General features: G+C 47.6%; 99 protein-coding genes and 1 pseudogene (1 of these 100 running past the window's edge). 60 read left to right on the forward strand and 40 right to left on the reverse strand.

The window, feature by feature from the left end:
* A partial coding sequence (locus ACTHPG_RS00820; RefSeq protein ID WP_440387175.1) for an S-layer homology domain-containing protein occupies positions 1 to 1,813 on the forward strand: 1,813 nt, incomplete at its 5' end.
* 231 nt (positions 1,814 to 2,044) lie between these two features.
* Entirely contained in the window at positions 2,045 to 2,425 is a 381-nt protein-coding gene (locus ACTHPG_RS00825) for a DUF4190 domain-containing protein (protein WP_440387176.1), read from the forward strand.
* 509 nt (positions 2,426 to 2,934) lie between these two features.
* Here the strand turns inward: ACTHPG_RS00825 and ACTHPG_RS00830 are convergent.
* Together ACTHPG_RS00830 and ACTHPG_RS00835 are read right to left on the reverse strand one after the other, a co-directional pair.
* Complete coding sequence (locus ACTHPG_RS00830; RefSeq protein WP_440390062.1) at positions 2,935 to 5,121, reverse strand: YhgE/Pip family protein; 2,187 nt, start codon at positions 5,119 to 5,121, stop codon at positions 2,935 to 2,937.
* Between the two features lie 86 nt (positions 5,122 to 5,207).
* Positions 5,208 to 5,786, reverse strand: a complete 579-nt coding sequence (locus tag ACTHPG_RS00835; protein ID WP_440387177.1) for a TetR/AcrR family transcriptional regulator — start codon at positions 5,784 to 5,786, stop codon at positions 5,208 to 5,210.
* A gap of 309 nt (positions 5,787 to 6,095) precedes the next feature.
* On the opposite strand from ACTHPG_RS00835, the gene ACTHPG_RS00840 reads away from it, so the two are divergent.
* Positions 6,096 to 6,458: a hypothetical protein gene (locus ACTHPG_RS00840; RefSeq protein ID WP_440387178.1), complete on the forward strand. Its 363-nt coding sequence runs from the start codon at positions 6,096 to 6,098 to the stop codon at positions 6,456 to 6,458.
* Between the two features lie 130 nt (positions 6,459 to 6,588).
* On the opposite strand, the gene ACTHPG_RS00845 is transcribed toward ACTHPG_RS00840, so the two are convergent.
* Positions 6,589 to 8,325, reverse strand: coding sequence for a methyl-accepting chemotaxis protein (locus tag ACTHPG_RS00845; protein WP_440390063.1), 1,737 nt, complete (start codon positions 8,323 to 8,325; stop codon positions 6,589 to 6,591).
* A 439-nt stretch (positions 8,326 to 8,764) separates the two neighbouring features.
* Between ACTHPG_RS00845 and ACTHPG_RS00850 the strand changes: the two genes are divergently transcribed.
* From ACTHPG_RS00850 to ACTHPG_RS00860, 3 genes are all read left to right on the forward strand, one after another.
* Positions 8,765 to 10,741: a CotH kinase family protein gene (locus ACTHPG_RS00850; protein ID WP_440387179.1), complete on the forward strand. Its 1,977-nt coding sequence runs from the start codon at positions 8,765 to 8,767 to the stop codon at positions 10,739 to 10,741.
* A gap of 391 nt (positions 10,742 to 11,132) precedes the next feature.
* The gene (locus ACTHPG_RS00855; protein WP_440387181.1) at positions 11,133 to 12,821 is read left to right on the forward strand and encodes a methyl-accepting chemotaxis protein; all 1,689 of its coding nucleotides are present in this window, start codon (positions 11,133 to 11,135) and stop codon (positions 12,819 to 12,821) included.
* Positions 12,822 to 12,855: 34 nt separating this feature from the next.
* Positions 12,856 to 13,500 carry a Vat family streptogramin A O-acetyltransferase gene (locus ACTHPG_RS00860; RefSeq protein ID WP_440387183.1) on the forward strand — a complete coding sequence of 215 codons (645 nt, stop codon included), beginning with the start codon at positions 12,856 to 12,858 and terminating at the stop codon, positions 13,498 to 13,500.
* 336 nt (positions 13,501 to 13,836) lie between these two features.
* On the opposite strand, the gene ACTHPG_RS00865 is transcribed toward ACTHPG_RS00860, so the two are convergent.
* The gene (locus ACTHPG_RS00865) at positions 13,837 to 14,109 is read right to left on the reverse strand and encodes an HU family DNA-binding protein (protein WP_036606368.1); all 273 of its coding nucleotides are present in this window, start codon (positions 14,107 to 14,109) and stop codon (positions 13,837 to 13,839) included.
* 98 nt (positions 14,110 to 14,207) lie between these two features.
* A complete protein-coding gene (locus tag ACTHPG_RS00870) occupies positions 14,208 to 14,408 on the reverse strand; it encodes a cold-shock protein (protein ID WP_017690333.1) in 201 nt (66 codons plus the stop codon).
* Between the two features lie 169 nt (positions 14,409 to 14,577).
* Between ACTHPG_RS00870 and ACTHPG_RS00875 the strand changes: the two genes are divergently transcribed.
* The 7 genes from ACTHPG_RS00875 (at position 14,578) to mglC (ending at position 24,332) form a co-directional block, all read left to right on the forward strand.
* A complete protein-coding gene (locus tag ACTHPG_RS00875) occupies positions 14,578 to 15,468 on the forward strand; it encodes a tyrosine-type recombinase/integrase (protein ID WP_440387186.1) in 891 nt (296 codons plus the stop codon).
* Between the two features lie 348 nt (positions 15,469 to 15,816).
* Complete coding sequence (locus ACTHPG_RS00880) at positions 15,817 to 17,550, forward strand: response regulator transcription factor (protein ID WP_440387187.1); 1,734 nt, start codon at positions 15,817 to 15,819, stop codon at positions 17,548 to 17,550.
* 26 nt (positions 17,551 to 17,576) lie between these two features.
* Positions 17,577 to 19,373 carry a histidine kinase gene (locus tag ACTHPG_RS00885; protein ID WP_440387189.1) on the forward strand — a complete coding sequence of 599 codons (1,797 nt, stop codon included), beginning with the start codon at positions 17,577 to 17,579 and terminating at the stop codon, positions 19,371 to 19,373.
* On the forward strand, positions 19,351 to 20,490 hold the full coding sequence (locus ACTHPG_RS00890) for a substrate-binding domain-containing protein (protein ID WP_440387191.1): 1,140 nt from the start codon (positions 19,351 to 19,353) through the stop codon (positions 20,488 to 20,490). The genes ACTHPG_RS00885 and ACTHPG_RS00890 overlap by 23 nt, the downstream gene beginning before the upstream one ends.
* A 163-nt stretch (positions 20,491 to 20,653) precedes the next feature.
* Positions 20,654 to 21,718: a galactose ABC transporter substrate-binding protein gene (locus ACTHPG_RS00895; protein ID WP_440387192.1), complete on the forward strand. Its 1,065-nt coding sequence runs from the start codon at positions 20,654 to 20,656 to the stop codon at positions 21,716 to 21,718.
* A gap of 73 nt (positions 21,719 to 21,791) precedes the next feature.
* The gene (locus ACTHPG_RS00900) at positions 21,792 to 23,297 is read left to right on the forward strand and encodes a sugar ABC transporter ATP-binding protein (RefSeq protein ID WP_440387194.1); all 1,506 of its coding nucleotides are present in this window, start codon (positions 21,792 to 21,794) and stop codon (positions 23,295 to 23,297) included.
* A gap of 15 nt (positions 23,298 to 23,312) precedes the next feature.
* The gene (mglC, locus tag ACTHPG_RS00905) at positions 23,313 to 24,332 is read left to right on the forward strand and encodes a galactose/methyl galactoside ABC transporter permease MglC (protein WP_440387195.1); all 1,020 of its coding nucleotides are present in this window, start codon (positions 23,313 to 23,315) and stop codon (positions 24,330 to 24,332) included.
* 253 nt (positions 24,333 to 24,585) lie between these two features.
* Here mglC and ACTHPG_RS00910 read toward each other — a convergent pair whose 3' ends face one another.
* On the reverse strand, positions 24,586 to 24,921 hold the full coding sequence (locus tag ACTHPG_RS00910) for a hypothetical protein (RefSeq protein ID WP_440387196.1): 336 nt from the start codon (positions 24,919 to 24,921) through the stop codon (positions 24,586 to 24,588).
* Between the two features lie 268 nt (positions 24,922 to 25,189).
* Here ACTHPG_RS00910 and ACTHPG_RS00915 point away from each other — a divergent pair, with 268 nt between their 5' ends.
* Entirely contained in the window at positions 25,190 to 26,761 is a 1,572-nt protein-coding gene (locus ACTHPG_RS00915) for an ATP-binding protein (RefSeq protein WP_440387197.1), read from the forward strand.
* Positions 26,762 to 26,868: 107 nt separating this feature from the next.
* On the opposite strand, the gene ACTHPG_RS00920 is transcribed toward ACTHPG_RS00915, so the two are convergent.
* The 3 genes from ACTHPG_RS00920 to ACTHPG_RS00930 form a co-directional block, all read right to left on the reverse strand.
* Positions 26,869 to 28,701 carry an ABC transporter ATP-binding protein gene (locus ACTHPG_RS00920; RefSeq protein WP_440387198.1) on the reverse strand — a complete coding sequence of 611 codons (1,833 nt, stop codon included), beginning with the start codon at positions 28,699 to 28,701 and terminating at the stop codon, positions 26,869 to 26,871.
* Positions 28,694 to 30,478 carry an ABC transporter ATP-binding protein gene (locus tag ACTHPG_RS00925; protein WP_440387200.1) on the reverse strand — a complete coding sequence of 595 codons (1,785 nt, stop codon included), beginning with the start codon at positions 30,476 to 30,478 and terminating at the stop codon, positions 28,694 to 28,696. The genes ACTHPG_RS00920 and ACTHPG_RS00925 overlap by 8 nt, the downstream gene beginning before the upstream one ends.
* 82 nt (positions 30,479 to 30,560) lie before the next feature.
* Positions 30,561 to 30,995 carry a MarR family winged helix-turn-helix transcriptional regulator gene (locus ACTHPG_RS00930; protein WP_440387201.1) on the reverse strand — a complete coding sequence of 145 codons (435 nt, stop codon included), beginning with the start codon at positions 30,993 to 30,995 and terminating at the stop codon, positions 30,561 to 30,563.
* Positions 30,996 to 31,209: 214 nt separating this feature from the next.
* Here ACTHPG_RS00930 and ACTHPG_RS00935 point away from each other — a divergent pair, with 214 nt between their 5' ends.
* The 4 genes from ACTHPG_RS00935 to ACTHPG_RS00950 all read left to right on the forward strand — a co-directional run bounded on the left by ACTHPG_RS00935 (position 31,210) and on the right by ACTHPG_RS00950 (position 34,206).
* Positions 31,210 to 32,148: an NUDIX hydrolase gene (locus tag ACTHPG_RS00935; RefSeq protein WP_440387202.1), complete on the forward strand. Its 939-nt coding sequence runs from the start codon at positions 31,210 to 31,212 to the stop codon at positions 32,146 to 32,148.
* A gap of 106 nt (positions 32,149 to 32,254) precedes the next feature.
* A complete protein-coding gene (locus tag ACTHPG_RS00940; protein ID WP_440387204.1) occupies positions 32,255 to 32,740 on the forward strand; it encodes an NADAR family protein in 486 nt (161 codons plus the stop codon).
* Positions 32,733 to 33,725, forward strand: coding sequence for a TIGR02452 family protein (locus ACTHPG_RS00945; protein WP_440387205.1), 993 nt, complete (start codon positions 32,733 to 32,735; stop codon positions 33,723 to 33,725). The genes ACTHPG_RS00940 and ACTHPG_RS00945 overlap by 8 nt, the downstream gene beginning before the upstream one ends.
* A 58-nt stretch (positions 33,726 to 33,783) precedes the next feature.
* Positions 33,784 to 34,206: a macro domain-containing protein gene (locus tag ACTHPG_RS00950; protein ID WP_440387206.1), complete on the forward strand. Its 423-nt coding sequence runs from the start codon at positions 33,784 to 33,786 to the stop codon at positions 34,204 to 34,206.
* Between the two features lie 134 nt (positions 34,207 to 34,340).
* Here ACTHPG_RS00950 and ACTHPG_RS00955 read toward each other — a convergent pair whose 3' ends face one another.
* The 4 genes from ACTHPG_RS00955 to ACTHPG_RS00970 all read right to left on the reverse strand — a co-directional run bounded on the left by ACTHPG_RS00955 (position 34,341) and on the right by ACTHPG_RS00970 (position 39,283).
* Complete coding sequence (locus tag ACTHPG_RS00955) at positions 34,341 to 35,288, reverse strand: iron-hydroxamate ABC transporter substrate-binding protein (protein WP_440387207.1); 948 nt, start codon at positions 35,286 to 35,288, stop codon at positions 34,341 to 34,343.
* 66 nt (positions 35,289 to 35,354) lie between these two features.
* A complete protein-coding gene (locus ACTHPG_RS00960; protein ID WP_440387208.1) occupies positions 35,355 to 36,377 on the reverse strand; it encodes a FecCD family ABC transporter permease in 1,023 nt (340 codons plus the stop codon).
* 2 nt (positions 36,378 to 36,379) lie between these two features.
* Positions 36,380 to 37,453 (reverse strand): FecCD family ABC transporter permease, encoded by a 1,074-nt coding sequence (locus tag ACTHPG_RS00965; RefSeq protein WP_440387209.1) that lies wholly within the window; start codon positions 37,451 to 37,453, stop codon positions 36,380 to 36,382.
* Positions 37,454 to 37,552: 99 nt separating this feature from the next.
* Positions 37,553 to 39,283: a helix-turn-helix domain-containing protein gene (locus ACTHPG_RS00970; RefSeq protein WP_440387211.1), complete on the reverse strand. Its 1,731-nt coding sequence runs from the start codon at positions 39,281 to 39,283 to the stop codon at positions 37,553 to 37,555.
* A 357-nt stretch (positions 39,284 to 39,640) separates the two neighbouring features.
* Here ACTHPG_RS00970 and ACTHPG_RS00975 point away from each other — a divergent pair, with 357 nt between their 5' ends.
* A complete protein-coding gene (locus ACTHPG_RS00975; protein WP_440387212.1) occupies positions 39,641 to 40,642 on the forward strand; it encodes a Gfo/Idh/MocA family protein in 1,002 nt (333 codons plus the stop codon).
* 20 nt (positions 40,643 to 40,662) lie between these two features.
* On the forward strand, positions 40,663 to 41,283 hold the full coding sequence (locus ACTHPG_RS00980; RefSeq protein ID WP_440387214.1) for a pyroglutamyl-peptidase I: 621 nt from the start codon (positions 40,663 to 40,665) through the stop codon (positions 41,281 to 41,283).
* A 665-nt stretch (positions 41,284 to 41,948) separates the two neighbouring features.
* Here the strand turns inward: ACTHPG_RS00980 and ACTHPG_RS00985 are convergent.
* Both ACTHPG_RS00985 and ACTHPG_RS00990 read right to left on the reverse strand, forming a co-directional pair.
* Positions 41,949 to 42,791 carry a 1,4-dihydroxy-6-naphthoate synthase gene (locus tag ACTHPG_RS00985; protein ID WP_440387215.1) on the reverse strand — a complete coding sequence of 281 codons (843 nt, stop codon included), beginning with the start codon at positions 42,789 to 42,791 and terminating at the stop codon, positions 41,949 to 41,951.
* The gene (locus ACTHPG_RS00990) at positions 42,788 to 43,702 is read right to left on the reverse strand and encodes a futalosine hydrolase (RefSeq protein ID WP_440387216.1); all 915 of its coding nucleotides are present in this window, start codon (positions 43,700 to 43,702) and stop codon (positions 42,788 to 42,790) included. The genes ACTHPG_RS00985 and ACTHPG_RS00990 overlap by 4 nt, the downstream gene beginning before the upstream one ends.
* A gap of 1,079 nt (positions 43,703 to 44,781) precedes the next feature.
* Here ACTHPG_RS00990 and ACTHPG_RS00995 point away from each other — a divergent pair.
* The 11 genes from ACTHPG_RS00995 to ACTHPG_RS01045 all read left to right on the forward strand — a co-directional run bounded on the left by ACTHPG_RS00995 (position 44,782) and on the right by ACTHPG_RS01045 (position 56,720).
* Positions 44,782 to 45,171: a GntR family transcriptional regulator gene (locus ACTHPG_RS00995; protein WP_440387218.1), complete on the forward strand. Its 390-nt coding sequence runs from the start codon at positions 44,782 to 44,784 to the stop codon at positions 45,169 to 45,171.
* The gene (locus tag ACTHPG_RS01000; protein ID WP_440387219.1) at positions 45,164 to 46,066 is read left to right on the forward strand and encodes an ABC transporter ATP-binding protein; all 903 of its coding nucleotides are present in this window, start codon (positions 45,164 to 45,166) and stop codon (positions 46,064 to 46,066) included. The genes ACTHPG_RS00995 and ACTHPG_RS01000 overlap by 8 nt, the downstream gene beginning before the upstream one ends.
* Positions 46,041 to 48,068, forward strand: coding sequence for a hypothetical protein (locus ACTHPG_RS01005; protein ID WP_440387220.1), 2,028 nt, complete (start codon positions 46,041 to 46,043; stop codon positions 48,066 to 48,068). Before ACTHPG_RS01000 ends, ACTHPG_RS01005 begins: the two co-directional genes overlap by 26 nt.
* 292 nt (positions 48,069 to 48,360) lie before the next feature.
* Positions 48,361 to 49,476, forward strand: coding sequence for a hypothetical protein (locus tag ACTHPG_RS01010; protein WP_440387221.1), 1,116 nt, complete (start codon positions 48,361 to 48,363; stop codon positions 49,474 to 49,476).
* 80 nt (positions 49,477 to 49,556) lie between these two features.
* Complete coding sequence (locus ACTHPG_RS01015) at positions 49,557 to 50,582, forward strand: alpha/beta hydrolase (RefSeq protein ID WP_440387222.1); 1,026 nt, start codon at positions 49,557 to 49,559, stop codon at positions 50,580 to 50,582.
* Between the two features lie 52 nt (positions 50,583 to 50,634).
* On the forward strand, positions 50,635 to 51,177 hold the full coding sequence (nikR, locus tag ACTHPG_RS01020) for a nickel-responsive transcriptional regulator NikR (protein ID WP_440387224.1): 543 nt from the start codon (positions 50,635 to 50,637) through the stop codon (positions 51,175 to 51,177).
* A gap of 290 nt (positions 51,178 to 51,467) precedes the next feature.
* Positions 51,468 to 53,132 (forward strand): ABC transporter substrate-binding protein, encoded by a 1,665-nt coding sequence (locus ACTHPG_RS01025; protein WP_440387225.1) that lies wholly within the window; start codon positions 51,468 to 51,470, stop codon positions 53,130 to 53,132.
* 43 nt (positions 53,133 to 53,175) lie between these two features.
* Positions 53,176 to 54,171 (forward strand): ABC transporter permease, encoded by a 996-nt coding sequence (locus ACTHPG_RS01030; RefSeq protein ID WP_440387227.1) that lies wholly within the window; start codon positions 53,176 to 53,178, stop codon positions 54,169 to 54,171.
* Positions 54,168 to 55,166 carry an ABC transporter permease gene (locus ACTHPG_RS01035; protein WP_440387228.1) on the forward strand — a complete coding sequence of 333 codons (999 nt, stop codon included), beginning with the start codon at positions 54,168 to 54,170 and terminating at the stop codon, positions 55,164 to 55,166. Before ACTHPG_RS01030 ends, ACTHPG_RS01035 begins: the two co-directional genes overlap by 4 nt.
* Positions 55,167 to 55,168: 2 nt before the next feature.
* Entirely contained in the window at positions 55,169 to 56,125 is a 957-nt protein-coding gene (locus ACTHPG_RS01040) for an ABC transporter ATP-binding protein (RefSeq protein ID WP_440387230.1), read from the forward strand.
* Positions 56,115 to 56,720: an ABC transporter ATP-binding protein gene (locus ACTHPG_RS01045; RefSeq protein WP_440387231.1), complete on the forward strand. Its 606-nt coding sequence runs from the start codon at positions 56,115 to 56,117 to the stop codon at positions 56,718 to 56,720. Before ACTHPG_RS01040 ends, ACTHPG_RS01045 begins: the two co-directional genes overlap by 11 nt.
* Positions 56,721 to 56,903: 183 nt before the next feature.
* On the opposite strand, the gene ACTHPG_RS01050 is transcribed toward ACTHPG_RS01045, so the two are convergent.
* A complete protein-coding gene (locus tag ACTHPG_RS01050; protein WP_440387233.1) occupies positions 56,904 to 58,094 on the reverse strand; it encodes a MalY/PatB family protein in 1,191 nt (396 codons plus the stop codon).
* Positions 58,095 to 58,503: 409 nt separating this feature from the next.
* Here ACTHPG_RS01050 and ACTHPG_RS01055 point away from each other — a divergent pair, with 409 nt between their 5' ends.
* Positions 58,504 to 59,193: a stalk domain-containing protein gene (locus ACTHPG_RS01055; protein WP_440387234.1), complete on the forward strand. Its 690-nt coding sequence runs from the start codon at positions 58,504 to 58,506 to the stop codon at positions 59,191 to 59,193.
* Between the two features lie 179 nt (positions 59,194 to 59,372).
* On the opposite strand, the gene ACTHPG_RS01060 is transcribed toward ACTHPG_RS01055, so the two are convergent.
* The gene (locus tag ACTHPG_RS01060) at positions 59,373 to 61,382 is read right to left on the reverse strand and encodes a prolyl oligopeptidase family serine peptidase (protein WP_440387235.1); all 2,010 of its coding nucleotides are present in this window, start codon (positions 61,380 to 61,382) and stop codon (positions 59,373 to 59,375) included.
* A 507-nt stretch (positions 61,383 to 61,889) separates the two neighbouring features.
* Between ACTHPG_RS01060 and ACTHPG_RS01065 the strand changes: the two genes are divergently transcribed.
* The 6 genes from ACTHPG_RS01065 to ACTHPG_RS01090 all read left to right on the forward strand — a co-directional run bounded on the left by ACTHPG_RS01065 (position 61,890) and on the right by ACTHPG_RS01090 (position 66,286).
* The gene (locus ACTHPG_RS01065) at positions 61,890 to 62,447 is read left to right on the forward strand and encodes an STM3941 family protein (protein ID WP_440387236.1); all 558 of its coding nucleotides are present in this window, start codon (positions 61,890 to 61,892) and stop codon (positions 62,445 to 62,447) included.
* Positions 62,448 to 62,503: 56 nt separating this feature from the next.
* Positions 62,504 to 63,370, forward strand: a complete 867-nt coding sequence (locus tag ACTHPG_RS01070) for an aldo/keto reductase (RefSeq protein ID WP_440387237.1) — start codon at positions 62,504 to 62,506, stop codon at positions 63,368 to 63,370.
* A gap of 221 nt (positions 63,371 to 63,591) precedes the next feature.
* Positions 63,592 to 63,978 carry a GntR family transcriptional regulator gene (locus ACTHPG_RS01075; RefSeq protein ID WP_036606428.1) on the forward strand — a complete coding sequence of 129 codons (387 nt, stop codon included), beginning with the start codon at positions 63,592 to 63,594 and terminating at the stop codon, positions 63,976 to 63,978.
* Positions 63,971 to 64,669: an ABC transporter ATP-binding protein gene (locus ACTHPG_RS01080; protein WP_440387238.1), complete on the forward strand. Its 699-nt coding sequence runs from the start codon at positions 63,971 to 63,973 to the stop codon at positions 64,667 to 64,669. The genes ACTHPG_RS01075 and ACTHPG_RS01080 overlap by 8 nt, the downstream gene beginning before the upstream one ends.
* Positions 64,666 to 65,406: a hypothetical protein gene (locus ACTHPG_RS01085; RefSeq protein ID WP_440387239.1), complete on the forward strand. Its 741-nt coding sequence runs from the start codon at positions 64,666 to 64,668 to the stop codon at positions 65,404 to 65,406. Before ACTHPG_RS01080 ends, ACTHPG_RS01085 begins: the two co-directional genes overlap by 4 nt.
* A 379-nt stretch (positions 65,407 to 65,785) precedes the next feature.
* Positions 65,786 to 66,286, forward strand: a complete 501-nt coding sequence (locus tag ACTHPG_RS01090; RefSeq protein WP_440387240.1) for a hypothetical protein — start codon at positions 65,786 to 65,788, stop codon at positions 66,284 to 66,286.
* 107 nt (positions 66,287 to 66,393) lie between these two features.
* Here the strand turns inward: ACTHPG_RS01090 and ACTHPG_RS01095 are convergent, their stop codons facing one another.
* Complete coding sequence (locus tag ACTHPG_RS01095; protein WP_440387241.1) at positions 66,394 to 67,278, reverse strand: WYL domain-containing protein; 885 nt, start codon at positions 67,276 to 67,278, stop codon at positions 66,394 to 66,396.
* On the reverse strand, positions 67,226 to 68,581 hold the full coding sequence (locus ACTHPG_RS01100) for a helix-turn-helix transcriptional regulator (protein ID WP_440387242.1): 1,356 nt from the start codon (positions 68,579 to 68,581) through the stop codon (positions 67,226 to 67,228). The genes ACTHPG_RS01095 and ACTHPG_RS01100 overlap by 53 nt, the downstream gene beginning before the upstream one ends.
* A 459-nt stretch (positions 68,582 to 69,040) precedes the next feature.
* Between ACTHPG_RS01100 and ACTHPG_RS01105 the strand changes: the two genes are divergently transcribed.
* The 3 genes from ACTHPG_RS01105 to ACTHPG_RS01115 all read left to right on the forward strand — a co-directional run bounded on the left by ACTHPG_RS01105 (position 69,041) and on the right by ACTHPG_RS01115 (position 72,164).
* Entirely contained in the window at positions 69,041 to 70,534 is a 1,494-nt protein-coding gene (locus tag ACTHPG_RS01105) for a TROVE domain-containing protein (protein ID WP_440387243.1), read from the forward strand.
* A 49-nt stretch (positions 70,535 to 70,583) separates the two neighbouring features.
* Positions 70,584 to 71,366 carry a nucleotidyltransferase domain-containing protein gene (locus tag ACTHPG_RS01110; protein WP_440390064.1) on the forward strand — a complete coding sequence of 261 codons (783 nt, stop codon included), beginning with the start codon at positions 70,584 to 70,586 and terminating at the stop codon, positions 71,364 to 71,366.
* Positions 71,367 to 71,531: 165 nt separating this feature from the next.
* Positions 71,532 to 72,164 carry a copper amine oxidase N-terminal domain-containing protein gene (locus ACTHPG_RS01115; RefSeq protein ID WP_440387244.1) on the forward strand — a complete coding sequence of 211 codons (633 nt, stop codon included), beginning with the start codon at positions 71,532 to 71,534 and terminating at the stop codon, positions 72,162 to 72,164.
* A gap of 140 nt (positions 72,165 to 72,304) precedes the next feature.
* Here ACTHPG_RS01115 and ACTHPG_RS01120 read toward each other — a convergent pair whose 3' ends face one another.
* A complete protein-coding gene (locus ACTHPG_RS01120) occupies positions 72,305 to 72,697 on the reverse strand; it encodes a RidA family protein (protein WP_440387245.1) in 393 nt (130 codons plus the stop codon).
* A 275-nt stretch (positions 72,698 to 72,972) separates the two neighbouring features.
* Between ACTHPG_RS01120 and ACTHPG_RS01125 the strand changes: the two genes are divergently transcribed.
* Positions 72,973 to 73,224, forward strand: a complete 252-nt coding sequence (locus ACTHPG_RS01125; RefSeq protein WP_105408427.1) for a hypothetical protein — start codon at positions 72,973 to 72,975, stop codon at positions 73,222 to 73,224.
* A gap of 61 nt (positions 73,225 to 73,285) precedes the next feature.
* Here ACTHPG_RS01125 and ACTHPG_RS01130 read toward each other — a convergent pair whose 3' ends face one another.
* Positions 73,286 to 74,206, reverse strand: coding sequence for an AEC family transporter (locus ACTHPG_RS01130; protein ID WP_169480293.1), 921 nt, complete (start codon positions 74,204 to 74,206; stop codon positions 73,286 to 73,288).
* 120 nt (positions 74,207 to 74,326) lie between these two features.
* Between ACTHPG_RS01130 and ACTHPG_RS01135 the strand changes: the two genes are divergently transcribed.
* The 3 genes from ACTHPG_RS01135 (at position 74,327) to ACTHPG_RS01145 (ending at position 77,128) form a co-directional block, all read left to right on the forward strand.
* Entirely contained in the window at positions 74,327 to 74,842 is a 516-nt protein-coding gene (locus tag ACTHPG_RS01135) for a mismatch-specific DNA-glycosylase (RefSeq protein WP_440387246.1), read from the forward strand.
* A gap of 134 nt (positions 74,843 to 74,976) precedes the next feature.
* Positions 74,977 to 75,552, forward strand: coding sequence for an RNA polymerase sigma factor (locus ACTHPG_RS01140; RefSeq protein ID WP_440387247.1), 576 nt, complete (start codon positions 74,977 to 74,979; stop codon positions 75,550 to 75,552).
* Complete coding sequence (locus ACTHPG_RS01145; RefSeq protein ID WP_440387248.1) at positions 75,530 to 77,128, forward strand: hypothetical protein; 1,599 nt, start codon at positions 75,530 to 75,532, stop codon at positions 77,126 to 77,128. The genes ACTHPG_RS01140 and ACTHPG_RS01145 overlap by 23 nt, the downstream gene beginning before the upstream one ends.
* Before the next feature lie 146 nt (positions 77,129 to 77,274).
* Here the strand turns inward: ACTHPG_RS01145 and ACTHPG_RS01150 are convergent, their stop codons facing one another.
* Positions 77,275 to 78,336, reverse strand: coding sequence for a LacI family DNA-binding transcriptional regulator (locus ACTHPG_RS01150; protein ID WP_440387249.1), 1,062 nt, complete (start codon positions 78,334 to 78,336; stop codon positions 77,275 to 77,277).
* A gap of 371 nt (positions 78,337 to 78,707) precedes the next feature.
* Here ACTHPG_RS01150 and ACTHPG_RS01155 point away from each other — a divergent pair, with 371 nt between their 5' ends.
* On the forward strand, positions 78,708 to 80,027 hold the full coding sequence (locus ACTHPG_RS01155) for a glycoside hydrolase family 125 protein (RefSeq protein WP_440387251.1): 1,320 nt from the start codon (positions 78,708 to 78,710) through the stop codon (positions 80,025 to 80,027).
* 300 nt (positions 80,028 to 80,327) lie between these two features.
* Here ACTHPG_RS01155 and ACTHPG_RS01160 read toward each other — a convergent pair whose 3' ends face one another.
* Together ACTHPG_RS01160 and ACTHPG_RS01165 are read right to left on the reverse strand one after the other, a co-directional pair.
* Positions 80,328 to 81,383 carry a Gfo/Idh/MocA family protein gene (locus ACTHPG_RS01160; protein WP_440387252.1) on the reverse strand — a complete coding sequence of 352 codons (1,056 nt, stop codon included), beginning with the start codon at positions 81,381 to 81,383 and terminating at the stop codon, positions 80,328 to 80,330.
* A gap of 39 nt (positions 81,384 to 81,422) precedes the next feature.
* Positions 81,423 to 82,310: a sugar phosphate isomerase/epimerase family protein gene (locus tag ACTHPG_RS01165; RefSeq protein ID WP_440387253.1), complete on the reverse strand. Its 888-nt coding sequence runs from the start codon at positions 82,308 to 82,310 to the stop codon at positions 81,423 to 81,425.
* A 129-nt stretch (positions 82,311 to 82,439) separates the two neighbouring features.
* Here ACTHPG_RS01165 and ACTHPG_RS01170 point away from each other — a divergent pair, with 129 nt between their 5' ends.
* Positions 82,440 to 83,336 carry an AraC family transcriptional regulator gene (locus ACTHPG_RS01170; RefSeq protein WP_440387254.1) on the forward strand — a complete coding sequence of 299 codons (897 nt, stop codon included), beginning with the start codon at positions 82,440 to 82,442 and terminating at the stop codon, positions 83,334 to 83,336.
* A gap of 281 nt (positions 83,337 to 83,617) precedes the next feature.
* Here the strand turns inward: ACTHPG_RS01170 and ACTHPG_RS01175 are convergent, their stop codons facing one another.
* Complete coding sequence (locus ACTHPG_RS01175; protein ID WP_440387255.1) at positions 83,618 to 84,301, reverse strand: serine/threonine protein kinase; 684 nt, start codon at positions 84,299 to 84,301, stop codon at positions 83,618 to 83,620.
* Between the two features lie 708 nt (positions 84,302 to 85,009).
* Between ACTHPG_RS01175 and ACTHPG_RS01180 the strand changes: the two genes are divergently transcribed.
* Positions 85,010 to 85,927 carry a PD-(D/E)XK nuclease family protein gene (locus tag ACTHPG_RS01180; protein WP_440387256.1) on the forward strand — a complete coding sequence of 306 codons (918 nt, stop codon included), beginning with the start codon at positions 85,010 to 85,012 and terminating at the stop codon, positions 85,925 to 85,927.
* Between the two features lie 168 nt (positions 85,928 to 86,095).
* On the opposite strand, the gene ald is transcribed toward ACTHPG_RS01180, so the two are convergent.
* Positions 86,096 to 87,229, reverse strand: coding sequence for an alanine dehydrogenase (ald, locus tag ACTHPG_RS01185; protein WP_440387257.1), 1,134 nt, complete (start codon positions 87,227 to 87,229; stop codon positions 86,096 to 86,098).
* 189 nt (positions 87,230 to 87,418) lie between these two features.
* On the opposite strand from ald, the gene ACTHPG_RS01190 reads away from it, so the two are divergent.
* Positions 87,419 to 89,092 (forward strand): PucR family transcriptional regulator, encoded by a 1,674-nt coding sequence (locus tag ACTHPG_RS01190; protein ID WP_440387258.1) that lies wholly within the window; start codon positions 87,419 to 87,421, stop codon positions 89,090 to 89,092.
* A gap of 56 nt (positions 89,093 to 89,148) precedes the next feature.
* Here the strand turns inward: ACTHPG_RS01190 and ACTHPG_RS01195 are convergent, their stop codons facing one another.
* Entirely contained in the window at positions 89,149 to 89,439 is a 291-nt protein-coding gene (locus tag ACTHPG_RS01195; RefSeq protein ID WP_440387259.1) for a hypothetical protein, read from the reverse strand.
* 317 nt (positions 89,440 to 89,756) lie between these two features.
* Between ACTHPG_RS01195 and ACTHPG_RS01200 the strand changes: the two genes are divergently transcribed.
* Positions 89,757 to 91,826, forward strand: coding sequence for a hypothetical protein (locus ACTHPG_RS01200; RefSeq protein WP_440387260.1), 2,070 nt, complete (start codon positions 89,757 to 89,759; stop codon positions 91,824 to 91,826).
* A 47-nt stretch (positions 91,827 to 91,873) separates the two neighbouring features.
* Here the strand turns inward: ACTHPG_RS01200 and ACTHPG_RS01205 are convergent, their stop codons facing one another.
* Positions 91,874 to 93,718, reverse strand: a complete 1,845-nt coding sequence (locus ACTHPG_RS01205; RefSeq protein ID WP_440387261.1) for a sigma-54 interaction domain-containing protein — start codon at positions 93,716 to 93,718, stop codon at positions 91,874 to 91,876.
* A 471-nt stretch (positions 93,719 to 94,189) separates the two neighbouring features.
* On the reverse strand, positions 94,190 to 95,113 hold the full coding sequence (locus ACTHPG_RS01210) for a proline dehydrogenase family protein (RefSeq protein ID WP_440387263.1): 924 nt from the start codon (positions 95,111 to 95,113) through the stop codon (positions 94,190 to 94,192).
* Positions 95,114 to 95,372: 259 nt separating this feature from the next.
* Here ACTHPG_RS01210 and pruA point away from each other — a divergent pair, with 259 nt between their 5' ends.
* Positions 95,373 to 96,920 (forward strand): L-glutamate gamma-semialdehyde dehydrogenase, encoded by a 1,548-nt coding sequence (gene pruA / locus ACTHPG_RS01215; protein WP_440387264.1) that lies wholly within the window; start codon positions 95,373 to 95,375, stop codon positions 96,918 to 96,920.
* 87 nt (positions 96,921 to 97,007) lie between these two features.
* Positions 97,008 to 98,312 carry an RNA polymerase factor sigma-54 gene (rpoN, locus tag ACTHPG_RS01220; RefSeq protein ID WP_440387265.1) on the forward strand — a complete coding sequence of 435 codons (1,305 nt, stop codon included), beginning with the start codon at positions 97,008 to 97,010 and terminating at the stop codon, positions 98,310 to 98,312.
* A gap of 116 nt (positions 98,313 to 98,428) precedes the next feature.
* On the opposite strand, the gene ACTHPG_RS01225 is transcribed toward rpoN, so the two are convergent.
* Positions 98,429 to 99,862 (reverse strand): aspartate ammonia-lyase, encoded by a 1,434-nt coding sequence (locus ACTHPG_RS01225; RefSeq protein WP_440387266.1) that lies wholly within the window; start codon positions 99,860 to 99,862, stop codon positions 98,429 to 98,431.
* Positions 99,863 to 100,196: 334 nt separating this feature from the next.
* Between ACTHPG_RS01225 and ACTHPG_RS01230 the strand changes: the two genes are divergently transcribed.
* The 3 genes from ACTHPG_RS01230 (at position 100,197) to ACTHPG_RS01240 (ending at position 103,504) form a co-directional block, all read left to right on the forward strand.
* On the forward strand, positions 100,197 to 101,474 hold the full coding sequence (locus ACTHPG_RS01230) for a methyl-accepting chemotaxis protein (protein WP_440387268.1): 1,278 nt from the start codon (positions 100,197 to 100,199) through the stop codon (positions 101,472 to 101,474).
* 199 nt (positions 101,475 to 101,673) lie between these two features.
* A complete protein-coding gene (locus ACTHPG_RS01235; protein ID WP_440387269.1) occupies positions 101,674 to 102,519 on the forward strand; it encodes a hypothetical protein in 846 nt (281 codons plus the stop codon).
* A gap of 277 nt (positions 102,520 to 102,796) precedes the next feature.
* On the forward strand, positions 102,797 to 103,504 hold the full coding sequence (locus tag ACTHPG_RS01240; protein ID WP_440387270.1) for a stalk domain-containing protein: 708 nt from the start codon (positions 102,797 to 102,799) through the stop codon (positions 103,502 to 103,504).
* Positions 103,505 to 103,587: 83 nt separating this feature from the next.
* Here the strand turns inward: ACTHPG_RS01240 and ACTHPG_RS01245 are convergent, their stop codons facing one another.
* Positions 103,588 to 104,562: a ring-cleaving dioxygenase gene (locus ACTHPG_RS01245; protein WP_440387271.1), complete on the reverse strand. Its 975-nt coding sequence runs from the start codon at positions 104,560 to 104,562 to the stop codon at positions 103,588 to 103,590.
* 238 nt (positions 104,563 to 104,800) lie between these two features.
* Here ACTHPG_RS01245 and ACTHPG_RS01250 point away from each other — a divergent pair, with 238 nt between their 5' ends.
* Positions 104,801 to 105,562 (forward strand): YwaF family protein, encoded by a 762-nt coding sequence (locus ACTHPG_RS01250; RefSeq protein ID WP_440387272.1) that lies wholly within the window; start codon positions 104,801 to 104,803, stop codon positions 105,560 to 105,562.
* 140 nt (positions 105,563 to 105,702) lie between these two features.
* Here the strand turns inward: ACTHPG_RS01250 and ACTHPG_RS01255 are convergent, their stop codons facing one another.
* From ACTHPG_RS01255 to ACTHPG_RS01265, 3 genes are all read right to left on the reverse strand, one after another.
* The gene (locus tag ACTHPG_RS01255; protein WP_440387273.1) at positions 105,703 to 106,497 is read right to left on the reverse strand and encodes an SDR family oxidoreductase; all 795 of its coding nucleotides are present in this window, start codon (positions 106,495 to 106,497) and stop codon (positions 105,703 to 105,705) included.
* Between the two features lie 209 nt (positions 106,498 to 106,706).
* Complete coding sequence (locus ACTHPG_RS01260) at positions 106,707 to 106,967, reverse strand: YqkE family protein (RefSeq protein ID WP_440387274.1); 261 nt, start codon at positions 106,965 to 106,967, stop codon at positions 106,707 to 106,709.
* A gap of 432 nt (positions 106,968 to 107,399) precedes the next feature.
* Positions 107,400 to 108,050: a peptidylprolyl isomerase gene (locus ACTHPG_RS01265; protein ID WP_440387275.1), complete on the reverse strand. Its 651-nt coding sequence runs from the start codon at positions 108,048 to 108,050 to the stop codon at positions 107,400 to 107,402.
* Between the two features lie 256 nt (positions 108,051 to 108,306).
* Between ACTHPG_RS01265 and ACTHPG_RS01270 the strand changes: the two genes are divergently transcribed.
* Complete coding sequence (locus ACTHPG_RS01270; protein ID WP_440390067.1) at positions 108,307 to 109,521, forward strand: MFS transporter; 1,215 nt, start codon at positions 108,307 to 108,309, stop codon at positions 109,519 to 109,521.
* Positions 109,522 to 109,679: 158 nt separating this feature from the next.
* On the opposite strand, the pseudogene ACTHPG_RS01275 reads toward ACTHPG_RS01270, so the two are convergent.
* The 4 genes and pseudogenes from ACTHPG_RS01275 to ACTHPG_RS01290 form a co-directional block, all read right to left on the reverse strand.
* Positions 109,680 to 109,948 (reverse strand): annotated as a pseudogene (locus ACTHPG_RS01275) (VOC family protein).
* 169 nt (positions 109,949 to 110,117) lie between these two features.
* A complete protein-coding gene (locus ACTHPG_RS01280) occupies positions 110,118 to 110,312 on the reverse strand; it encodes a hypothetical protein (RefSeq protein ID WP_440387276.1) in 195 nt (64 codons plus the stop codon).
* Between the two features lie 39 nt (positions 110,313 to 110,351).
* Positions 110,352 to 110,723 carry a hypothetical protein gene (locus ACTHPG_RS01285; RefSeq protein ID WP_440387277.1) on the reverse strand — a complete coding sequence of 124 codons (372 nt, stop codon included), beginning with the start codon at positions 110,721 to 110,723 and terminating at the stop codon, positions 110,352 to 110,354.
* A 121-nt stretch (positions 110,724 to 110,844) separates the two neighbouring features.
* Positions 110,845 to 111,006, reverse strand: a complete 162-nt coding sequence (locus ACTHPG_RS01290) for a hypothetical protein (protein ID WP_017690239.1) — start codon at positions 111,004 to 111,006, stop codon at positions 110,845 to 110,847.
* A gap of 145 nt (positions 111,007 to 111,151) precedes the next feature.
* Between ACTHPG_RS01290 and ACTHPG_RS01295 the strand changes: the two genes are divergently transcribed.
* Together ACTHPG_RS01295 and ACTHPG_RS01300 are read left to right on the forward strand one after the other, a co-directional pair.
* Positions 111,152 to 111,433: a hypothetical protein gene (locus ACTHPG_RS01295; protein WP_278296496.1), complete on the forward strand. Its 282-nt coding sequence runs from the start codon at positions 111,152 to 111,154 to the stop codon at positions 111,431 to 111,433.
* Between the two features lie 153 nt (positions 111,434 to 111,586).
* Positions 111,587 to 113,485 carry an ATP-binding protein gene (locus ACTHPG_RS01300; RefSeq protein WP_440387279.1) on the forward strand — a complete coding sequence of 633 codons (1,899 nt, stop codon included), beginning with the start codon at positions 111,587 to 111,589 and terminating at the stop codon, positions 113,483 to 113,485.
* A gap of 77 nt (positions 113,486 to 113,562) precedes the next feature.
* Here ACTHPG_RS01300 and ACTHPG_RS01305 read toward each other — a convergent pair whose 3' ends face one another.
* On the reverse strand, positions 113,563 to 113,805 hold the full coding sequence (locus ACTHPG_RS01305; RefSeq protein ID WP_440387280.1) for an NHLP leader peptide family RiPP precursor: 243 nt from the start codon (positions 113,803 to 113,805) through the stop codon (positions 113,563 to 113,565).
* Positions 113,806 to 113,859: 54 nt separating this feature from the next.
* On the reverse strand, positions 113,860 to 114,807 hold the full coding sequence (locus ACTHPG_RS01310) for a hypothetical protein (protein WP_440387281.1): 948 nt from the start codon (positions 114,805 to 114,807) through the stop codon (positions 113,860 to 113,862).
* 219 nt (positions 114,808 to 115,026) lie between these two features.
* On the opposite strand from ACTHPG_RS01310, the gene ACTHPG_RS01315 reads away from it, so the two are divergent.
* A protein-coding gene (locus ACTHPG_RS01315) for a hypothetical protein (protein ID WP_440387282.1) crosses the window boundary here: on the forward strand, positions 115,027 to 115,343 show its 5' end (the start). It continues 421 nt past the right edge of the window; the window shows 317 of its 738 coding nt (coding positions 1–317); it begins with the start codon at positions 115,027 to 115,029; its stop codon lies beyond the right edge, outside the window.

The following is a 115,343-nucleotide window of genomic DNA, read 5'->3' on the forward strand; positions in this document are numbered from 1 at the left end:
GGCAACCTTCCAGAAGCAAAAATGGAATGGTACGCATTGGCTCGACGTAATCGGTGAGACGGATACGAAGACAACACTGGTAACGGTGACTGCACCAACGAATCCGACAAACCCAACGGACCCAACCAATGCGAATACGGACAGCAACAAGGTTGGTGTAAGCCAAAACAGTGTAACAATGGGTGAAGCAATTACACTGACGGCGGAGGGAGACCGCCAATCAGTAGAGGGTGCTGTTGCTGGTGATGAGCGTTACGTGCCCGTAAGCTGGATCTCGACAGAGATCGGTAAGGTCGGTACATTCATTAAAAACAATAATGGCAGTTACACGGCTATTTATAGACCTGCGGTTGCTGGTAGCTATACAGTCACAGCGATATTCCAAAAACAAACCTGGAATGGTACGGCATGGGTTTCCGGGACATCGGATAGAAAGACAACAATGGTGAGGGTTACTGCTTCAACAGATTCAACGAACCCGACAAACCCGGCAAGTCCAACAAGTCCGACGAATTCAACGAATACGACGGAAGCGACAACGGAGAACGGCACTGCCAATGAAACAGGTGTAGTTGTTCTGGTTAATGGAAAAGTTGAGATGGCAGGCATAGCAAAAGAAACTGAAATAAAAGGTCAATCGGCGACGATGATCATTGTTGATCAGAAAAAGCTTGAGGAGAAGCTTACAGCTGAAGGATTTGGTGCAGTTGTAACGGTACCGGCAAAAACTAATTCTGATCTGGTAGTAGCCCAGCTTAATGGTCAGTCCATACAAGAGATGGAGGATCTACAAGCTACTCTTGTTGTAAAAACCGAACGTGCAATATACACGATTCCATCTGTTCAGATCAACATGAAGGAGTTATCAAAGCAATTTGGAACGAACGTTTCTCCACAAGACATTAAGGTAGAGCTTCAATTTGGCTCAACGACAGCCGATATGGCAAAGATCGTCGAACAAGCCGGAAAAGCAGGAAGCTTTGCGGCTGTCTTGCCAGCGATGGACTTTATGGTCAATGTCACCTATGGGGACAAGATTGTAGAAATATCCAACTTTAGTGTATATATTGAACGTGCTATTGCAATTCCCAATGGCGTGGATCCGAACAAGATTACAACGGGGGTTGTCGTCGATCCTGATGGAACTTCTCGCCATGTTCCGACCAAAATTTCAATTATTGATGGCGTGTATTACGCTGTCATCAATAGCTTGACTAACAGCACATACTCAGTCGTGTGGCATCCTCTCGAATTTAGTGATGTTGAGAAACATTGGGCGAAAGATGCAGTGAACGACATGGGGTCCCGCATGGTGGTCGAAGGTGTTGGCAATGGCAACTATAATCCCAATCGTGACATTACTCGTGCCGAATTTGTTGCTATTATGGTCCGTGGATTAGGGTTAAAACTAAGCCATGAATTGGCTTCTTTCTCGGATGTCAAGCAGACGGACTGGTATAATAGCCAGATCAGTACTGCAACTGCATATGGATTGATTGATGGTATGGGGGACGGTACGTTCCGCCCGAATGAAAAGATTACGCGGGAACAGGCGATGGTAATCGTCACTAATGCAATGAAGATTACAGGTCTAAAAGACAAATTTTCTGTGCAATCGGCTGAATCCGTGTTACGTCCATATGCAGATGCGTACACTTCATCGGAGTGGGCACAGAACAGTATTGCGGAAAACATTCAAGCAGGTATTATCATGGGAAGAAGCGGCACGCAGCTTGCGCCTAAGAAACACATCACTAGAGCGGAGGTTGCTGCAGTTATTCAGCGTTTGCTTCGAAAATCGGATCTGATTTAAAATTTTAAGCTAATTTAAAGACCTGGAATCCATCGTGATTCTAGGTCTTTTTGTACTAAATTAGCAGCATGAAGGTCAACATAATGGGCTGAAAGATTCAGTATGGAGAAATCTTGAACGGAATGACATACATGGGGATATCTTTCAAACAGAAGAATAAGTTATCTAGATATACTGAATCAAGAATTTTTCTGAAAAATAGGGAACAAAAATACGGTGTAAACTATTATAATGAACATACTTATTACACAGGGAGGATTTACCTTGGAACATCGAGATCGCGAAAATGATGTGAATCGTTATTATAACGATTCACTTCCACCACCACCTTATGTAATACCAAAAACCAATAGCAAATCGATTACAGCTCTTGTGTTGGGCATATTGTCCATCGTGATTCCATATGTGGGATTATTGATTGGTATTGTTGCCATCATCTTTGCCTCCATATCACTCAAAGAAATGAAGAACCGCATGGAACAGGGCAGAGGATTAGCCATTGCTGGCCTAGTCTGTGGAATCATTAGTGTAGCTTTATATGTATTACTGATTTCGCTCGCACTGTTATTTTCTTTTGCTGTCTCGGGTTCTGATATGTACTCTACATACTAGGAAAAGGAAGAGGAATAATATCGATGCTATTCATCACTAGAAAATCTATAGACCGTTTAGCTGAACCGTACAGAGAACCTGATATGCTGGCCTGTTACGCCATTTCACAAACGATTTCATCACCGACCACACGAGCAATTTTACTAATTAATAGAGACCGATTAAGAATACTCTTTCTGAATGTATTCTCCTCCAAAGTCGTAGAATCGGTTGATTTTGCTTTGGACGATCTGCAACATCAAAAACTAAAATCTGGAATGCGGCTCTCCGCTATATGGTCGTTCCAATTCAATGGTACGCATTGGCGATTTAGCATGGTCAAGAAAATGCTTACCCTCGGCTCCATGCAAGGTGATTTTCTGAGTTTTCTGAACCAACACATTGTGAAGGATCTTGGCTAAACTGGATATTGAAACTAACAAAAAGACAAAGGCATATCCCTTTAGTCCAGACTTGCGATCATCCAGCGAGTCAGGACAGGGGGATATGCCTTTGCCTATTTTTTCGTACTATGCGTGCAGTGCAACTTCACTGCTTACGTTTTTGTTCTCCGTGGTGCGATGCATCAGGAAATACGTTAAGGTTCCTCCAAGACCAATCACGGCAAAGATGCACAGAATGCTAATCTGATCCCAAGCCACGCCGAACTGTCCACTTGAGATGACTGCCTTATAACCTGTTACCGAATAGGTCATAGGCAACCATGGGTTGAAACCTTTCAGCCAATCAGGAATCAGTTCGAGCGGGAAGGTGCCCGCGCTGGTAGTAAGTTGGAAGATCAGCATGAGAATCGCGAGGAATCGTCCCGGATTCTCCAACCAAGTTACCAGTGCCTGAATGATGTACATGAAACTTAGACTGGTAACAAAGCTGAACAAGAGGAACAATGGAACACTCTGTACATCCAGACCCAAGCCGTACAAGACCAGCCATGAAGCAAGCAAAGACTGCACTGCACTCATGAGCGTGAAAGCCAGCGTTTTACTCACAAAACGATTCCAGCCACTTGCCTCGCTAACCGTGCTGCCGCGTGTTGGCACAACCAATGTGGCAATCAAGGCCCCGACAAACAGCCCGAGGGACAGGAAATATGGTGAGAATCCTGTACCGTAGTTAGGTACCTCATTATATTTGTGCTCATCGACCTGAACAGGCTCCGCATACATCGTTACCAGTTCATCGGTCTTTTTCACACTACCCGTCTGATCAGCCGCTTCATTCAGCTTGGTGGCAAGTTCGCCAGAGCCGTCTGTTAGCTTAAGCGTACCTTCTTTCAACTGACCAGCACCGTCATCCAGCTTGTGTGAACCATCTGCAAGGGTTGTGATGCCGTCTGTAAGCTGGCTTACACCGGCAACCAATTTGCCTGCACCAGCGTCTAATTGACCTGAACCATCCGCAAGTTTCGCTCCTCCAGATGCTGCTTCGGATAATTTGGAATTGAATTGCTGTAGACCGGTCGCAAGCTTTTCTTGTCCGGCGGATAACTGTGTAACTCCTTGTACCAGTTGTTGTTCACCCTGTACCAACTGGCTGCTGCCTTGATGCAGTTGTTGCTGTGCAGCGTACAGGTTTTGGCTGCCTGCGACCAATTGCTGTCCGCCCTGATACACCTGTTCGCTACCAGCGGCTACGGCTTGACTGGCTGCCAGGAGCTGCTGGACAGCAGGACTTGCGGCCAGTTCCGGGCTGGCTTCAGCCAATTGGGCAAGGCCTTGGGCAACCGCTTTGGCCCCTTCGCTAACTTTGCCACTGCCGTCCACAGAACTTTGCAGCCCAGCAGTCAGCTTCGCACTGCCTTCCTCGGAAGCCGCCAGTCCAGCATCTAGCTTAGCTGCGCCTTCTTGAGCAGATTGAATGCCATCCCGTAGCTGCTTGCCGCCAGCGTCAACCTGGTTGGCTCCATCACTCAGCTTCGTGCCTGCTGCTGTCAATTGGGACAGCCCATTGGACAGAGCACTCGCACCTGTATGGAGATCACGGATACCTTGAGCGAGAGTAGAAGTACCTTCTTTTAACGGAACTACGCCCGTTTCGAGCTTGTCGGTGCCAGCGGCCAGTTTGGACAGGTTCTCTTTTAATGTAGCAGCACCCTCATCCAGCTTGAACGCCCCATCATGAATCTGACCTGCGCCATCCCCGGCATCCGCCAAACCGCCAGAGATTTTTTCGACCTGATCCAATAACGTTTCGGTATAAGATTCGGTGACTTTGGCAGCGACTTTGGAGCGGATTTGTTTGACCGCCGTACCACCGATCTGACCCGCGAGGAAGTTGTATCCTTCATTGGGTTCATAGATCAATTCTGCCGGCTCAGGGTGCTCATCCATCAGGGTTGTTGCTTTGGTGGAAAAGTCCTCTGGAATCACAATCGTCATATAGTACGTATTGTCTTCCATACCTTGTTCTGCTTGTTCACGAGTCACGAATTGCCAGTTGAAATCATCGCTTTTTTTTAATTCATCGACCAGATTCTGACCGACCTCCAGTGATTTGTCGTTGTAGACTGCGCCCTGATCCGAGTTAACCACGGCCACGGGTAGTTCATTCATTTTGCCATAGGGGTCCCAGAATGCGTTCAGGAACAGGCCGCTATACAGCACCGGAATGAACAGTACAACGAGAATCGGAATACATACTTTTGGTTTCTTGAAGGCAGACTTCAGATCCTGCCCAAATACGTGGAATGATTTCATCATGTTCTCTCCCTATCCTTACGCTCATCCGTTTGTTCTATCTCTATTATCTCTATTATGTGTTGAATCTGGTGGCATGGCTTTCTCTAGGTGCGGGATAAGCCACTCTTGAGAAAGAGGCCCACAAAATCCTTGATCTGATCCTTATGCAGTGTAGGATGCGCTTTGTTCCAATCCGAGGTTAAGGTCACATACAGCTTCAGCAGGACAAAAGAAACCAGCTTGGGATCATCCCTGCGAATCTGCTCCAATTCCATGGCACGGCTGACCTGACGCTCCAGATATTCGAGTATGGCTGTTTCCACTTTTTGCAGACCTTCCTTGGCCTGCGGTGTACCGAACTCGTTGACCTCCTGAAAAAGCTTGATCAACAGCTCATGTTCCTCCCGGTACTCCAGCAAAGAATCCATGCTCATATGCACGTTATCCAGAAAGGAGTTCTCTTCCTTCACGGTTTGCTCTGTAATCTGTCTCATATCCGCTATGATCGACCGCAGAATCTCGCTGAACAGTTCTTCTTTATTTTCGAAAAAAGTATAGATCGTTCCCTTGCCCACATTGGCAAGTCTCGCCACCTGTTCCATCGTTGTGGCCTTGTAGCCAAACAAGGCAAAGGATTTCTCGGCAGAGTCCATCACTTGCTGCCTTCGATCTATCGTTTTCATGGCATATACACCTCCTTGAGGTCTGATATGTTTAATGAGTGAAGCAAATGCCTTATTTGACCGGTTTACCATTACAGTCAATTGGTCGTTAACAACTGTAGCACTTGGACAAGGCAGGTGGATGTGATTATTGTCATAATGCAGGCTTGGAAATGACAACAGGAGAGAGTAGTGAAATGTACGGAGTATGGATTTTCATAATATGGAAAGTGGTCTGATATATCCGTTATAGAGGTGAATAGCTATAATAGCTAAGGGATGGCGATGAAACAGTGAGATATAAAATACAGCAAAGAATGAGGAGTGTGTATGGAGCACGTTTTATGGACGATCTATCTTGGGTTGCTGGGGACAGCTTCACTCTCGTATCTTATTAAAGGAAAGTACAAGTCAAAACTCAGCAAGATAGATTTTGTCGTATCCGTCATGACATGGATAGGGTTGCTAGGATATGTTACGGAAACAGCTATTTTAAATCCTTCTTGGTGGAAAGTTATTACTGTGGCTGCGCTGTTATGGGATGTATTATTCGCGATGCTTTTAAAGGATAATGAAGGGGAAGAAATCCTGGATGGATTACCGATGATGACGAGGAGAGTCTGGATGTTGATAACATTAGTTGTCGCGATTGGACCTCTATACTATGGACTGTTTAGATATGCTTTCTCTTAGGGGTAGAACCTACCCTTGGTAACAACCAAAAAACCAAGGCTTCGAGTTAGTCACTCATGAGCCTTGGTTTTTACTGTTCCGTATTACTTTTATCTGTTTCGTATTCTTGTTATCTGTGTCCTACTTAATTCTATTCTGCGCGTACTTTAAAGAATGAGATCAGTTCTTGCAGTTGCTCGGAGACAACCGAGAGTTCGTCGGAGGCACTCACAATGGCAGCCATGGAGGCTTCCTGCTCTTCAATGGACTGCTCAATTTGTTTACTGCTGCTAGCTGCCTTGCTGACATTGGCAGAGAGTTCATCCGCCGTGGCAGACATTTCCTGTGTGCTTGCTGAGATCTCTTCGGTAGAACTGGAGATATCCTGAATCTGGTTAGCAACTTTGTTCGTAGCATTCAGAATATTCTCGAAGAATACACCGGTCTCTTGCGTAACTTCCAAGCCTTTCGTTACTTCCTTGGAACCCAACTGCATCGCCTCGGAAGACTGAGTGATATCCCGCTGAATCTCTTCTATTAACTGTCGAATTTGCTTCGCAGATTCCTGAGATTGTTCCGCCAGGTTACGCACCTCGCCTGCAACCACGGCAAAACCTCGTCCTTCTTCACCCGCGCGTGCTGCCTCAATGGAAGCATTAAGCGCCAGCAAGTTGGTTTGTCCGGCAATCTCCGTAATCAGATTGACGATGTTGCTAATCTCATTTGAGTTATTTTCCAACGACTGAATCGAGTTCGACGTATTTTGCACTGCACCGGAGATCAGGCGCATTTGCTCAATAACTTGTTGCATCACCACATTACCTGTACTGGAGCGTTGCTCCATGCTGAGTGCTTCGTCTGCCACATCAGCTGAACTGCTGGCGATGGTCTGTACGACCGTTGACATCTCTGTCATGGCACGTGCATTCTCTACCGTTGCTTTGTCCTGTGACACCAGTCCGGTGGATATTTCCCGAATATTATGACTGATGGATTGAATATTTACATTATTTTTCTCGGAAATGCCCAGTAGCTGTTTGGAAGATTCCGATAGGTGATGGGAAGTATTCTGTACTTTATAGATCGTTGTATTGAAGCGATGGATCATCGCATTGAACTTTTCGTTGATGATACCCAGATCATCTCGCCCGGTATCAATGGTTACATCCAGATTACCCGTGCTGACTTCTTCAATACCTTTCATCAGGTTACGGATCGGAAGCAACGTTCTCTTCAGCAATATGAATTGCAACACCATGAACAGGATCAGGAATCCGACAAGGAACATCAATCCGTACGTAAGCAATTTATTAAGTCCTTTTGGAACCGCACTTGCATCTACATCGAAGTAAAGAGCAGCATACATAGAGCCATCTGCGTTATTAATAGGGTAAATCAGAGTGGTCCAGGTTCCGTACTCGTCCGTGTAGAAATCGCTGAATGCAGGCTTCCCGTCCTTTTTCATCTGTTCCAGCACCACAACGTTATTTTGGGGTAGGGGATACATGGCACCTGCGGGCAGATTGCCTTCCTCGAATGGTTGCAACAGGTTCGTTGGAATGGCGATAATGGACGTTCCGTTTCCTTCCTCAAGTTCTGAACCGAAAATGTACGCCTGTGCGATATTTGGATAGAACTCATGGATGGAATCGAGGTAAGCTTTCATTTCCTGCTGTACAGGACCGGTGTAGCTTTTTTCACTGGCGGCCGCAGCGACTTTGGCGGTATCCAGATCATCGTACCATTTCTGGGTGATGACGGTGGCCTGGTCGTGCAACTGTTCAACCAAGATGTTCTTTTGTAATTGATACGCAGCAGTAATCAGGATTACACCGATTAATGTGATGCTGCCGAACGAGATCACCAAATTTTTGATGAAGAAAGGCATGGTACTCCAGCGAAGCTTATTAAACAAGGTTGTTCACTCCTTCTATGATTGTGACGAAGGACTTATCCTGGACGTTGTACACGCTATGTAAGTTTAGATCTATTAAATTCTTTTTTCGTTTCTGTAAAATAGTTTTCGTACTGTATTTGCTATTCACGTATATGAACTCCAGGTAAGTTCTACTCCTCTGTTATATCGTTATTTCGACATACTAATGTTAGATATTTCAAGTAAAATAGGTCTTATGAACCGGTTCTATAGAATTAAATTGCACTTTTACATGATTTCATGTATGTCGATGAATTCTTCTTATTTACCATGAATCATGGGTGTGTATTGACGATGAATATGCATTTAAGATTCACTAAAGGTTCGTCCTCTACCATGGTTACATAAGCCTCGGCTGCTTAACAGAAACCAAGAAGGAGGATTCATCATTTTGAATATTTTATTACGAAAAGCTGCAGTAACGGCATTATCCGTCACCATGGTAACGTCATCTTTTGGCCTGATTGCAAGTCCGAATGCGGCATATGCTGCAGAAAGTACAGCGACAACGACGAGTGCAGGTGTGACGCAAGCGTATGAATCTTTGTTCCAGACGGATAACGTCATCGATGTCAATGTAACGATTGATGATGCAGACTGGAAGAGTATGCTCGAAAGTCCGCTGGACAAGGATTACAAGAATGTGAGTGTGGAAGTGGACGGCAACAAGCTGGACAACGTTGGTTTCTCCACCAAGGGCAATCTGACCCTGAAAGCTGTATCCTCAATGGAAGATTCGGACCGTTACAGCTTCAGACTGAAGTTTGATAAATATGACAAAACACAAACCCTGCTTGGACTGGATAAAATGGTTCTGAACAACAACTACGCAGATCCATCGTACATGCGTGAGGTACTTCACTATGAAGCACTGCGGAGTATCGGCATGGATGTGCCGATGACGAACTATGTTAATTTGTATGTTAACGGCGAGTTGGTTGGTTTCTATACCGGCGTTGAAGCCGTGGATGACAGCTATCTGGAGCGCAACTACGGTGAGGATTATGAAGAAGGCGTCCTCTATGATACGGATGAGAAGAGTTATCTTCAATATGAAGAGGGCAGTGATTACAGCACAATTACCAAAGACTTGGGTACGGATAAGGACAAAGCCAAACTGAAAACCTTCATCCAAACGCTGAACGAGATGCCAGAAGGTGAGAAAGGTGATATCGAGAGCGTATTGGACGTGGATTCGGCTCTTCAATATATTGCAGGCAACATGGTTTTAGGCAACTATGACAGCTATAACGGCGACAAAGGACACAACTACATGCTCTATAGTGATGCTGACGGCAAGTTCACCGTTGTACCTTGGGACTTTAACATGTCCTTCAACGGATACTCGGGTGGAGGCGGACGTGGCACAACAACCGGATCAACCACGACCAACACCAACGCAACGAACGTATCTGTGGACGAGCCTGTACTGGGCATTAGCATGGAAAATGTACCGATGATCAATAACCTCCTGGCTGTGCCGGAGTATAAAGAAAAATATATGAACTACGTTAATGAACTGACGGACTATATGGAAGGCATTCAGGATCGTATTACTGGCCTTGCTGATGAGATTCGTCCTTATGTAGAAGCAGATCCAACGAAATTCTATACGACAGAACAGTTCGAATCCAACATTGCTTATTCTGCAACTGCAGATGCAACAGGTGGTATGGGCGGTACACCACCAGAAGGATTGGAGGGAATGACACCACCTGAGGGCATGGAAGGCATGACGCCGCCTGAAGGTTTCGAAGGAATGACACCTCCAGAAGGAGCAACACCTCCGGATGGCACAACAGGAACAACAGATAGTGCAGGCAATATGCAGACACGTCCTGGCGATAACTTTGGCGGAGGAGGCGGAGGTATGGGCTCCATGGCAGCTGGATCACTAACGACATTTGCACTGAACCGCCTTGCGAATCTGCAAGAGCAACTTGGGCGTGAAGTAACACCGCTGCCTGAGACTTCGGAAGAGACTGGCTCGAGTACTTCATCCGGAACAACCGACCAAACGATTACCGTAACGCTCGATGGTAAATCAATTACCTTCCCGGATCAGGACCCACTGCAGCAAAGTGGCAGAGTGATGGTACCTGTGTATGCAATCCTCGAAGCACTTGGTGCAGAAGTGACTTGGGACAAAACGGCGAAGACCGTAACAACCGTTCTGAATGACCAGACTCTTGTGCTCAAGATTGGAAGCAGCACAGCAACCATAAATGGGGAGACATTCGAAATTGATGCACCAGCGATTATTCAAAACAGTCGCACACTCGTGCCCGTTCGCTTCATCTCAGAAGGATTGGGATTAACCTTGGATTGGAATCAAACCGCTGCACAAGTAAGCCTTACATCCAAATAAGAAATATCTCCTGAAGAGCAGCTTGCTTGTACGGAGGACGAGAAAAGGGATTCGATGGTCAGATCGAATCCCTTTTTGTTCTGTGTTTTCAGATTAGACGGAGCGAACATCCAGCAAAATACGGCCTCGTCCACTCTTCTATATGAATTTAGACATATGCAATTTGTCGTTCCAGATCTTTTGAATTTCCAACCAACAGATCATTCTCACATAATTACGGAGAAAGCGGAAAAACTTTGATTTTTAATTTTGATAACTGTGATAAATGTCACTGAAACATTATAAATATTGTGAACTCTCCTACCGATAAGACTATAGTGATGTTCGAAACGGAATTGTAATCGGCTTGAATATCCCCACAATTACTTAGGGAAAAGGGTGGCTCACACACATGCGAAGCATGAGCATCGGTACCAAAATCAGTTTGATCGTTATCAGTATATTTATCGTCTTCTCCTCAGCCGTGGCGGTAAGTGTAATCATGGAGATGAGACAGGGGATTACAACATTCGCTACAGAAAAGGCGAAGCGTGATCTGGAGATGGCGAATAGTATCATTACATATAAATATCCAGGAGATTGGACCATTAAAGACGGACAATTATTCAAAGGAGATATCGCGCTGGAAGGTAATTTCGAACTGGTGGATGAGATTGGACAAGCTTCGGGGGACACGGTGACGATCTTCCGAGGTGATGAACGTGTCGCTACAAACGTCATGGTAGACGGGGAGCGTGCTGTGGGCACGAAGGTATCAGACGAGGTCGCCCAGACCGTTTTGCAGCAAGGGGAAAAATACTTCGGTGAAGCCGTGGTTGTGGGTCAGAAATATCAAACGGCCTATGAACCCATCAAAAACGCATCCGGAGAGATTATCGGAATTTTCTATGTTGGTGCTTCTCAATCATTAATCGATGTGATTATCTCCTCGTTCCTCAAGACATTCCTGATCGTATTCCTGCTTGCAATGTTGGTCGCAATTACCTTGATCCTGTGGTACGTTCGCAGGGTGAAAGTGCGAATCGAACGGGTATCCGTGGCGATTAAACGTGCGGGGACGGGCGATTTTACACAGCCGGTTTTGGATGACGTCCAAGACGAGATTGGCATGCTGGGCACGGGATACAATGAGATGAGAAGCAATCTGCAGGTCATCATTCAGGGGGGACTTCAGGCTGCGGAAAAGGCGGGGCATTCAACCGGGCTGCTCCTTAAGATTGCGGATCAAACAGCCAAAGAATCGGCGCAGATTGCCTCCTCCGTTGAACAAGTGGCACAGGGAGCCGAGAGCCAGACGATCAGCACGGAAGAAAATCTGCAGGCCATGGAAGAAGTGGCTATAGGTGTACAACGTATGGCAGACAAGGCCTCCAGCATCTCGGACTCTGCCATGTATTCACGCAACCAGGCGGAAACCGGAGGTGAAGCGGTGCAACTTACCGTTCAGCAGATGTCTACGATTGAATCTTCTGTTACCAGAACGGATGAAGTCATTCGCATGCTGGAAGGGAAGTCGGCACAGATTAGCCAGATGGTTTCCACCATTCATGAGATTGCGAATCAAACGAATCTGCTCGCCCTCAATGCATCCATTGAAGCAGCAAGAGCCGGGGAACATGGCAGAGGATTTGCCGTGGTATCTACCGAGGTTCGTAAACTGGCTGAACAAGCTGGAGACTCTTCAGATCGTATTGAAGAACTGGTCAAAGCTATGGAAAAAGATATGCAGCAATCGCTATCGGCCATGTCGAGAGTGAAGGATGAAGTGCAAGAAGGACTGCGCTTGACCCGGGAAACGGAACAAAACTTCAGCCTGATCCGGGATACGAACTTGCGTATTGCTACAGAGATTGAGGACATGGCTGCGACGAGTGAAGAGATGTCTGCAGGCGTGGAGCAGATTGTGGCTTCCGTACATGAGATCGCTCGCCATGCGCAGACGGCCAGTACCAATTCACAGCAGGCTGCCGGATCTGTTCATGAACAGCTCAAGTCGGTAGAGCAGATCAAGGCATCTGCGGCTATTTTGTCTGATGTGTCAACAGAACTCCAGACTTCCCTTAGTCCGTTTAAGATATAATATCTGTTACAATAGGGAAAAGGAGGGACTGTCTATGGCCCCTGATAAAACCAAACTTTTCCCAAATGAGAATATCCGTACGGTGTGTTACATTCAAAACCTGCCGTCGCGTTCCAATGTGGACATTGGAAATTATACGTACTATAGCGACAACACGAATCCGCCAGAGCAATTCTATGACCGGATACAACATCATTATGACTTTATTGGTGATCGCCTGGTCATCGGTAATTTCTGTGCCATTGCGGAAGGTGTGACATTCATTATGAATGGCGCCAATCACCGAATGGAGGGCATGACGACGTATCCGTTCAACATTTTTGGTGGCGGATGGGAGCGGGTGACACCTACATTGGAGCAACTACCGTATAAGGGTGATACGGTACTGGGCAACGATGTTTGGCTTGGGCAACATGTGACAATCATGCCTGGTGTTACGATTGGAGATGGCGCTATTGTTGCATCTAATTCAACGGTTGTGAAGGATGTTGAACCCTACACCATTGTTGGGGGCAATCCAGCCAAGACTGTCAAAAGACGCTTTGATGAAGAAACGATTGCGCTGCTGCTGGAATTGAAGTGGTGGGATCAGGATGAGGAGTGGCTGGATACGCATCTGGAACGTCTTGTCTCTACATACGATTCGCAGACACTGCGCGTACTTCTGAACAGCAAGTAGGATAGATGTGAAAGAAGATATGAAAATGGCTGTTTTCTGACGGAGCTATTTTTAAGCAAATCAGGCCCTGGACCGTTTTGAGCGGATCAGGGCCTATTATTGTCCAAGATGAAATGTTAGTTTAGCGGGTGGGTGGTCGTAGGGTACAATCGGACTTTGCTGATGATGGGAGGGGAGAATGAGTGTGATCTTCTGTATGATCCGGGTGCGTCTGCTTACCTGAATAAAAGTTAATGATATCATCAACGGTAGTAAAGACGACATTTACATCGGTATTATTATTGTGTGTTTGAATAAAAACCTCTTTTCAATGAGTTGTTACGTTTATTACGTGTATTAATTTAAAGCTTCTTTCATGCTTAAGCCTGCTGTGAACACAGGAACTTTACCTGCAGGCAGTTGAATTTCTTTGCCTGTTTTCCGGCTTCTTCCCGTTCTTGCCTCACGTTTCTGCACTTCAAACTTCCCGAATCCAACCAGTTGAACTTCCTTACCTTCTTTGAGAGCTTCAAGAATCGAATCCAGTACAACGGTTACAGCTTTTTCAGCATTCTTCTTGGAGAATCCACCAGCCTTGGCTACTTCTGTGATCAATTGTTCTTTATCCATGGGGAATACCTCGCTTTCATTCTGGGGATGTGAATCTATTCTGTGCAAAATATGAGTAAATAAAAAGCTGCCTTAGTAATAAGGCAGCTCTCATATAATTAAAGTTTAGTAACGTTCTCAGCTTGTGGTCCACGGTTACCTTGAGTTACTTCAAATTGAACGCGTTGACCTTCGTCCAAAGATTTGTAACCTTCACCTTGAATTGCACTGAAATGAACGAATACGTCTGTTCCTTCTTCAGTTTCGATAAAGCCGAATCCTTTATCCGCGTTGAACCATTTCACTGTACCTGTTTGCATGTGATTCCTCCAAAAAATAAGTTTTTAGCCGATCATTATGACGAGTATAATTTAAAAATTGACACTCACCTGGTGCATTTAAACCACAGACTTGATGTCCGCTAATGTATCGATTAATATGATAATACCATGTCCGCTAATATAAGTCAAGATTTGGAGGTATTTTCTAATGAATCAGTCATCAGGGATTTCGGTGCAGCGGGAACCGACAATAGAAGAATTCCTTCATATGCTTGCCAATGAGGATGAATTGCATCCCAAAACCGTGAAGGAATATGCAAGTGATCTGAAGCATTTTATCGAATGGTACAAGGAAAGAAGACTGCTCGGGGAAAAGTTTGCATTGCGAATCGAAGACATCGATACATCCACTTTAGTTCATTATCGCGAAGATTCACACAAGGTTATGCGATTGAAGCCAGCCACCATCAACCGGAGATTGATTACGCTGAAGCGTTTTTTCAAATGGGCTGTTCTGGAATCCAGAATCAGTCATGACCCTTCCAAAGCATTAAAGTTCATTCCGGAAGACAAAGTCAGTCCGCGCCGAATGACATCCGAAGAAGAGCAGGCATTCCTTGCGGCAGTGGAGTTCGGTAACTCGCTTCGTGATCAGACGATCCTGACCCTTATGTTTCACACCGGCTTGCGAACGATGGAGGTATGCAATCTCATGCCTCATGATATCGAACTTGGTAGACGAAGTGGTCACCTGACAGTGAGAGCCGATAAACGCAATGTACAGCGTAAGATCCCTTTGAATATGCAGTGTATTCTAATGTTGAATCAGTACTTATCTAATTTTGATACCGAAAGTGCGTACCTTTTTCCCTCTGAGAAAACAAACGATCGTTTAACGGAGAGGGCACTGCGCCACCTGATTAAAAAAGTAATGATTGCAGCAGAGCTGGAGGGCCTGAGCTCACACGACCTGCGTCATCGTTTTGGCTATGCCATGGCAGAGCATACACCACTGCACCGTTTGGCGGAGATGATGGGACACACCAATCCAGATACGACAATGATTTATGTCAAAGCATTAAATACGAATCATCAATGAATCAAGAATGAAGGATTGGAATTATAGTTAGTATCAAAATACCTCCTATTAAGAGCACTTCGCAATTTTCCGTATTTGTATTACTTTAACCTACCCGAAGCATTCATATACTATCCTTCTCATTTCACTTAGGCACTGCCCGACAGGGTTGCCTTACCTCCAATAAAGAAAGCGATTACATATCCCTGATAATATTGTATATTATGATGGCAACCTTGGAACTGTCCAGCATGACCCCTTTGCATTTTGACATAAGTACGCTAAGCAATCGAAATCAAATGATTGACAATGTCACATATATATTAGTTGTTAGGGCATTAGGCCTGTCATAAAAGGAGGAATCTGAGCGTGTACCGGGTACTGCTGGTGGATGATGAAGAAGATGTACGTGAAGGGCTCGTTGTAGAGGTCGATTGGGAAGCGCTCGATCTGCGGATTGTCGGTTTGGCTGAGAATGGACGGGAAGCATTGGAGATGGCGGAGCGGGTAGAGCCGGATATTGTGGTGACCGATATCAGCATGCCATTCATGAACGGTCTGGAACTCGCGCAAAGATTGAGGAAGCGTAATCCACTTGTGAAGGTGGTCATTTTGACTGGATATGATGAATTTGATTATGCGAGACAGGCCATCTCGTTAAGTGTGGATGAATATCTGCTGAAGCCGTTCTCGGCAGCGCATCTTACTGAACTGCTCACCAGATTGCGCGCCCAGATGGCAGCTGAAGTGGCCGAACGTGAAGATGTACAGCAACTCCGTAAACACTATCATACGAGTTTGCCTTTATTACAGGCAGATCTGATGGCGACCCTGCTCCATCGGCAGAAACCCGCAACTTATATTCATAGCAAAGCCAATCAATGCGGATTGGATCTGACAGGAGAACGCTATGGGGTGTCCGTATTGACACTGCACATGGAGGGAGATGCACAGAAGGAGAAACCTGAGGAAGCAATCAATGAGCCTCCACAGCGACATAACCAAACAACATCTGGGGAAGCGAATCAGTCTGAGATATTTGTTCCGGGAGGTTCCTTGCGTCAATCGGAGGATGCTGAACTGAAACGGTTTGCTGCACTTAACATTGCGGCAGAAGTCTGGTCAGAGCATGGGGCTGGTCATGCCTTTATGCATCAGGAGACGATTGTCCTGCTCTATGTGGATCGCTCGGGCGGTACAGATGGAGCGAAGAGGCAACAGAAGGCCTTGGAAAATGTGATGCGCAGCATCAACCACTACTTGCGTATCCCGGCTACGGTGGGATCTGGTCAGATTGTAGGTACACTTGCAGATGTGAATCAGGCCTATGAAGATGCCCTATTGGCCTTGGATTATCGGCTTGTGCCCGGGACGGATTCAATCATATACATCGCGGATGTGGAGCGACAGACGGCGGGCAAGCTGCGGTTCGACGAGTTGAAGCAGCAGACGCTGACACGTTGTCTGAAGGCGGGTACACAAATGGAGCTGGAGGAGGCACTTGCACTCATTTTCCGGGAAATTACAGTGGAACATGGGCGTAGTGATATTCAGCTCTATCTCATTGAAGTGTTAACAACCGTATGGAAGGCAGCGCAGGCATCAGGAGAAGCGATGGAAGACATTTTTGGTGCAGGGTTCCAATTGTATGCGGACCTGTTTCGATTGCCGGGTCTTACTGAGGCACAGAAGAAGGTACGGGAGGTCTGTCTACTCGTACAACATCGCATTGCCAGTGGTCGCCAGCATGTATACAAGGATATTGTCGAGCAGGCGTTGGTTTTCACCAAAGAGCATTATGCCGACCCTGACCTGTCCATTCAGAAGGTGTGCGGACATTTGCATATCAGCTCCGGTTATTTTTGTGGCATTTTCAAAAAAGAAGTGCAGCTTACCTTCCTGCAATACCTGATGCAGATCCGGATGGAGGCAGCCCGTGAACTCCTTCGCTCGACAGAGCTGAAGTCCTTCCAGATTGCGGAGCAGGTTGGTTTTGCTGAACCGAACTACTTCAGTTTTTGTTTCAAAAAACATATTGGCGTCTCGCCCAAAGAATATCGTAAACAGGCTTCCCAGGCAGCAAATGAAGGTTCAATCCGATGAAGTTCTTGTCCAAGTGGTTGAACTCCATGGGACTTCAATTTCGCTCCAGGCTGCGTTCGTCCAGAGTCAGCAGTATTCGGTTTATTATTACGTGGTCCTTCTCCATCTTCATTGTTCTGGTGCTGACCATCATGGCGATGCTTCTGCATGACAAGTTCACCCAGGCTGCCGAGCGAAGTGCCGAACTGACAACGAGACAGATTGTGGATCAGGTCAGTTATAACCTGGAGGACTACGTCCGTAGCATGTCTCATCTGTACCGTGCCATTGAGGAACATATGCTGCGTGACGGCACATGGGAAGGGGAACAGGTGGATAAACAGCTCGACACACTGCTCAGCAGTCGTGAAGATATCATCTCGATTACCCTGCTCGATTCCACGGGTCAATTGCTCAAGAACCGACCCACAGCCGAATTAAAACCGAGTGCCCATGTGACACAGCAAGGGTGGTTTCAGTCTGCGCTTCGTGTGCCGGATCACCTGAGTTTCTCGTTACCTCATATTCAGAACATGTACACAGGCCCATATAAATGGGTCGTTTCCATGAGCAAAGGCATAACGATACGTCAAAATGGTCAGGATCGACAGGTTATCCTGCTGGTCGATATCAATTTCAAACAGATGGATGAATTGAGCCGCCGGGTCAGTCTGGGGCAACGGGGATACGTCTACATCATTGATGAGAGTGCGGGCAATATCGTGTACCATCCGCAGCAGCAATTGATGTATATGGGACTCAAAAGCGAAAATATCGAACAGGCTTTGGTGGCTTCCGGCAGTTACGAAGATGAGGCAGATGAACAGAAAAGGCTGAATACCGTGAAGTCCGTTGCCAATATTGGGTGGAAAATTGTCGGTGTGGCCTATTTGGATGAGATTATGACAACGCTTCAGGAAGTGAACGGATATCTGATTCGTGTATTGGTGGTTGTGCTGATACTGGTCATTCTCGTATCGTTGTTTCTTTCCTCCAGTCTGACTCGTCCAATCCGGCGAATGGAGCGTAAGATGAAGGCCGTGGAGCGCGGGGATTTCAACGTGGAGTTGCCTATTGAAGGACCCTTGGAGGTGGAACGATTATCCCGTCGCTTCAACCTGATGGTCAACAAAATTCGCACCTTGATGGATGAGATCATCCATGAACAGGAACAGAAGCGGCGTCTGGAGCTTGAAGCCCTGCAGGCCCAGATCAATCCGCATTTTCTATACAACACACTGAATTCCGTGGTGCGCATGGTAGGCATGAGCCGCAATGAAGAAGTGATCACGATGATCACGTCTCTTTCGCGCCTGTTCCGCATCAGTCTCAGTCAAGGTAAAACGATCATAACGATCAGGGAAGAGCTGGAGCATGCACAGCATTATTTGACGATCCAGCAGATGAGATTCAAGCGCAAATTCAATTTTAACATCCATGCAGATGATACGCTTCTGGAATGCCTGACCTTAAAGCTGGTGCTTCAACCCCTGATTGAGAACGCCATTGTTCATGGCATCGAGTACCACATGGACGAAGGAAGTATTGAGGTCGATGTTTATTGTGAGGACAACAAGCTGGTGTTTCGCATTACAGATAATGGGGTCGGCATGACGGAAGAACAGATGTCGGGATTACTAAGTGGTCGTCCTGTGGTCAAAAGCGGTGCAGGCTCCGGCGTAGCCGTACGCAACGTCCACGACCGAATTCGGCTCTATTATGGGGAGGGTTATGGACTTGAATTTGCAAGTGAGCTGGAAGAAGGCACCACGGTCTGGGTTCGGATTCCCATTCAATCGCAGCAGAAGGAGAGCGGGCCTGATGATGGACAACAAGATCAATAGAAGCGATGCCCATAGCGTTGAAGGATTGAACATGCGTATGAAACGTTGGGTAGTCACCCAGACAGCCGCAAGCTGCCTTCTGCTATTATGCAGTGCATGTGGCATATCGAACACCGATGTTACGGCAGTATCTCCACGTATTGCGCTGGTCACCCCAGCTGGCACGGGCGAACTTGCGGAAGCCATCCGGCTCGGTGCCGAAGCGGCTGCCAAAGAGAGTGGGGCGGAGCTGATGACCGTGGAAGCATATCCTTCCGATGGTCGTGTGTACACGCCTGCCATTCCGGATTCAGTGGGTAGTCAAATGCAGGTTAAGCCTGTCAATACGGACCGCCCAACGATGTCTCGCAGTGCCCGGGAGCAGGCACAGGTGGATGCCGCGGCATTGGCTCTGAGGCAGGGAGCATCTGCTCTATTGGTCGATCCACTGAGTGAGAAGGCACTTAGCGATATCATTCAGAAGGCGCAGACAACGCATTCCGATGGGCCAGTCGTTCCAGTCATTGTGCTTAACGATGAATTTCCTGTGAAAGGCATCACCAGTATTATCTCCATGGATAACATGGAGGCGGGGAGACAGGCGGGTCAAGCCATGGTTGAGCTTCTGAAAGGGAAAGGGCATATCGCCTTATTGGGCCCAGACCCCGTTAATTCCGGTCTGGTTCAAAGAGAGCAGGGGGTTATGGAAGTCCTGGAACAGTATCCTGACATCCAAGTGGAACCCAAATCGATATGTAATACACGGGATGGGTGCTGGCAGACTGCGAAGCAACTGCTGGATCAGCCTGAGGTGGACGTGGACGGCTTCATTGCGCTTCAGGAACCGGCTTCACTGGGAGCAGCGGATGAATTGAATCGACGCAACGCTGCGGACAAGGTGAGAATCGTTGGATTCGGCAGTGAACAACAGCAACTGGAGCAATTGCAGGAAGGGGTCTTTGATCATCTCATTGTCCAAAATGGATACAGTGCAGGTTATCTGGGATTGAATCAAGCCGTTGCGCGGTTGAACAATCAACAGGTGCAGGCGAGAGTGCTACTTGAGACGAAGCTGGTTAGCACCGACAATATGTTTTGGATGGATAACCAGAAGTTGCTGTTTCCTTTTGTACAATGAACGAGTGCCGGAATGATTGCTGAATGAAGAAATTAATCCATTTTCTTAACTTGAGGAAGATTTCGATAAAACAGGTGAAGATATTGTATTCGAATTTAATGTAAACCCTTTCATAATAAAGATATCGGTAAAGCCGAATGAACTTGGGGGAGGTCATTAGGATATGAAGAAAACATGGATGACACTTTTGATTACGGCATGTATGGTTGTGGCGGCGGGGTGTAGCAGCGGCGGAGATAGCGCAGGGGGAAGTACGGGAACAGATGCAGGAGGTGGCCAGACAGCAGCCGGGACGGAAACGCCCAAGATTGGTGTTGCCATCTACAAATTCGATGATACATTCATGACGGGTGTACGTAATGCGATGACCGCAGCAGCGGAAGGTGTTGCAACCCTGGATATCGTGGATAGCCAGAATGCACAGCCAACCCAGAATGAGAAAGTCGATCTGTTTGTATCCAAGAAATACAATGCAATGGCTGTGAACCCGGTAGACCGGACGGCGGCGGGTGTCATCATTGACAAGGCCAAGGCAGCGAACATTCCAGTGGTATTTCTTAATCGTGAGCCCGTGGCTGAAGATATGAACAAGTGGGATAAGGTGTACTACGTCGGAGCAAAAGCGGAGGAGTCCGGTACGATCTCCGGGCAGCTGATTGTGGATTACTGGAAAGCACATCCGGAAGCAGACAAAAACGGCGATGGCAAACTGCAATACGTCATGCTGAAAGGGGAACCGGGTCACCAGGATGCAGAGCTTCGGACCAAATATTCGGTTCAGGCGATCCAGGATGCCGGTATCGAAGTGGAAGCACTGGCGGAAGACACGGCGATGTGGGACCGCGTGAAGGGTCAGGAGAAAATGCAAGCTTTCCTGGCATCCCACGGCGACAAAATTGAAGCCGTTCTTGCGAACAATGATGACATGGCCTTGGGTGCGATTGAGGCATTGAAAGCAGCCGGATACTTCAAGGATGGCAAATCGATGCCGGTTGTAGGTGTGGATGCAACAGCTCCAGCCATTCAGGCTCTACAGGATGGCACGATGCTGGGCACGGTGCTTAATGATGCCAAGAATCAGGGCGCAGCCACGGTGGCATTGGCTTCCGTACTTGCCAAAGGTGAGACACCAACGAAGGAAAATACCAAATACGACATTACAGATGGGAAATACGTCTGGATCGCATACAAAAAGATCACAAAAGACAACATTGCCGACGCCCAATAACAGCACGAGACAGGGACGTCCGACATTCGGGTAGCGTCCCTTTTTGCCAGTCATATGGAAGGGAGGAACCAAGATGGAGTCATCTTACCTGCTGGAGATGAATGGAGTTTCCAAAGCATTTCCGGGTGTGCAGGCACTAAGTCAGGTCACCTTGAAGGTGAAGCCGGGAACGGTTCACGCCTTAATGGGAGAGAATGGAGCAGGCAAATCCACACTTATGAAATGTCTGTTTGGCATGTATCGACCAGATGAAGGAACGATCCACATTGACGGAAAGGCTGTAGATATTCCGAATTCCAAGGCTGCACTTCAGCAAGGCATATCCATGATTCATCAGGAGCTGAACCCGGTCCCGCATCGTCCGGTAATGGAGAATATCTGGCTGGGACGTTTTCCGATGAAGGGAATACTGGTGGACGAAAAACGGATGTATACCGATACACTGGCTCTGTTCAAGGACCTGAGTCTGGATATTGATCCAAAAGCCCAGGCCGGGACACTGTCCGTGTCCAAGATTCAATCGATGGAAATCGCGAAGGCAGTCTCATTTCAGTCCAAAGTTATCGTCATGGATGAGCCAACTTCTTCCCTGACAGGCAAGGAAGTGGATCAGCTCTTCGCCATTATTAATGAACTGCGTAGTCGCGGTGTGTCCATTATCTACATTTCACACAAGATGGAGGAGATCCTGACGATCTCGGATGAGGTCACGATCATGCGTGATGGCTTCGTAGTTGGGACTTGGGATGCTGCGGATTTGACAACAGATCTGATCATCACACGCATGGTGGGTCGTGACATGGACGAACGATTCCCGGAACGGACGAACGTACCCGGTGAAGTCATCTTGAAGGCGGAGGGCCTGACATCGAATCAGTCCAACTCGTTTCGTGATGTATCCTTTGAGCTGCGAAAAGGTGAGGTGCTCGGCATTGGCGGCCTGGTTGGCGCACAGCGGACAGAATTGATGGAGTCCTTGTTCGGGCTGCGAGGTCTCGCTTCAGGTCAGATTTCAATCCACGGACGCAAAGTAAAGATTCATTCTCCCGCTGCCGCAAAGCGTTACAATATTGCATTGCTCACCGAAGAACGACGGGTTACAGGGATATTCCCCGTGCTTTCGGTGTATGAGAACACAATCATTGCAAGTCTTGGTCGTTACAAAAATCGCATAGGTTTGTTGAATGAGAAAAAAGGCCGCGAGGAAGCCCGGGAGCAGACACAGAAATTCAGAACCAAAACGCCTTCGGTTAACACGCTGATTCGGAACCTTTCGGGTGGGAATCAACAGAAGGTTCTGCTGGCCCGCTGGTTGCTGACCGATCCGGAGATTCTGCTGCTGGATGAACCGACACGTGGAATCGATGTAGGGGCCAAGTTCGAGATATACACCATCATTACGGAACTGGCTCGTCAGGGCAAAAGCATTATCATGATTAGTTCAGAGATGCCTGAGCTTCTGGGAATGTCGGACCGCATTATGGTGATGAGCGAAGGGCGTCTCACCGGAATCGTGGACGGAGCTGAGGCAACAGAGCAGGATATTATGAGGCTGGCCGCACAGCAGCGGATGGCTTAGACAGGAGGGAAACCGATGAACCCACAGATGATTAATCATGTGAAGCAATATGTAACACAGCGCGCCATCTTTATCGTTCTGATTCTGCTTATTATTGGCATTGCCATCGCCGATCCGAACTTTCTTGCTTTTTCCACCCTACGGGATATATTACAGCAGTCCTCCACAAGGGCCATTATAGCACTCGGTGCAGCCTTCATCCTGGTTACAGGAGGGGTCGATCTCTCCGCTGGTCGGGTTGTGGGGCTGACAGCTGTCGTATCCGCATCAATGCTTCAGATAGACGAGTATGCGAACCGTTTCTTCCCCGATCTGCCACAATTGCCTGTGTTATTGCCGATTCTGGTTGGAATCACGGTTGGCCTGTTCGTGGGCTTGGTGAATGGCCTTATTATCGCCAAGTTACATGTGCCCCCTTTTATCGCAACGCTGGGTACGATGGTTGCCGTGTATGGACTGAACTCCATTTATTTTGATACGGAACCCAACCAGTCACAGCCCATTGGAGGATTGAGACCCGATTTCACCGTCATTGGTTCTGGATACATTGATCTGGGTGGGGGGTACTCCATTCCATATATCGTTCTGATTGCCATTGCGGTGGCGTTAATCTGCTGGGTGATCTTTAACAAAACCCGGCTTGGCAAAAACATGTATGCCATCGGTGGCAACATTCAGGCAGCACATGTATCCGGGATTCATGTAGCACGAAATCTGGTTGCCCTGTATGCCATTGCGGGTGCGTTGTATGGTCTGGGTGGTGTGCTTGAAGCAGCACGGACAGGTGGGGCAACGAACAATTACGGTAACATGTATGAGCTGGATGCCATAGCCGCGTGTGTGGTCGGTGGTGTATCAACGGCGGGTGGGATAGGAACGGTGCCGGGTGTTATGGCCGGGGTTCTGATCTTCGGGGTCATTAACTATGGTCTGACATTTATCGGTGTAAGTCCATACTGGCAGTTGATTATCAAAGGATTGATCATCGTTGCTGCGGTGGCTTTTGATATCCGTAAGTATATGGCGAAAAAATAAGAAGGATATGGGATGAACGTGAAAAGGTTACACCGTTGTACTCCGAGTGCAGTACCATCTTCCGATCGCCCTTATCCCCTGATTTTCTTGATTCCCTATATTAATAGGGGAAAATCCGGTGATAAATGCGAACGCTCCGCTTCTTCAGATTGGTTCTGCACTCTACGTTATGGTGTAAAAATTCAATTCATCTTATATGGAAAAAGTAGAAAAAAAGCCAGCTCTCGGGATAATAGAGGGCTGGCTTTAAGCGTTATGCATTTACAAACCAATCTACAACAGTAATTATAGGGCCAATAATACAAAATACCAGCATAAATGCGGCCACATTACGGGCAACACTTGTACCGAAATGCGCACGATTTTTTTTCGCGATCAGGAAGGTTGGAATCCAGAAAAGGGCCGCTACTACAAAAGGAATGTGAAGTCCCTCAGTTCCGTTACTATAAATAGGCATGTTTATTAAATTAAAAAGGTAATGACTGATCATAAAATCGGCTTTGCCCCATGGAAAGTTAAAAGCAAATCCCATCGTCAGTACGAACAGAGATAGCGTTCCGAAGCCAAGTGGTTTTCGCTGTGTTGTCATATAACATCCTCCATAACCAAGGTTTTAACCTAAATTAATCCATTAATGGATTATAACACATTTAGACTATGTGTAGAGGAATTGTTTGGAATTGTTTCACTTTTGTCGGATTACAATTACATCATATGTCCTATTGTCTTCATAATTTATACATCCATGCGAATTTGACGAGCCTCCACTAATCGACAACATCAGCTAATCATAATCGATATAATACATGTACATAAGTTGTTTGATGTGAGTTTTATGTCAAAGGGGGCGAGGCTGTTTGCTAAGTTACACGATGAAAATGGTGATATTCCCGCTGGGCTGTCTGCTTGTCATTCTGTCCTCTTATGTTTTAAAGCTTACCCCTCATATGGCAATAATGTCGCTTTCAGCGACATTATTGGTAGCAAGTATTTATGGGGAGAGACGATATCCTGTGCTGCGGAAGTTTCAGTGGATTTTTCTCGGAATATTCCATTATTACAGTCAACTGAACTGGTGCAACATGCTGTATTATATGCTCATTATCTCAATGATCCAGGACAAACAGCGGTTGTCGCAGACCTTGCCGATTTCGTTGCTGCTTATGCTGCAATATACGGTAATTCGGCTTTCGTATGTACCTGTAGATACATATACTTTGCTCGTCTCGTTATTTGACCTGTTAACCTCGGTTGTTATCATTTTTTTATATCACACCTTGATTAACAGTGAGGTCGAGAAGCGAAGGCTTCGGGAAAAGAATCGGTTCCTGACCCTGCATGATCCGCTTACTGGACTGTTGAATTACGAAGGTTACATGGAGGTGTTGCATAAGACCGTGGAAGAGCGTCGCTCTTTCCTGCTTGTCCTTTTGAATGTCAACAACTTTAGCGGCTTTAAAAAGGATTCAGAAGATCCCTGGTGTACAGTGATCACAGGTACAGGCCAGATGATTAGCAACCATTTCACCGAAGCCTATGGCATATCCCGATATGCAGGAGACCGATTTGCAGTCGTTTTGCCGGAGATCAAAGATGTTGAAGAGCGAATGTCGTCATTGCTATCCGTTCAGCTTCAAGGACTCCAGGTAAGCTACAGCATCTCTCTGTACCCGGAGATGTCGGATTCGTTGCAACACTTTATGACGGTAGCCGAGGATAGACTGCTTCAACAACAGCGCAGCAAATGGCTGAAAAATGAAGAAGAAGTCTTTCGTTCCGAAAGATTAAGGGCCGTGGGTGAACTGGCGGCAGGTATGGCTCACGAAATTCGGAACCCGCTTACGGCAATTCGGGGATTCTTGCAGCTGTCACGTGGACAGGCATTTAATATCGCGCCATGGTATGAAGTGATTATGGGTGAGGTGACGAGAGTGACCGATCTGACGGCTGAATTTTTACAGTTTTCCAAACCACATGCCAATCATATGAAGCCGGAACAATTGGGCCACTGCCTTGAGCGGGTGATGTCTTTGACCGAGTCGGATGCGGCATCCCGCGGGCATCGAATTACGCTTGAAATGTCTAATGAGCCAGTCGTGATCAACATGGATCGGGATAAGATTGTACAGGTATTGATCAACCTGATTCGTAACGCTTTTGAAGCGATGACAGACCCCGGTGAGGTTCATATGGACTTGGTGCAGGAAGGAGAGGCAGTACTCATCTCCATTACAGATACAGGAAGCGGTATTCCGGAAAATTCCCTATCCACAATCTTTAATCCCTTTTATACAACCAAAGAAGAAGGTACAGGACTGGGACTTGCACTCTGCCAGAAAATTATTCAGGACCACAATGGTAAAATTACCGTCCATAGCGAAATGGGCGTTGGTTCTACCTTCACGCTTCATTTGCCAATGGAGACGTAACGCGTATAACCAATTTAGGGACAGTAGCAGACGAAGTCATGAAAAAAAACGAAACGCCGCATGGGGCCTGAAGAACCCATGCGGCGTTTCGTATTTCGATTAAATCTTTAGTTCGATGTATTAAGCTGTCCCTGATGTAACTGATAGTAGAATCCTTCTTGCTGCATCAACTCATCATGGCTTCCCCGTTCAGCGATCTGTCCATCATCAATGACGAGAATCTGATCGGCTTCACGAATCGTGCTCAGTCTGTGGGCGATGACAAAGCTGGTACGGTCTTTCATTAACGTACGCATCGCTTCCTGGATTTGCATCTCTGTACGCGTATCGATGCTGCTCGTTGCCTCATCCAGAATAAGTATGGCTGGATCCGCCAGAATTGCCCGGGCAATGGTCAGCAGCTGTCGTTGTCCCTGACTCAGATTGCTTCCCCCGGAAATGATGGGGGTATCGTAGCCCTGCGACAGTTTGCAGATGAACGAGTGTGCATTCGCAAGCATAGCTGCTTGCCTGATCTGTTCATCGTTTGCGTCCGGCTTGCCATAGGCGAGATTGTCACGAATGGTACCCGAGAACAGGTAGGCATCCTGAAGTACAATGCCGAGTTGCCGACGGAGTTGATCCTTCTCCAGTTCCGAGATGTCACATCCATCGATGGTGATCCGTCCGCCTGTAATCTCGTAGAAACGGGGTAACAGGTTGATTATGGTCGTTTTACCTGCGCCAGTCGGTCCAACAAGTGCAATCATCTCGCCAGGTTTGGCAGTAAAGCTGACCTTCTTCAGAATGTCTCGCTCTGCACTGTACCCGAAGGAGACGTCTTCAAATACAACCTTACCTTGAATCTGATCCAGTTGTTTCTTCTGTTCCTCCACATATTCACCAGGGGTGTCCATGATGTGAAACACACGTTCAGCACCTGCAATAGCAGCCTGAATCAGATTGTACTGATTGGCCAGGTCGCTCAGCGGCCGCTCAATCTGACGGGAGTATGCGAGAAAACTGACGATCAATCCGATGGATGTCAGATCATGATAAGCCATCCATCCACCGACAGAAGCCAGTATGGCAAACCCGATGTTGTTCATCACGTTCATCGTAGGGCCAACCAAACCCGAAACAGTCTGGGCCTGTGTGCTGGAGGTGCGCAGTTTCTCGTTCAGGTTCTTGAAATGTTGATGTGCCTGATCCTGACGGTTATAAGCCGCTACAACTTTTTGTCCAGCAATGGTCTCCTGCGCATAACCATTGAGCTCACCAAGTAACTTCTGCTGGGCCGTGAAGTGTTTGCGAGTTCTTGAAGCGATTAGGCGAGTGGCAATGGTTATTAAGGGTACCGTTATCAGACTGAGCAGTGTAAGCCGAACATCGAGTGCAAACATGATCGACAAGGAGCCAACGAGCAGAATGGCACTGGACATCAATTGGGTTACGCTTTGATTCAGCGTTGTAGATACGTTATCAATATCATTGGTGGCCCGGCTCATCAGATCCCCGCTTTGATTTTTATCAAAAAACTGGACAGGCAACTCTTGTAGTCGGGAGAACAACGCATGTCGCAGATCCTTAACGGTCAGTTGGGACACACCAATCATGACATAGGATTGAGCCCACATCAGGAGTGAGCCAAGGACATAAACACTCAGCAAGAGGAGACATTCCTTCAGCAAACCCGCTGTTACTTTGGGCACGATATGTTCGTTAACGGCACGTCCCAGAAGATAAGGTCCTGCCAGATTGAGCAGTGTTCCGAGAGCAGTCAGCACTAATGCAGCAATGACGCCTTTGCGATGACGTCCCATGTATGACCACACCCTAATCAGGGCGTGGCGAGCATTCTTGGCTCTGACTTTGGGAACAGGTCCTCTGCCCGCTGGTCCGGGTCTTCCGATGGGAGGCACGACCGTTTGTTGCATGGAGGAAGAGGCAGGTTTAGCCAAATTGAACATCCTCCTTCCGTTGCTGCGAATAATAGATGGCTTGGTAGTGGGATGAATGAGCCATAAGATCATCATGTGTGCCCCTGGCAACGATCTGTCCTTCATCAATGACATATATACAGTCTGCATCCCTCACGGAGGAAATCCGCTGTGCAATCAAAAAGGTCGTGCTGTCTTTCATCAAGGATTGCAATGCCTTCTGAATACTTGCTTCCGTGCGCAGATCCACAGCACTGGTGCTATCATCCAGAATCAGCACTTCCGGTTGCATAAGCAGGGCGCGTGCAATGGATATACGTTGTTTCTGCCCACCGGACAGATTGACCCCGCGCTGACCCAGTTCCGTGTCATACCCGTCTTTCAATTTCATAATAAAATCATCTGCTGCCGCAGCTTGTGCCGCGGCACGCAATTCAGCATCCGTTGCACCGGGCCGGCCGAAGCATATGTTATCCCGGATGCTGCCGCTGAACAGAATGGATTCCTGGAGCACAATGGACACACGGCTGCGAAGATCCTGAAGATCCCAGTGACGAACGTTCACTCCATTCACGAGCACCTCACCTTGCGAAGCATCATATAGACGGGGAATTAGCTGCACCAGCGAGGTTTTGCCTGAACCTGTTGAACCGATCAGGGCCACTTTCTCACCTGGGCGAGCCATCAGATTAATGCCGGTAAGTGCAAGTTCTCCGTCATAACGGAAGGATACGTCTCTGAACTCCACTTGACCGCCTGTGTGCGAGGGAAGGGGAGACGATCGGTATGAGTTCTGATCACGGATAGAAGACAGTGACTGTACTTTCCCGGAGTTATCGGTTCCCGATTGAATATCTGGCTGTGTATGTAACACCTCATTGAGCCGGGCAGCAGACACCTTGGCGCGAGAGAAGCTCATCATCATCATGCCGATCGACGTGAGGGATGAGAGTACAACCGTGACATAGTTGATAAAAGCAATCAGATCTCCGGCAGCAATATCGCCTCCAACTACCTGAAAGCCTCCGAACCACAGCACCGCTACAATGGTAGCGTTCAGCATCAAGCTGAGCACGGGTGCATTCAGCGTGACAATACGCCAGGCTTTGACGGCGGTTGAGGTGTAGTCTTCGTTGGATTGCTTGAACCGCTTTTTCTCCAGACGTGCACGTGCAAACGCCTTAACGACACGGATGCCGGCAAGATTCTCCTGGAGCACGGCGTTGACCTGATCAAGTTTGCTCTGAACACTGGCGAACAGCGGATAGGAAGCTTTTATCAGAATAAATAAGATAATAAACAGTACGGGCACAGTGGCAATAAGAATCAAAGCCAGCTTCACACTAATCGTAAATGCCATGATGATACTACCGATGATCAGCATCGGCGAACGGATGAACATCCGCAGCAGCATCTGTACAAAGGTCTGCATCTGGGTAATATCACTGGTCAGACGAGTGATCAGAGATCCTTCCTGAAACGTATCCAGATTACGGAAGGAGAAGGTCTGAATATGATCAAACAGTTCCTGACGCAGATCCGTGCCGTATCCCACGGCAGCTTTGCTTGAATAGAGTGTGCAGCCTGCGCCGCCAACCCAGCCGATTAACGCAACAAGCAGCATGATCAGACCTGTAGTCACAATATGGGGCAGGTTCCCTGCAAGCACACCATCATCCACGATGCTGGACATCAGCTTGGGCTGGAGCAGGTCCATGGCAACCTCAAGTACCATGAGCAGCGGAGCGAGGATCGCCGCCGACTTATACGGGATCAAGAATCGTTTTAACGTCCACAATCGGAAATCACCTCAATCTTTATTGCATAAGTGGAATCAATTTCATCATACCTTTAGCTACTTCAATCACGTTTGTATTACCTCAAGCTTCACGCAGGTTTTGGAGCATACGCTGTGCAAGTAGAGACATGATCCGGGATTCTTCCGGTGTAAAATCTTTCTGGGCTTGCTGTTCCAACTCCTGAATCACTTGTCTCAATTCTTGTAGAGCAGAGCGCCCCTGATCCGTCAGGTATACCCGCAGACTGCGCAGATCCTTCGGGTCTGCTTCGCGTCTCACATAACCGGATGATTCCATGCGCTTGAGCATGACGGTTACCGTGGCGGGACTGCGCTGAAGTTGTTCGGCCAGATTTTTCTGGGATTGGCCATCCTCCCGTTCAAGCTGGAACAACAAAGGGGGCTGCCCCGGGTATAACTCGGGGTGATTCACAAGTTTCTCATGAACCTTGTAACGTTTCAGTTTCACGAGCTCGGACAACTGTCCCATTAACCGATCGTTTTGGACTGGGTTCATATCATCCGCTCCGTTCGTATCTTTTTAGATTTTTGAGCACATCATTTAGTTAGTCGACTAACTAAATTTTAAGTTTGATTTGACATACCGTCAAGTGAATACAGATCATTTATTTTGGACTGGAAATATTGACCTGAGATAAAATGATATGATAAATTGATATTATCTAATTGTTAATAACATTATGTTAATAACAGAATGGGGTTTGAATAGTATGACTTACGAAGGTTCGTCTGGAGGAAAAGCTCCTGATTACCGGGAGCATCAGGATCAGGCACATATAAGTGAAAAACAGTTTTTGGACAGCTATGATGCTGGTGATTACGAACGTCCTTCCGTCACCGTGGACATGTTGGTATTTACAATTCGCAGTGAAGCTCAGGAGAATTATCGCAAGCTTGCGGAACCCGAACTCCAGTTGCTGCTGATTCGGCGTGGCGGCCATCCCTATCTGGGACAGTGGGCGTTACCGGGCGGATTTGTCTCCATGCAGGAATCCTTGGAAGATGCTGCTCGGCGGGAATTGTTGACAGAGACGGGGCTTGATGATATTTATCTGGAGCAACTGTACACCTGGGGAGATGTGGAACGAGATCCGCGTACACGGGTTATCAGCTGTTCCTATATGGCGCTGGTCGACAGCAGTGAGCTGGAGCTTCAGGCTGGCGATGATGCCAGTGAGGCCAGTTGGTTTCGGGTAGAGCAGCGTCTTCTGGAAGAGAAGCGCCATATTCATGCGCGTGGACGTGTGACAGAACGCAGATTGCAGTTAATTTTGACCAATGGAACAGAAGAGTTGTCGGCAATTATTGAGACGAGAGAAACGATAGAAGGAAAAGTACGGAGCCATCGTATGACGTTGGGTGAGGTTCGGGGGATTGCATTTGATCATGCCAAAATCATTCATTATGCGCTTGAACGTCTGCGTTCCAAGATCGAATACACGGATATTGCATTCAATCTGATGCCGGAGACCTTCACACTGACTGCACTTCAGAAAGTACATGAGATCATCAGTGGCAAAAAACTGCTGGCTGCCGCTTTCCGGCGAAAAATCGCCGATTGGGTCATTGAGACAGGAGAGTATGCGAGCAGTGCCGGTCATCGACCATCACGTTTATACAGATTGAATCCAGAGAGGCAAAACATATAGAAGACGGTATGCATCACTGAAATCGAATGAAGTCATCCATTTGAAGTCATTCGAGACGTTTGCGGGATGATTGCATACATGAGGATCAAGTAAAGGGGGGATATGGATGGAAAAGTTTACGTTTTTCTGGCGGACTGCATCTCCGTTCTCACAGTGGCACCCCGCGGAATTTACCGTGAACGGGGTTCACTACACGAGTGCAGAGCAATACATGATGCACCAGAAAGCACTGCTGTTTGGCGATCAGACCATCGCAGACAAGATTCTGAAGGCAAGCTCTGCTTCGGTACAAAAAAAGCTGGGCAGACAGGTCGCAGGTTTCGACCAGACGTTATGGGAAGCTGAGTGCCAGCGCATTGTTTACGAGGGGAATTGGGCCAAATTTACACAGAACGAAGAACTGCTAACCGCGCTGCGTGCCACTCGTGGAACGACCCTTGTGGAAGCAAGCCCGGATGATCGCATCTGGGGTGTGGGACTGGCGGAGGAAGACCCGCGCATTCGCAATCGAAGAACATGGCGGGGAACCAACTGGCTGGGTGAGATTCTGACCCGTCTAAGAGAAGATATAGGAAGTGATTCAGATGAGTGATCAACAACAGGATAAGAACAATAGCAGCAATAACAAGAATAGCAACGGGCGTTATAGCAACAACAATAAACTCGATAGATCAACGGGTAATGGTGGCTCCAATTCACGTTCCAAGCGGGCTAATATCGCACAGCAGACGTTGGTTATTTTGGATGAAGGGCAATACGTCAATGGATATGATCGCAAGGTTGGGATAGGTACCGATGTGCAGCAAGCCATCCGAAATTCGGTGTTATACCGTCCAGCAGAATTGTCCGCGCTCAGAGAAAAGCTTCGTATAAAAGCTCACGTTGGAATTCAACCCGCGGCCCCATCCGCTCGAATTGAAGGTGCGTCGGGTCGCATTGAAGTTACTGGCGAGACTACACTTGGAGCTGCTTTACGTTTGACGGTAGATGAAGGAAGAGAAGATGTGGTTTGTCTAAACTTTGCATCGGCGAAAAATCCGGGCGGCGGCTTCCTTGGCGGAAGCCAGGCACAGGAAGAGAGTCTGGCCCGAGCCACGGGGCTGTATCCGTGCATCGCACAAATGGATGAAATGTACGATTACAATCGCAAACAGCGATCGGGTCTATATTCGAATTATATGATCTATTCACCGGATGTTCCGGTGATCCGTGATGATGAAGACAGGCTGCTGGACAAATATTATGTATCATCATTCATTACTGCTCCGGCGGTGAATGCGGGTGTGGTGAAAGAGCGTGGAGAAGCGGATGATCTGCAGATTGAGTCGGTGATGAAGGAGCGCATCCGTTATATTCTGGACGTGGCTGCTGCGAATGGTCACCGCACGATTGTTCTGGGCGCTTACGGTTGCGGTGTATTTCGCAATGAACCGGCAGTGGTGGCGAAGTATTTTCATGATGTGTTAGTGGGAGAGGCATTTAGGGACTCCTTTGAACGCATTGTATTTGCCGTATATGATCAATCAGCAGGTCAGAGAACATTAAAGGCATTTCAACGTATTTTGGCAGAGGGTTAATTAAGTAGAACAAAGGATGTAGCTTGAAGAAGGAAGCAGGAGAAAGGAGAGAGATGGCATGCAGTTTTATGAGAGACAACAGGATTTATTTGATCTCGGAGATGATTATTCGCTTGCGCACTGCATATCAGCCGATGCAAGGATGGGCAAGGGCATTGCGGTACAGTTCCGGGAGCGATTCGGTTTGGAAAATCTTCAAGAACAGGCCAAACAAGAGCCGCTTGAGATTGGACGATGTTATCCGGTGGGACGGACGCTGAATCTGGTCACCAAGGCAAAGTTCTCCAATAAGCCGACGTACCAATCGTTGACGAATGCGGTAGAATCCATGCGGAATGTATGTGCAATGGAAGGGATTACGAAATTGGCGATGCCCCGAATAGGGTGCGGGTTGGACAGACTGAAATGGGAGAAGGTCAGCCCAATTATCCAGGCAACCTTTGCCGATACGGATGTTGAGATTATTGTCTGTACAGTGTGAGCATGCTTGGTGGAAAAGGATAGATTGCAGCTTGCTGACAGGGACAAAGCAAAAAAACCTCAGCTTTGAGAGGAATATAGCGTCAGTATGATTCATACGAACGCTGTTCCGATTTCAAAGTGAGGTTTTTTTGATTATTTTTTGGAGAATATTTTTTTCGCTTCATCCATGGCCATTTTATTGCCAATTGATGAGTAATCGAGCCAAGGTTGTGCCCCAATCGGGTAGACATGACCGGCTTTGACAGCTTTCAGACCTTGCCAGATTGGATTGTTTTCCAGCTCCTTGAACATTTCTTTCGCTTCATCATCCGAATTCACAACCACAAAGATCGCATCTGCATCATAGTCCGGCAATATTTCACGGGAGACGACCTGGTACGGTTTGGTTGAATCAATATCTGTGATCCCTTTGGCAGGAGTCAGATCGAGATCCTCATACAAAATGGGACCCATGGGACGGCGTGTACTGAACACACGCAACTCTTTGGCAGTAACACGAATTGCCATAACGGTACCATCACCAATCGTATCATGAATCAGAGATTTCACTTCTTCTGTTTCGGTCGCGTAGTCCTGAATGTACTGCTCGGCTTCCTTCTCGCGATTCACGAGTTTGCCAATGTCTTTCAGATGATCACGCCATGTACCGTCATCCAGGTTGAAGACATGCACCGGAGCAATTTTCTCGAATTTGGCAATATCATCACCAGAGAATTCTTCGTCCAGATAGATTACATCGGGTTTCAGGGCAAGCAAAGCTTCCATATCCGGGTCTTTAACCGGACCAAGTGGCGTTGTATTTTGAAGACGATCCGCAACATGGGACAGGAAACCTTTGGCTTCACCGCCAATAACGGAACCCACCGGCGTAATACCGAGAGACAGCAGATCATTGGTCAAGTGGATCGACATGGAGGCAATACGTGGCTCTCCCGAACTTGCACTGTTGTCCTGATTTTCGGTTGAAGTATTCGTGGATGAACCGCCTGAAGCAGATGATGAATTGTTGGCCGTTCCACAGGCTGCGAGTACAAGCACCAGACAGATACTCATGACAAGCATCAGGTTTTTCTTTAACATGGGTAGTCACATTCTCCTTGAACATCTCTTGGATGTCTTTATTGTTTTGTTTTTTGAAAAAAAAGATCACTTGCTTCGTACTAACAGGTACAAAAAGTAAGGTGCACCAATCGCGGCAACCACTACACCTGCCGGAATGGCGTTAGGCTGGAAGATGGTTCGCCCAATCGTGTCGGCGCTCACCAGAATAACCATACCAATGAGCCCGGCAGCAGGGATCAGATGCCGATGCATCGGACCAACAAGTCTGCGCGCCAGATGTGGTGCCGCCAGACCGATAAAGCCAATCCCCCCAGCCATCGATACACTGACGGCAGACAAAGCCACAGCACAGAGCAGCAAAATAACACGCTGGGATCGAACAGGTGTCCCGATACTAGTGGCGGCAGCATCTCCAAGATTGAAGGCATCAAGCGTTTTGGATCGACTCCAAATGTACGAGATACATAGCACCACCCAGGGAAGCAACGCTTGCACATGAATCCAATCCCGGCCCCAGACGCTACCTGCCAACCATCTTGCGGCAAAGGAATAGGTATCTTCATCCAAACGCAGGGATAAGTAGAGGGTCAACGCATGGAACCCGGCCGCTACAGCGATTCCCACCAGAATCAGCTTCATGGGTGATACGCCGTTATGGCGATCATAAGATAACAGCATGATGATCAGGGCGGCGGCAATACTGCCTGCAAAAGCAAACAACGGAATGAATAAGGCTACAGAGCCATCCATTGTAAAGGACAGGCTAACAAACACCATGAGTCCAAACGCTGCCCCTGCATGTAAGCCCAGAATGCCCGGGTCCGCCAGCGGATTGCGAGTGATTCCTTGCAAAGCTGCTCCGGCAATACCAAGTCCTGCTCCGGCCAGCACAGTGACCAAGATGCGAGGCAGTCGGTAATCAAACAGTACAATCTGATCATCCGAACTGCCATTACCAAGCAAAGTCTGTAGCACAGCCGCTGGGGAGAGACGAATGGTTCCCGTGTTCAGGCTGATTACAATAACGGCAATGGCGATGCAGAGCAGCGTGATGCTGACGACTAACGAACGTTTACCTCGTGATCGTGAAGGTGTATTGAAATTCATCGCTACAAGGCCCTCCTTTCTTTACGGGCCAGATAGAGGAAGAACGGTACACCGACAAAGGCAACCATAATGCCTACGGCGAGCTCTTCGGGTGGGTTCACGATGCGTGAGCCTAGATCGGCGAGCACCAGTAATATCGCTCCAAGCAGAGAAGACATCGGAATGATGAGTCGATAATCGACGCCTACCAGTTTGCGAGATATATGGGGGATGACGAGTCCGACAAATCCAATCGAGCCTACTGCCGACACGGACACACCAGCCAGTACAACAACCGCTGCGAGGGCAAGAAACCTCGTCCAGCGCAGGTTGATCCCGAGATTAATCGCGACTTCTTCTCCGAGTGACATAAGGGATACACGCCGGGCGAGTGGCATAATCAGCACGAGTGTGGCGAGCAGCAGGGGAAGAATCAGCTTCAGATGCCGCCATTCTATTCCGCCAAATCCTCCCGCATACCAGAAGGCCAGATCCTGACTCAGGTCAAAATAAATGGCAACGCCTGTGCTAAGGGAGGTTAACATGGCTGCAATAACGGCCCCGGCAACGGTCAGTCTGATGGAATTCAGACCGCCAGGTGCTGCCATTCCAAGCAGGAAGATAAGCAGTGTGCCCAGAACTGCCCCCACGAATGATAAAACCATGATCCAGCCGTATGGCAGTCCCGGCCAAAAGGCAAAACTCAAGGCTACGACAAAAGTGGCTCCAGCATTGATGCCCAGAATGCCGGTGTCTGCAAGCGGATTACGCGTAATGCCTTGCATTAAAGCTCCTGCAACGGCAAAGGCAGCGCCGATAATAACCGCGGCAAGTACACGTGGCAATCGCAGCTCATGAATAATCTGATGTGGTGTCAAAGTCGGGTTGTACTGAAATATGGCAGCCCATACGGTTTCCAGGGTCAGCCCTTTGGCACCTAAAGAGATGGCGACAAACATGCTTAGCAGCAGTATCGCTATGGCAGACAAAAACGTCAGCCCAACGGTTACCGCAGATTTTTTGGAATTAGATGGACGATGTGGCAGTCCCGGATGTTGAATACGGGTCACTCCTTTGGTACCAACAACGCATTTCATTGTTATTGATTATCATTATCAATTAGTCATCATTATAGAATCTTAATTCAGGCCCGTACATGGCATAAATTAAGATTTGGGAGATGGACATTTTTTAGATTACAAAAGTGAAGGTTTGTTCGTCAACATAGAGAGCGCTTCGTCAAGCTGGATGTTGATGGAATATGGAGCATACACGACCCATGAGTTCCAGTCAATGAGATGCACACGTCCGTTTTTTACCGCAGGATGGCTGTTCCAGAGTGGATTCGATGCCATCTCTTTCAACAGTGTTGCCTTTTCATGCATAGAATTAATCGCGAGGACCAGCACGTCTGCCTCCAGTCCGTCCCATTCTCCTGGTGTGAAGGGCAACCAGTTGAATCCGACTCCAGGTGATTTGCCAGCCAGTTCGCTCTGAATTCGCTGAGGAGCGGCCAATTGCAGACTGCGATAGAAGACATGTCCGAAGTTGCGATGGCTATACATCCGTGGACCTTTAGGCGTTAACGTGCCAACGGCAACGGTAATATCCACGGCTAGTTCCTTCATTTTTTTGCGTGCACGCTCCGCTTTGCGCTCATGTCGATCCAGCCAATCTGTCGCGGCTTGGGTACGATCCACAATGGATGCAATTTGATGCAGATGACCGAAGACGTCTGTCTGGTTCCAGGGAATCGTGATAATGGGAGCGACATCGCCAATATGCTCCATGGCTTTACCAGTGGCATTGTCCTTGGTCAGAATCAATTCGGGATTCACATCCATGAAAGCCTGACGTCCCAGTTCCCAAGGTTCATAGGCGTGGAAGGGCAGTGTCAGCGATTTGGGCATATGAGGCAGATGGCCCTGAATCTGAGCCGCACATGGCGTGATACCAAGTGTCATCAGATGATCCGTGTATGGATAGGAAAGCGACACGATGTTCCGATGGACCTGCTTCGCATAGGAAGTGGGAGCATAACCAGCATGGTTCCGAAAACGTCGGCTGAAATAGAATTCGTCACGGTAACCCACTTCACGAGCCACATCACGGATACGCAGGTCGGAAGTGAGCAGTAATTCCTTGGCCCGGTTCATCCGCAGATGAGTGATGTATTCAATCGGATTCTTCTGCATGCGGCTCTTGAATAGCTGCGAGTAATAGGAAGGATGCATGTCAGCCAGTTCGGCCAGCTTTTCCAGCTTGATCTCGTGCATGTAGTTTTCGCGCATGTATTGCAGGGTGGACCTGAGCCATTGTTCGGGTTCATCCTGTCCAGCGACAACGTCAGTCGGGTCTTCTTGAGGCCAGAGCATATGTAACAGTTCCGTCAGGAAGAGCTGTGCTTTCAAGTCTTTTTGCGAATTTGCGTTGTTAAGGTGTGTAAGCTGCACGGCAATACGCTGTATACCGTAAAATGGACCCTGAATCCAGCCTGTAACCGGTAAACTGAGCTCACGTTCGTAGATGCGTCTGGCTTTTGTTTTCTCCGTAGCCCGATACAGATCGAAGTGAATGACATATAGTTCAATATCATGGTCTTCATCTCCGATCAGTTCAATAGAAGTGCCTGGTGTGCACAGACAAGCTGATTTGCGAGCCACGTGGGATTCGGTCCCATTCATGATTAGTGTGCCCGTGAATTTGTGCATATATATGAAGGTATGATGAGCAAGCTCAGTCGTGGACCAGCACCATTTTCCACGGGTTATGATCTGTTCTGCCTGTCGGAATTCGATCAGGATATCCATCAGGAATGCATCCAGGTCTGCACGGGTTGAGGATTCTTTTTCTGATGTGGAACTTGTCTGCTGATGCAACAGGTGCGAATCTATGCTGCTGTGGGCGGTACTTTGGAAGGTTGTCATGGTGCTAAGCGACCTCCTTTCTTTTAAACAGTTATTTAGGTCATGATTGAATCGGGAACGTGCTATATTTTGGCGGACCTGAACGTCTTTCTTGAACATCTATGGATACGCTTTGCATGGATAGGAACAAGATCCTCTTGGCCTTAGTCTGCTGATAATCTTAGCAAATCTATTGAAGAATTGAAATGTACACAGATATGTTCGAGGTGCGGATGAGGTGGAAGTCTAATGAACGTACAATATAGAAAACGTTTTCTGACGCAGGCGTTTCTTTTTGGTAAAATAAAGGGGATAACATGTTGGCCTGATCTGAATCATGAACCTTTTCAACCAAATTTGCAGTAGGGAGGCTTCGATATGACAGAAGTAGTGGGACGGGACAAAGTACGTTGGGGCATTATGGGCACAGGATGGATTGCATCCCAGTTTGCAAAGGATCTGGAGCATGCCGGTAACGCAGTGAAAGCAGCGGTAGGTTCACGGACAGCGGGAAGTGCGGAGAAGTTTGCAGCTGAATATGGTTTTGCACGCGCTTACGGCTCGTATGATGAGATGCTGCAAGATCCTGAGGTAGATATTATCTATGTGGCAACACCTCATCCGGTGCATAAGGAAAATGTAATGGCTTGTCTGGAGGCAGGCAAGGCGGTGCTCTGTGAAAAGCCGTTTACAATGAATGCGCGTCAACTGGAGCAACTGGTGGAGAAGGCACGGGAGCGCAACCTTTTCCTGATGGAAGGGATGTGGACACGCTTTTTGCCGCCGATCGCTCAAGCCAGAGCATGGATTGCAGAAGGACGAATCGGTGAAGTACGTTTGCTGCAGGCAGACTTTGGATTCCGTGTCGGCTGGGAGCCGGAAGGAAGGTTGCTTAATCCGGATCTGGGGGGAGGAGCTTTGCTTGATGCAGGGGTGTACCCGATCTCCTTTGCTTCGATGATCTTTGGCGAACAGCCCCAGCATGTATGGAGTACGGCCAATATCGGTGAGACGGGTGTGGATGAGCAATTTTCCGTATTGTTATCCTATTCCGAGGGGCGTTCTGCCTCACTGAGTGCTGCCATTCGTCTGAACCTCAGTAATGAAGCGGTCATATACGGTACGGAAGGCAAGATTCGTCTGCCTCTATTCTTGGCGGGCAAAGAAGCCTATCTGCATGTGAATGGTCAGGACGAGCCGGAGAAGTTCACGGATGATCGAACGTGTATCGGTTATGCTTTTGAGGCGGAAGAAGCGGGACGTTGTATCTTGGAAGGCCGCACGGAGAGCAATACCATCAAACTGGACGAATCCCTGGAAATCATGAAGCTGATGGACACGATTCGGGGTCAGTGGGGATTGCGTTACAAATCGGAGTAACAGATTGGAGCTGACATAGGATGGTGAAGATTCTCATATCCGGTTTTGAACCTTTTGGCGGGGATACCGTGAATCCAACAGGAGCGTTAATGGAAGCCCTTGCGAATGAAGTGATGGAGGGTGCTGAACTAAAAACAGTGCTGTTGCCCGTACACTTCGATGAATGTGCAGATCTGCTAATTGCAGAGATGGAAGTCTATCGGCCTGATGTCGTCATCGCCTGTGGGCTGGCCAAGGGCAGAACATGCATCACACCGGAGCGGATCGCCGTGAATGTCAAAGACATTCCCCCCGGCTCCTACGCGGATAACCAGGGACAGGCTCCTGTGGATGAGCCCATTGTAGAAGGCAGCCCGGACGGTTTGTTCTCCACGTTGCCGATCCGAGCCATGGTGAATGACATGTCCGCAGCAGGGATTCCCGCTACCGTGTCCAATACAGCAGGTACGTATATCTGCAATAACACGATGTACCGGGTGCTGGATCACATTCGTGTGGAGCAGCTTCCGATTCGTGCCGGATTTGTACACTTTCCAGCCTCAACAGAGATGGCTGTATTGCAGCCTTCCGTTCCGTCACTGCCTATTCCCATGATGCTGGATGCGCTGCGGATCATGATCCGCACAATTGTGGGGGAATAGCGAGGGATGATTGTGAACGTTCGGCTGCGGTTGAAGCAGATCGTAGGCGATGATCGGATTCTTATCGTAGACCGCAGTTGTGAATGGGAGAGCAGTAGGCTGGGATGATGGAGTGCTGGTGTACTGGAGTACAGTAGGGTTCAAGATGACGTAGAGAGCGTGGAGTCGTAAGGATTTCTTTCTACGTCGAGCTTAGGTTGAGTAGAGTGGCAGATATGAGTAAAAATATGAAGTTGAACATAAAGTAGATAAAAAGTTGAAATAAGAAGTTGAATATAGAATTGTATATATAGTCAAAACAAAGAGCTGTCCCACCGTCATATGTCTGACGTTAGGGGACAGCTTTTTTTTGTTTCTATGTCGAGATTGTGTGACGCTCACAAGTCTAACGAACCTAGCACACGTTATTCGCTTGAAATACGCACATACCCATTTCTAACGAATCGTAGAAGCGTTATTGTGTGGAATGATCCGAGTTTTGGGCGATAGGGCACATTTTTAGGTGAATAGAGTGTCTGGGATTCATTAGAGTTCTCGTAGCATGATATTCGGCTGAATAAGGTGCATGCAGTTCGTTAGATGTAGAGCGTACAGTTATAGCCAACAAAATAGCTAAAGAAATAAATAAAGACATAGTTAAGAAACAGCTAAAAAATAATCAAATACTAGATTCGCAACAGATCAAGATCGAATTCGGGAACGAGTCCTTCTTTCATCGCACGCCCAAGCAGTGCAGTAATCGCACCATACCCATCATCACCCAGGTTGGCGCTGAATTCATTAACGTAGAGGCCAATATGCTGTGCAGCTACGTCAGGGTCCATTTCCTGGGCGTGTTCCATCACGTAGGCTCTTGACTCATCCGGGTGTGCCCAAGCATATTCAACGGAGGCGCGTGCCCATCCGGCGAGGGCGTGAGCATCCATGTTGCGACGTGCAATGATGGCTCCGAGTGGAATCGGAAGACCCGTATCGCTTTCCCACCAGTTACCAAGATCCGTCATCAGTTTGAGATCATAGTTCTGGTATGTGAACCGTGCTTCATGGATGACAAGTCCGGCATCGATCTTGCCATCCCGCACAGCAGGCATGATCTGGTCGAATGGCATGACAACAATTTCACCTACGCCGCCAGGAACATTTTGCGCTGCCCATAGACGGAACAACAAATAAGCTGTTGAGCGCTCGCTTGGTACGGCAACACGTCGTCCGGACAAATAGGCTGGATCGGTCGTACCGTTTGCGGTCAGAACGAGCGGACCGCATCCTCTGCCGAGTGCGCCACCAGCAGGGAGTAGAGCATAGTCAGATAACACGTATGGCAGTGCTGCATAAGATATTTTCATCACTTCAGGTGTGTCGGGTCCATTGGGATTTGCCGCCAGACCATTGGTAATATCAATATCCGCATATCGGACATCCAGCTTAGGTGCGCCCGGGATCAAACCGTGCACCCATGCGTGAAAGATAAATGTATCGTTTGGACAAGGGGAAAATGCAATTTTCATGATGTAATAACCTCCCGTAAAATGGAACTTGCAGCCTGAAGCGCATCGAGGGCATCCTTGATGCGCCAAGCGTCGCGGTCGCGTGGACCGACCGCGTTGGATATGGCCCGCAGTTCGAGTGCTGGCACGCCGAACTGCTGGGCAGCTGTTGCCACGCCGAAGCCTTCCATGCCTTCGGCGGCGGCATCCGGCACGCGGCGCAATAGCTCCGCGGCCGTCTCCGCTGTTCCGGTCGCCGTGGACACGGTGACCGCAGTGCCTCCGCTGACAGCGAGGCCGGCCCGCTGCAGCTCATGACGCAGGCGAGCGGCAAGCTCCGCGTCCGCCGCCACAATGGACGAGCCGAATCCGAGCTCGTCCACGCTAAGGAAGCCGTCTGGCGTCTGCGAGCCCAGATCGGCAGCAACCATGGCGTCGGCTACCACGAGGGAGCCGACGTCCGCCCGGCCGGGGAACCCGCCGCCGATGCCGGCACTGATCACCAGCATGTAGGCTGGTGAAGAGCCGGTCCCGGCAAGGGGCCCCGGCCCATTGGATGTGGCAGATGTCTGTGCCACATCCGATGGGCTTGGCGCAGTAGAACTCTGCGCCAACGCCCTTGTGCTCGCAGCCGCTACGGCATATGCCAATGTGGCGGCGGTTCCAGCTGCGGCCGAGGCTGGGCCAACGCCCGCAGCAATGACGTCAAAACGTTCCGCGGCCGTGTCTCCCAAACCGCGGAGGACCGCATCTTTCTCTGCATCCACCGCGGTTACAATTAAAACACGTTGTGATGAACTTGCTTGGATCGAACTAATATCTGAATTGTCTGAAGTGTTTGTTTCCCCGTTTAAATCCCCGTGGTGTCCACTACTTTCGTGTGATGCGTTTGGTTCATTATTCTGCTCTTCATCCTGCCCATGTTCATTCATCGCCGATTCTCCTTGTGAGGTATTAGAAGCCTAACCTATGTCTCCAAAAAATCTTTTCTACAGTAAGCTTTTAGCTACACTTCTTCGGGTTATGACTGACTTCTATATTTCCGTGTACGTGTACGTTTGAACTATTATAATTCGAGAATATATCGTCCTCGTAGAGAGGACATTTCTCTTGATTTTGTCTTTCAAAGAGTGGACACTTTTTCTAAAAAGGCACTCTATCCAGCCAGAAAGATGAAACATTACATATAGATGTTTTAAGATATAAAATCAAAAATAATCTATTTGTAGAATGCCAATTACAGATTGATTACTCAGGTACGTGTCCACCCTTTGAAAGACATATCTACCATATGTATGCTCAGTGCGGACAGCACAAGTTGGCACTCCAAACGAACAAATAAACGATTAAAAGGCAAAAGACTGCCCCGACCCAATCAACATTACTTGCTGAACAGCCAACTACTGTGCAGACAATAGATCCATGACGCAGCGCAACATTTATGCATAACAGAGCTAACCATCCATCAGGTTAAAGACGCAAAAAAGTAATCAAGATACAGTAAATATCAATCCATATTTCATCTCCATCATAACGGAAGGGGAAAGACCTGAACAACCTTTGCATGTAATTCTGTCAAAAGCCTCAAGTATACGTCTCGGGTAGACACATCACATCAATTAACCGTAACGCTTCAAGTAGACGGATCACTTCAGGTAGTCATATCGCTTCAATAAGCCTGTTTCACCTAACCGCATGTGGATGTCACCTTGATCATACCCCATCCTAAGCCGAAATGACTGCTCTCCAGTTTAAAACAATATGTCAAATATACCATATGTTTTATCCTTCTTACCGTACCCCGAATAAAACCAGAAGTCAAAGTCAACTGTTGACAACCCGACTCAACTGTATTAATAATAGTAGTACAGTTAATACACCTTGAAGTTGGACACACACATCTTGGCTATTATCTTATTAATCTACACCTCAGATATTTGCACATACACCTCAGATAGAGTCATTCTTCAACCCATATGTAATAAACACATTTTTCGAAAGGAGGTGCGGGATGTTCGAATTAGATGTACGCAGTCGTAAGGCGATCTACGAGCAACTGGTGGACAAAGTCAAAGAGATGATCGTATACGGTATTCTAAAGCCCGACGAGCAGCTTCCTTCCGTTCGTACGTTATCCACGCAGCTGACTGTGAATCCGAATACGATTCAGAAAGCGTATCGCGAGCTTGAACGTGAAGGCTACATTTATTCTTTGCAGGGAAAAGGGAGCTTCGTATCATCATCAGTGGAACATCCGAATGAAGCCATGAGAGATGAGATCAGAGAGTCTCTGGTGAAGTTGATTGCAGAAGCTTCGTATTCCGGTTTGACCAGAGCGGATATGACGCTTTTGTTTGAGGAAGCGATGGCCCGTATAGAGAAGGAGGAGCCTCATGATTGAGCTGAATCAAGTCGTCAAAGCATTTGAACAGGAAAAGGCAGTGGATGGCGTAACGATGCACATACATAAGGGATCAATCTACGGTTTGCTCGGTTCCAACGGGGCAGGCAAGACATCGCTGCTCAAAATGATGGCTGGCATTTATCGTCAGGATAGCGGGACTGTTCGTATCGAAGATGCTGAAATATATGAAAATCTGGATCTCAAAGGCCGCACCATTTTCATGGCAGATTCGCCCTACTTTTTCCCGCAATCTTCAATATCCCAGATGGCTTCATTTTATCGTTCCGTATATCCACGCTGGAATGAGGAACGCTTCAAGCAACTGGCGTCCGTGTTCAAATTGGATGTAAAACGCAAGCTGCATCGCATGTCCAAAGGCATGCGCCGTCAGGCGGCTGTATGGCTGGGACTTAGCTGTATGCCTGAAGTGCTGCTGATGGATGAGCCGATTGACGGCCTCGACCCGGTCATGCGCCAGCAGATCAAAAACTTGCTGTTCCAGGAAGCGGCTGAGCGTCAGGTAACCATTGTCATCTCGTCGCATAACTTGCGTGAGATCGAAGATCTGTGTGACCATGTGGCGATTATGCACAAAGGCCGAATTATTGTAGAGAAGGATCTCGATGATCTGAAGGCCGATACGCATAAAATCCAGGTTGCTTTCCGCCACCCGGACCATGCCAAAGCCATGGAGGAACAGATTGATATTTTGCATGAAGAGAAACGGGGAAGTGTATCCCTGTACATTGTCAAAGGCAACCGACAACAGGTAACGGATCAATTCCGTATACATGATCCGTATCTGCTGGATGTACTGCCTCTGACGCTCGAAGAAATATTTATCTACGAAATGGAGGACGCAGGATATGATATTCAACCGATTGTTCTGTAACCGGGGCATCCTGATCCAAAATTTCAGACAGCATGGATGGATCGGCATTTTGTACCTGATCACATTGTTGCTCTCACTTCCGCTATATATCGCTACCGAGTACAGGGACGTGCCACAACAGATTACAAGTCTGTTTCAGGCTAATGGTGAAGTGCAGATTCTGTTCGCCATTACACTGCCTGTAGCGGCTGGCATCTTTCTTTTTCGATATATTCAGTCTGGTGCACCTTCTGATCTGTATCATAGTTTGCCTTTACGTCGTAAACATCTGTTAACGGTTAATCTGTTGACTGGATATGCCATGATCCTTCTTCCAATCTGGATTACAACTGCAATTACCGGCTGGGTATGGGCAGTATTGGATCAACCTGCTTTTCTGTTCGATGGCAGTACGATCTGGATGTGGGGCTTGAGCATGAGTATCTACTCGTTGTTTATGTTCATGCTAACTGTTGCAGTCGGAATGTGTATCGGTCAATCTGTATTGCAGGGGCTCACTGTGTACGCACTCCTCTTGTTACCTGTTGTCGTGTGGTTCATTATGTCACTTCATCTTCAACATTATTTGCTTGGATATCCGTACGATGAATTGGGTCGTAATGCGGAAGAAATGTCACTTGTTCTTCGTATGGCTTCAATCAGTAATTCTCCTATCACGAATGGAGAACTTTTAATCTATTCGGTATTGGCAATCCTGTTTATTCCTCTAACTTATATGCTCTATGCAAGAAGACAGGTTGAATCTGCTACGCAAGCAGTTACATTCACTCTTGTGAAGCCTATATTCCGATTTGGTTTAATGTTTACGCTGGTTCTGATTGGCGGAGCATACTTCACGATTATTGCTCCAAGGGGATCAGCCGGATGGGGAATCTTCGGATATGTTCTTGGTGGCATTGTTGGTTATATCGTTGCCGAGATGATTATTCGCAAAACATGGCTGATCTGGAGCAGCAGGTTGCTACCCAAGCTGATTCTATATGGTATCATCGCTGGTCTGGTACTGTACGTACCTATTGCCGACTGGAATGGATACGCTGCCCGAGTGCCTGAACTGAACAAGGTTGCAAGCATCAAGCTTGGCGGGGATCGTTACATCTATAGCAACGGTGTCAATCAGAAGATGGATGACGGTCACCTCTATTCCAATGATCCGGAATATATGGGGGCAGTTATCGCTCTTCATCAAAAAATCGTGGATTCCGATCTACCTTTACTGAATGATCCAATCAATTCAGGTATGCGTAACGATGAGTATGTATTTATTAATTACAAGCTGGCTAACGGCAAGGTGATGCAACGTAAATACTATATTCCAGAAGCCGAATTCCATCAGGAATTAATGGCTCTGAAACAGTCCCAGGATTACAAAAGAGTTGCCTTCGAAACGTATAAACTGGAAGAAGAAGCACTAAGTTTTGGCATTCGTTCTTCCACTAGTTCATACCGAAAGGTGTACATCAGCAATCCGGAGCAAGTCCGTGAGTTCAAGGAGCTCTTAAGACAGGACATTTTGGATCAGACCTATGAAGAACAGCGCTCTCCGTGGCAGTCGTTCGCCTACGCGGAGATGAACCAGGATTCGTCTTCGAAAGATCCATATCAACCGAAGGAGATGTGGAATTTTGAGATCAAGCCCAGCTATGATCGGGTATTGGCTTGGCTGAAGGAGAACAACTTATACGATCAGTTGCTTGTCCAGGCAGACGAGATTGTCTCCGCACAGTTTGCGAAGCAGGAGATCAACAGTCCGGGTTCGCTTCAGTGGGCGACTCCGCAGCCCGAATACATCGATGGGAGTCTGAGCATCAAGAAGCAGGTCGCAACCCAAAATAAAGATATCATTAGCGATCTGCTCAAACGTCAACGGTCTGGTTATCTAACAGAGAAAGATACCATCTACCAGATCAAGTTGAATGTATCTCGTGGAGAGAACATCTACATGATGCTGAAAGAAGAAGACTTAACCAAGGAAATGAAAGCTATACTGGTCAATCAATAAGCTGAGTTGTGTAAGTTGTTAACCATAAGCGGGAAGGGTTCTCCCGTTGATTGAAGGGTTAATATTAGACCAGGAAAACCAGACAAGACTTGACCAGATACAGCGAATGGAATATATTAGAAAAAGGGAAGGTTCGAGTGACTCGGTAATCAATCGAATCTGATATGGAACGGCTTATGTGGGAAGCACCCGTAAGAGCAGGCAAATGCCTGACTTGCGGGTGCTTTTTTGTCGTTCACTGATTTCGTTGGCTATTCTGCTACATATTTTAGAAGAAAGGGTGTAGAGATGCATGCAAACAGAAGCGTGGAAGGAAACGATAAAAGATCAGGAGGCCATGTTAGTCATGGTAGGCGATTGGTCCCTATTGGAACGATTAAGCTCACATCACTTCGTAGAACATCACGGTTTATTGGAAGAAAAGAAGGGTCGACAGCATATCGAAGATACAGTTTTAGAAGATTTATCTCCAATGGAGATGAGTGAAAACCCTTGTCTTTCTCTAACGGAAGGTAGCCATAATGACATGATGAATCACAGTAAAGTCCAACGCTCTCAATGGCCTTCGTTCACTCATCTTATTTTCGGATCACGCCTACTTATAGGGCTTGTGATTTGGTTCAGCGCAGGCCTGATCTATTTTGCTTCTTCAGTCGAGGCGGCGGGCATAGATCTTGGTGTAACCGCGCAGAAAGCCTGGGATTCCGTTTTGAGCAAAGCTGATACACAGACTCGTTTAACCTTGAAGCAAGCGTATGAGAAAGTAGAGAAATGGAAGACACAAGAGCAGGCTTGGGAACAAAAAACAAAGACACTTCATGCCGCCAATACCGCGGAATTGGAGCGATTACGTGTAGAAATAAGACAAACCGATGACGCGAAGATCGCGGCTCTAACTGAAAAGGTAAAGCAAACCCAAGCCCGATATGAACCGTTATTCGCCCTGTACAGTTCAGTCAATCGACAGTTGGATGCTGCCAAAGCGATCAAAAATAAGGAATGGAGTGCAGCAATCCGTACGCAGGCAGAGACGTTGAAACCCGTTGTGCAGCTTGCCAGAGAAGATATCCGGATCAAAAAAAAGCAACTTGCCGAAGCACGTAAACGGAAGAACGCTGAAATAAAACGTTTACGAGCTATGCTAACAGGGGCCGACACCGCGAAGAAACAGATTCAAACGGTGAAAAAACAGGCAAGCCTGGCGAAAGAACGATATTCGGGCGCATTGCAACACTTCAAACAGAGTGCAAAGCAAGACCAAACATCACGTGTACTCAGCTCATTGAACACGCTTGCTGCTGCAGCGGAGAAGTGGGCAGGATCGAAACAACATATCCACACATTGGAGCAAAAAGTATCCACTACATACGTGAAAGTCAGACAGGAACTCGACAAGAGTTCCAAATAAGAGGAAACCCGGTCCTCTCCGCAACGTACACCACTTTAGATGTAAAGGCGCTTCGATGATGATGGAACGAGGTGAAGCTGTTGCAGTCCAAGTTGGAAACGAAACGTGAGAGGACAAAAGGGTTTAAACGTAAAAGGTATTGGATTCCTATCGTACTACTAATCCTGATTACCGGTTCTGTTGGAATTGGCGCTCAATTTACACCAAAAATAACGGTGTTTTTATTAAAGTCATTCATTGAGATTGCTAATCAAGATACGAACAGCAAGGAACGTATGATCTCCGAAGGAATAACTCGTGTTGTGGATTTACCCTATGCAGACGAAGGGCGTAATGACAGTACGCTGGATATCTATTATCCTTCCGCGACATCGCAACCTTTGCCTGTGGTGGTGTGGGTTCATGGTGGTGGATGGGTCTTGGGGGACAAGGAGGACATCGCAGATTATGCCGTACAATTAGCCAAACAGGGTTATGTTGTGGTCAGTATGAATTATGCGCTTGCACCAGATACGACATATCCCACTCCCGTGATCCAGACGAATCAGGCTTTGACCTACGTGAAGAACCATGTCAGTGAGTATCGGGGTGACCCGGAAAACATATTTCTGGCGGGCAATTCGGCAGGTGCCCAGATTGCAAGTCAGACCGCGGCAGTGGTGACGAATGCATCCCTCGCCAAGCTCATGAATATAACATCATCCGTTCAGTCGGAAGAGTTACGTGGAGTTCTTCTATTCTGTGGTCCTTACAATCTGAGTACAGTAGCGGAAACAGGATTTCCACTTATACGTACATTTCTCTGGTCATATACCGGAATCAAAACATTCGAAGACTACCCAAGACTGAATGAAATGTCGACCGTGCTTCAGGTTACTGCGGAGTACCCGCCTGCATTTATTACCTCAGGCAATGATGACCCGCTGACAAGTCAATCGGTTGAGCTGGCACAAGTCTTGAAGCGACTTGATGTTGATACGGAAACATTATTTTTCTCTAACTCATCAGAGAAGCTGGGACATGATTATCAATTTGATCTGAAGAGTGAAGCTGGTCAACAGGCGATACATTCGGCAGTACGATTTATGCAACAGTATAGTCGATGAGCAGACAAGTCTGTGGTACACTCGAAGCAAATGAGGGCGCAGGAGGAGAAGCATGGCAGACAAAGAAGATTTGACGCGGTTCGGGGTGGCGTTTCCAACACCTCTAATTGAGCAGTTTGACCAGTATATTGAGGAACAGGGATACAAAAACCGATCTGAGGCTTTCCGTGATCTTGTTCGCAAAACGTTACTGCAACCCTCTGCACTGCAATCCGATCAGGATGTGGCTGGCACCATTGTGATGGTCTATGATCACCATATCAGTGATCTTCCCATTCGCTTGATGGAGCTCCAGCATGAGGCGCATCATGACATCATCTCCAATATGCATGTACACCTGAACCATGACCAATGCCTGGAGGTTATTGCAGTACGGGGAAACCTGGGACGATTGCGTCATCTGCATCAACAAATCCAGGTGCAAAAAGGGGTACTGTATGCGGAGCTGTCTGTGACTTATGTGGATGAACTCAACAAACTGGCTCATGCTCATAATCATGGTCAGGACCCTGATCCGGATCAAAGTGTGGCGCATCATCACAGTGACAGTGCCAGAACGCATGTTCACAATCATCCTCATCGCTCTGCAGATTAAGATCAATAAGAGTGAGATTTTTAGAAAAATAGCGAATGGAATTAAAACAGACTCTTGGCTAGATGCCAGCGGTCTGTTTTTTTTTGTTGTTTGTAATAATACCTGACTTTGTGAAAGCAATTTAGAGGCTCGATTATGGAGTTTACCCTCAATTTTATCTCCAATATGAAAATATTTGGATTTTGGAGTTAACTTTATTGACATAAGTTTTGTGTTTTGTGCTACAATTTCCGTAAAAAGTAACACGAAATGAATCCGTTTTGAACAATTATAGAGGGGGAACGACCAGAATGGACAGATTTTCATGGAGATGGGGAAAACGATTAACAGTTAGAACAGGATTAGGCATGCTGCTTATATGTTCCATTGGGTTATCCGGTTGTACACAGGGCGTAGCGCCGACAGCATCATCAGCAGCAGAGAATGGACAACCGGGGACTCTCCCCACCAAAGACGAATTGGTGCTGGCTGTGGGCACCGAGCCGGAAGGTGGATTTGATCCGACAACCGGATGGGGGCAGTATGGTTCGCCGCTTTTCCAGAGCACCTTGCTGAAGAGGGATGCGAAGTTGCAACTGGTTAACGATTTGGCAACTACATATTCGGTTAGTGAAGATGGACTGACATGGACGGTTACGCTTCGAGATGATGTGAAGTTCTCGGATGGGGAACCTTTGACGTCTGAGGATGTTAAATTTACGTTTGAAACAGCTGCCCGGAGTGGGTCCGTGATTGATCTGACCAACATGGCTGATGTGCAGGCACAAGGCGATAGCACGGTCGTATTTACATTGAAGTCGCCGCAGTCCACATTCATCAGTCTGCTGACGACACTTGGTATTGTACCTGAACACGCCTATGGCGCTGATTATGCAGAGCATCCGGTTGGATCAGGCCCGTACAAGCTGGTTCAGTGGGACAAAGGACAACAGGCCATCGTTGAAGCCAATGAAGAGTATTACGGTAACAAGTCTGCATTCCACAAACTCACCTTCCTCTATCTGGATGAAGATGCGGCTTATGCTGCTGCACAGGCAGGTACGGTGGATATCGCTGCGATCCCGGCAGCGTTTAGTAAACAACAGGTGAATGGCATGACATTGGAGGCCGTGAAAACCGTGGATAACCGGGGGATCATGTTCCCGATGCAGCCAGCTGGCGCCAAGTCTGGCGATGGGCTTCCTGCAGGCAATGATGTGACATCCGATCTGGCGATTCGCCAAGCGGTGAACGCTGTGATTGATCGTAAGGCTTTGGTGGAGGGCGTACTGGAAGGGTACGGTCGTCCAGCGTATTCCGTCAGTGATGATCTGCCTTGGAGCAATGCAGAAGCTGTATTTACGGATGCCAATCTCGAAGAAGCGAAGCGCATTCTGGCGTCTGGTGGCTGGGTGGATGCAGATGGTGATGGTATCGTCGAGAAAAACGGCGTGAAGGCCGAGTTCAATCTGCTTTATTTTGCAGGTGATTTAACAAGACAATCTCTGGCGTTAGCTACTGCGGATATGGTTGCCCAGGCGGGAATTAAAATCAATGTTGAAGGCAAAAGCCGTGAAGAGACGAAAAAGATGGCTTACTCCAACGCTGTATTATTTGGTTGGGGCAGTCATGATCCACTGGAAACCTATAACCTCTATAGCAGTACCCACAAGGGAGAAGGATATTACAATGTAGGACTGTACAGTAATCCTGTCGTGGATTCATGGATGGACAAGGCCCTTCAGGCAACGAGCGAGGAAGATGCATTGCCCTTCTGGCAGAAAGCGGAATGGGATGGAACAACAGGTTTCAGTTATCAGGGGGACGCACCTTGGGCGTGGCTCGTAAATATAGATCATCTGTATCTGGTTACGAACGGACTAAACATTGGCGAGCAGCAGATTCACCCCCATGGTCACGGCTGGCCGGTGACATCCAATCTGGAGGAATGGTCCTGGGATAACAGCGCGAAGTAAAGAGGCATATCGGTAGCTTTAGCCTGAATTGGGGAGAGATTGGATGACGGGCAGGAATGGATGGGCCAGATTTGTTGGTTTTAAAGTGTTGCGACTCGTATCTCTATTAATTGGAGTCAGCGTGTTGTCTTTTGTATTAATGCAATTCTCCCCTGTGGACCCGATTGAAGCTTACATTGGTGGAGACATGATCAGGGTAAGTGCTGAACAGCGCAGTTTAATCGAAGAACGATGGGGGTTGAATGAATCCCCCTTGGAACGATTGCTGACCTGGGGACAAGCACTGATTCAGGGAGATTTGGGAACATCGATGATCTACAGGCAGCCTGTAGCGGATATTATCCAGGAACGGTTCATGAATTCTGTCGCCCTTATGGCTGTGGCCTGGATGCTATCGGGTATCATTGGATTCACTCTTGGTGTAGTTGCTGCCATGAGAAGGGACTCGAAGCTGGATCGTCTGATCTGCTGGTATTGTTACACGCTGGCCTCCACGCCGGTATTCTGGATTGCGCTGTTGCTGCTGATGGTATTTGGGGTGTGGCTCGGATGGCTTCCAGTTGGCCTTGGGGTACCCGCAGGGATGTCGGCTGATCAGGTGACCTGGGGAGATCGGGCTATTCATATGATTCTGCCAGCGTTAACTCTCAGCCTGACCGGGGTAGCTTCCATTGCTTTGCATACCCAGCAGAAGCTCATGGATGTGCTGGAGTCAGATTATATTCTGTTTGCAAGAGCTCGGGGTGAGCGTGGATTTCAGCTGTTCCGTCGACATGGGTTCAGACATGTTGTTTTGCCAGCGATCACGCTACAGTTTGCTTCGTTCAGTGAACTGTTCGGTGGGGCTGTGCTGGCGGAGCAGGTATTTTCATACCCCGGCCTCGGTCAGGCAACGGTTCAGGCCGGGTTACGCGGTGATGTTCCACTGCTGCTCGGACTTGTGATGTGCAGTGCAATTTTTGTTTTTACAGGTAATATGGTGGCTGACATTCTGTATCGCTTGATCGATCCGCGGATGAAGGAGGAGTTAATGTCATGAAACAGACGATCGAACGCTCCTCCGAGCAGACGGATGAAGCAACTGATGTACAGAAAGTAAACATGGCGAATCAAGAGGTACCGTACAACACTACTCCGGAGTTGTTGCACGCGGGGGCTGCACGAGAAACAAGCCAACCTAGAAAAGGATATGCGCGTGCCAGAGACCGACATTCCCGCAATCCTCGCCAAAGGGCGGTGATCTGGGGAAGCCTTGCAGTGATCTGGATTATCCTCGTGTGGTCGACGGGCAGGCTGCTACCCGCTGGTTCCACCCTTACCTCATTAATGGATCGGAATCTGGCTCCAACCTGGGCACATCCATTTGGCACGGACTGGCTCGGCAGAGATATGTTCATGCGTACGTTAAAAGGACTGGCAACCAGTATTCAAGTGGGATTGCTTGCTGCATGTGGTGGCGGATTGATCGCACTACTGCTGGGTTTGGGAGCAGCTTCTAGCCGAGTTGCTGACCGGGTCATCTCCTGGATCATCGACCTGTTCCTGAGTGTGCCTCATCTGGTATCGCTGGTTATGCTGGCCTTTGTCTTCGGCGGAGGTTTGGCAGGAGTGGCGGCAGCCATCGCGCTGACGCATTGGCCGAATCTGGCCCGGATTGTGCGAGCGGAGATGATTCAACTGAAATCCGCAGAATATATTCAGATCTCACACAAGTTGGGTCAATCGCGATTACGGATTGCAGTGCAGCATATGCTGCCACATCTGATCCCACAATTGTTCGTGGGTGTACTGCTAATATTCCCCCATGCGATTCTGCATGAGGCAGCCATAACGTTTCTGGGGCTGGGGTTGTCGCCGCAACAACCGGCCATTGGCATTATTTTGTCAGAGTCGATGAGATATTTATCTGCTGGCATGTGGTGGCTCGCCTTTTTCCCGGGATTGGCATTGTTGCTGGTTGTTCGTGCATTTGATGTATTGGGCAGCAGTCTGAAGACGTTGACGGGTACAGGTAGTTCAAGGGAGGTGAGGTAAACATGGCTCTGCTTGATATTGAGGAAGTGTCAGTGTCATTTCGGCGCGCTCGTGGCTGGTTTGGACACGAACAGTCGTATGTCATTCAGAATCTGGATCTTTCCATAAACGAGGGCGAGATTGTGGCCGTTGTAGGCGCAAGTGGATCGGGTAAAAGTGTGCTGGCGCAGGCCATCATGGGCATTCTGCCTGCCAATGCCAGGTTGGAAGGCAGCATTAGCTACAATAGCGAGCCTTTGACCCCGGAGCGGCAGCATCAATTGCGTGGAGACGAACTGATGCTGATCCCACAATCCATCAGTTATTTGGACCCGCTGATGAAGGTGGGGAGCCAAGTTCAGCCGGTAAGCCGGGATGTGGGACGGAAGCGCAGATTCATGAATCGATCTCAGATAAAAAAGACGGAGCAGGAGCTGATGGAGCGATATCATCTCCCACGGGGAACTGGCGGGAAATACCCGTTTGAGTTGTCCGGAGGCATGGCAAGGCGGGTGTTGATGGCGACTGCGACCTCTGGCCAGCCCAAGCTGATCATTGCCGATGAGCCAACACCGGGCATTCATCCCGAAGTGCTGGCCGAGACGATGAAGCAATTTCGCGAACTTGCAGATCAAGGCGCAGGCATTCTGTGGATTACCCATGATGTCACGACTGCCCTGACGGCAGCCGATCGTATCGCTGTTTTTTATGCGGGTGCCAATGTGGAGACAGCGCAGGTGGACGATTTTGCGGGAATTGGAGAACGTCTGCGCCACCCGTATACGAAAGCCCTCTGGAATGCGTTACCCCAGAATGGATTTCTGCCACTCCCAGGTTCCCAGCCGTTGGCAGGTCAAGAGATCACGACAGGATGTTCGTTTGCTCCCCGATGTAGCGCAGCAACCGCAGCATGTACCCGCGAACGTCCTCAGCTGCGCGAGATACGAGGCGGAGAAGTGAGGTGTTTCCATGTCACTTGAAGCGCAGGAGGTAAGTTACCGTTATGATCAGACATCGTGGGTGTTCCAGCAGATGAATATGCAGGTACAACAAGGCGAAGTTGTTGGCTTGTGGGGACCGAGTGGCTGTGGGAAAACAAGTCTTGGGCGCATCCTTGCAGGATATGCGGAACCCGTGGCAGGACAAGTACTTCTGGAGGGTGAACCACTCCCTCGTACAGGCGTATGTCCGGTTCAGCTGGTGTTCCAGCACCCGGAAAAAGCTGTGAATCCACGCTGGCGGATGCGTCGTGTACTTCAGGAGGCGGCTGTGCAAGATGAGCAGTTGCTCGAAGCATTGGGTATTCAGCAGACCTGGCTGGACCGCAGACCAGGTGAATTATCCGGTGGAGAACTGCAACGATTCTGTGTGGCGCGAGCACTTGGTACGTCGACACGCTATGTGATCGCAGATGAAATGACAACGATGCTGGATGCGATCACGCAGGCACAGATCTGGCATACCGTGATGGAAGTGGCCCGCCAGCGTGATCTGGGATTACTGATTATAAGCCATGATCGGGATTTGCTGAACAGATTGTGTGACAGAATTACACCGATGCCGATGTCACTGTGATTTTATTTATATTTTTATGAAAAATGAAATGGATCGAATACAAAAAAAAGGGTGCCCCTTGTGCAGTCATTGACCATGTGAGTCATGGACTTGACGGGGGCACCCTTTTTCATTTTGACAGGTATTCGTTATTTAAGGAACATACACATTCCATTCGCAACGTAGATTAATGTGACTGAAGGCTTATTTGTCCGACGCCTTGCTTAGTAACACAGATAATCTGCGCATCGCCTCTTCCACCGTGGAACGTGGACAGGCTACATTAATACGCATGAACCCTGTACCCTCGGTTCCAAAGGAGCTCCCGTCATTGAAGGCAAGTCCTGCTTCATGAAGCAGCATATTGCATAGTTGTGCATGTGGAATATTTAACTCCCGGAAATCCATCCATAACAGATAGGTTGCTTCGGGCAGATGCATTTTGATCTTTGGCATATGTTCCGCCACATATTGCTGTACATACGCCATATTTCCGCGGATATATGCAAGGCACTCCTCCAGCCATTCCTCTGCATCATTGTACGCAGCTTCGGTTGCAACAGCCCCCAGTGTACTGATACCGGCAAGTCCCATCGTTTTGACACCTTGCGCGAATGATTCCCGCAATTTTTCATTAGGGATGATGATGTTGGATGTGCAAAGGCCGGGAATATTGAACGTTTTGCTTGGAGCCGTACAGATGATACTCAGATCGGAGACAGCGTCCGAGATCAGGGTCAGCGGTGTATGAGCTCCGCGCTGGTGAACAAGATCGGCATGAATTTCATCGGATACCATCAGTACGTTATATTGAACACACAACGACGTAAGCTTTTCAAGCTCCTCGCGAGTCCATACACGTCCAACCGGATTATGAGGACTGCACAGAATCAGCATTTTGACCCGACCGGTCTGCAAGCTGGATTCCAGTTGTTCCAGATCCATCGTGTAATGACCATTATTCTCTGCCAACGGATTGGTGATCAGTTCACGGCCTTGACCACGTACCACATCATAGAAGGGAGCATACACCGGAGTCTGAATGACCACTGCATCTCCCGGATCCGTAAATCGTTGTACAGCAATGCTGAGTGCGGGCACTATACCTGGCGTGAACACGATCCAGTCATCGTTAATTTTCCAGTTGTGGCGGCGTTCCATCCATCGTGCAACGGCTGCATGATAGGCTTCGGTACGCACCGTATACCCAAATATGCCGTGTTCCATTCGTGTTTGCAAAGCCTCAATGACGGATGGTGGAGCAGCAAAATCCATATCGGCTACCCACATCGGCAGCGCATCTGCAACACCGAAGATCTCTTCAAGTGCATCCCATTTCTCTGATCCAGTAGAGATCCGGTTAATAGACTGATCAAATGTACTGTTATTGTTCATCGTAAAAATCCCCCTTGTATTCCGTTCCCTCGACCATAATCGACAAATAATTATCTACTATAACGGTTCATTTCGCAACCCTTGAACGTGCAAGCAGAGCTTCATAGGTATGGTCCGGAATTCAGGACTTTATTCATATAAGAACAACTTAACGACTCAGAGAACAGCAGGCATATGACAAAGACTATTTTTATACGCCCTTGGTCCTGTTTTGTTCATATTTGGTTTACAACCTCTTGTTAGATGCTATTATATTGCTAACATTTGGTGGAACAACGGGCTGTTATCCGAATAAGCTCGTACCCATACATGATGAGCATAACGACAGGAGTCTTTTGTGTGAATCGAGCGATTGTCTTGAATCGTATGATGCATAAGGCTGACATTTGAACCCAGGAGGCGTTTAGAGATGAAAAGCAAAAAGTGGTTGATTACTGCGAGTGTGTTCGGCATGGTGTTGACCGGATCGGCAGGCGTATATGCAGGTACACAACTGGAGACGATCAAAGCTTATTTGAACCATGGACTCGCCATTGAAGTGAACGGACAGAAATTCACACCGACAGGTGACCAGGGCAAAAAGCTTGCGCCAATTACATATCAGGGCAGTACATATCTTCCCGTTCGTTCGATTGCAGATGCATTGAAGACCGAAGTGAAATATGATTCCCAAAACAATAAAGTGAGCATCGGCTCCTCAAGCTCCTCCGGTGGGTCCACATCCACAGGCAACAGCGGATCACCATCAACCTCAACAGGGACTAACACACAGGCTGCAGGCGTGAAGTCCAAGTATCTGCCAGCAGATTTCCCGTTACCGAAGGATGCGAAGGCGACAAGTCTCGTTGAGAACATCATGGATGGCAACAAAAAAGTTGTCCTCACGTACACAACAAAAGAAACGTTGTTAACCGTTGGAACATCCTATAAAGACTACTATCAGACCAAAAACTTGACTCAAAATACTCAGGATATAGAGGCAGACGGCTTCAGCATCGTGGGTCGTGAAGATGGTAAATATGCCGTAACGATCACGGGTTCTGTATCTGCGACCAACAAGGACCTGAATGAAGTTACCGTAGTGTGGGGTGAAGAGTAAGCGACGAGTACAACCACACGTCCTTATACTAACGTGCTTGAGTCATTCAAAGTATAATGATCCGTATTCTTCTATTATTCAAAAGTTAACGCCAAAAGCCGCCCGTTGAAATCGTAACAGATTTCAACGGGCGGCTTTTATGGTTGAACACATCTGGTTCCATGCAAAATCGCAGTTACTTACAGGTACTCGTTAAACCAACCGGCAATATGCTCCAGACGGCGTACCCTTAAGTGGGGATGGCCTCCGCGAGACAATTCATGGTTGGCCCCTGGGAAACGAACGAGACGAGTGGTCTGCTTGCGGCGTTTCAACGCAATGTATAATTGCTCCGCCTGTTCAATGGGACACCGCAGATCCTGTTCGCCATGCAAAATGAGCAGCGGAGTACTCACATTGCCGACATAAGCGAGCGGGGAATGTTTCCACAGTTTTTCCGTGTCATCCCACGCGTTACCCCCGATCTGATCTTCCGTGAAGAAATAGCCAATGTCACTGACACCGTAGAAAGATAACCAGTTGGAGATGGAACGTTGGGTCACAGCAGCTTTGAAGCGATCGGTGTGCCCAACAATCCAGTTGGTCATAAAGCCACCATAACTGCCACCGGTTACGCCCAGTCTGGATTCATCAATAAATTCATACTGGGAAAGGGCATAATCCACGCTTTCCATGAGATCGCGATAGTCGCCGCCGCCGTAATCGCCACGACAGGCATCTACAAACTGTTGCCCGTATCCAAGCCCTCCGCGTGGATTGATGTACACAACAGCATAGCCTTGTGCGGCTAGAATCTGGAACTCGTGCATGAATGTAAAGCCATACATCATGTGCGGCCCGCCATGAATCTCCAGAATAGTCGGGATTTTGACCCCGTCAACCATGCCGCGAGGTTTCATAATCCACCCCTGCAGCCGCAGGCCATCCGAGGCGTTGAACCAGAAGGTCTCGGGTGCACTAAGATGGATCTCATCCTCAAGCTGTGGATTGCAGTGGGTAAGCTGAATTGGTTCTACACCGGAATCTTCCGGTTGTTCATACATATAGAGGTCACCAGGACTGCGCGTATTGGCAACAGCGGCCACGATCTGTCCATTTTCCAATTCGGCAAATTGATAAATCTCCTGTTCATCAGGCAATATATACTCCGCAACGCTACCGTCTATTGCGAATTTGGCGATGCGTACACTACCATGAATGGTCGCCAGACAGAGGATGGATGAACCATCCCGACTGAACACAGGCCCCGTGGTTGTCAGATGTGACCGCATGTCACCAACAATGCTGTGATTCAACTGTACATCCCAATCCGTGCTCAGACATACGGGTTCGCCACCTGATACAGGGAGGGTATATAGCTTCACAAGTGTGGCATTTCCATAAGAACGGTCACTGGCGAGCAGGGCCAGGGATTGTCCATCCGGTGCAAATGTCAGTCGGCTAAACGTATATCCGTCCGGGGTTAACCGCTGTACATCTGATCCGTCTGCCTTGGCAAGGTACACATGATTGGTCAGGGTATAATCGTTATGATCCTCGCCTTCTTCAGGCATTTGCGTGATCCATGTGATGAATGATCCGTCCGGTGACCACGCGTAGTCTCCAACGTCATAATGACCTGTAGTTACAGGGATAGCTTCTGCGTCGATCGGCGCGATGGTGAAGAGATGGGAACGTCTTCCGTCCCATAATCCGCCTGCATCAGATTTCATGCGAATTCGGTCCACGACATGTTCTTGCGGCAGTTTAGGCTCATCGTCTTTGGAATCTGTATGTTTTAATTCGTTATCTCCGCTCATATCCACGGATGATTTCACAAGTAGGGTATCGCCATCGGGTGACCAGAGAAAGGAACTGACGCCATGTTTCAAGTGACTGATTTGCTTTGCTTCTCCGCCATCTGTTGCAATGATCCACACTTGGGATTGACCATCAGTCTCTCGTATAAAAGCGAGTTGAGACCCATCTGGCGACCAGGCCGGGGAATGATCCTTCACTCCAGAAGTAAAGGGCCTGTCCTTTTGACTCCCCAGATGCAGCAGTCTCAGGTGAGAACAATAACCGTCACGTGCTTCATTCGTTTTCCGACTTACATATACCATTTGTCCGCCTTGAGGAGACGGAGTCGGATCGTTAACCCATGTAATCTCATAAAGATCTTCCGATGTGATGCCGCGCTGACTCATCATTGCTTGTCCTCCCGCCATGAATTTGGAATCGGTTAATTTCCTAACCTTTCCATTTATATTAACGGAAAGCAAGGGACAGGACAATATGACCACGGATGGGAGGGGACAGAAATAACCTGAAAAAGCGGAGCGTTCGCCTAAAAGCTTTCTGAAAGAAAGCTGCATCGGAAGCATAGGTTATTCCCGGCTTTTCCCTTTCATAGAAAGGATAAAACAAATCTGGGGATAACAGTGAACGGAAGGTTGTTCTGTTATCGGAGTGGCTCGTGTGAATATTCTTTATTCAATTCATATAGGTGTGTTAAAAGGAATTGCTCGAGGGATGACGAATCCTAATGTGGAATATGCGCAAAAATGACGAGAAATGGTCTAAATTTAATGTTTAACATGGGTGGATTTGGTTTAATGTACAGTGCAATTCCTGTTCTGCATTCGGTTATTTGGTTCATAGCCATTCGTTTATATAGAACTTGTATGATTCAGTCGTAATGAAGGAGGAACGTCACGTTGAGCACATCCTATGAACAGCATGTAGAATATCCAAACCGTAAACGAATGGCGTGGCTTACGGCAGGGGCAGCACTTTTTGTGGCCGCCGGATTTTTTCTGATTTTTGATCGTTCTTCCGATACGAATGATTCCATCCTTTCGGGTGTGATTGGAATTCTATCCATTTTGTTTTTTGGGCTATGTTTCTGCTACAGTCTGGTAAAGATGATTAAGAAGGAACCTTCTTTTGTCATCAATGAGGATGGGTTTGTGGATGCATCTTCGTATACCGCAGGAGGAGCCGTGGCCTGGAGAGACGTTGAGAATATTTTTATGTATGAATTGATGGGACAGAAAATGATCGGTGTTAAATTGCGAGACGAGAAAGGTTTCCTGGATCGCCAGAACGGGATGAAACGCAAATTGATGACGGTCAACAGCAATATGGTTGATGCGACCATCAGCGTTGCCCAGAGTAGCCTCACCATGCCACTGGATCAGTTGTATATCCTGATGATGAGGCACTGGAGACATGTAAGTGATGGCATGATTTATGAATCGTATAGTCATCGTTAGCGAAGTCGCAATGCCCGTCGTAATGTCCATAGAGTCTTCAGAATGGAGGAACATAGATGATGCATGGTGATCAGACACGCACGATTCTTCTTCCAGATGGAACTGTCCTGCCTGCGATAGGACAAGGCACGTGGTACATGGGAGAGAAGCAATCCAGCCAGGAAGAAGAAGTACGGGCACTGCGTTCAGGTATTGAACTGGGAATGACCGTGATTGATACGGCGGAGATGTATGCAGAAGGTGGGGCAGAAGTCGTTACGGGAAAGGCAATCTCAGGCCTTCGTGATGAAGTCTTTCTCGTATCCAAAGTGTATCCCCATCATGCGGATCGCAAGCAGATGATTACGGCCTGTGAGCGCACTCTCAAGCGACTGGGGACAGATCGTCTGGATCTGTATTTGCTCCACTGGCGCGGAGGAGTACCGCTCGAAGAGACGGTTCAGGCCCTGGAACAATTGAAACAATCCGGTAAAATTCTGCGATGGGGTGTCTCGAATCTGGACACAAGGGATATGCAGGAATTATGGAGCCTGCCGGAGGGCTCGCAGTGTATGGTGAATCAGGTGCTTTACCATGCATCTTCGCGCGGTATTGAACATGATCTGCTTCCCTGGATGCGGGAACGGCATGTTCCAGTCATGGCATATTGTCCCCTGGCTCAGGGCGGCAGGCTTCGAAGTGAGTTGTTGGAACATCCAGTCATTCAGAAGATTGCACAGGATCGAGGAGTGACAACTTCGCAGATTGCATTAGCCTGGGTGATCAGGGATGGAGATGTGCTGGCGATTCCCAAGGCGGTACAACTGAGTCATGTGGCAGACAATGCGGCAGCAGTGAACATCGTTTTGACACCAGAAGAACGGACCCGGCTGGATGAAGCTTTCCCTGCACCTGAAGGCAAGGTACCTTTAGACATCGTGTAGATGGTATCTTTGAACGATGAGCATATGAGCAAGGTGAAAATATGAATATTGAGCGATACAGGGCAGATCGATACGATCTGCTCTTTTTTGTATGTATACAGATAACGAAAGCTTGTCCATTAACGAAGCGAATATATATTCATCACAAATGGGCTTTACAACACTATTTCACTAGTGTACTATATAACTAACACACCAGTACAGAGAGGAGCGAGAGCTTTGTGACTATTGAATTTGATAACAACTTACCGATCTATTTGCAGATCATGCAGTATATCAAGAGACAGATTGTAACCGGGACACTTCAGGCAGGTGACAAAATTCCTTCGGTTCGTGAACTTGCGGCTGAATTACAGATTAATCCGAATACAGTACAACGGACATTTCAGGAGCTCGAGCGGGAAGAAGTGGTTGAAACCAAACGGGGTTTGGGCAGATATGTGACCAGTGAGGAGCGGAAGATTATGACGATCAAAAAAGAGATGGCCGGTGAGTTGCTGGAACGCTTTTTGACCGGAATGCAGGAACTGGGGATTGAAGAACAGGATATCTTATCCATCGTAGCCGATGCCGTTGCGGAAGGAAAGGGAGGAACAACGCATGAGTAACATTCTTGAACTGAACCAGATTAACAAGACATATGGCAATAAGAAAGCGCTCAGTAATATCACATTGGATATTGCGCCTGGCCGAATCGTAGGTCTGCTGGGTAGCAACGGCAGTGGCAAAAGTACGCTCATGAAGCTGGTTGCAGGTTTGCTGCATCCAAGCAGTGGAACAATTCAAGTCTCAGGTAAGCCCGTTGGGCTGGAGACGAAGTCACTGGTTTCATTTATGCCGGATCGTCCATTAACCGAGAAGTGGATGAGAGTGCGGGATGCGATTGCGTACTACCGCGATTTCTATGCTGATTTTGACGAGGAAAAGGCACGGGAGATCCTCGATTTTATGAACCTTGTTGAGAGTGACCGGGTGCGGCATCTATCGAAAGGTATGAATGAACGGCTGCAACTAACACTGGCACTATCCCGTAAGGCTCGTCTGTATCTACTGGATGAACCGATTGGCGGAGTAGATCCGGTTGCGCGTGGCAAGATTCTGGATGCGATCGTCAAATTCTATGATGAAGACAGCAGTCTGATCATCTCCACACATCTGGTGAATGATATCGAACGGATTTTTGATGAAGTCGTCTTCATTCGTGAAGGTCAGCTGGTGATGAGGGAAGAAGTGGAAACAATCCGTCTGAAGTATGGAAAAAGTGTGGATGAGATGTTCAAGGAGGTTTATGCGGAATGATGACATTATTGAAGTATGACTTTAGAAGAAACTGGAATACACTGCTGGCAGGACTGGTTATTTTAATTATTGCACAAGTGGCGTTTTCCGTTTTCATGTCTGAGATCGCAGGGATTGTGCTTGGCATTATGGGTTATGTTGGAGTAGGTGTGGCTATTTATGTGAAAATGATCAAAACATACACCTCCAATATCCGCTCTTATAATCGTCGTCTTTTGCCCGTAACGGGTCTATCCCATGTGTTGTCTCCTTTGATCTTTGGAGCTATTTGCGGTTTGGGATTAGTGATTATATTTACGATTCATGCCTACATTTACATCTCAATGAAACTCAGAATGAACATGATTACCCATATTGATCTTTCGGGTCTGCATGTTTCGGATTATCTTCGTTTGTTGCTGTTTAGCGCTTGGGTTATCGTATTTATGACGGTCATTATCTTTCTTTCGATCTCGATTGCGGGCAGCTTCCGCTGGAGAACCGGGCCGTGGATCGGAATCGTTGCATTCCTGGTCCTCGTTAATGTGATTGGCTGGTTGGAGAATATGATGATGACAGGACGCTTCAGTCCAGTTGAGATGTTCCGTTATACCGAAAATAATACAGGGATTTCAATCACAGGCAATGGCGTATTATGGTCGGATGGCATGTGGGGAAGCACTATATTTGAAGTAATCGTAGCGGTCATTCTGGTATGGGCTACCATTTACCTGAACAATAAAAAAGTTGAAGTCTGAGGACCACGCTATAAGCAGGTTAAGATAAAACGACACGGGCGACGAGAGTTGCTCGTTTTGTCATACACCGAGATTTGACTTTTTGAATCGCATCCCAATGAATACACGTAAATCTATATAAATTGAACTAAACATTTACACAAAACGGAGAGGACAGAAAGGACCTGAAGAAGCGGAGCGTTCGCCTTTATCCCCGGATTTCTCCTCTATAAAGGAATCAAAAAAATCTGGGGATAACAGCGATCGGAAGGTTGTTCTGTCATCGGAGTGTACAGTGTAAATATTCTTTAGTTCAATATATATAGATATCGTATTCATTGGTTGTTGATCCCGGTTAAAGAGAACGAAAGGGGATATGTAAGGGGAGGGAGAAAGGATTATGGAACTATACTTTAGGGACAACTTTTTTAACGCAGGTTATACCGAAATTATGAATCCGAATCAGGAACAGGCCGGACACTTGGATTTGAAAAGTGTATTTGGCTCTTCGCTCGATGTATCCGATAACTCGGGATTGGTCTGCAGCGGCAAATTCCGCATGTTAACCAATCGTTGGGATATTACTTCAGCCGATGGGAGACATCTGGGTGTATTGCGAGCGAGGTTCAGTTTCTTTAGCAAAAAGTATGAGTATGATGCCGGGTCGCGCGGTACGTACGATGTGTTTGCTCCAGCATTTTCGCAGGAGTATGATATTAGCGGCAGTGGTGGCCGCATCGTGGCAAGTTTCCGTCGTACCAGCGGCTGGTTCAGTTCAGGGGCATTTGTATTGGATAACCAGTCGGAACAACTGGACAACTATGAATTAATTGCAGTGGTCATGGGCGTGCACGCGATTAATAAAAGACGGAACTCGGCTGCTAGCAGCGGGGGAACCTAGTTCATGCTCATGTATATAAAAAAAGGTTTGGATGAGATCTTCCAGACCTTTTTTTATATAGGGTTTATTTTTGAGCAATAGGTTATGGTTAACCCGCTTTTACGGCATCAATGACCATCGGCTTTTGCAAGCGGTTCTTCCTCGGGTTGACGGTGCTGAACGTCATTGGAGTATTCGGAATGTGTATCAGGATCTTTAGCTGCATAACGGGCCAATGCCTTGGCAGCTGTCTCGGACATTCGCTCCCGCAGCACCATGTGGTCAGCGATCCGCACCCGTTTGCCCAGAAAACGCATCTTGGATAAGACATAATCCATTTCATTCCGCGGAACGGTCAGTTCGATCCGATAGGTCTGCTGGGGTTCCATGTACTCGACCTGTTTCTCGAAGCAGGAGAAGGCATAGAGGATTCGGGATAACTCCTGATTGAACTCGGGCAGAACCTCGATGGTGATCGTCGTTTTGCGCTTCTCTGTAATAGTAGCAATCCGGGCAATGTAGCCCGAAGCGGTATCCGGCTCAACCGGTTGGTCTTCCACGCTAACGATGCTGTGCAGCTTGGTAGACATGAGCGTGTCGATACGAGGCGCGTACCAGAGCACATACCATTCTTTTTTGACCATGGAATACTCCAGTTTATACGGGAACCCCAATTCATCCTGGCTAGTGCGTCCATTACGGACACGACCAATCAGTCGGAATCCCTGGCGTTGAAGAATGATTAATCGTAACCGTCTAAGCAGTGGATGAGAGACACTGTTTTCCTCACTTTTGGCTTTTTCGGTCAGGTAATCCTGAAGGTTCAGGTCTTGCTCACCATTCAGCATGTTATGCATTTTATTCAACGTTACCGTGCTCAGCGCTTCTCTCGCTGCGGGGTGATTCAGCATCATGCGAAGCCAGGCCCGTTCCTGTGAGGTCCAGGTGAACAGTCCGGTTTCATTCAGCCGGGTCATCATCTGGTAATTGAACATCTTCTCGAACAGGTTCATAATATTCGGCAATCTCCTTCCATTCCTGGATCATCTCCTGGCGTAGTCTCTGCGGTGCGATGATTTCACAGCTTGAGCCAAAACTCCGTAACCACGGTTTGATCTCGGTGGTACCGTTGACCTGGATTTCGTAGAGAAAGGTATGATCCGTTTCGGGAACGATCTTGCCCCATTGCCCTTGCAGACGAACCCGATCCAGAATGAAATTGCGCTGACCACGCTCCGGGTGGAAAAAGCGAGCTTGAACCGTCACGGTATTGCCTGTGTCTACCAGCCAACTGTAGCGACTGATGTCAGTCCACTGCTGCTTCAACTCGAGCATGTATTCCTCTTCTACTGAATCTTCTTCCTCCAGTTGAGTTATGCCTTCCATGCGGAATTTCACAAAGCCCTGGCGGCTCTGAAATCCAATGACATACCAACGACCATACTGATGGTCATAGACCACTTCGAGGGGCACGATCCGGTTGGATCGTCCGCCTGCTTCCCTTTCGAAGCGTGGATTCGTATTCTGTGAACTGTAGCTGGATGGTTTTTTTGGTGAGTAGTACAAAAACTGCACACGTTTGCGCTGACGAATTGCACTAAGCAGGGTGTAGAGATGAGCTTCGTCCAGGATACGAGAATAGTAGTGATATTTATAGATATAGGGCTCGGTAGCTTCGTCTTGCGGATAACTTGCCATAATGGCTTTCTTCAGACTGTCCCGCAACAGGTACCCCTGTACGGAAGGAACCTGGGTATTCGCCATCATATCCACAAAATCATACAACTCCAGCTGTTCCTCCACGGTTAATTCGGTAAGGACATCTTGTTCTAAAGCATATCGATACGGCCTGCCACCGGGCTCTTTCCGAATAACGCCAACCTCTTCCAGATATTTCAGATCAGAGCGAATGGTTTTCTCATCAGGTAACGCCAGATCTTCCGGCAGATCAGCACAGCAAGCGTCCAGCAGTTCCATCGCGGTCAGGCATGTATTTTGCAGGGTATGCAAAAGGACGGAAAGACGCTGAACTTCGGTCTCTTTCATCGACTTGGCGCGGAAGAGGAAGAGCAGCATGGGCTCCGCGGATTCTCCGTACTGGAAGCGGACGAGATCAGCCATATCCCGGCTTGCTTCGGCGCCTGAACGCTGCTCAGTAACGCTTTGCATGATTTCTTTTAACCTGCGATTAGTTTTGTCAAAGGTATGTACGGATATGCCAAGCCGCTCGGCGTACTGTTTGCGGGTATATGCACCACTGGTCAGGGATAACATGCGTAAGAACTGAATTTCTTTGTCAAAACTCTCTTTAGCCATAGGTATTCACTCCTTGGTGGCCTGGAGTCAGGCGGATAGAATGGACGACGATGTGGGCAGAACAATTCTGGGATACAGAAACATTCGTGAACTTCCCATGTACGATATCTCTTTATTGTAGCAGGAAGAGTGTCAGGTTTCATTTTAAACTTATGATGGTTGATTCCATTTCAAAAATTGAGTCATCGTCATACTTTTGCCATGTTCGCTTGCAGATGTGTGAGGCATAATGAGGTTGTGAAGCGGGGCAGCAACAAGCACTGTGGATCAAGGTTCCGAGGCGCCAGGGAGGGTTACTTCGACTGTTAATCGACCAGGTCGTTGGTTCGAATCCAATCGCCGCCGTTCATGGCGGTGTAGCTCAGCGGTAGAGCGGGTATTATACCTTCCCACCTTTTTCCTCGGAACATTTTATTATGAAAGAACAGTAAATAGACTCACACCGGGAGGTCATGAGGGATGAGCAGAGCGAAACAATTATTCAATCAACCTCAGCCAACGACACGTAATCATGGGGGCTACGGAGCCTATGAGCGATTGGTGGAGGAACAATATATACAGATGTTGATGACCAATACTTTGAACAATACGTTCTATGCAGATACCCAGCAACTGATGGACGACGCGATGGTCAGTCATCAGGAGATGGCTGAGGTCGATGCAGGGTATATGGCGCGGGCGCTGGTCTATGCTCGTAATGAAGGTTTGATGCGGTTACAGCCTTTATATGGCTTGGCACTATTGTCCAAAGTGAATGTGGATCAGTTTGCAAAGGTATTCTCTCAAGTCGTACAGACACCGGCTGATTTGGCTGATTTTCTGACCATTCTGAGAGGATTGGGTCGGGGGCAGGGCGGCCGAGCGGTGAAGCGTCAGGTGAGTCTCTTTTTGAACGGGATCAGCGAATACTGGGCCATCAAATACAACGGACGCGGGCGTGGATACAGTCTGGGCGATATGATCGCTACAGCACACCCCCAGCCGAAAGATATGAAGCAGCAAGCCTTATTCCGTTATTTGCGAGGACATGAGGTGGATCTTACGGAACTTCCGCAGTTGCAGGCGCTGGAAGAACTGAAAGCTACCCCCAACCCGGCAAGCCGGATGCATCTGATCGAGAAAGGCAAACTTCCGTATTCGGTGGTCACCTCGATCATGCAACCGACACGTACGGTGTGGGAGGCATTAATGTCACAAATGCCCACCTTTGCGTTGTTGCGCCATCTGAACGCAATGGATCGGGCAGGTGTTTTTGAGAAATCGAAAAATATCGATGTTGTTACACGTCGTCTAACGGATGCGGAAGCTTTGCGCAAATCGCGCATATTGCCTTTCCGGTTTGCCAGTGCGTATGAAATGATTGCGAGGGAAGAGCTGCGGGATGCTTTGCGGCAGGCGGTGGAGCTATCCATTGGCAACCTGCCAACGCTGCCAGGAAGAACCGCTATTTTCCTGGATCGTTCCGGTTCCATGCAAGGGGATTATTTACGCATTGGTTCGGTGCTGGCACTGGCCCTTTATAAACAAACGAGAGGTAACGCAGTGTTCTGGTTATTCGACCATATGGTTGAGGATGCTCGGCCGCAGATGAATGAGAGCATTCTTTCCCAGGCTCATCGTATTCGTGCACAAGGTGGGACAGACACCGGTCGACCTGTGCGGGAACTTCGGGATATCGGAGAGAAAGTGGATCAGATCATTATGATCACCGACGAACAGCAGAATGAAGGCAGTCCGTTATATGCCGAGCTTGAGCGATACCGCCGGATGATGAATCCGGAGCTAAAGGCATTTATTGTGGATATAGCACCTTATCAGCAGGCACTGGTACCACCGCGGGATGGTAGAACCTTTTACATCTACGGTTGGAGTGAAACGGTATTGACGTATATTGCGGAAACTGTGGCCGGATATGATACACTCGCGGACCGGGTGAGAGCGATGGATATTTAAAATTTGGGGAAATTGGAGGCGACTGAGCGTGACTTATGTTCAAGAAGAAATGAAAGATACGATCAGACAACAACTGAAGCGGATTGAACAGGAGGAGCAGGTACGGATCATCTATGCCTGTGAATCAGGCAGCCGGGCGTGGGGATTTCCTTCCCAGGATAGTGATTACGATGTGCGTTTCCTGTATGTGAGACCGCTGGAATGGTACTTATCGATTGAGGATCGAAGGGATGTTATCGAACGCCCAATCAGTGATCAGCTCGATATCAATGGTTGGGATCTGCGCAAGGCGTTGAAGCTGTTTCGCAAATCAAATCCACCGCTGCTGGAGTGGCTGCAATCCCCCATTCAGTATGATGAACGGTATAACGTTGCACAGCATATCCGTGCACTTTCACCGTTGACCTTCTCGCCCAAGTCCTGCATGTACCATTATCTGAATATGGCGAAGGGCAATTTCCGGGATTATTTACAAGGTGAGCGAGTAAGAATTAAAAAGTATTTCTATGTGCTGCGCCCCTTACTCGCATGTAGCTGGATCGAACGTCATGATGCGATGCCGCCGATGGCATTTGAAGAGCTGTTGCAAGAACTTGTGCCTGCGACTACACCGCTGTATACGGAGATTCATGAGTTATTACGCCGAAAAAAAGCGGGTGAGGAACTGGATCTGGAGCCGCAGTTGCCAGCCATACAGGCTTTTTTGGCAGAGAAAATCGAGCATTTTGACAGACTGGCCAGTCAGATGGAGAATGAGCAGGTGATTCGATATGAAGAATTGGATCGAATTTTCCGTTTGGCATTGCAGGAGGTGTGGGGCGAAGGAGAATAAGAGAGCGAAAGTGGTATGTAGGTGGGTAACGCTATCGTTGAAGTCGGAGCGAGCGGACCTGCGTTTGTAAATTGTTATATGAAAATAAATTTTATTATTAACATATATTGTATGGGTAATTATGGTATGATACTCTGGCCAAACTAATTGCTGGGGGTTATTCATATGCGTATTAAAGTAATAAGCAGTTTGCTTGCCATTTTCATGATTTTCGCTACGGTTGCGTCTGCCCATCCGGGAAGAACAGATGCGAGTGGAGGGCACACCTGTCGCACTAATTGTGCCAAATGGGGGCTGAAACAAGGGGAATATCACTATCACAATGGAGGTTCCTCTTCGAGTTCCAAATCTTCATCTTCAAGTTCATCCAGTTCAGGAAGTACCAAGAAAAGTAACAAATCTTCAACGGCAACCAAAAAGCAAGCTGCTCCCAAACCAGAATATATCAAGTCTTCTGTTCAGGTGAAGGTGAACGGTTCCAAGGTTGTTTTCACTGATTCTCCCATTGTAATGAATAACACGAATCTTGTACCTCTGCGAGAGATGGCCAAAGCGATGGAAGCCAAAACATCTTGGGACAGTAAGACTCAAACCATTACCGTTACCAAAGACAAGTACAAGCTAATCTTTACCTTGGGCAGTAAAAAGGTGAAGGTGAACGGAAAAGATGTCACCTTACAGGCAGCGCCCAAAGAAATTAAGGGAACAACATACATTCCGCTTAGAGTCCTGGTAGAAGGACTTGGAGCATCCCTTACTTCGTCGGGTAATACGCTGACGGTGAAAGTGAAAGAATAAAAATAAGAAAATGAACCAGAGGCAGGTTGGGATCTAAATCCTAACCTGCTTCTTCTATTGTATTTATACATGCATTTATTTTGGGGAGATCCCCATCGCATAACGTATCTTGAGCTGGGACACATGAGGTATGCGGATGATCAATCGGTATGTGCAACCGCGCGAATCTCAATCAGTTGATGAGGGAAAGCCAGACCCGATGTGCCGACCATGGTAACCGCCGGACGATGCGTACCGATATACTCTTTGTATACGGCAACACATGGCTCAAGATGCTCCTGAGGATGAACCAGAAAAATCTCCAGTTCAGCAATGTTCGACTTGGTCACGTTGAATCCTGCGAGTACGCGATCCAGGTTATCCAGTGTCTGGCGAACTTGTGCTTCAATATCACCCACACCAATGAACGTCCCCTGCATGTCATGCGAAAATTGTCCTGCAATATGGATCATGCCGTTAACGCTGTATCCCTGAGCGACGCTGAATGCTTCTTCCCACGGTACACCGTGGCTATAGATTTGAGTTGTAGTCATATGAATCTCTCCTTTGGAATTCGGGCTAAAATGAGTATAACCTGAGAAAAACGACTTGGGCAGTACGCACTTTCATGACAGTGACTATCCAAAAGGATAGCGTGAACACAGTGTTTGTGAGCCTAACGACTCATTTCGGGAAATCTTTATATCAGGATATTTAAATTAGGTATAACTAACTTAAGTCCTATATCCTTCCCCTAGAATCTGGGTAATAATTAGAGTAGGCAAGTGATTTATGGAATCTCATAACGTAACGATAGGGGGTAACCTGTATGGCATCCTTGATTCTGCTGGTAAAACAGACGGAGGACGATGAGAAGGTTATTTATCGATTCGGACCGAATGAGCGAAAGATGGGGCTCATTGAGATGAATAAGATCAAGGAAAGTGTGAGGGAACTGGAACCTGTCCAGGTGGATGGGGTAAGTCCGAGTTTTTTCTTTAACCGAGCCGCGCAGCGACTGGTACGATGTTTATTCAGGGAAGGCGGCAAGTTCCCTGAACGGACGACGTTTGAATCATAGTTTTAGCACCTAAAAAACAAGTCCACAACCCTTTGGTGGGTCATGGACTTGTTTTTTTATTTTAGAACGTTTTGGCATAAGAGATCAGTGCCGTAATCGTAATGATGTTCAAGAGCGTAGAGATCAGTACCGTCTGGGCTGCAAAATCGGGTTCGTTATCGTATTCTTCCGCCAGGATGGATGCGTTGACACCTGTCGGCATACCCGAAGCGATAATGAGTGCCTGTGCAGCGATGCCTTCCAACCCCAACATGAGCACAATCGAAATCCCGATAGCGGGGCCAATCAGGAGACGCAAAAATGTGCTAATATACACATCAAGACGGTACAGCCGAATTGGATATTTTACAATCTGTGCTCCCAGCGTCAGTAGCGCTACGGCAACCATACTTTGCTGCGCATAGGTCAGCGGCATGGACAGGAACGTCGGCAAGGGAACCTTCCACATGTGAAACAGAATCCCCAGCAAGAGCGCATACGGAACAGGCATTTTAAGAAATCCGATAATCACCGCACGGTAATTGCCTTTAAGCTTCGCACCCTGAATGGACAACACACCATAGGTGAATGTCAGTAATGCCTGTAAAGACATGACCAGCGCCTGAATGGAAGAGGCGAGTGGATCACCGCGGAATACCAGTGCATTGATGGGCAGTCCATAGTTGCCTGCGTTATCCAGCATGATACTGTTGTTGAAGGCAGCCTTCATGCCTTTATTCATCTTAAGTGAGCGCGCAAATACAGAACCTACAATATAGAGAATCAATACATATATTGCGTAAAATAGGGTAACAGTTCCGAGCAATTCCCCGGACATATCCGAGTGATACATGCTCATAAAGACGGCTGCGGGGGTAATACAATAGAAATTGATTTTGGCGAGGGTGTACAAGTCCAGCTTGAACACCTTTTGCATCCAGGACCCGACGGCAATCAGGAGAAAGACGGGCAGGACGACTTCAAGCATGATGTCTGCAATCATTAGTTCAGCTTCCTTTTTCATGAAAATTTCATCCGATTTCGAAAATGCTTTGCTTATTATATCATTTTATACACAACTGAACGTTGGAATAGGCTAAAAAAGATCAGGAGGTGTTGCATTATGATTCCAGATCATCTGGATGTTGGTCTATCGATATTGTTTATTGGTTTCAATCCGAGTATTACGTCTGGAGAGACGGGGCATCATTATGCGTACAAAGGCAACCGGTTCTGGCGCATTCTTGAACGGTCGGGATTAACCCCTCGTTTATATGATGCACAGGAGGATGGAGAGTTGCTGAAGCTGGGGTATGGATTCACGAATATCGTGGCTCGGCCCACCAGAGGAATGGAAGATATTACGAAGGAAGAGTACGCAGAAGGACGCCAGATTTTACGGCAAAAGCTGGAGGACTACCGACCGGACATCGCCTGCTTTGTCGGAAAAGGAGTATACACCCAATACAGCAAGCGCGCCAGAGTGCAATGGGGATTTCAGGACGACCCGGTCGTCAAGGAAATTCAGGAATTCGTCGCTCCGTCGTCCAGTGGACTCGTGCGCATGTCGATGGATGAGATTGTGGCGATCTATTCACAGCTTGCTGATTTTGTTGCGGACAAGAATGGAAAAGATTAAGAGGGAAGTCAGACAGGACGGCAATCGCCGATCAGGGCGAATTCTTTTTTTTGGATAAAGTGAGAGGTTTGGGGAACGGCTTCTGTCTATATAGTACAGAACCATGCATGGAAGCTGTAGAGAAGGGGGATTACATGACTCAACAGATACCGGAGGAGGAGCTTATTGAGCGCATTATTGCAGGGGATAAGCAGTTGTTCTCCGTGCTTGTGGATCGATATAAAAATAAAGTCTACGGCATCATGCGCGGAATGGGCGCGAGTCATCCGGATGCACAGGATCTCGCTCAGGATACGTTCATTCGTATCTATCGTTATCTTCCGTCGAGGCGGGAGGGGAGCAGTTTCTCTTCGTGGGTGTATACCATTGCGGTGAATCGGATGCGGGATTTTATACGGGAAAAGAAGCCCGTGATGACTGCGGTCGATCAGGGGATCGAACCTGTCAGTAACGAGACGCCGGAAAAGCGTGTGCTGCATAAGGAGATGCAGCGTGAAATATATCGTGAGCTTGAACAGTTGCCTGAATCGTATCGCCTGGTGTTATTGCTGAAGTACACAAACGAGTTGAGCTACGAAGAGATTGCAGACATTACAGGCATGAGTTCGACCAGAGTGCGTAATGTCCTGTATCGCGGGAAAAGAACGCTAAGGAAGCAAATGGAACGCAAAGGAGGTTTAGCTACGTATGAAGCCTATTTCAAAGGATGAAGATCGGTTGTGGGAGGAACACCTGTACCGTGAGGAGCCGGATTCCGATTTTACGCTGAAGGTCATGCAGAAGCTGGATGGTGTGTCCATGGAGCGTGGAGAAAATCAGCACCCATTCGAGAAAAAATCCATGAGAGCGCATTGGATGCGCCGAACTGGAATCGCCGCAGCGGCTGTTGTGATCCTTGCGGGAGGGGCATGGTTTGCGTTTGACCGCACAGCAGAGCCAGCGCAACCCGCGGTAAATGCTGTGGATCAGCGGCTTCCTGACATACCTGTACCGGAAGAAATAAGATCTGCTTATCTAACGGACGATTACAAACGTCTGAAACCACTCGACCTTGTAATTAACCCGAATATTCAAATTCTAGATCAGGGGTATACACTCAAGATTAGCGATGTCCTAGTGGATCGTTCACAAATTATTATTATAACAGAACAAAGCAACCCTGAAGGAAGCACAATACCTATTGTTTATCCGGAAGCGGGAAGGATTCATGTTACAGATGAAAAAGGGAATAGCGCTGCTTCCATGGCGGTGGATACGAGACTTAGCAGTGGGAAGTATCAAAGGTTTGTATTCCAATTGAATGATGATATTCCAGATCACGTATTTGTACGGGGAGAACTAAGTTATTTAAAAATTCCTGATCATTATAATCTTGATACTGGAAAAATTACAGCAAGTAATACAACGGTGGATTGGAGCTTCCAATTCAAGATCGATATGACCAAAGCGAAATTAATGGCTGTTGAGGCTCCCATGAACAACACCTACACGACTCCTGAGGGCTTGAAACTGAATATGACACAGCTTGTACGCACGCCAAACGGGACACGTCTTGACATGAACATCACTCTGGAAGATCAACTTCGTGCCAAAGTCGGAGAGAATTGGGCGGATGATATGGACTTAATGTATCATATCGAAATTCCGGAGACGAATGAGTATCGAATTTTTAATGAGAACAGACCCAATGCCCGACAAGCCAAGTTCCGACTCCGAGATATGAGCAGACTGAGTGAGAATAATGATGGTCAGATGAAATTTTCTGAGACATGGGACCCTGCTTATGTTACGGTGGATGCGAAGAAGATTCGCTTTGTTCTGGATGGCTACACCATCCCGGTGTGGGAAGAGAAGTCCCTGGAAGTGGATCTGGAAAAGATGCGTAAGGATGCTGAAATTTACACCTACGTATTGCAATTTGAACAATATGGAGATGAAATTTTATTTTCTGATTTCAATTACAAACCTGTGTGGGAATCCTATGACAAAAACTACTCACTTGTCTTGGAGGGAACTGGAACTTTCCGAAATGCTTTTAATGATGATCACTGGGTGGCGGTAGATTCGGGAGGAAAAGAGTATCCTGTTCAAGTAATCGGTTTTCCAGACCAGCCGAATAATAACGGAGAATACGTTGCAGACAACCTGAAATTGGTCATCCGAGGATTTTACAAAGAAGATGGAACGAGATTGACCTTAAAACGAAATGTGGTTAATCGAGAGTATCATGATGTAAAATGGGAAGTAGATCTTCCGTCATATACTAGTCTGCCTTGGCAAAAATAACAGCACGGATGCCGTGAACGGAACGTAATAAGCTCTGTATGAATAACTAGATGGTGATGAAAGACCCCGCATAATAATATGTGGGGTCTTTTTGGCATTTAATAATGTTGATCTGTGATTATGTTAAGGAGGTCGTACACGCCGGATTACGCCGATTCCCTTGGAATCAAGGTGGTCGATAACATCACCGTTTCTTTCGGCGTCCCCGGGCGTTCGATCCGGCGTTGTAAAGCTTCAACGGCACGTTGTCCAAGCTCCTCTTTGCAGAGATTAACTGTGGTCAGGGGCGGGGAGGACGTAACCGCAGAGTGTACATTGTCGATACCGATGACAAGGCAATCTTTAGGCGTGGAGATGCCCATCTCCTGTAGTTTGTGCATCCATTGCAAGGCAATATCATCATTAACACCAATCCAGGCGTCGGGACGTTCATCATCTGGCATGTTTTGAATGGTGGTAGCCAATTGGTTAACCCATTCCCCATTTTCATAAGGGATATTCCACTCCCTGAAGCTGGTCGTATGACTGGTATCCACATGAAAATGATTCAGAGCCAGTTCGATACCAATCTTCCGCTGCGCGAAGCTGGCAGCACGACCATCATCTGTGATGAGGCCGATCCGTCGGCAATTCATCGACATTAAATATCTCGCTACCGTGATGCCCGCTTCCAGATTATCATGGCTGATCGTATCACAATTCAACAGTGGCTCCTGATGATCTACGAGAATAATAGGCCGACCCGTCTGAGAAAGTCTTTGCAGTACCGTATGAGGAAAAGCGCCCATGACAATAATCCCTGCACAATGTTCCCAGTCCAAATGAGGAGCAATAGCTTTTTCGGGAGATGTGTTCTCGTCCGTCACTCCGAGTGATGGAGATACAATGGCATGATGCCAACCACGTTCATTACAGGCGGAGATCATGCCTGACAGAACACGTTGCCAGTAGTGCGGTTCACCGCGATTGAGCTGATTCATGCATATGAGAACAAACGGGGGATCGGAGGGGTCTGCATTGTTTGCGGCAGCAGGACTGTTGATAGCCCCCGGAGTACTTTGGCGATATCCCAAAGCCCGAGCAAGTTCCAGAACCCGGGCACGTGTTGCTTCACTAACGCCCGTCTTGCCGCTGAGTGCGCGGGAGACGGCATATTTGGATAATCCGAGCTGGTCAGCCAGCGTCTGAATGGATACTTTGCGTGACATATCATTACTCCTTCGTATGTAAGCGAACTGCATAAATCCATTGAGATGACCTCTAAGAATTGACGATCATCTTCGGACACAGTAAACTTACAAATAATAATGTTATTATAATTTATCATAACAAAAATAACAATAGGGCTAGGGTCATTTAGTCAATTTATATAAGTTGAACTAATCATTTACACGATAACGGAGAGGGCAGAAAAAACTGAAGAAGCGAAGCGTTCGCCTTTATCACCGGATTTCCCCTTTACAAATGGGAATCAAGAAATCTGGGGATAACAGCGATCGGAAGGTTATTCTGCAATCGGAGTGCTGTGTAAAAAATATTAGCTGAACTTAAATAAAACAATTCAAAGGAGACGACATCCATGGAACAGTTCAGATTACCGAAAATCCCTATGCCGCATCTGGAATTGCCGCAAGCTGTGCAGGATATTCTGACTGAGGCGGACGAGCGTTTGCAACATCGACCGAGATTGCTGGCTCAGTTTCGCAATTGTTTTCCGAATACACTGGAAACGACGACGAAGCTGCTTGAGGATGGAACAACTTTTGTGATTACAGGGGATATTCCCGCGATGTGGTTAAGAGATTCGGTAGAACAGGTTATGCATTATGTTCCGCTCGCGAAGGATGACGAGAAGTTGCAGCGTATCATTGGAGGGCTGATCAGACGGCATACGTTCTACGCTGATAAGGATATCTATGCCAATGCGTTCAATGAAACGGCGAATGGATGGCATTGGGATGCCAATGATGAGACGGAGATGTCACCATGGGTATGGGAACGAAAGTTTGAACTGGATTCTCTGTGTTTCTCCATGAAGCTGGCTTATACATATTGGCGGGAGACGGAACTGACAGATATATTTGACGAACGCTTCAAGAAAGTGATGGAGAATATTATAGACCTGTGGGAGACAGAACAGCATCACGGAGAGCGTTCATCTTATCGGTTCATGCGTCGCAACTGTCCAGCCCATGATACGCTGCGTAATGAAGGATTGGGGATGCCCGTGAATTATACAGGCATGATCTGGTCCGGATTTCGTCCGAGTGATGATGCCTGTGATTTTCATTATAATATTCCTGCGAACATGTTCGCTGCGGTAACCTTGCGCCAGATGGGGGAGATTGCGAAGTGGGTGTTCCGGGATGAACAACTGGTAAGCCGAATGACTCATTTGGAAGAGGAAATAAGGCATGGCATCTCCCTGTACGGTACTTACCGTCATCCAGAGTATGGGCAAATATATGCCTATGAGACAGACGGTTACGGCAACTTTTGTCTGATGGATGATGCGGGCACACCTGGACTGATGTCCATTCCGTATATGGAGTATACTTCGATCGAAGACAGGGTGTATCAGAACACGCGCCGATTCATTTTGAGCAAGGAAAATCCGTTCTACTATGAAGGGAAGGCAGCCAAAGGCATTGGTAGTCCACATACCCCTCCGGGATACATCTGGCACATGGCGCTGTCCATGCAGGGTCTGACCGCAGACAATGACGAGGAAATGCTGGCCCTGATTGAATTGCTGGAGAACACGGATGCGGGTACCGGATATATGCATGAGGGTTTCCACGCCGATGACCCCAACACGTTCACCAGACCATGGTTCGCCTGGTCCAACAGCCTGTTCTCGCAACTGGTGTATAAAGCAATGAAAAAAGGAATTCTATAAATGGTACATTTAAAAAGAGCCCTGACTGCTCGTAAAGCGGCCGTTCCGGTTACGAATCGTTCTTTCGATCGCTGTTATCCCCGGATTTCCTGATCGACTTTTGTAAAGTCGAAATCCGGTGATAAATGCGAGCACTTCGTTTCTTCAGAATCGATTTCGTCCCCTACACTACTTCGTGTTTTATCAGAAACTTTTTTTGTACCTTGTATAGGAAAGAGAAGTAGGTAAAAAACAACAAAGCCCAAACTGCTGACATTTGCAGTTTGGGCTTTGTTTCATATGCAAAACATATGTGCTTCGCTATGTGTTTTTCAGCAGGTCAGCGATGAACACTTTCTGGCCTGTGCGTGCGCTTTCCAGGGAAGCGAGGACCATAGCCATGCTGAACTGGTTATCGCTGCAATCCGTTTCTGGCAGTCGGCCGGATTCCAGTGCAGCGAACATGTCTTCGAGGCAGCCGTGGTGTCCTGTTTTGTCCATGACAGGCAGTTCGGCTTCAATCCGCTCACTTGGCTGGAAAAAGGATGGTTTGCCATCAGCATCCAGGCTTTGCGCAGTAATCACCTCAGCATAGATATCATCATGACCATCCCAGATCGCAGTTCCTTTTTCACCCGTTAAGCGCCAGCTTGCTTCCCATGAAGTGGGTACACCTTCTGCACACCAAGAGCCGCGATAGTTGAACACGGACCCATCAGACATTTCAAATATACATAACGCCATCGCATTGCCCTGATACCAAGACCCTGGAGGGTTGAACTCATGGCAGTATACCGAGACGGGGTTAGCTCCGAGAATATACCGTGCCTGATCAAACGTATGTATTGCCATATCGAGCAGCAGTGGACTATCCATTAGATCCCGGAATCCGCCAAAGTGTGGCCCGAGGAAGAAGTCGGCTCCCGCGTAACCTACCTGCCCTATAGCTCCGCCCGAAATGAGGTGCTGGTAGGCGCGGATCCGCGGATCGAACCGGCGATTCTGCATCACGGCTTGAATACGTCCTGTGCTACGAGAAGTGTGCACAATATCCGTGCAGTCGGAGAAGGACTCCGCAAGGGGTTTTTCACCAAATACATGACAACCTTCCTTCAGCGCTGTCATGGAAATGCCATAATGGCTCGCCGGAATCGTGACATCGAATACGATATTCGCACGAGTCGCTTGAATGGCCTCACGGATATCGGTGAACGTAGGGCAGGTGAGGCCATGTCTTGTAGCAAAAGCAACGGCTGTCTGTTCATACAGATCGACTAGCCCGACGATTTCTGTATCCGGTCTTTGCAAGGCATAGTCGGCCCATGTGTTCGCCATGGCACCGCATCCAGCGATAATTACCCGATAAGGATGACTCATCCGCTCATCTCCTTCGTATGGATTGTGTTTTACGGTCCTTTATACCGGATTGGGCACAAAATCGCCGCCGCGACATTGTTTCAAATACCGCAAAGCATGTACCTGTCCGGTCATTTCAAGTTCGTCTTTGTAAACGGGATCATGCCAGCCTTCAATATCAATCGTGCCCTGATAACCGTTCTGACGCAGAATGGTGATGATGTCTGCCCAGTTGTTATCCCCGAAGCCGGGTGTGCGGTGCCAGACAAATTCACGTGGACCGTGTACACCGTATTCCTTGACAATATCCCAGGCGATCGTGGCATCTTTGCCATGTACGTGGAACACTTTGTGAGCCCATTTGCGCAGCTGTGGAATAGGATCAATCAGACTGGACATTTGATGACAGGGTTCCCATTCCAGGCCTACATTTTCATCCGGAACAGCATCGAACATCATCTCCCAGGCCGTCGGGTTATGAGCAATGTTCCAGTCGCCTGTCTGCCAGGTGCCACCCATATCACAGTTTTCAAAAGCAATACGTACACCCCGGTCTGCGGCCCGGCGTGCCAGTTCACCAAATACTTCCTTGAACCGGGGGATGGACTCATTAATGGGTTGATCGGTCAATCGTCCAGTGAACCCGGAGACGATATTTGCACCGAAGAGCTGTGCATGATCAATGACTCGCTCCCAGCTTGCCAGTGTATCGGCGTTGTCCCCGGCTCCCGTGAGCGGGTTACCAAATACGCTCACCGCGGAGATGACAATGCCTTGTTCGTCCACGATTTCACGGACACGTTTGGCTGTCTCAGCCAGGTCCAGATCGCCTGTTGTTTGCCAGAAGGTCAGGTTAAATGATTCGAAGCCATGTTGCATGATCTGCGGGATAACACGGACGGCGTCCTGCCCGCCTACAAGGGTACCGATGCGTAATGATTTATTCATGGTTGTATTTCACTCCAATATTGGCTTATAGTACTTCGTGACACACTCATTATAGCCGTGCATTAACGGGATGGCTCTAAACAATCTTGTGTATTATTAGTCGGATCTTGTGAAGAGGGAGAAGAAGTCGTGCTGGATCTGAAAGCGCTTCACGAAAATACCCGAATTGACCATAAATCACATCCATTTCAGCTGTTCCGAAATCGGTGTTCTGATATGAAAGCGGAGGAATGCATTCTGTATTTGCATTGGCATGAACATTTTGAACTGATTGTCATGCGCAAGGGCAGTGGGCTTTTTCATATTGATAGCAAACCCTATGTGGTTCGAGCAGGCGAGGTCATCATCATTCCTGGAGGTACACTACATGTCGGATATGCTCTGGATGATGGGGATGTGCATTATGATTCTGTTGTGGTCAACCGTGCCCTGTTCCATGATTTCACCCATGATCCCGTGCATGAGCAATATGTCGCCCCGTATCTGGAAGGCAGGGTGAGGTTTCCGGTCAAACCGGCAGAGGAAAATACAGCTTGCTTAGGCTATTATTCTCTGCTGAATGAAGCCGTGGAGGAAATGGCATTACAGCCCCCGGCTTATCAGCTCGTGGTGAAGTCAAAACTGCATGCCTTGTTCACCTTGCTTGCGCGGACCTTTATGCCGCAGCAGTTGCCGGATCGATCGGTGGGATCGTATTTTCCAAACCGCGAACGCTTCAAACAGTTAATTGCGCAGATTGAAGCGGACCCTACAGGCAAGATGTCTGTTACGGAAGCGGCAAGTCATGTGGGACTGAATGCGTATCACTTCTGCAAAATGTTCAAAAAGCTGACCGGACGTACCTTCGTGGAATACGTGAATGGATGCAGGATGAGTGAGGCAGAACAGCTGTTGCAAGGCAGCAGTCTGACCATTACGGAGATCGCCGCCAGAGTAGGCTGCGACAACGCCAACTATTTTACGAAATTATACAAACAGTACAAGGGCATGACCCCCTCTCAGGGGCGGGGGAGAAAAGAAGGTTGAACACGACCGGTTCAGCAGCAGTCTCGAATAAAATGGCATAACGAAGGTTGTAGTCACATGTAACTCACAATCACAAAAGTGAGTAGAATTAGAGCACACAGAAGTGATTACTGTAACAGTAGTCAGCACGCACATGGGCGCATATATGCACACACACACATACCGACACGGATATGCACCTCCACAAAAAACCACCCGGATAATGGCCTCTTCAAGGCTGTTATTCGGGTGGTTTGGTTTCAATAAAACAATAAGACAATCCTCTAAAGTGTACAATTTACTCATTTCATAAATCTGGAGAACAGACGATTGGCTTTCTTGGCGAGATCGTCCATTTTGACGTTGGCATGATCAAGCTGGTTATATCCCCATTTGATCGTTTGCAGCATACGTGGAGATATGGGCGTTCCTTTGATCCTCGGATAGATGTTGTGATAAGCCCAGACGAGATGCTCCCAGCGATTGTCATTGCCGTCCTGAATATACTCGGATACGTCAATTACTTTCCCACGGCCGTTCTGAAGAATTACATTTTTCAGATGAATATCACGAGGGTTCAGCCCGCGGCTCCGAACGGCTTCTCGCGCTGCGTCCACATCGTACATCACCTGCTCGGGGACGGGGATTCCTTTTTCCAAACATTCCAGCAGCGTATCCCCGGGTTCATAACTAATCACGAGAACATTCCGGCCGCTACCGTAATAGGTAGGGAAGTAGGGCAGACCTTTAAGCTGTTCGTATACCTGTTTTTCATTTTCGAGTTTGTCCAAGGCATGATCCGAGTACATCTTGAAGGCATACTGCGGCAAGCCGTCATACGTAAATACAGCCGCGTCCGTACCTGTGCCAATGCAATTCAAACCTTCTGCATCGCCGATGATGTTCACGAGCTCATTCCGGTCGCTTCCGATGACTTGGATCTGTTGTAATGCTTCTTCCGCCTGGAACCAATCCGGTCGATTCATGGGTGTTGCCCCCTTTTAGGATATGCCTGTACAGAATTTGCGCATAAGTTTAGTTAAAACGTGAATGAATGGTACACTGAGCCACTCCGTGTGCAGCCATATGAAGATAAGAAATTTTTTAACGAACCGTATAAGTCTTATTTCGCGTAAATCGGCAGATCTGAAAATGTAACGAATCTGAGCCACACTATCAGCTCGTTTTCATGCTATAAATGCGTGATTTAGCCGAAATAAGACTAGATAGCGTGACTGGAGTTCGTTAGATTGTGTAATGCCGTATTATCCAAGCAATAAGGTGTATCAGATTCGTTAGCGTTCGATCACATTAGCTTCGTTAATCTTCAAGTCACAGTATCACCGGGTTCCCTTATTAGAGGGAAATCTGCCATGACGTATGCTTCCGCTCGGACAGGGCTTCTTTATTAACGGTGCTGAGGCTTAAAATAAACTTCGAACGCTTTAGCTTTTTCGCAAAAAGTTGTAGCTCTGCATTTCAGTTTCTCTGCCCTCTATGGAGTATATTATGCGTGCTGCTTCGCAATTTCTTCTTTTGGTGATGTTACTATATAAACGATACGGATTGAATCGGAAACGGTTGCGTCAGAAGAAAATAACGGAAGCGCGCTTGCGGCAATGTTCCCATGGCTTTATACTGTGAGCATTAAGGGATCTTAGGCAGATCCGGCATACAGAAAGGCAGAAAAACTTATGGCACAATACCCGCAATGGTCTTATTCGCAGTCGCGGGCGAGTATGTTTGATGAGTGCCTGCGCAAATATTATTATCATTATTACGGTGCCCATAACGGCTGGAAGACAGACTCTGCGGATGAGATGCAGGTACGTCTATACCGTTTGAAACAACTTAGCAATCTGTATCTTGTCTTCGGTGACCTCGCACATCGGATGTGTGAGTCGGCGGTACGCAGCAGGGAAGAGGGCAAAGACAAACCGCGTGAATCCTTCCTGGAACAGACGATACGCAAGCTGCTGAATCAGGCGTATGTGGAGTCGATGGACGCGGATCAGTGGCGGCTGAACCCCAAGAATCGCACGATGTTGTCGGAGATCTATTACGGGGATGACACGTTGAATGACCGGATTGCGACGATAAAGGAGCGGGCTTCGGCTTGTGTCAGTAACTTGTACCAGACGCTTACGTGGGAGGACTTGTCCCGGGCAAGCACAGATATTCTGGAGATCGAGAAATGGGACACTATGATGCTTCACGATACACGCGTGTATGTGAAGATGGACTTATTGTATCGGCGCAGTAACGGCAATATTGTCATTGTGGACTGGAAGACGGGCAAGGAAGATGACTTCTCCGATCAGTTAATGCTGTACGCATCCTATGTAAGAGAGCACTACCGGGTTCCCTTGGAACAGATTGAGCTGAGAGTGGAGTATCTGTTAACCGGAAAACACCGAGAGTTTACAGCCACAGAAGAGGATATCCGGAAGGTGGAAGAGAACGTGGGTCGTTACATTGAGGAGATGCGATCCTGCGTGGAGGATGAGTATTATAACCGCCCCAAGGACGTCACCTACTTCACAGCGATGCCATCGCACCGGTCCTGCCGGGATTGCAACTTCCGCGAAGTATGCAGTGAGCGAGCAGTCTGAAGTGCCAAAACCGGAGGAACCTAAAGGCCTTATACCACCTAACGAGCTATTTCATATGTGAAAAAATTCAAGAAGCGCAAGCCGGGGACATCATCTGCCCGACTTGCGCTTCTATTGCGTTCCACAGGCCAGGCGACAAGGCGCCGGGGTGGAACGATCAGTTCAAGATTACTGGACAGCGGCGGTATTCTCCAGCGCCTGACCCGCAGGAACATAGGCATGCCCGAGATCCCGGGCAACCGCCTCATACGTGATGTGTCCATTCAGCGCATTGACCGCGCTGCGAATGGACGAACTGCCGCGAATCGCGGCGGCTGCACCGTGGTTGGCCAGCTGCAGCGCATAAGGCATGGTGGCGTTGGTCAGCGCCACCGTCGACGTACGCGGCACGGCGCCCGGCATGTTCGCCACCGCGTAATGCACGACCCCATGTTTCACATAGGTCGGTTCATCGTGAGTCGTGATATGATCAATGGTCTCAACAATCCCGCCTTGATCAATCGCTACATCCACAATGACCGAACCCGATGCCATGGTCTTCACCACCTGCTCGCTGACAAGCGTTGGCGCCTTGGCGCCTGGAATCAGCACCGCACAGATCAACAGATCTGCCGCCGCAACAGCCGCTGCAATGTTGGACGGGCTGGATACCAGCGTGTGGATCTGATTGCCGAAGATATCATCCAGCTGGCGTAGACGATTCAGATTCAGATCGAGGATAGTCACATCCGCTCCAAGACCAATGGCGATTTTGGCAGCATTCGTACCCACCGTACCGCCGCCAATGATGACCACTTTCCCCCGACTGACGCCGGGCACACCAGACAACAGAATGCCCTTCCCACCTTCGGTCTTCTCCAACAGCTGTGCTCCGATCTGGGAGGCCATGCGGCCTGCAACTTCACTCATGGGTGTTAGCAGGGGGAGCGTGCTGTTGACCTCCAGCGTCTCATAGGCAATGGCCGTTACCCGGCTTGCGATAAGCGCTTTGGCAAGCTCAGGTTCCGCAGCGAGGTGCAGGTAGGTGAACAGAATCAGCCCCGGACGAAAATATCCATATTCACTGGCAAGCGGTTCTTTCACTTTGATGATCATATCGGCTTCGTTCCACACTGACTTGGCATCCATTCGAATCTCTGCGCCCGCAGCTTGATATTCATGATCCGTGAATCCACTGCCGATCCCCGCGCCTTGTTCAATCATCACCTGGTGACCGGCTCTGATGAAATCAGCAGCCCCGGCCGGAGTCATTGCTACACGATTCTCATTGTTTTTGATTTCTTTGGGAATTCCGATTCTCATCACCATGCACCTCGTCCATTTATTGGTTGTTAGCTTATACTACAAGTTTATGACTTGGATATTCGTTTTGCACCTTACTTGATGTCTAATGTTTAGAAATAGTACTCAACATATTGTCGAAAAAGACTGTTCAGGACATTTGTCCATGGATTATAATGTAAGAAAAAATAACACAAAGAGGGATTGCCATTGCAAAATGACCGCGTGTTTACGATTAAAGATATCCTTGCACGTCCGGTATTTGGCCGAGCACGACTAGCGGCAGGGAAGGATGGAGTGAACCGTCAGGTTGGCTGGGTTCATGTGCTCGAGATTACGAATGTATCTCCATTTGTAAGCCCCCATGATCTTATTTTATCCACTGGACTATGGCTTCAATCGGAAGAAGGGCGTGAGGAGTATCTGCTCCAGCTCATTGGCAGTGAGGCAGCGGGGCTATGTGTGGAGTTTGGTACCAGCATATACGGAATTCCGGAAGAACTGATTGAACTGGCGGACAGACACCAGTTTCCACTGATTGTATTTGAGCAACCGGTCCGTTTTGTCGAGATCACACAGGATATTCACTCACTGCTCATTAATCATCAACACCAGCTGCTGAAAAGTCTGGAAGCTTACTCCCGTCAGCTTCAGCAACGAACATTACAGAGTACAGATATGTCTGCTGTGCTGAACCTGCTGCATGAGTACGCTGCAAAACCGGTGGTGTACATCTCGTCCATGGAGCCGGGCAGCTTTGTACCTGAACTGGCTCCGGAGATGGAACAGGCCATCTATACCTGGTATGAGCAAGAGGTAGAACATCTGGATTTGAATGATTCAGATATCGAATTATGGTTCCATATGGATGAAGAGAAAGTTCTGCTGTGCCATCCTGTCGTCTGCTTCGGTCAGGTGTTTTCAGCTGTAGGCATGATTGTGCATCCTGCGGCTCCCGTGGAATATCTCAAGCTGTTGCTCGATTATACAGCGAAGGCAGCGGCAGCACTCACACTTCGTTCCCAGTTTCTTGAAGAGAAGATGGTCCGCAATCAGAATGAGCTGATCCAGGACCTGATGAATGGCAACATTCATCAGGAGGAACAGGCTCAGACACGAATGGGACTTCGTTTGCTGGTGAAGGGGCAGTACTGGTTTGCAGGAGGGGTCATCGAGATTGAGCATCGATTGAAAGGTACGGGCCGGGAGCGAATGGAAGCGAATCATCAGGACGTTCTTGTCCTGCTCCGTTCCCTGCTCAAGAAGAACAATCTGCCCAGCCTGATTATGCTGAAGAACAACCAGGTATATCTGTGTTGTGCGAAGGAAGCGGTGTCGGCGGCTGCGCGGCATCAACTGCTGCGATTGCTGGAAGGGATCGCCCTGGATGTAAAACGGTTTGCCAGTCGTAACTTGAAGCAGGTTATGATTCATGTCGGATTTGGCAAGTTACGCAGTCGTTTGACCAGCCTGCCGGAGGGCCTTCAGGAGGCCTATCAGGTGATCGAAGTTTCGAGATCGGTAGATCGGATGGAACATGTTCACTTTTACGAACGTATGGGTATATATCAAATGTTAAAGGCGTTACCCCAATCATTCCTGCAACCCTTTGTCCAGGATCACCTGGGTGTGTTGATTGAACATGACCAGACGCATCACCTGCGATTGGTAGAGACGTTGGATGCTTACCTGCAGAATTTTGGTTCCAAACGGGATGCAGCTGCCCAGTTATTTATTCATCGGCAAACGTTGTACAACAGACTGGAGAAGCTGGAAGAACTAATGGGGCCAGGTTACATGGATCAAGGGAGAAGAATCTGTCTGGAGATGGCGCTGCTCGCGCACGCGATGATTGAGAATGGACAGTGGCAATCTTCTGGATGAGGTGAGAGGGATGCAAGACAGACTGTGCATCGATCTTACATTACCTTGTGCACAGTCTAGCAGTTTTTGCTTATCCGCCGGGTAAGTCGTAATGAAGCAGGCAGGCGTTGCAGGGTAGAAACGGAGCGTCGGCCCCTATAGAGCTTCGTTTGACCGGAGGCTGGCGCCAGTGATAATGAAGAAGGAGCAGCCAGTCGATACGGGGGTGATGACCGGTCAGGACGTTCTTCCGGTTCTGCTTCATTCGCTGTCATTGAAATGCCACTTTGCTGAAGCCACTCATGAAGTCGTTTTGGATTGATTCCGAGTTGTCCGCTCAGATTACAGATATCGAGGTTTATTCTCACACAAATCCGCCTTTCCTGGAATATCGGGCTGGTAGTAGGGCTTGAAAGGGAAGCATGAATTCGAGATCAGTAAATACTAATGTACATGGTAGTTGTAGCTTGATCGGCGGAATGACACATGACGAGAAGTAGCGCGGAGGCGTGTATGTATACCTTGTTATACGTTTCCATGTCCGCTGTATTGAATATTTTCCAATAAATTGGCTTTTAACAAGATTCTATCACTTCACATGCGATTGCGCGTCTCAATATAGTCTCATTTTTGAAGAGGATATATTGTATATTAAAAGTACCAGTATCTAGTACGGAGGACATATATGGGAAACAGTAGTGAGGCACAATACGACAAATATGCTGAGGATGGCAAACGTTTCGTTGGTCGAACCAAGGAACTGACGACACTGCAGCGGTGGTTCAATCATCCGGAAGCCCCATTGACCATATTCTCAATTACGGGCATGGGAGGCATTGGTAAATCTTCCTTGCTTTCAGAGATGTTATCTGTCTCACGGGATCGAGGTGCAACTGCAATCTGGATGGACGGCCGATCATGTGGGGGGACACCTTCCGTTTTTATGGATTATTTGTCCTCTACATTAGGATTGGAAACACTGGATCGTGCAGGCTACCCGCGACCATTGACTCTGCTGAAAGATACATCAATCGAGAAAAGAATGGTCTTGGCAGTGGATAATTATGAAGAGCTGGCTTTGTTAGAAAGTTGGTTTATGGAAGTCTTCATATCCAAACTTCCGTTAAAAGGCATACTTGTCATTCTTGCATCACGCCCGGAATTGGGTTCCACCTGGCGGACACATCCCCGATTGCATCAGAGATTTATACAGATGCGGCTTCAACATTTCACAATTGATGAGATTACGGAATATATCACGGTGGCAGGGTCTCTGAATCAGGGCATGGCAGGTACCATTACGAGAATGACCGATGGACATCCACTCGGTCTGGCCCTCGCTGTAGAAGCTGCAGATCAGAGAAGAAATCTTCCACAGTCCGAATGGGCTGAACTGTCGCATATGATCAGTGCCCGATTGTTATTGGAACTGACCACATCTCGTCTGCATCCCATGGTGGAGGTACTGACACTGCTTGAGACAGCCAATCAGGAATTATTATCATCCGTACTGGATACAACCGTGACGAAAGAAGAGTACCATATGCTGAGACAGATGTCGTTTATCCGTTCCGGTCCGGATGGTCTTGCCCTGCATGATATGGCCAGGGTGCATCTGTTGCGGGATTTCCGTCAGCGTGAGCCACATCGGTTGCAGAGCATGCGTATCAAAATTGCGAAGTTACTGAAACCGCTGCATGAACAGGCGGGGTGTCATGAGCGTCGGCAAATAGCCCGTAAGATGCTGCTGCTCTGTCAGGAATCCATGCTTCAACACCGCAAGTACGCGGATGTGTCTCGTGATTCCTTGTTCTCCCCTCTTGAAACGATGAGAAGCGAGGATCTGCCAGTTCTGCACAGCCTTTTACAGCAATGGTGCAAGTACAGTGTTGAACCATGGCAGGCATTATCCTACGGCCCCTTCCTTGATGAACTTGCACAACGTTATCCCGAAGGGATCGTATTGATGCGTGACAAGCTTGGGGAGATAATTGCGATGTTTATTACAATCCTTGTACATAAGGATAGTAGTGAGTTATTATTGGAATATTTTCCAAATGAGATGCAAGAATGCTTCACAGCACAGGAGCTTGAGAATGACCCGGATCAGAGTGATACGCACTTTGCATTGCTGGCTGCGGCAAGAGATGATGTGCCTGGTTATACACGTGAAGAACTGGTAGGATACATGGCACTGGACCGGTTATCTCTATTGGGTGATGGCGCGCGAGCCATACTTGTTGCAACGAACCCTCACCTGAAACTATTTTTGCAAAGTATTGGATTCCGGATGCGAAGAACCCGCACCCGTGTCTGTGACAGATATGAAGACCAGGCGGACGTACTTGATTTGGATTTGCGTAGTGGACAATTCGGAGAGTGGGTCATGTCTCTGCTTGATCCGGAATCAACACAGAATCGGATACAGCCGGAAACAACGGAAGTAGATGATCTAATCTGGACTGAACAGGATGTTCGCAAGATGTTGGGGGATCTTCGATCTCCGGGAGAATTGCAGAAATATGCGGGCAGGGTTACAGGAGTAAGGGATGGTATCCAGTTACAGCTGTATGTCATGGATCTATTGGAAGGCAGAGTTCAAGGCCTGTCTCCACAGGATCAGATGCTGTTATACGCGGCCTACTGGACTCATGCTGGCAACCCAACTGCCGCAGCTCAGACGTGTTCCATGAGTCGGGCGACGTTCTATCGCCATCTCAGAACAGCGCTGACTCGTTTGGCGCGGATTTTGTAGGGTTCCATTCGTTCATCATACCGATATTAACGACAAGAAGAGGCTGGTCATAGACCAAGCCTCTTCATGCGATTATAGAGCGTTGCCCTGGAGATGCCGAGTTGCTTGGCGAGTGTTCGTTTGTTACCCCCTGCTGCTTTCAGATATTGAATTAGGAGTTGCGCCTCATAGGTATCCAATTTTTGCTGGAAGGTAACATGGGAGAATGGATCGGATGGATCTGAAAGCTCCAATTCGTCCGCATCTACAATAGTTCCAGATTCTTTTCCTTCTCCCGACTTCTCCTGATGTTGCTGATTTTCGCTGTGGGCATGTGCATGGATTCCTGTCAGTTGAACTTCGGACTGTTCTTGCATGGTGAGGGAGGTGAGGGTATCAGGCAGGTATTCCTGCTTCACCTCACCATCTGTCGTCAGAATGGTCAGGCGTTCGATCACATTTCGTAATTCACGTACATTGCCTGGCCAATCATACTGGAACAGTAACTTGAACACCTCGGGTGGAACCAACTCAATATGACGGTTATAGAGCAATGAGAATTCTTGAAGGAACGTCTGGGTTAACTCATATATATCTTCCTTACGTAAGCGCAAAGGAGGGATGACAAGGTTAATCACATTCAGCCGATAGTAGAGATCTTCCCGGAATTGATTGCGGGCAATCATATCCTGTAGATTTTGGTTGGTCGCAGCGATTATCCGACAGTCGGCCTGTTTCATACGCGTTCCCCCCACAGGAAAGTAACTCTTCTCCTGCAACACCCGAAGCAGCTTCACTTGCAATTCCAATGGCATCTCACCGATCTCATCCAGAAAAAGAGTACCCCCTTCGGCAAGCTCAATCTTGCCTTTTTTGCCTTTGGGATCCGCGCCGGAGAACGCGCCTTTCTCATAGCCGAATAATTCACTTTCAAATAATGAAGCAGGGATGGCCCCACAGTTGATCGCGATAAATGGTGCAGTCTGCAATTCACGAAGGTCATGAATGGCTTTGGCGAATAACTCCTTGCCTGTGCCGCTCTCTCCGAGGATCAGTACGGTTGCTGAGGTGGTACTGATCTTGCGGATGGTCTCCAGGCATTGCTTGATGACCGTGCTGCTGCCCTTGATTCTGGCAAATGGATCTGACTCAGGCCGAAGCCGAGCAACGGCTTTCTCCAGATGCTGGACTTTGGAAGTCATATGTAAGAGTTCCTGGTGTAATCGGATTTCAGTTGTTATATCCACTTCGGCAGCAACGGCACCCACGATATGTCCATCCAGTTGGACTGGACGAGCATTAATCAAGGCGAACAGGTCGGGCCGTGGCTGGTGCTGTTTGCGATAGACCGTTTCGCCGGTATATAACGTCTTGAGAGACTGTAGCCGATCTGGGGGAAAAAAGTCCGCTGCAGGTTGTCCGATGATGTCTTTTTTGCTGATCGAAAAAACATGCTCCGCACCACTTGTCCAGTAGGCCACCTTGGCGTCTTCATTAATTAATGTCAGCGCTGAACCGGCTGTCTCCAGTGTGGTCTCAAAATAGGCTTCTATTAGGCGATGTGCATGCATCATGGCATGCATAACATCGGATACGGAGATATATCCCTCATATTCGCCCTGATCATTCTTTATTAATAGAAGAGGGCTCGTAGCAAATAAGGGAATCACTTCCGCAAGTTCGATCGAAGCAGAGACGACAGGCACAGGAAGGCGGCCGTGTGGTACTGTTCTATTGGATTGGCTGTACAACCAGGCGTATTCTGTATTACAACGCATAAAGACAGGTCTGTCCGTACCTATATGGAGTTCTGAAGGTATAGACTGAAATGGGTGTTCGTCATACAGGGCTTCATCTAGAATACACATATCGGTTCGTAACAAAGTTTTCAGCTCAGGTAGTAAATGTCTCATCAGAATCACCTCGGTTGCAGCATATACTTAGGCAAAAAGAATAATGTGAAATTATGTATATTATAACGTTCTGGTGTAGTTGTGTATATATTTTTTGACATCCGTTGTACAGGTTGGGATGTTGGACTCAGCAAATAAGATTTCGCTTTTGAATGTATGCGATTACATGAAATTTTAATGAGGAGAAGTGTTGTCTGTAGCTGGAATATAGAGGTTCCAAATGGATTTGATGTTATAAAACCTGACGTATTTATTTGTGCTAGATAGAGCCGTCAGACCGGAGGAAAGAGGACCGCGGGGGGTTGAACGAGGTTGAACAGGTACAGAGAGTGTCCATTATATTAGACATTTCAATTCGAGGTTTCTTAAATTTTAGACATATGAATGGATCTTGTGTTAAAGAATGAGAATTCAATTTATAGCTCAAATAACCATGCTTTCCCAAAAAAAACAGGAGAGCATGGTTATCATTTAACGGAACATATTCTTAACGACCATCCAGAGATTAGCCGGTTTTTCGGCCAAACGGCGGGTATAGTATGGATACCACATGGTGCCATAAGGTACGTAACAACGAATGCGATAGCCTTCTTGGGCGAGACGTTCCTGTTCACTCATGCGCAGACCATATAACATCTGAAATTCAAAGGCATCCGGCGAGATTCCCCGATCCTTGGCGTATTGTTTTGTCCAGTTAATGATGTGATCATCATGCGAGGCAACCGCAGTGTATACACCCTGATCGAGGTGGTTACGAATCATCGTTTTGAATTGATGAATGACTTCGGAAGCATTCTGATAGGCGACTGATCCGGGTTCTTTATATGCACCTTTTACCAGACGAAGCCGAATGCCTTCCCGAATCATATCACGCGTATCTTCTTCCGTACGATGAAGGTAAGCTTGCAATACGGTGCCTGTATTGTTTAATCCTTCAGCGTGCAGTCTTCGTACGAGATCCAGGGTCGCTTGGGTAAATGGGCTATCCTCCATATCAATTCGGACAAATAGATCATGCAATTTGGCTTGCGCAGCAACGATACGGATATTTCGATAGCCTTCTTCCGGGTCCAGTGCGAGGCCCATCTGGGTAGGTTTCAGCGAGACGTTGGAGTCTGCCCCTTCACGTGCAATGCCCTCCACCAGTCGTACATACTCATCCCTGTATAATGCCGCTTCGCTCAGGCGGGTGATGCCTTCGCCCAGATGATCGAGCGTTGCCATGATGCCTTTATGATTGAGTATGCGGATTTCTTCGAGCGCTTCTTCCAATGTGTTTCCTGCAATGAACTTGCCTGCAAGCTTCTTGCCATATTTGATGGACAGGTTCTCTACGGCTTTGTTGCCTGCCACGGTCAATAGGGTTTTGCGATATATTTCCGTTCCCACACTCATTTTCGTTTCCTCCTTCAGCATTGTGCATCATTCGATTCAGGCTCGGTTGAATCATGCTTTTGTATCCCTTAACAGAAGCAAGAAGTGTGCCAGATTTGGCGAGGCTCTACTATTTTTTTAGTTAAATGTAATAAGAAAAATATTTCAGTTCCAACCGGAGTTGGCACGGATTTTGCTACATATATTTGGTGATGAGAACCATGCAAATTAATTCAGGCGAGCAGCCAGCGAACCCCACATCCTGAAGGAGGAATCATTCATGAATATCCCTTTTGTTAACGAACCATTCACACCCTTTGCGGTCCAGGCGAACCAGGAAGCATTTGAAGACGCACTTCGTCAGGTAGAAGCTGAACTTGGGCAGGAATACCCGATTATTATTGGTGGGCAAAAAATAACAAGCAGCCGCACGTTAACGTCCGTGAACCCCGCAGCCAAGAATCAGATTGTTGGAACGATCCATCAGGCAGATCAGGAATTGGCCGAAAAGGCCATTCAGACGGCAGCGGAGACATTCCACTCATGGAAACATACGGACCCGAATGAACGGGCTCGTTATCTATACAAAGCAGCTGCCATCATGCGCCGTCGCAAGCATGAATTCTCCGCATGGATGGTCTATGAAGCCGGCAAGACCTGGCCTGAAGCTGATGCGGATACAGCGGAAGCCATTGATTTTATGGAATTCTATGCACGGGATATGCAGCGACTGAGTGAACCGCAACCCCTTGTACGGATTGCAGGGGAAGATAATGAACTGAGTTATATCCCGCTGGGCGTGGGTGTTGTCATTCCACCTTGGAACTTCCCGCTGGCGATTATGGCAGGCATGACTTCGGCTGCACTGGTATCCGGCAACACGGTGGTATTAAAGCCCGCCAGCACAACTCCGGTGATTGCCGCGAAGTTTATGGAGCTGCTCGCAGAAGTTGGCCTGCCGGATGGCGTGGTGAACTTTTTACCGGGACCAGGCAGTGAAGTGGGCGATTATCTGGTGGATCATGCGCTCACCCGGTTTATCAGTTTCACCGGTTCCAGAGATGTAGGACTGCGGATTAATGAACGTGCAGCACGTACAGCTCCAGGTCAGAAGTGGATCAAGCGGGTTATTGCAGAGATGGGCGGTAAAGATTCCATCGTCGTAGACAGTGACAGTGATCTGGAACTCGCGGCAGAGTCCATTACCGCTTCGGCATTTGGTTTCTCGGGACAGAAATGTTCTGCGTGTTCCCGTGCCATTATTCATAAGGATGTATATGATGAAGTATTGCAAAAGGTGATTGAACGGACACAGAAGCTGACGATGGGCAGTCCGCTTGAAGTAGGTAGTCAGGTCGGGCCCGTTATCGATGACAAGGCCTATGCAAAGATCACGGAATATATTGAGATCGGCAAGGGTGAGGGGCGTCTTGTGCATGGTGGCGGTACAGGGAACGTTGAAGGTTATTTCATTGAACCAACCATAATTGCCGATGTGGACCCCAAAGCCCGGATTGCTCAGGATGAAATTTTTGGACCCGTGCTGGCATTTATCAAAGCAGAATCCTTCCAGGACGCATTGGATATCGCCAATAATACCGACTATGGACTGACTGGCGCGGTGATTTCGCGTAATCGGGAACATCTGGAACAGGCCAGACGCGAGTACTTCGCGGGTAATCTGTATTTCAACCGGAAATGTACCGGAGCACTTGTAGGTACGCATCCATTTGGCGGATTTAACATGTCAGGCACGGATTCCAAGGCGGGTGGAAGAGACTATCTTTTGCTCTTTACACAGGCGAAGCTGGTATCGGAGAAATACTAAGACAGCAACGCATGATTTGACCAAAAACTTCTTACATTCGCTTGATTAGTATGTTATTATCCCAGCAACGCATAAGGAGGGAAACGGATGTTAGGTGTTCAGTTGGTACAGGAACAACGTATTCGGCTGTCCATCACGCCGGAGATGAAACAATCCTTTCATTTGCTAACCATGTCTGGTCAGGATCTGACCCGTTATTTGCAGGATGCAGCGGAGGAAAATCCAATTCTTGAGCTGGAAGAACAAGCTGTGCCGTTTGCCCGAATTCCACGGCGAATGGATCAACGCAGGTATGATTCCTACGATCCGCTGCTTCAGGTTAAAGGTGCAGAACCTACACTGGAACAATTGCTGATTGCGCAAATTCGAGTGACGCCTCTACCGGAAGAATTGGAGAATATGGCGGTATATATGGCAGGTTGTGTAAATGATGATGGATATCTAACGGTTGAACTGGCAGAGGTGAGAGCAGCACTTGGGCTACCGATGAGCGAGGTTACAGCAGGACTGGAGCTTCTCCAGTCGCTGGACCCTGCTGGGGTAGGAGCACGAAATCTGCAGGAATGTCTGTTGCTCCAGATCCGACGTGACCCATCGGCTGCCTTGCATGCGGAGCGGATGGTGGAAGCGGGATTGGAAGCACTGGTTCCTTTTCACCCAGGTAGAACAGGGAGCCGATTAGGTATGACTTCACGGGAAGCCCAGGTTGCCTATGACTATATTACAGGCCTTGACCCCAAGCCCTGTCGATCCATCGGATGTACGGAACGTCCACATTACATTATTCCGGATGCTATTGTCGGGTTGCGTAACGGTGAGGCCCATTTTAGCCTGCATGCGGCAGGTAACCCTCGTGTATGGATGAACGAAGCGTGCATCCGCTGGATCAGGGAAAAGGCACCTGACGAAATCTGGTCTGCCCGCGCGGCAGAGGCGAGGACTATCATTCGTAGTGTGCACCTGCGACGCAGAACATTGGTGCGTGTGCTGGCGGCTGTGATGGAAGAGCAGAAGCCCTTTTTGGTGAAAGGCCCATCCGCGCTAAAACCGCTTAATCTGGCTGTTATCGCAGAGAAGATTGGCATGCATGAATCAACGGTAAGTCGTGCCGTTAACGGTAAGTACATCCACACTCCATATGGTGTATATGAACTCAGGGCTTTTTTCGCCTCGGGAATCAGTACAACGTCAGGGGGTAAAACATCAGCATCAGCAGTGAAACGAAGATTAAAAGAAATCATTCGCACGGAACAGACGCAGCGACCCTACTCGGATAGTCGCTTGACCACATTGCTCGCCGAGGAAGGAATTGTCATCTCCCGCAGAACGGTTGCCAAGTACAGGGAGGAACTTCAGATTCTGCCTTCCTTAGAGCGTAAACGATGGGTTTAATTGAAGAGCCGACGTCTTATCATCTCTGAATACAAGAACCCCCGCGAACCGGATGAACGGTCTGCGGGGGTTCTTGTTATTGGTGTTTAGATCCCTATAGTAGTTTTCCTGAGTTCCTACAAACGTTCCATATTACGCAGGAAGTGTTCTCCGGCAATGCCTGGCGTGGTCATCTGCTCCGGATGAAGAATCTCTTCCAGTTCTTCCGGGGTCAACAGTCCGCGTTCCAGAATAATCTCTTGCAGGGAAAGTCCAGTCTTCAGTGCTTCCTTCACGATGGACGCCGCCACATTATAACCTAAGTGCGGGTTCAACGCCGTAACGACACTGAAGCTCTGCTTCATGATCATTTCGCAGCGTTCGCGGTTGGCTTCCATCTCTTCTACGGCATAACGTGTGAAGACATCAATGCCATTATTCATGATTTTCAGGGATTGCAGCAAGTTGAACGCTATAACTGGGCCCATGACATTCAGCTCAAATTGACCGGCTTCACAAGCCATACAGATCGTATGGTCGTTCCCCATTACCTGGAAGGATACCTGGTTAATGACTTCCGCCATGACGGGGTTGACTTTGCCGGGCATAATGGACGAACCTGGCTGACGCGGCGGCAGGCGCAGTTCATTGAATCCTGCACGCGGACCTGAAGCCATCATACGAATATCATTACAGATTTTGGAGAGACTGACCGCACATACTTTCAGCGCCGCTGAAAGTTCCAGATAAGCATCCGTGTTCTGTGTCGCATCCACGAGATCTTCAGCTGTTTGTAGAGGGAGACCGGTAACATCAGACAGGTGTTCCGTAACCTTGACGATATATTCGGGTTTCGCATTAAGTCCTGTACCTACCGCAGTTGCACCCATGTTAATGGTAAGCAAGCGGCGATTGGCGAATTCAAGACGTTCGATATCCCGTCCGATGACGCGGGCATAAGCCCCGAATTCTTGTCCAAGTCGAATAGGCACAGCATCTTGAAGATGGGTACGGCCAACCTTGACAACATCGTTGAATTCCTCTTCTTTTTTATGGAACGCATCCTGTAGTCGTTTCATGGTAGCGAGTAACGTCTCCGACAGACGGTACGCCGCAATGCGCAGTGCTGTAGGTACCACGTCATTGGTAGACTGGGACATGTTTACATGATTATTGGGATTGCAATGGAAGTAGTCTCCCTTGCTTTTGGTTAACAGTTCCAGCCCGCGGTTGGCCAAAATTTCGTTCATATTCATATTCATGGAGGTGCCTGCACCGCCCTGAATGGAGTCTACAATAAAATGATCCAGATGATGGCCTTTCATCATTTCTTCAGCTGCCATGACAATCACTTCGCCAATTTTGCTTGGCAGCATTTTCAGTTCCATATTTGTAACTGCCGCTGCTTTTTTCACCGCAGCCAGAGCCGTGATCAGCTCCCGGTGTACCGGAACGCCGGTAATCGGGAAGTTCTCCACGGCCCGCACCGTCTGAATGCCGTAATAGGCATAAGCCGGAATTTCTTTTTCACCGATAAAATCTTTCTCCGTCCTTGTGGACATAGTAGACATTTCGTTCGCCTCCAGTGGCATCCAATAAATAGGTCAACTCCGGCAATGCCGAAGCGCACTCAGTATATCATTTAAGCAAAATGGATGCCAATCTAAATCATTTGGCCTCTTGTGCCGATAATAAATAAAATTAGGGATTTAAAATGGAATATTATTCTATTTTATAAGAAAGGGAGGGGCGGCTAAGCTTGTCTTATACATTATGCGCTTCATGGTAGAGAAGTCATGCATAAACGTTAAATATGGGGCGGATAGAACGTTTTCAGTGATGTATGTCACATGAAATTTGGTACTTGATTGGTAAAATAGGAAAAAAGGACTACGGGGTGTGCACATGAAATGGACTTTAGGAGCAAAGACTGTCGCAGGTCTGGTACTGATTTCGATTATTACGTACGGAACTAGCGGCTTTTTTATATTTTTTGTCAAAGACTGGATTACGTTAGATATTCCAAATTGGGTATACATATCGATCATCCTGATCATGGGGGTATGCTGGAATGGGATCCTCGGGTGGTTTGCCTCGCGATGGCTGACTCGTCCGATTGTTCATCTGTCTCGTGCGGCGCAACAGGTTTCATCTGGCGATCTGACAACAGAAATTCCGCAGCGGCGTACACAGGATGAACTTACGGTATTATATGATGCTTTTCGTGTAATGGTTTCTAATCTCAGAAGTATTGTAAACGATATCGCGGATAGCACACGAACCACATCACAGAATGCACAGTCGCTTAGTGAAGCAATTACCCAAGCTGCGGAGCAGATCGAGATGATGTCAGAAGCGGTGGATCATATTGCGGTAGGCGTAGAAGAGCAGAAGGTCACTTCCCATCATTCTCTGATCACTGCGGATGAGATGTTGAACGATTTCCAGCGTATGCATGGCCAGTCCATGGACATGACAGAGATGTCTGGTCAGATGGAACGGTCGGTGGATCATACCAAACAGACTTTTTCATCGCTGATGAAAGGCATGGACGAGCTGGCCGAGTCGCACAATCGTTCACGCGATATTATGCTGTTACTGGAGAAAGAAGCTTCTGATATCGAGGTAATTACCCAGTCTGTCAAAAATATTGCTGAGGAAACAGGGTTACTTGCCCTGAATGCTTCCATTGAGGCTGCACGAGCTGGCGAAGAAGGTTCTGGTTTTGCAGTCGTGGCGCAGCAGATTCGCAAGCTGGCGGACGAGAGTAAAGAATCGGTACATCGTATTAATGAACTGATTAGTCGTGTGCAGCAGCGGATCAGGGAGACGGCACAACTGTCTCATGAGCAGCATGGTCTCGTGGTTAATGAATCGGAGCGGACCATCTCTGTGGATCAGACGTTGCATGAGCTGACGGGCACGGTGGAAGTATTTATGAAGGGTGCGCATGATATCGGTTCCAAAATTGCAGAGCAGACGGGACGTGTGGAACAAACACATGGTCATGTGAAGAAGATCCAGGGGAAAGCCGGATCGTTCTCGGATGAAGCGAAACGAATTATGGATGCCGCACACGAAGAGACAGCCATCATGGAGGAGATTTCATCCTCGGCTGAAGAACTGAGACAATTAACCGATCGGTTATTGGACAAAACCAAAGCATTCCGGATGCAGCCTTAGGCTGTGTTCGGGATTTTTTTTGCTTTTTTGAAGACCATTTTGGCATGAGAATTTGCTTATTCTGGTTAAAACCGAACGTTCTTTCGTGAAAACGGAAATTTGTAAAGATTATTTTATGAAAGATTAACAAATTCGCAACTTGCGGGCGATAAATGAAGATATAATAGGATTATCACAACAGATAAAGGAGCCCAGTATATTGAAAACTTGGACAGGTATCCTGCTGATGATTATTTTGGCGGTGGCTACGATAAGTACAACTTCGGCTGCCAGAACCATGAATGAATCGCAAAAACAGCTTAATATAGATGATCCATCCAGCCAGACCGCAGTGGTCGAGGCTTCCAATATAGATAAATTGCATGACGCAGCAAAGACAACACAGGAATCGATCCCCGTGAAAGAGGAATACGTTTCAGTAGCTCCAGAGAATGAGAATGTCAGATTATACCCCATGAAAGTTGAGGGTTCAGGATATATATATAACGGCATGATTCTGGAAGTGGACGGCAAGACGCGAGAATTTGGTGATTGGCAGGGAGAAGGCGGGTCGTACAAACCCGAAGTGCACGAGCTGGATCTGAATGGCGACGGCCAGAAAGAGATCGTTGTTTTGTACACGGAAGGACATGGAACAGGTATTTATTTGGGACAAGCACGTATCATTAATCCGGTAACGCTCGAAGAGATGAAGATGCAATCTCTGGATGAGATTGCGAAACAGCATGTGAAGTCGGTAGTTACGGTTAGCTCAGACCGTGTGGATGTGGATGTCACTGTTGATGGCGTTCAAGCAGAACCTTTACAGATTGAAGAAGATACGAGTGGCGGCGTATATAACAAAGAGTTGAAATTCGGTGGAGTAACCTATTACAGCGTGGAGAATGGCCAACTTGTCGTATCCGCAGCAGGATCTTACGGTGCGGCTTTATATGCTGGTGATCTAACATTCGCTTATGAGTATCAGGATGGCGAGTGGAAGGTTGCGAATTTGAAATACAGCATGGAAGTGTATGAAGAAGAATATTATGAATCCTTTGATTGATAGCGTCATATAGACATCTGGTGTGACGAGGGTTGGCAGGTCTCCTGATGAAAGTGAAGTTCTGCCAGACAAGCATGTATAAAGAATATCTGCCTTTCTGCCTTGATAGGCAGCAGGGAACAGGACGAGGCTGAAAAAAAATCGGGACACACAGCCTCGTTTTGTGCTGCCTACTGATAGGAAATATGGACTAAAAATGCAGTTAACAATTGACATTATCACTTTAGTCGTTTAAATGTATAAAGGACTAATCATTTAACGTTCAGGAGGGATTTGGATGAAGAAGAAGGTTGTAATGGGTTTGATGGTAGGCACACTAACGCTTGGGATCGGGACAGGTGCACTTGCAGCAACAGGTTTGGAACAGATTAAAGCGTATTTGAATAGCAAAATTACGTTGAAACTGAATGGCGAGACCGTGACAGCGAAGGATGCCAATGGTAAAACGGTGTTGCCTATTACGTACAACGGAACAACGTATTTGCCAGTTCGTGCGGTTGGAACACTGCTTGGAACTGAAATCAATTATGACGGTGCAACTTCTTCCGTCCTGATCGGTGGAACGAATGGATCTGCGCCCGTAACCAACGGAAAAGTAACGCTGAGTGCACTTGGAACATCCGTACTGGGTTCTACCGCTTGGCACACCAAAGATCCTAAGGATACCACATATAAAGGCAAGGATTACAAGGATGTTTATCTGCATAATGATCCTACGAAACAGGGGGATGATATCCAGATTAATACGGGTAAAAAGTATTCTTCTCTGCACTTGGAACTTGCCGCGCTGAAAGGAAATCAGGAGATTCATATCTATGATCAGGATCTCGCGACACTCAAAAAGTTCAATATCACTCCAGAAAGCGGTATGATGAGTCTAGATGTGGATGTTAAAGGTACAGACGCTGTCTATGTCGAGATTGTATCTGAAGATCCGGGTTCATCGCTGTTTGTGCCTCTTACCACATCATACTTGGTTAAATAAAATAGACGTAATAAAAAACGATTATCAACGATGGTGTTGCTGGATCAAGTCCATAACATACATTGTGATAATCGTTTTTATGTTTAACGAATGACGGTATCCAGCGGTTTGAGATTAGCTTCAATCTCGGCGCGGCGACCTTCAAGGAATGGAGGCAAAGCAAGCGATTCACCCAGATGCTCCAATTCTTCGTCTGTATCAAATCCCGGACCATCGGTTGCAAGTTCGAACAGAATACCGTTTGCTTCACGGAAGTACAGGGAGCGGAAGTAGAAGCGATCTACAAAACCGGAGTTAGGGAATTGGAAGTTACGAACCCGTTCCACCCATTGTTTCAGTTCTTCCTCGTTATCCACACGGAACGCAACATGGTGTACGCTGCCACGTCCAGGACGCTCTTGGGCAAGGTCATTCCGTTCCTCAACATGCACCTCGGAGCCGCTGCCACCTTCACCGGATTCAAAAACGAGTACATCAGGTTGACCTGGAGTAAAGGCTGGGTAACTTCCTTTAGCTCTGAAACCGAGCAGTTCGGTAAGAACCGGAGCGGTAAGAGAAGCATCTTTTACCGTAAGATGGATAGGGCCAAGACCTATAATGCCATACTCGGCAGGCACAGGGCTCTGATCCCATGGTTTACCACCAGCGACACCTGAATTGTTTTCATCCGAGACCAGAATCAGACGTTGTCCTTCAAAGTCTGTGAACGAGAGCGTGGCACGACCGCCGCGTTCAACAATCTCTCCATGCGGAACTTCGAATTCGTCAAATCGTTGCTGCCAGTACGTAAGTGCCGCATCAGTTGGGACACGCAGTGACGTTGCGGAGATGCTGTTCACGCCTTCACGAGTCTGTCCAGCCATCGGAATCTCGAAGAAGGTAAGTTCTGTACCTGGATTGCCTTTCTCATCGCCATAGAAGAGGTGGTAGACGGACACGTCATCCTGGTTAACTGTTTTTTTGATCAGTCGCAGACCCATGACATTGGTGTAGAAACGATAATTCTGATCGGCATGTGCTGTTAGAGCGGATACGTGGTGAAGTCCTTTGATTTGCATAATTATTCCTCCAGTTCAGTTGAACAAATTTTGAGTGTATTTTTAAATGATTTTTGATTATGAAAGTTACTAACTTTTTGTTTGTTTTGTTCTGAATTTATCTTAACATAAAGATATTTAAATTACAATGCTTATTTAGAATTCCAACTAGACAGCTCTTTCATTCAATGGCAAAATGAAAAAGTTAACAGTAAAGAGAGATACTGTTGGTAAGATGACTTCAAAGGAGAGAAGAGGTATGGCGTATCCACCATGGCTGGACCCTTACGATGCAGAGCCTTTTATTCTGTTCTCCACTTCACATATCGTAACCATTAGCTTAATTACAGCATTGATTATACTGTTGTTTTTGCTTCGACATCGGCTTCGGTCCTGGTCAGAGAGGGCACGCCGTACACTGCGGATTGTTCTTGCTTGTGTCATGTTCGGCTGTGAAATCGTGTTGCAGCTCTGGTACATATATGGCGGCGTATGGAGCCTGCAGACGTCACTGCCACTCGAACTATGCAGTCTGTCTTTGTTATTATCTGCTTTGCTACTACTGACACGCAGTCGACTGTTACATTCTGCACTGCTGTTTGCAGGCATTGCTGGAGCTCTAATGGCGATCCTGACTCCCAATCTCGGCTATGGATATGCACATTTTCGATTCATTCAATTTTTCGTTGCTCATGCCTGTATCATTCTGGCTTTACTCTACATGACCTGGGTGGAACAGCTGAAGCCCAGCTGGAGATCTGTAGCAGGTTCGATGATATTTGTGAATGTGGCGGCACTAGTCGTATACGTTGTAGATGTCATGCTTGACGCGAATTACATGTTTTTGAGATATAAACCGAGTACACCCTCGGTGCTTGATATGCTAGGTCCGTATCCCATATATATTCTTGGGGAAGAGATACTTGCGCTAGTCTTGTTCTCGCTGATGTACGTTTTGCTCTTTGCCATTCCAGACCGGATGAATCATCGTGTGAAGAAAGGTAAAAGCTCAGCGGTATAGCGATGATGCTTGACATTGCCACTGCGCCGAATTATAAACTTCCTATAAATAAAACATCCCGCAGTAATCTGACCGGATCAGATCGCTTGCGGGATGTTTGGGCGTTGTCCCTGAATTGGGGCAACTTATATTGATATGTTTTATCCACGGAGCAGAGATTCCGCACCATCCACGTAAATTCGTGTACCTGTAACATGAGAGGCTTCATCGGAAGCGAGGAACAGCACAAGATTCGCCACTTGTTTCGACGTTCCGGGTTCGCCCTTAAGCGGATGTTCATGACCCTCAGGGAATTCTACAGGAATCTGTACTTCTTTCAGATCATCGGATGGGTAGGTGTTATCGTCAATGTTGGTATCAATGGCTCCCGGGCAGACGGCGTTTACACGGATTTTATAACGTGCCAGCTCCAGTGCAGCCATCTTCGTAAACGCAGTTTGTCCTGCCTTGCTGGAAGCGTATGCAGAGAAACCGATTCCTGAGAAGACCCGGTTACCGTTGATGGAACTGGTGATAATGATGCTGCCACCATGTTCTTTCAGATGGGGGATGGCATATTTGACGGTTGCGAATGTTCCGCGCATATTGATCTCCATCGTCTGATCCCAGTCCTCCATTTCCATCGTTTCAATCGGAGCCATTGTTCCGTTAATGCCGGCATTGGCAAATATGATATCCAGTTTGCCGGCTTCAGCCGCGGCCTGGTTGATCGCCTGTTGCACATTGTCCGGTTTGGAGATATCACATTCAATCACATACGCTTCTCCGCCAGCCTTTTCAATCATCTGTTTTGTTTCCTCTGCAGTTTCGGGTGTACGATCCAGCATGTACACTTTGGCTCCATGCTCGGCGAAACGAATAGCGGTAGCCTGACCAATACCCGATCCACCTCCAGTTACAATCGCGACTTTGCCTTCCAAACGTTGTTCAGTCATCTCTGATCCCTCCGTATGGGTTAGATTTCGTTGTACGCTCTACTTCTACATACCCGGCTCAAGACTGGTGAATCATACGTGTCCATATCAAAAAGAACAGGACCGCAATGCGGTCCTGTTCTGTGAGCAGATCAGATTCATGATCTGTCTGCTTGCAATTTTATTTTGGCAGGTGGAAGGGAGTAGACACCCTCAGATCATGCCCTGGCTTACTTATGTTTCTTCCAGTCCATAGCGCTGTTATTGAGCAGATATTCGAAGTCATTCTCCCGGCGCTTTTGCTCCGCTTGGCGAGCTTCTTCTGCTTGCTGACGTTCCTGCTCTTTAAGTGCCGCCTCGGCAGCCTTTGCCTCATCTGCCTGAGCTTTCAGTTTCTCCAGCACATCACTGCTTAGCAGATCTTTCAGTGTTGTAGGTTTATCCTGTGCCGCTGCTTTGGGAGCAGGGGGGCGTTTTTTGGATTTTGCCATAGGAAAATCTCCTTTCCAAACATGAATCAGGTTCCATTTATCGTACAGTAGTCATAGTATATCAGGTTCCCGTAATGCATTCCATGAAACTGCGGAACAAAAGCAGGAAAATGAGGGTTGCGTGGCGAATGAAATCGGGTATAAAATCATATACTATTACCGATACTGCGACTATTCCCTAGAGAAAGGAGTCGTTGTTCGTGGAAGTAAACCGTGGTTTACTGAAAGGGCTTGCATGGGGTGTTGCCTTTAGCTGCCCGTTATGGATTGCGATTATCGGCTGGTTACGTTTGATGGGATGGATGTATTGAGGATGATGCCGGAAGAGGTCATTTTTTATAAAGTCATATATGTAACCGCTATCATTAGAATCATTAAATAAAGCTCTGCCTTGCGTTTTCGCACAGGACAGAGCTTTTTGTTTAGAATTCATTAAGGCATTTTTACCGGTTCTGGATATTCCAGACCATGGGTATCCACCGTAACTTTTTTCATGACTTGATCGGTATCGGGTTTGTCTTTTATTTTGCTTATTTTCTGAGCTGCAATACCATCAACGACTTCTAAACCTTCGGTTACTTTACCGAAGGAAGCATAGGCATTGTCCAGATGATCAGCATCAGCAAGCATAATGAAGAACTGGGAACCAGCTGAGTCCAGATTATCTCCACGGGCCATGGAAATGACTCCACGGGTATGATTCAGGTGATTTTTGTGACCATTGGATGTAAATTCACCCTTAATGGCATACCCAGGGCCGCCTCGGCCATTGCCCTCTGGATCTCCACCCTGAATCATGAAGCCCGGAATGACCCGGTGAAAGATCAGGCCGTCATAGAACCCTTTATTCGCAAGGGAAATGAAATTATTTACCGTATTGGGTGCAATTTCGGGATATAGCTCAATGACGATCTTCTGTCCATCGGCCATTTCAATGGTAGCTATCGGATTGGGACCCGTTGGTTCAACTGGGGCTGGTGTTTCCGTAGCGCCACTCGAAGGACGTCCACAACCACTAATAACTATAAGCAACATCGCGAGAACCAGCGAGACTACTGTGTTTTTTTTCCACCGTAAAGACATGAAAACGTTCCTCCTTGCATCTCTGCATGATATATTTTCTCCAAATCATATTTGGATATTTACCCAACTATCATACCGTTTTTGTGGACAGAATGGCAATGCAATACGTGTGGTTATGGTGAACAAGGGATGGCCTTCATGGAATGATGGGTGTAAAATAAGGAAAATGCTTCCGCATCGGGGACGTACGGGTCTGTTCCGTCCGCTCCAATACACGGCAGTCCCGGCGTCAGTAACGGAAAGGGCGTGCGGGTATATGAACTTCTCGTGGAAGCGAAATCTGGTCATATTGTGGATTGGTGTATTTTTTTGCAGCACGGCGTATTCCATCTCGATCCCATTTTTGCCCCTGTTTCTAAGTGCGGACTTGGGGGTTCGTGATCACCTGGAGTTATGGTCGGGACTGGCCTTCGGCATTACGTTTCTCGCGAGTGCGCTCGTGTCTCCGTTCTGGGGATCACTGGCTGATAAATACGGTCGCAAGCCCATGCTGATCCGGTCGGGATACAGCCTTGCCGTCTTGTATTTCATCAATTATTTTGTGCAGGACCCCTATTCGCTCATTGTTGTTCGATTGTTTCAGGGACTGCTTGCCGGGTTTGTTCCAGCAGCGATTGCCTTGGTAGGCACGAATACACCTGAAGAGAAGACCGGTTATGCACTGGGGATTATGTCTACTGCAGGAGCCACTGGCGGTATTATTGGACCGTTAATTGGTGGCGTGGTGAGTCACTATTATGGAAACCGGAATGCATTTTTGTTTTCGGCTATTGTTGTATTAGTCTCAGCTATCATCGCAACCTTTTGGGTAAAAGAAGAGAACTTTAATCGAAATAAAGCTCGTTCCCATGTCATGGATGACATCCGTGAAGCGAGAGCGAACCGATTGTTTATGACGGTGCTTGGCATGATGGGCATATGTACCTTCTCCGTCATGATTCTGGAGCCACTATTGACAGTCTATGTGATGGAAATGGGTGTTCAGCCGGATCGTGCTTCACTCAGCTCGGGTATTATTTTTTCAGCGGTGGGAGTAGCGACAGTTATTATGGCACCCCGTTGGGGCAAGATTGGTTCAAGGATTGGATACGGTAAAGTGCTGATCATTGGACTGGTCGGTGGGGCTGTAGGGAATCTTCTGCAGTTCTTTACAACCGGTTATATCGCTTTTGGCATTTTGCGATTTGTGTATGGTTTATTCTTTGCGGCTGTATTTCCGGCAATTAACGCCATGATTGTGCAGGCTACCGCATCGAGTTTCAGGGGAAGAGCCTTTAGTCTGAATCAGTCCGCTGCCCAGATCGGGACCATGGCGGGACCGATTATTGGTGGGGTTCTCGGTGGCTGGCTGCCGATACGCTGGATTTTTATCATTAATGGACTTGCACTGATTATCACTGCGATTGTAGCGAAGTGGTCGGGATTGGATCACAAGCTGCCTGGAGCAGGTAAAGTTCCCGCAAAGCGATGACAGCTGGAACAGGTATTAAATACTCTATAGAAATGCAAAGAGAGATGGCACTGTAAGCATACAGTCGTCATCTCTCTTTGGTACATATTCAGATAGCAGGGAATTTGGGCACATGTGTATAACACGTCCATCCAAGTCTGATCTTGGAAGCTTGGTGATTACTTCACACGCTTGGAAATGGGGTGATCCTCATTCATTTCCAACAGGTCCCACAAATTCCCGTATAAATCTTTAAAAACAGCTACTGTTCCATAAGATTGTTCTTGGGGGGGCTCTAACAAATTCGATTCCTCTAGAGACCATCTCATTACAATCTCTCCAAAAGTCATCTGTGTTTAAATGTGAAGTTCAACTTTTTTGTATAAAATGCTATTGCTTCATCATAATCTTTCACAACCAATGCAATATGTACGATAGACTGAATCATATACTCATTCTCCTTCATACCAGTCATAACTTTTGTAATATGTATCTTTTATAATAATGGAAGGGCACTTTTTTGACTATACTGCCAGATTAGGAATCTGTGATTAAACGCCAAAGAAACCCCTTTACAAGAGGTTTCTGTAAGTCTGGAATGATCATTGTCCAAGTGATTATTGATCATCGGAAGAGGGCTTGCGAGAAGCCTTCTCTTTGGGAATGGCATGCTCCACGGCATCACGTTGATCCTCATCCTCAAGCGCTTCGGGGAAGGAGTCCTCAGTGAATAGTCCGAAATTCGGGTCAATGTCTCGTTCGGTTACGAGATTATCCGGTTTCTGCACATCCTTATGGCGATCTTCCTTCATCGTGTATGCACCTCCTCATTCAGGATGTCATAACAGCCATTAATGTCGTGGGGGAATGTCGTTCTCTGGTTTCGCATCCGCACCAGCACCATTGAGCAGATCGGTACCATGCAGTGCATCCGGATCGGGGGCAGCAGGATCAACTGGACTGTTCGGTTGCAGAAGGTCTGCATCCGGTACAGATTCCAGCGGTGTCTCAGCCAACCGTGAATCCAATTCCGGCTCTTCCATAGCAGTCGCAGCTACGGGTGTCAGATCCGAATCTCCCGTTACAATACGTCTGCCGGAAACTTCATCAAAGGTATCCATATCTCCTACGGGAACTTCCGTCTCTGCTGGAATATCGCGGGACCTTTGATAACGGTCATAATAGCGGTCGCTCTCTTCATTACTAATTGGTTTGTCAGACATGATTGACACTTCCTTTCATTATCGGTTGTCCAAAGCTTCTTACCCCGTAGTTACCCAAAGCACTCGTGTTGTAATCTTGCAAAGCTTATTATCCCCGGGTGTTGGCTACGATATGAATGCCTTAGAATTTGGGGAATACATATTTAACCAAGAAGTATAAGAATCCGAAAAAGATAATGATATAAGCGGCATATTTAATAAATGTGGAAGCGACCATACTTGAATCGGATTTATGCTGAACATCCTTATGTTCCACTTCAACCGTACGATGTGGCTCGTTCATTTCCATCATCTCCTTAGTGTGTTTGTTTGCTTTGAGAAACCATTACACCCGTAACAAAGGATTGAATCGCGGTCACCGTTTTTACAGCTTTTCCTGTTTTGCCTATGTTATGATAAAGCGTGAATATGTAAGGGAGGGATCTCAAATGGACTGGTTCACACTGGGCAATATGATCACACGAATACGTATCGGGCAAAAGGCATCCACACCCGGATTCTCCCGTACTGTCATCCGTCGTCCGGATGGTTTGTTTTGGGTAGGCGGTATATGGTCCGGGCAAGTTGTCCAGTTGCGGGATTTCCTTTTTTCCGACATATGGACCATCTATGATGATGAGGAGACAGAGCAGTGGCTTGAATTCCGCAGTCAAGTTGAACAGAAAGAACGGGAAATGATAGTAAACCAGTTCGAAGACTTGCGAGGGTAATTGAATATCTTTAACAATAAATTGGAAATAAGACTATAAATCGACTTAAATGTGAAATTTCATTTGATCTCAAGAAGGTGACGTGACAAACGGTGGCGAATGATAAATGAGAGAATCTAAGATAGGTAAAATTAGAACTTTGAGGTGCTGTGAATGAAAAATGTGCCCAAAGCTATCGTCATCTTATGGATGAGTGTATTGATTATTCTAGGTATGCCACATGGAATAGTCTTTGCGACTACAGGAGCGATTCAGCAGCCTGTATCCATTACAGGATGGGAAGTAAAATGGGGGAACGTTGACGATCAAGGGTTCATCAATGAGGTTAAGAGAGCAGACGAGATATGGGAAAAGCAGGGTATTGATAAGTTGGAGTATAGCAACACGGATCAATCGAGTTCCTTATGGACTCGCCTGACCATCCCTGAATTGACTGAGGAAAGTTCTGCCATTCGATTTGAGAACATTAAAGGCAATCATATTGTGATCTATCTGGAGGACCGCAAGGTCTACGAGAACTACCATTACAATTATGATAATAATGCTGTGTTGCTGCCCTTATCCAGCGAAAATTCGGGTGACACGCTCTATGTATGGTCGCAAAATGAGAAAGGTCGTCTGGGCATACAGGGTACTGTTCAGGTTGGACCTTATGCCGCGTTGCAGGAAAAATATATCCATAACGGGCTTATTGATGTCATTTTGGGCGCGACCTTTGTTTTCACCGCGATCACGATGCTGAGTTGTACGTTCTTTCTTGGCAAATTCCATAAGGGATTATGGATTTCACTCTGCATGGTGATGGGGTCAATCGGCACAATGATCATCACGTACTCGCAATTTTTGTATACATTCTATCAAGTATATGGTGATCTGTATTCTGTAGTTTTTGATCTGGCAATGCTGCTGGGTATGCCTGCTTTATGTTATTTTTTTGAACAGATTATCGGGCCAGGACTGCACGGGATCTTCACCAAACTGCGAAAAATACAATTCATATATTCAGCTGTCGCTGTGTTTTCTCTATTTATTTATGTTATTTCAGGCGGACAATGGGACATGTTATATAATCTGCTCGTACAGCGTGTGGTCGGCATTGTGCTGGTCATCCTGCTGACCATCCTGTTGGTGGGTACCATCGCCAAAGCACTGCAACGGAATCGGGAAGCCATGCTGCTTGCGACTGGATTCGGTACATTTGCCTTGATCAGTGTGGCTGAACTGTTGTGGTATTATCAGCGGAGTGGGACGTATCATCTGTTATGGTGGAAATGGTCCATGGTTGCATTTGTAATCTCGCTGATTGCCATTCTCGGAAGTCGTTTCGCCGAAAAACATACCAAAGTTCTAGAGTATTCCAAGGAACTGGAGTTGTTCAACAATGAGTTGCAGCGATCGGAGAAGATGGAGATTATTAGTGAATTGGCTGCTTCCGTTGCCCATGAAGTACGTAATCCGCTTCAAGTGACAAGAGGATTCCTGCAACTTATGACCGAACAGGAAGACAACAAAAACAAGGGCTATGTGCGTATTGCACTGGAGGAACTCGATCGGGCTTCAGGCATCATAACGGACTTTCTTACCTTTGCCAAACCTGAGTTTGACCATATTATCTCGCTTAATATCTCGGATGAGTTCAATCATATTGAAGGCATTCTAGTACCCATGGCTAATCTGGAAGGTGGCAAAATCACAACCGACATTCCGCCAGATTTATATATTCGGGGTAATTCCTCGAAGTTCAAGCAGGCTTTTATCAATATCATCAAGAACAGCATTGAAGCACTGCAGGGGCAAGGCCAGATTGATATTTGGGCGTACAAGCAGGATGGAATGATTAAGGTACATGTCAGGGATAACGGAGAAGGAATGGACGAGGAAGCACTCTCCCGGTTGGGCGAGCCTTATTTCTCCAATAAAATTAAAGGCACAGGTCTGGGCATGATGGTGACATTCCGAATTGTTGAAGCAATGCAAGGGCAGATCAACTTTACAAGCACCAAAGGGGTAGGAACAGAAGCGGTTGTATCTTTTGTCGAGTTCGTCGAATGACGAACTCACAGAAGCATACAGCGGCTTTTTTTGTTCCCACCCCTGATTTCTTACTTTACCAAATTAACTCACCCGAATTAACTTCGCCAAGGTCCGCAATTCACATCATAATTCACTTTGGAAGGATTGGGAGGTATGACAAGCACATAGTCATTCTGCTGCTCCTCAACGGTACGTACCTGAATGTGCTCCGGAATTATGATACCGAAAGCTTCACGAAGCGCCTGCTTCGGATTGGAGTGCAATTGTTGTCTGAATTGCTCGTCAGTCCAAGCCTTTTCAATAATATCCTCATGCAACGTTTTCTCTGATACCATCATCGTCAACATTCCCTTCATATTTGAAATTAAACTGAATCAGTGTAGTCCTGATGCTCAGAATTCCAACTGTTGTTCGCTGATCCAGTGATGAAACCCGCCTTGGAGGAGCTGTTTTTTCCGTTGTGTAATGTCCTGAACAGCTTGTACTAAAGTGCTGCATAAATAAGAATCAAACGCCTCGAGATGCGATATTCCTAAGTTAGACGATGTTAATGTACGATTATAGTGATAAGCAATGTCAACGTAAGAGTTCATGAGTTGTGTGTTGTATACATTGTCATGTATACGTTCACTAAGAGGATGAGTGGGATAGTTGTGCTCCAGTGCTGCGGATATGTGGGAGAGGTAGCTGTTGTAGTTTCCATGCACAGCATCTTGTTGTATGTCTGTGAAGTCATCGGTCATCTGAAGTGTCATAAGTGTGATGTTGATGGCAGCGCATACCGGGCTTATCCGGTTGGACTGATTCAGCAGAAGGAGTGCTCCCGTGGCTCCAATGAGCAGTGGGGCAGCCTTTTGAGCAATCAACAAGGGATGCTGCTGGAAATAATCAATGGAATGTTCACCCGTAACACTCACGGCCCAATCCACTACATATTGTCTGAAATAGACCCAGAACGTGGAGGAAGGATCGAATAATACCGAGTAAGCCTGAAGCGCATCCATGTAGTATAGATTACCGAGGGATAACTTCAGTGTGGCATTCTCCGGTTGTTCATCCATCACGTCGTCCTGATTCAGAAAATATAACATGTGAATAAGACAGGCTGTACTTAATTGGTGTGCTTTCTCCTGAGGGAGTTGATCTGATTGCTGCATCCAGAGTGGAGTGATGTATCCGATATAGCTGTGACCCGAATCTCGTAACAGGGGATTAACCGAATGAAGTTGCTCCAATGCATGTCCTGACAAGGGTTCGGGATATTTCCGTACGAGTTGTTCCGCTGAAGCGAACACAACCTCCAGATCGGATCTAAACGGATTTAACCAATCTCTCCGCATCGTTATCTCTCGTCCTTCCTGTGATAAGGTAACTCAGGACTGTTCGACTGTATCATGAAGTTACATCTAGTATAGCGGAAATAAAATGAAAAAAATAGGATTTTTTGTGATCATTTGTGAGAAAAATGATGACTTTTTGTATTTTATGGCATAAAAAAGTGGATTTTAGGCTCAAACTAGGAAGGCACAGGATTTCGACATCGGAAAGGCGGCAGAAAAATGAATTTGAAATGGAAAACATGGATGGCAGCCGGATTGGCAGCCGTAGTCATAACAGCAGCAACAGGACATGTAGCATTCGCCGATTCAATGGTTCGGGCCGAGGAACATGACGATACGTCACAAGCTTCTTCCTCCGGCAAACCAGCGAAGCCATGCATGGAGGCAGGACACGGTCTGTTCATGATTGGTGAAACGGCAGACTTGCTTGGGATTGGACTCCGGGATCTGAAAGAACAGATGGAACTCGGCAAGACATTGTCACAGATAGCCAAAGAGCGTAAGGGACTTAGTGAGGATCAGTTATTGCAGAAGCT

Origin of the sequence: Paenibacillus sp. SAF-068 (assembly GCF_051967555.1) — a bacterium.
Lineage (GTDB): Bacteria > Bacillota > Bacilli > Paenibacillales > Paenibacillaceae > Paenibacillus.

Excerpts from the sequence above, each read along its gene's own strand:
- ACTHPG_RS01050 (WP_440387233.1), bottom strand. The coding sequence starts at position 58,094 with ATGAACAATAACAGTACATTTGATCAGTCTATTAACCGGATCTCTACT.
- ACTHPG_RS00965 (WP_440387209.1), bottom strand. The coding sequence starts at position 37,453 with ATGAAATGCGTTGTTGGTACCAAAGGAGTGACCCGTATTCAACATCCG.
- ACTHPG_RS01125 (WP_105408427.1), top strand. The coding sequence starts at position 72,973 with ATGGCATCCTTGATTCTGCTGGTAAAACAGACGGAGGACGATGAGAAG.
- ACTHPG_RS00930 (WP_440387201.1), bottom strand. The coding sequence starts at position 30,995 with ATGAACCCAGTCCAAAACGATCGGTTAATGGGACAGTTGTCCGAGCTC.
- ACTHPG_RS00980 (WP_440387214.1), top strand. The coding sequence starts at position 40,663 with ATGGTGAAGATTCTCATATCCGGTTTTGAACCTTTTGGCGGGGATACC.
- ACTHPG_RS01225 (WP_440387266.1), bottom strand. The coding sequence starts at position 99,862 with ATGTCTACTATGTCCACAAGGACGGAGAAAGATTTTATCGGTGAAAAA.
- ACTHPG_RS01000 (WP_440387219.1), top strand. The coding sequence starts at position 45,164 with ATGATTGAGCTGAATCAAGTCGTCAAAGCATTTGAACAGGAAAAGGCA.
- mglC (WP_440387195.1), top strand. The coding sequence starts at position 23,313 with ATGAACCCACAGATGATTAATCATGTGAAGCAATATGTAACACAGCGC.
- ACTHPG_RS01250 (WP_440387272.1), top strand. The coding sequence starts at position 104,801 with ATGGCGTATCCACCATGGCTGGACCCTTACGATGCAGAGCCTTTTATT.
- ACTHPG_RS01310 (WP_440387281.1), bottom strand. The coding sequence starts at position 114,807 with ATGCGGAGAGATTGGTTAAATCCGTTTAGATCCGATCTGGAGGTTGTG.
- ACTHPG_RS01145 (WP_440387248.1), top strand. The coding sequence starts at position 75,530 with ATGAAGCCTATTTCAAAGGATGAAGATCGGTTGTGGGAGGAACACCTG.
- ACTHPG_RS01280 (WP_440387276.1), bottom strand. The coding sequence starts at position 110,312 with ATGAAGGAAGATCGCCATAAGGATGTGCAGAAACCGGATAATCTCGTA.
- ACTHPG_RS00860 (WP_440387183.1), top strand. The coding sequence starts at position 12,856 with ATGGCCCCTGATAAAACCAAACTTTTCCCAAATGAGAATATCCGTACG.
- ACTHPG_RS01010 (WP_440387221.1), top strand. The coding sequence starts at position 48,361 with ATGCAAACAGAAGCGTGGAAGGAAACGATAAAAGATCAGGAGGCCATG.
- pruA (WP_440387264.1), top strand. The coding sequence starts at position 95,373 with ATGAATATCCCTTTTGTTAACGAACCATTCACACCCTTTGCGGTCCAG.
- ACTHPG_RS01290 (WP_017690239.1), bottom strand. The coding sequence starts at position 111,006 with ATGAACGAGCCACATCGTACGGTTGAAGTGGAACATAAGGATGTTCAG.
- ACTHPG_RS01025 (WP_440387225.1), top strand. The coding sequence starts at position 51,468 with ATGGACAGATTTTCATGGAGATGGGGAAAACGATTAACAGTTAGAACA.
- ACTHPG_RS00990 (WP_440387216.1), bottom strand. The coding sequence starts at position 43,702 with ATGAATGAACATGGGCAGGATGAAGAGCAGAATAATGAACCAAACGCA.
- ACTHPG_RS00960 (WP_440387208.1), bottom strand. The coding sequence starts at position 36,377 with ATGAATTTCAATACACCTTCACGATCACGAGGTAAACGTTCGTTAGTC.
- ACTHPG_RS00865 (WP_036606368.1), bottom strand. The coding sequence starts at position 14,109 with ATGGATAAAGAACAATTGATCACAGAAGTAGCCAAGGCTGGTGGATTC.
- ACTHPG_RS01150 (WP_440387249.1), bottom strand. The coding sequence starts at position 78,336 with ATGTCACGCAAAGTATCCATTCAGACGCTGGCTGACCAGCTCGGATTA.
- ACTHPG_RS00830 (WP_440390062.1), bottom strand. The coding sequence starts at position 5,121 with ATGAAATCATTCCACGTATTTGGGCAGGATCTGAAGTCTGCCTTCAAG.
- ACTHPG_RS01140 (WP_440387247.1), top strand. The coding sequence starts at position 74,977 with ATGACTCAACAGATACCGGAGGAGGAGCTTATTGAGCGCATTATTGCA.
- ACTHPG_RS01180 (WP_440387256.1), top strand. The coding sequence starts at position 85,010 with ATGGCACAATACCCGCAATGGTCTTATTCGCAGTCGCGGGCGAGTATG.
- ACTHPG_RS01200 (WP_440387260.1), top strand. The coding sequence starts at position 89,757 with ATGGGAAACAGTAGTGAGGCACAATACGACAAATATGCTGAGGATGGC.
- ACTHPG_RS01115 (WP_440387244.1), top strand. The coding sequence starts at position 71,532 with ATGCGTATTAAAGTAATAAGCAGTTTGCTTGCCATTTTCATGATTTTC.
- ACTHPG_RS00895 (WP_440387192.1), top strand. The coding sequence starts at position 20,654 with ATGAAGAAAACATGGATGACACTTTTGATTACGGCATGTATGGTTGTG.
- ACTHPG_RS01165 (WP_440387253.1), bottom strand. The coding sequence starts at position 82,310 with ATGAATAAATCATTACGCATCGGTACCCTTGTAGGCGGGCAGGACGCC.
- ACTHPG_RS01155 (WP_440387251.1), top strand. The coding sequence starts at position 78,708 with ATGGAACAGTTCAGATTACCGAAAATCCCTATGCCGCATCTGGAATTG.
- ACTHPG_RS00875 (WP_440387186.1), top strand. The coding sequence starts at position 14,578 with ATGAATCAGTCATCAGGGATTTCGGTGCAGCGGGAACCGACAATAGAA.
- ACTHPG_RS00985 (WP_440387215.1), bottom strand. The coding sequence starts at position 42,791 with ATGAAAATTGCATTTTCCCCTTGTCCAAACGATACATTTATCTTTCAC.
- ACTHPG_RS01255 (WP_440387273.1), bottom strand. The coding sequence starts at position 106,497 with ATGACTGAACAACGTTTGGAAGGCAAAGTCGCGATTGTAACTGGAGGT.
- ACTHPG_RS01135 (WP_440387246.1), top strand. The coding sequence starts at position 74,327 with ATGATTCCAGATCATCTGGATGTTGGTCTATCGATATTGTTTATTGGT.
- ald (WP_440387257.1), bottom strand. The coding sequence starts at position 87,229 with ATGAGAATCGGAATTCCCAAAGAAATCAAAAACAATGAGAATCGTGTA.
- ACTHPG_RS01040 (WP_440387230.1), top strand. The coding sequence starts at position 55,169 with ATGGCTCTGCTTGATATTGAGGAAGTGTCAGTGTCATTTCGGCGCGCT.
- ACTHPG_RS01100 (WP_440387242.1), bottom strand. The coding sequence starts at position 68,581 with ATGGCTAAAGAGAGTTTTGACAAAGAAATTCAGTTCTTACGCATGTTA.
- ACTHPG_RS01265 (WP_440387275.1), bottom strand. The coding sequence starts at position 108,050 with ATGTCTTTACGGTGGAAAAAAAACACAGTAGTCTCGCTGGTTCTCGCG.
- ACTHPG_RS00970 (WP_440387211.1), bottom strand. The coding sequence starts at position 39,283 with ATGACAACCTTCCAAAGTACCGCCCACAGCAGCATAGATTCGCACCTG.
- ACTHPG_RS01005 (WP_440387220.1), top strand. The coding sequence starts at position 46,041 with ATGATATTCAACCGATTGTTCTGTAACCGGGGCATCCTGATCCAAAAT.
- ACTHPG_RS01240 (WP_440387270.1), top strand. The coding sequence starts at position 102,797 with ATGAAGAAGAAGGTTGTAATGGGTTTGATGGTAGGCACACTAACGCTT.
- ACTHPG_RS00910 (WP_440387196.1), bottom strand. The coding sequence starts at position 24,921 with ATGACAACACAGCGAAAACCACTTGGCTTCGGAACGCTATCTCTGTTC.
- ACTHPG_RS01090 (WP_440387240.1), top strand. The coding sequence starts at position 65,786 with ATGGAACTATACTTTAGGGACAACTTTTTTAACGCAGGTTATACCGAA.
- ACTHPG_RS00935 (WP_440387202.1), top strand. The coding sequence starts at position 31,210 with ATGACTTACGAAGGTTCGTCTGGAGGAAAAGCTCCTGATTACCGGGAG.
- ACTHPG_RS01085 (WP_440387239.1), top strand. The coding sequence starts at position 64,666 with ATGATGACATTATTGAAGTATGACTTTAGAAGAAACTGGAATACACTG.
- ACTHPG_RS01120 (WP_440387245.1), bottom strand. The coding sequence starts at position 72,697 with ATGACTACAACTCAAATCTATAGCCACGGTGTACCGTGGGAAGAAGCA.
- ACTHPG_RS00945 (WP_440387205.1), top strand. The coding sequence starts at position 32,733 with ATGAGTGATCAACAACAGGATAAGAACAATAGCAGCAATAACAAGAAT.
- ACTHPG_RS00955 (WP_440387207.1), bottom strand. The coding sequence starts at position 35,288 with ATGTTAAAGAAAAACCTGATGCTTGTCATGAGTATCTGTCTGGTGCTT.
- ACTHPG_RS01285 (WP_440387277.1), bottom strand. The coding sequence starts at position 110,723 with ATGTCTGACAAACCAATTAGTAATGAAGAGAGCGACCGCTATTATGAC.
- ACTHPG_RS00840 (WP_440387178.1), top strand. The coding sequence starts at position 6,096 with ATGGAGCACGTTTTATGGACGATCTATCTTGGGTTGCTGGGGACAGCT.
- ACTHPG_RS01305 (WP_440387280.1), bottom strand. The coding sequence starts at position 113,805 with ATGATGGTATCAGAGAAAACGTTGCATGAGGATATTATTGAAAAGGCT.
- ACTHPG_RS00900 (WP_440387194.1), top strand. The coding sequence starts at position 21,792 with ATGGAGTCATCTTACCTGCTGGAGATGAATGGAGTTTCCAAAGCATTT.
- ACTHPG_RS01035 (WP_440387228.1), top strand. The coding sequence starts at position 54,168 with ATGAAACAGACGATCGAACGCTCCTCCGAGCAGACGGATGAAGCAACT.
- ACTHPG_RS01160 (WP_440387252.1), bottom strand. The coding sequence starts at position 81,383 with ATGAGTCATCCTTATCGGGTAATTATCGCTGGATGCGGTGCCATGGCG.
- ACTHPG_RS01045 (WP_440387231.1), top strand. The coding sequence starts at position 56,115 with ATGTCACTTGAAGCGCAGGAGGTAAGTTACCGTTATGATCAGACATCG.
- ACTHPG_RS01245 (WP_440387271.1), bottom strand. The coding sequence starts at position 104,562 with ATGCAAATCAAAGGACTTCACCACGTATCCGCTCTAACAGCACATGCC.
- ACTHPG_RS00890 (WP_440387191.1), top strand. The coding sequence starts at position 19,351 with ATGATGGACAACAAGATCAATAGAAGCGATGCCCATAGCGTTGAAGGA.
- ACTHPG_RS01175 (WP_440387255.1), bottom strand. The coding sequence starts at position 84,301 with ATGAATCGACCGGATTGGTTCCAGGCGGAAGAAGCATTACAACAGATC.
- ACTHPG_RS01130 (WP_169480293.1), bottom strand. The coding sequence starts at position 74,206 with ATGATTGCAGACATCATGCTTGAAGTCGTCCTGCCCGTCTTTCTCCTG.
- ACTHPG_RS00975 (WP_440387212.1), top strand. The coding sequence starts at position 39,641 with ATGACAGAAGTAGTGGGACGGGACAAAGTACGTTGGGGCATTATGGGC.
- ACTHPG_RS00870 (WP_017690333.1), bottom strand. The coding sequence starts at position 14,408 with ATGCAAACAGGTACAGTGAAATGGTTCAACGCGGATAAAGGATTCGGC.
- ACTHPG_RS01080 (WP_440387238.1), top strand. The coding sequence starts at position 63,971 with ATGAGTAACATTCTTGAACTGAACCAGATTAACAAGACATATGGCAAT.
- ACTHPG_RS01055 (WP_440387234.1), top strand. The coding sequence starts at position 58,504 with ATGAAAAGCAAAAAGTGGTTGATTACTGCGAGTGTGTTCGGCATGGTG.
- ACTHPG_RS01070 (WP_440387237.1), top strand. The coding sequence starts at position 62,504 with ATGATGCATGGTGATCAGACACGCACGATTCTTCTTCCAGATGGAACT.
- ACTHPG_RS00855 (WP_440387181.1), top strand. The coding sequence starts at position 11,133 with ATGCGAAGCATGAGCATCGGTACCAAAATCAGTTTGATCGTTATCAGT.
- ACTHPG_RS00825 (WP_440387176.1), top strand. The coding sequence starts at position 2,045 with ATGAACATACTTATTACACAGGGAGGATTTACCTTGGAACATCGAGAT.
- ACTHPG_RS00845 (WP_440390063.1), bottom strand. The coding sequence starts at position 8,325 with ATGCCTTTCTTCATCAAAAATTTGGTGATCTCGTTCGGCAGCATCACA.
- ACTHPG_RS00940 (WP_440387204.1), top strand. The coding sequence starts at position 32,255 with ATGGAAAAGTTTACGTTTTTCTGGCGGACTGCATCTCCGTTCTCACAG.
- rpoN (WP_440387265.1), top strand. The coding sequence starts at position 97,008 with ATGTTAGGTGTTCAGTTGGTACAGGAACAACGTATTCGGCTGTCCATC.
- ACTHPG_RS00835 (WP_440387177.1), bottom strand. The coding sequence starts at position 5,786 with ATGAAAACGATAGATCGAAGGCAGCAAGTGATGGACTCTGCCGAGAAA.
- ACTHPG_RS01205 (WP_440387261.1), bottom strand. The coding sequence starts at position 93,718 with ATGAGACATTTACTACCTGAGCTGAAAACTTTGTTACGAACCGATATG.
- nikR (WP_440387224.1), top strand. The coding sequence starts at position 50,635 with ATGGCAGACAAAGAAGATTTGACGCGGTTCGGGGTGGCGTTTCCAACA.
- ACTHPG_RS01030 (WP_440387227.1), top strand. The coding sequence starts at position 53,176 with ATGACGGGCAGGAATGGATGGGCCAGATTTGTTGGTTTTAAAGTGTTG.
- ACTHPG_RS01105 (WP_440387243.1), top strand. The coding sequence starts at position 69,041 with ATGAGCAGAGCGAAACAATTATTCAATCAACCTCAGCCAACGACACGT.
- ACTHPG_RS01260 (WP_440387274.1), bottom strand. The coding sequence starts at position 106,967 with ATGGCAAAATCCAAAAAACGCCCCCCTGCTCCCAAAGCAGCGGCACAG.
- ACTHPG_RS01295 (WP_278296496.1), top strand. The coding sequence starts at position 111,152 with ATGGACTGGTTCACACTGGGCAATATGATCACACGAATACGTATCGGG.
- ACTHPG_RS01210 (WP_440387263.1), bottom strand. The coding sequence starts at position 95,113 with ATGAGTGTGGGAACGGAAATATATCGCAAAACCCTATTGACCGTGGCA.
- ACTHPG_RS01110 (WP_440390064.1), top strand. The coding sequence starts at position 70,584 with ATGAAAGATACGATCAGACAACAACTGAAGCGGATTGAACAGGAGGAG.
- ACTHPG_RS01230 (WP_440387268.1), top strand. The coding sequence starts at position 100,197 with ATGAAATGGACTTTAGGAGCAAAGACTGTCGCAGGTCTGGTACTGATT.
- ACTHPG_RS00995 (WP_440387218.1), top strand. The coding sequence starts at position 44,782 with ATGTTCGAATTAGATGTACGCAGTCGTAAGGCGATCTACGAGCAACTG.
- ACTHPG_RS01095 (WP_440387241.1), bottom strand. The coding sequence starts at position 67,278 with ATGAACCTGTTCGAGAAGATGTTCAATTACCAGATGATGACCCGGCTG.
- ACTHPG_RS01060 (WP_440387235.1), bottom strand. The coding sequence starts at position 61,382 with ATGATGAGTCAGCGCGGCATCACATCGGAAGATCTTTATGAGATTACA.
- ACTHPG_RS01300 (WP_440387279.1), top strand. The coding sequence starts at position 111,587 with ATGAAAAATGTGCCCAAAGCTATCGTCATCTTATGGATGAGTGTATTG.
- ACTHPG_RS00885 (WP_440387189.1), top strand. The coding sequence starts at position 17,577 with ATGGGACTTCAATTTCGCTCCAGGCTGCGTTCGTCCAGAGTCAGCAGT.
- ACTHPG_RS00950 (WP_440387206.1), top strand. The coding sequence starts at position 33,784 with ATGCAGTTTTATGAGAGACAACAGGATTTATTTGATCTCGGAGATGAT.
- ACTHPG_RS01270 (WP_440390067.1), top strand. The coding sequence starts at position 108,307 with ATGAACTTCTCGTGGAAGCGAAATCTGGTCATATTGTGGATTGGTGTA.